Origin of the sequence: Nocardioides abyssi, from assembly GCF_030412915.1 — a bacterium.
GTDB classification, from domain to species: Bacteria; Actinomycetota; Actinomycetes; order Propionibacteriales; family Nocardioidaceae; genus Nocardioides; species Nocardioides abyssi.
This window is the reverse complement of the sequence record NZ_JAUHJR010000006.1, coordinates 1-113268: the sequence shown is the minus strand read 5'-3', so window position 1 is coordinate 113268 and position 113268 is coordinate 1. Positions and strand designations below refer to the sequence as shown.

The following is a 113268-nucleotide window of genomic DNA, read 5'->3' as shown; positions in this document are numbered from 1 at the left end:
GCCAGCGCGCTGCTCGACATGGGGATCTACCCGCTGACCTTCGCCCACCTCGTCCTCGGCGAGGCCGAGCAGCTGGCGGCGACCGCGGCGCTGTCGGACCGCGGGATCGACCTCGACGTGGCCGTCAGCGGGCGCTACCCCGGCGGCGCGCTCGCGACGATGACCGCCTCGATGACGTCGTGGTCCTCGCGGGCCGCCGCGATCGCGACCGACCTCGGGCGGATCGACGTCGCCGACTTCCACCACCCGACGCACGCGACGTTCACGCCGTACGCCGACGGCAGCACCAACGACGCCGACGAGCGCGCCGTGCCGGTCGAGATCGTCGCCGACGACCCGGTCGTCGGGCGCGGCTACGGCAACGAGGTCGCCGAGGTGGGTCGCTGCCTGCGCGCCGGCCTGCGCGAGAGTCCCTGGGTCCCCCACGACCAGACCCTCACGCTGATGCGCCAGATGGACGCGATCCGCGAGCAGGTGGGTGTGGCGTTCGGCTGAGGCTCATCCGGCCGACCGCAGGAACCGCACGACGGCGGCGACCCGGCGGTGGGCGGTGTCGTCGTCCGGGCTGAGGCCGAGCTTGGCGAAGATCCGCTGCGTATGCTTCTCCACCGCGCCGTGGGTGACGACCATGGCCTCGGCGATCGCGCTGTTGGAGCGGCCCTCGGCCATCAGCGCCAGCACCTCGTGCTCGCGCGGGGTGAGCGCGGCGAGCGGGTCGCGGCGCGCTCCCATCAGGCGTCTGACGACCTGCGGGTCGAGCACGGTGCCGCCGCGCTCGACGGTCCCCAGCGCGCCGGCGAGCTCGTCGAGGTCGGAGACGCGGTCCTTGAGCAGGTAGCCGACCCCTCCCCCACCGGCGGCGAGCAGGTCCTCGGCGTAGGCGACCTCGACGTACTGCGAGAGCACCAGCAGGCGCGCCTCGGGCCACGTGCGCCGCACCTCGACCGCGGCGCGCAGCCCCTCGTCGGTGTGGGTCGGCGGCATCCGCACGTCGACGACGCCGACGTCGGGCCGGTGCTCCAGCACCGCCGCCACGAACGACGGTCCGTCCGCGACCGAGGCGATCACCTCGTGGCCGGCCTCGGCGAGCAGCAGCTGCAGGCCCTCGCGTAGCAGGAACGAGTCGTCCGCGAGCACGATCCTCACCGGCCCACCGCTCCCCCGGTCGGCACGAGCGCGGACAGCACGGTCGGTCCGCCGGCCGGGGACTCCAGGCCGAGGGTGCCGTCGACCGCGAGCAACCGCTGGGCCAGCCCGGACAGGCCGTGGCCCTTGGCCTCGTGCGCCCCGCCGACGCCGTCGTCCTCGACGCGGACCAGCAGCGCGTCGCCGGCGTCGCGCACCTGGAGCCGCGCGGAGGCCGCACCGCTGTGCTTGGCGACGTTGGTGAGCGCCTCGCTGACGACGAAGTACGTCGCGGTCTCGACGTGCGGCGGCAGGCCGTCGGGCACGTCCAGGTCGGCGTCGACCGGGACCGCGCTGCGGGCGGCCAGGTCCTCCAGCGCGACCCGGAGGCCGCGGTCGACCAGCAGCGGCGGGGCGATCCCGCGGGAGAGCGAGCGCAGCTCCTCGACGGTCTCGCCGACCTGCGCGAGCGCCTCCTCGATCGTCACCGCCGCCCTCGCCGGGTCGGCCTCCAGCTGCCGGCGCGCCCGCCCGAGGTCCATGCCGAGGCGGACCATCCGCTGCTGCGGGCCGTCGTGGATGTCGCGCTCGAGCCGCCGCAGGGAATCCGCCTCCGCGCGGCGGGCCGCGGTGCGGCCGGTCTCCACGCGGCGTACCTCCTGCTGGAGCTCGGCGCGGCTGCTGAGCAGGCCCCAGGCGAGGCTGCTGTGCAGCCAGGTGACGGCGCGCACCGCGGCGGGCAGGGTCAGCAGGGCGACGAGGCCGATCGCGGCGTTGAGCAGCGACTCCGCGAACGCGCCGGAGCCGAGGCCGATCAGCTCCGCGAGCCCGCCGTCGTCCTCGCCGTCGGGGAGGAACTGCTGCCAGAACCAGTAGGTCGCCCCGGTCCCGATCGCGGCCCACCACACGACGGTGACGCTGAACGCGAGCGTGCCGGTCACGAGGCCGACCAGGCTCCAGACGACGTCGAGCCACGACTGCGGGTCGCGCAGCGGGGTGATCGTGCGCTTGAGCAGGCCGTCGCCCTCCCGGGGGCACAGGTACGCCGGGGTCGGGGCGCCGCGGCCGAGCATCGTGCGCAGGCGGTAGCGCTCGAGGCGGGCGAAGCCGCGCGCCACCGCCACCGCGAGCGCGAGCACCAGCACGCCGTACACGAGGACGCTCAGCGCGAGGCCCGCGCTGACCAGCACCGTCGCCAGCACGAACGCCGGCAGCGCCAGCGCGAAGGCGCTGACGGCGTAGGCGCTGTCGAGCAGCGTGCGGCGCACCAGCGTGGGTGCTCCCCGGGTGTCCGGGTCGGGTGTCGTCACGGCGGTCGCAGTCATGGTCGAGGTCATGCTCCGAGCCTCGTCGGCGGCGCGGCTCGGCACGATCCTGCCAGCACGAGACCCGGGGTGGGGCCAGCCCGACAGTCGCCGCCGACTGCGCCGGGTGCGCCTTGGGCACTCCCCTAGGGTGAGCAACGTGTCTGCCGACCTCGTCATCGTGGCCAACCGACTGCCGGTCGACCGGGTCGAGCAGGCGGACGGCACGCCGGGCTGGCGCACCTCCCCCGGCGGGCTGGTCACCGCGATCGAACCGGTGATGCGGGCCAACGACGGCACCTGGATCGGGTGGCCGGGCGGGACCGACGCCGAGCTGGAGCCGTTCGAGGCCGACGGGATGAAGCTCGTCCCGATGACGATGACCCAGGCCGAGGTCGAGGGCCACTACGAGGGCTTCTCCAACGGCACGCTCTGGCCGCTCTACCACGACCTCGTCGCCAAGCCGGAGTTCCACCGGGAGTGGTGGGACTCCTACGTCTCGGTCAACCGCCGCTTCGCCGAGAAGGCCGCCGAGCTGGCCGCCGAGGGCGCGACGGTGTGGGTGCACGACTACCAGATGCAGCTGGTGCCGCAGATGCTGCGCGAGCTGCGCCCGGATCTGCGCATCGGCTTCTACCTGCACATCCCGTTCCCGCCGGCCGAGCTGTTCCAGCAGCTGCCGTGGCGTCGCCAGCTGCTCGAGGGGCTGCTCGGCGCGGACCTGGTCGGCTTCCAGCTGCCCGGCGGTGCGCAGAACTTCGTGCGGCTGGTCCGCCAGCGCGTCGGCCACAAGACCCACCGCGACCTGGTCTACCTGCCCGACGGCCGCACCGTCCGCGCGGCGGCGTTCCCCATCTCCATCGACGCCGCCGGCTTCGAGTCGATGGCGCGCTCGGAGCCGGTCGCCGCGCGTGCCGAGGAGATCCGCACTGCGCTCGGCAACCCGCGCAAGGTCTTCCTCGGCATCGACCGGCTCGACTACACCAAGGGCATCTACGCCCGGCTGCGCGCCTTCAGCGAGCTCATCGCCGACGGCCACCTCGACGTCGAGGACGCGGTCTTCGTGCAGGTGGCGGTGCCCTCGCGCGAGCAGGTCGAGCAGTACCGCATCCTCCGCGACGAGATCGACCGCCTCGTCGGGCGCATCAACGGCGACCTCGGCCGCATCGGCCGCCCGGCCATCAGCTACCTACACTCCTCCTACCCCCGCGAGGAGATGGCCGCGCTCTACCGCGCCGCCGACGTCATGGTCGTGACGCCCTACCGCGACGGCATGAACCTGGTTGCCAAGGAGTACGTCGCGTGCCGCTTCGAGGACACCGGCGCGCTGGTGCTCTCGGAGTTCGCGGGCGCCGCCGACGAGCTGCGCCAGGCGTGGCTGGTCAACCCCTACGACATCAACGGCATGAAGTCCGCCCTCCTCGACGCCTACCGCGCCGACGACCGCGAGACCCGCCGCCGGATGAAGGCCATGCGCAAGACCGTCACCCAGAACGACGTCGCCGCCTGGGCCGACTCCTTCATGCAGGAGCTCAGCGCCATCCCCGGCTCGCACGGCAAGGCCGTCCGGCCGGCGAAGCGGTCCTAGCGGGCCGACCGGCCGGCCGGGCTGCAGGGGTCACCGGTTAACCGGTGACTCCTGCACATATCGGGGCAGATCTGCCCCGATATGTGCAGGACTCCCCTGATATGTCCGGCCGGGGCACCCCGCCGGGTCAGGCCCGGGGGCGGGTGCGGGGCGTGCGGCAGACGGACCGGTCAGGCCTGGGAGGGGTGCGGCTCCTCGGGGAGGCGGCCGAGCACGAGGTCCTCGACGGTGCCGGCGAGCTCGGGGCCGGGCAGGCCCCAGCCGGGCTCGTAGCCGTAGGCCTCCCGCAGGGAGACCGCCGACCGGGTGCCGTCGACGAGGTCGACGTCGTCGGGCCCGATGAGCGCGGGGTGGACGACGCCGACGGCCTCGGCGACCTTGAGCAGGTCGCGCCGCAGCGACCTGACGTACGTCGCCGCGCGCACCGACTTCAGCGTCGGGTCGAGCCCGCGGGCCAGCCGCGGGTCCTGGGTCGCCACGCCGGTCGGGCAGGTGTCCGCGTGGCACTTCTGCGCCTGGATGCAGCCGATGGCGAGCATCGCCTCGCGGCCGACGTGGATGCCGTCGAGGCCGAGCGCCAGCGCGACGATCGCGTTCTCGGACAGGCCGAGCTTGCCGCCCCCGAGGAACGTCACCTCGTCCTGCAGCCCGGCCCGGGCGAAGCGCTTGTAGACCTCGGTGAACCCGATGCGGAACGGGTAGGCGACCGAGTCGGAGAAGACCAGCGGCGCCGCGCCGGTGCCACCCTCGCCGCCGTCGATGTTGAGGAAGTCGACGCCCCGCTCGCGGGTCGACATCAGCGCCACCAGCTCGTCCCAGAACTGCAGGTCGCCGACCGCGGACTTGATCCCGACCGGCAGCCCGGTCTCGGCGGCGAGCAGCTCGACGAAGTCCAGCATCGAGTCGATGTCGGCGAACGCCGTGTGCCGGCTCGGCGACGCACAGTCCTGCCCGACGGGGATGCCGCGGATCTCGGCGATCTGCTCGGTCACCTTCGCGCCGGGCAGCATCCCGCCGAGGCCCGGCTTGGCGCCCTGGGACAGCTTGATCTCCAGCGCGCGGACCGGTGCGGACTCGACCAGGTCCTTGAGCCGCGCGAGGTCGAAGCGGCCCTCGGCGTCGCGGCAGCCGAAGTACGCCGTACCGAGCTGGAAGACCAGCTCCCCGCCGTTGCGGTGGTACGGCGAGAGCCCGCCCTCGCCGGTGTTCTGGTAGCAGCCGGCCAGGGCGGCGCCGCGGTTGAGCGCCTCGATCGCGTTGCCGGAGAGCGAGCCGAAGCTCATGCCCGAGATGTTGACGATCGAGCCCGGCCGGAAGGCCTTGGCCCGCCCACGCGGGCCGCCGAGCACCTTGCCCATCGGCAGCCGGACGCCCTCCTCGCCGTGCGGCGCGGTGGTCGCACCAGGCCCCGCGAAGGTGCGGTGCTTGACGACCGGGTAGCCGGTGCTGCGCTCGACGTCGTTGTCGGTGCCGAACCCGAAGTAGGTGTTCTCGCCCTTCGAGGAGGCGTAGACCCAGCGCCGCTGGTCGCGGGAGAAGGGCCGTTCCTCGTCGTTGGAGGTCACGATGTACTGCCGCAGCTCGGGGCCGAACCGCTCCAGGGTGAAGCGCAGGTGCCCCACCACGGGGAAGTTGCGCAGGATGGCGTGCTTGCGCTGCGTCAGGTCGTGGGCGGCGACCGCCCCGAGGGCAGCGGCACCGGCGGCGGCGATCTTGGTCCAGCTCATGTCCTGTCCCGTACCCCTCCCGGCGGGTACGTTGCGCCCCATGGACCTCGTCCCCAAGCCCGACCAGGTCGTCTCGGCAGCCGGCAACGTGGCGCACAAGGTGCTGTACGGCGGTCTGGCGGACCTCCGCCCCATGCCGCGCACGCTGATCGACGACGGCAAGCTGCGGGAGGTCTACCACTACCGGCCGCGCGCGACGGTGCGCGAGCAGGGCGACCCGGTGCTGCTGGTGACGCCGCTGGCCGCGCCGGCGATCTGCTTCGACCTGCGGCGCGGCTGCTCCCTGGTCGAGCACCTGCTGGCGGGCGGGCGGCCGACGTACCTCGTGGAGTACGGCCAGGTCTCCTTCCGCGACCGCTCGCTGGGCATGGAGCACTGGGTGGAGGAGGTCGTCCCGGCCGCGATCCGCGAGGTCTCCGCCCACGCCGGCGGCCGCCCCGTGCACGTGGTCGGCTGGTCGCTCGGCGGGATCTTCTCGCTGCTGACCGCCGCCAACGACCCGGACCTGCCGATCGCGTCCGTGACCGCCGTCGGCACGCCGTTCGACGTCTCCCAGGTGCCGCTCGTCGCGCCGCTGCGACCGCTGCTGAACCTCAACCCGACCGAGGGGCGCGGCGCGATCACCCGCGCCTACCAGCTCATGGGCGGCGCGCCGACGCCGCTGGTGCGGTGGGCCTTCCAGCTCACGTCGTTCCAGAAGGTCGTCACCAAGCCGCTCGCGATCGTCACCCACCTCGACGACGCCGATTTCCTCGCCCAGCTCGAGGCGGTCGACCGGTTCATGGACGGGATGACCGCCTATCCCGGCCGCACCTTCGGCCAGCTCTACCACCGCTTCGTCAAGGGCAACGTGCTCAAGACCGGCGAGGTCGTGCTCGGCGACCGGACGATCACCCTCGAGTCGATCACCGCGCCGGTGCTCGTCTTCGCCGGCGCCACCGACGGCATCGCCCCGGTCGGTGCGGTCCGCGCGTTGCTGCCGCACCTCTCCTCCGCCGAGGAGGTCCGCTTCGAGATCGTGCCCGGCGGCCACCTCGGCATGCTCACCGGCCGTCGCGCCCGCGGCACCACCTGGGAGGTGCTCGACGAGTGGCTCGAGCAGTGGTCCGACCGGGCGACCGAGCCGCCTGCCGCCGAGCCGGCGCCCACGAAGACCCGCGCGAAGGCCCCCGCGAAGAACGCTCCGGCGAAGAAGGCTGCGCCCAGGAAGGCCCCGGCGAAGAAGGCTCCGGTGAAGCGGACCGCGACGAAGAAGGCCACCGGCCCGGCGGCGTCGGCGAGCAAGGACGCGATCGGCGCGAACCCGGACCGGCGCTACGGCTCCGGCGGCTCCCGGTCGTTGGCGCGCTGAGGTGGCGACACAGGGGACGGCCCGCGGCGCGACCGCGGGCGGGGGCCCCACGGGCGCAGGCCCGCTGCCGCGCGGCGTACGCATCGGCTACGGCTCGGGCTCGGTCGCGACCGGGGCGTTCGGCACGGTGCCGGGCCTCATGCTGCTGCCGTTCCTCACCGACTCCCTCGGCATCGCAGCGGTGCTGGCCGGCGTCATCGTCTTCCTGCCGAAGGCGTGGGACGTCGTGCTCAACCCCATCGCCGGCCGGGTCAGCGACCGCAGCACCGACCCGCGCGGCCCGCGGCGACCGTTCCTGCTCCGCGCCGGGCTGGTGCTGGCGGCCAGCTTCGCGCTGATCTTCGCCGCGCCGTCGATGGCCACCGGCCTGGAGGCCGCGTGGGTGCTCGTGTGCTTCCTCGGCTGCGCGTCGGCGTACGCGTTCTTCCAGGTCCCCTACGTCGCCATGCCCGCCGAGATGACGACGTCCTACGACGAGCGCACCCGGCTGATGACCTGGCGGGTGGCGATCCTGGCGCTGACGATCCTCGTCGCCGGCGGCACCGCGCCGCTGATCCGCGACGCGGTCGGCGGGCGCGACGGCTACCGCGTCATGGGCGTCGTGATGGCGCTGATCATCCTGGTCGGGGTGGTCGCGTCGTACGTCGGCACGCGGCACGCCCCGGTCGGCTCGGTGCAGCCGGGCGCCGGCAGCCTGCGCGACCAGCTGCGGATCGTCGCGACCGCCCGCGACTTCCGGCTGCTGCTGACGACGTTCGTGGTGCAGGCGCTCGCGACCGGCGCGATGCTCGCCGGCGTGGACTACCTCGCCGAGGACGTCCTCGACAGCGCCGGCGCCGCGACCGTGCTGTTCCTCTGCTTCGTCGGCCCGGCGCTGCTGCTCACCCCGGCCTGGTCGGCGATCGGCCAGCGGATCGGCAAGAAGCGCGGGTACGTCGCCTCCTCGCTCTTCCTCGCCGCCGGCGCCGCCCTCGCGGCGTTCGCCGACGTCGCCCCTGCGCCGGTCGTCTTCGCCGCGGTCGGCCTCGCCGGGGTGGGGTACGCCGGGTGCCAGGTCTTCCCGATGGCGATGCTGCCCGACGCGGCGGCCGTCGACGCCCGCCGCACCGGGAGCGGCCGCGCCGGCGTCTACACCGGCGTGTGGACCGCCGGCGAGACCCTCGGCCTGGCGCTCGGCCCGGCCGTCTTCGCGCTCGTGCTCGCGCTCGGCGACTACCAGTCGTCGACCGACGGCGCGGCGACCCAGCCCGGCTCGGCGGTCACCGCCATCGTGCTCGGCTTCTCCCTCCTTCCCGCCCTGCTCGTGCTGGTGAGCCTGGGATGGCTCGCCCGCTACACCCTCGACGCCGAAGAGGTCGACGCATGACCACGACCGCCCGCCCGACCGACCCCGACGTGCTGGCGACGCTCCGCTCGCTGCAGGAGGCCGACCTGCCGGTCCACGGAGGCCGCACGCTGGCCTACGTCTACGACTCCGGGCTCGCCGAGGTCGACCGCGTCGGGCGCGAGGCCGTCGCGGCGTACGCCGGCTCCAACGGGCTCGACCCGACCGCCTTCCCCAGCCTGCTGCGCATGGAGAACGACCTGGTCGGCTTCGCCGCACCGCTCCTCGACGCCCCCGACACCGTCGTCGGCACCGTGACCTCCGGCGGCACCGAGTCGGTGCTGCTCGCCGTGCAGGCCGCCCGCGACGCCCGGCCAGACGTCCAGCGGCCGAGCATGGTCATCCCCGCGACCGCGCACGCGGCCTTCCACAAGGCCGCGCACTACTTCGGCGTCGAGGCGCGCATGGTCCCGGTCGGCCCGGACTTCCGCGCCGACGTCGCCGCGACCGCGGCCGCGATCGACGACAGCACCGTGCTCGTGGTCGCCAGCGCGCCGTCGTACGCCCACGGCGTCGTCGACCCCGTCACCGAGCTCGCCGCGCTCGCCGCCGCCCGCGGGATCCGGTGCCACGTCGACGCCTGCATCGGCGGGTGGGTCCTGCCGTACGCCGCCCGCCTGGGCCGCGACGTGCCGGTCTGGACCTTCGCCGTCGACGGCGTGACGTCGATCAGCGTCGACCTGCACAAGTACGCCTACGCCCCCAAGGGCACCTCCCTCCTGCTGCACCGGACCCCGGCGCTGCGCCGTCCCCAGCTGTTCGCCTCCGCCGCCTGGCCCGGCTACACGATGCTCAACCCGACCATGCAGTCCACCCGCTCCGGCGGCCCCACCGCGGGTGCCTGGGCGGTCGTGCGCACCCTCGGCGACGCCGGCTACGAGCGGCTGACGGCCGACGTGCTCCAGGCCGTCGACGCGATCGTGGCAGGCACCGCCGACATCGCCGGGCTGCGCCTGGTCGCGGCCCCCGACTCCACCCTCGTCGCGCTCGCCACCGACGGCAGCTGCGACGCCTTCACGGTCTGCGACGAGATGACCGCGCGCGGGTGGTACGTCCAGCCGCAGATGTCCTACGGCGACCAGCCGCCGACCATCCACCTCTCCGTCAGCGCCGCCACCCTCTCCGGCGTCGACGACTTCCTGGCCGCCCTGCGCGACTCGGTCGCGGCCGCCGTCGCCGCAGGACCGGTCGTCGTCGACCGGGGCGTCGCCGACTACATCCGCTCGCTCGACCCCGCCGCGCTGACCGACGAGGACTTCGACGGCCTGCTCGCGGCGTCGGGCCTGGTCGGCGAGGGCGCCGACGGCGAGCTCGCCCTGCCCGACCGGATGGCCGAGGTCAACGCGATGCTCGACCTCGCCTCCCCCGCCATGCGGGAGGCGCTGCTGCTGACCTTCCTCGACCGGCTCAGCCGACCGACCACCGCCTGATCGCCGGGGCGTCGGCCGCCGGCGCCGCCGCCGCCAGGACCAGACCGGGCGCGGTCGTGTGCCCCACGACGCGGGCGAGCGCGTCCGCAGGCACACGACCCAGCCAGGCGTCGGCGGTCTCCGCAGCTCAACCGGCGGGAGCGGCGGTGCGGGCGCCGGTGCGGGCGCCGGTGCGGGCGGTGGCGGCGGCGAGGTCCAGGACCGAGTCGAGGGAGTAGGACCCCGCGTCGGTGCCGAGGCCGCGGGCGACCTGGGCGGCGGTGGCGCAGCCGAGCGCGGCCGCGCCCGGCAGGTCGCGACCGAGCGCGAGCCCCCGCAGGTAGCCGGCCGAGAACGCGTCCCCGCACCCGGTCGTGTCGACCACGTCGACGGCGTACGCCGGCACCTCGACGACGTGCGGAGAGCCGCCGGTCGACGAGGCGACGAGCGCACCGCGGGCGCCCTGGGTGACCGCGACGGCGCCGACCCCGAGGTCGAGGAGAGCGAGCGCGCCCTCGGCGAGCGACGCGGCCCCGGTGAGGCCGAGCACCTGCTCGTCGTTGGGCAGCAGGTGGTCGGTGTGCGGGAGCGCGTCGGCGACCCAGGCCAGCATGTCGGGGTCGCCCGGCGCGAGCAGGTCGACAGACGTCGTCGCGCCGATCGACCGGGCATGGGCGAGCAGCCGTCCCGCCGCCTCGCCGCCGAGGAACTCCGGCCCTCCGAGGTGCAGGTGCGTGATGCCCTCGAGCGCGGCCAGGTCGAGGTCGTCGAGGGTGAAGGCCCCGTTGGCGCCGATGCAGTGCCAGGCGGGTCGCTGGCCGTCGGGGCGCACGGGGATGACCGACGCCGAGGTCTGGTGCTCGCCCTTGCGGACCAGCCCGGAGGTGTCGACGCCCTCGGCCTCCAGCAGCGCGAGGAGGGTGGTGGCGACGGGGTCGGTGCCGACGGCGCCGTACGACGCCACCTCGGCGCCGAGCCTGCTCAGCACCACCGCGGTGCCGCCGGCGGTGCCGGCCGGGGAGAGCGAGATCCGCTCGACCAGCTGGCCGTCGGAGCGCTCGGGGATGGACTCGATGCCGATGACGTGGGTGTCGAGGACGTGCACCCCGACGGTCGCGACCTTCACTGCTCCTCCTGGGGGCCCTCGGACGGGTCGACCTGCTGCGGCGTGCCGTAGCTGCGGCGGACCGCCTGCTCGACGACGTCCGCCTGCTGCGCGTCGGTGAGCACCCGCGGCGTGCCGAGCGTGGCGGCGCGGTGGTGCAGCGCGCACAGCCACTCCAGCAGCTCGGCGTGCTCGACGGCCCGGTCCAGCGACGAGCCGACCGCGACCGAGCCGTGGTTGGCCATCAGCGCCGCCTGGCGGCCGGCGAGCGCCTCGGTCACCGACGCGGCGAGCGCGGGGGTGCCGAAGGTGGCGTACGGCGCGACGCGCACCGCCCCGCCGAGCAGCAGCTGCTGGTAGTGGAGCACCGGCAGCTCGTCGAGCACGCACGCGACAGCGGTCGACCACGGCGCGTGGGTGTGCACCACCGCGGCGGCAGGCGTCGCGGCGACCACCGACAGGTGGAGGTCGAGCTCGGAAGTCGGCCGCAGCGAGCCCTCGACCACGTGGCCGGCGAGGTCGACGACGGTGACGTCGTCGGGGGTGCAGGCACCGAGCACCACACCGCTGGCGGTGACGGCCACCCGGTCGCCGTCGCGCAGCGACACGTTGCCGGCGGTGCCGACGAGCAGCCCGGCCGCGGCGAGGCGCCGGGCGGCGGCGGCGACCTGGTCGCGCAGCGCGGTCACGACGCCCGGCTCTCGAGGTACGCCGCCACCATGACGATCCCCTCCTCTACCGTCTCGGCGTCGCCCCGCAGGTCGTGCTCGAAGGCGAGCTGGAAGACCCGGTCGCCCACCTCGACGGCCAGCTGCGCCATCCGCGGGGTGAGCCGGCCGACGAGGCCGGACGCCTGCGCCTGCGCGTGGAGCGCCTCGGCGACCTTGGCGTTGTGCTCGCGGCCGAAGCGGTGCACCGCGACGTTGGTGCGCCCGCGCAGGTAGAGCACGACGAAGGCGGCCCGCCGGTGGTAGACCGCGACGAACGCCTCCATCACCGTGCGCACCAGCCGGGTCAGGCTGACCTCCTGGCCCGAGGACAGCAGCGCGGCGACGTCGAGGGCGACCTGCTCGTCCATCTCGGCCATGTCGCGGGCGACGAGGGCGACGAGCACCTCGTCCTTGTCGGCGAAGTACTGGTAGAGCGACGCGACCGGCACCCCGGCGGCCTCCGCGATGTCGCGGGTGGTCAGCGCCTCGACCCCGTGCTCGACCACGAGGCGCGCGGCGGCGTCGAGGATGCCCTCGACCCGGCGGCGGCTGCGCGCCTGGGTGGGCACCCGCCGCGTGGTGGTCGTCACGAGGGGCTCGGCAGGCACGGGACGAGAGTGTAGGTTACGGACCTGAATCTGACACACCTTCAGGTCTGACCTCCTCGAGACGGAGCGCCCATGCCGCCGTACGACGCCGTCCCGTCGCTCTCCCGCCGCGCGCTCCTGGGCGCCACCGCGACCGCCACCGCCGCCGCCACCGCGGGGCCGGGCCTGGCCGCGGCGCTGCCGCCCGGCGCCCTCGCCGACGTCGCGCAGCGGCCGGCCGGGCTCCAGGGCGCGCTGCCGAGGCAGGTCGACGTCGTCGTGGTCGGCGGCGGCATCTCCGGCCTCGTCGCCGCGCGCGAGGTGGCCGCACGCGGCCGGTCGGTGCTCCTGGTCGAGGCCCGCGACCGGGTCGGCGGCCGGGTGCTCAACCACCGGCTCGAGGCCGGCGGCGTGATCGAGGCCGGCGGGGCGTTCGTCGGGCCCACCCAGGACCACATCACCCGACTCGCGAAGGAGCTCGGCGTCGCGACGTTCCTCGAGCACAACACCGGCAGCAACGTCTACGTCTCGTCCCTGACCGGTCGCACGGAGTTCACCGGCACCGTCCCACCGGACCCCACGATCCTGGTCGACGCCGCTGTGCTCCTCGGGTTGATCGACCGCTACGCCGCCGAGATCGACGTCGAGGCGCCGTGGGACCACCCCCGCGCCCGCGAGTGGGACGGCACGAGCCTGGGCGAGTTCATCCGCCGCAGCTCGCTGAACGCCGCCGGCGTCACCAACCTCATCAAGTCCTGGACCCAGCCCGGCTTCGGCGCCGACCCCGACGAGCTGTCGTTCCTCTTCACGCTCTGGTACGTCGCCTGCTCGGGCAACGAGCGCAACGTCGGCACCTTCTCCCGCAACTCCGACACCGCCAACGGCGCGCAGGAGCGCCGCTTCGTCGGCGGCTCGCAGCTCATCCCCCTGCGCCTGGCGAAGCGGCTCGGTGAGGTCGTCGCCCTGCGGGCGCCCGTGCGCCGCATCGAGCAGAAGGACGACCGCGTGCTCGTGCAGACCGGCCGCGGCACGGTCCGGGCCCGGCGGGTCGTCGTCGCCGCTCCCCCGCCGCTCGTGCTCGACATCGACTGGTTCCCGCGCCTGCCGGTGCGCCGCACCCAGCTGCTGCGCAGCATGGACATGGGGCGGCTGATGAAGTGCGACGCCGTCTACGACAAGCCGTTCTGGCGCGACGCGGGGCTCACCGGCTTCGGCATCAACGACTCCGGCGCCGCCCGCGCGGTCTTCGACAACAGCCCGCGCGACGGCAGCCCCGGCGTGCTGCTCGCGTTCGTCGGCGGGTCGACGTGGCGGGAGTACGGCGTGCTCCCGCGCGCGAAGCGGCGCAAGGCCGTGCTCGAGGGGTTCGCGGCGATGTTCGGCGAGCGGGCGCTGCGCCCGATCGAGTACACCGAGCAGGACTGGACCCAGGAGCGGTGGACCCGCGGTGGACCCACCGCGTTCCACGCGCCCGGCACGCTCGTCGACCACGGTCCCGCGATCCGCCGGCCCTTCGGGCGGGTGCACTGGGCGGGCACCGAGACCTCGACGTACTGGTCGGGCTACATGGACGGCGCCGTCCGCGCCGGCAAGCGCGCCGCCGTCGAGGTGCTGGAGCGCCTGTGAACCACCTTCCGACGCGGCCCGCCACCCGGTTCGCCGCCCTGGCCGCCACCCTCGTCCTCGCCCTGCCGCTGACGAGCAGCCCGCTGGCGGCCGCGACCGCTGTCGCCGCCGCCGCGGCCGAGCCCGCGGCGCCCGCAGCGCCGGCGAAGTGGACGACCCGCGTCTTCTCCCGCGTGCCCGCGCCGGGCTACCCGGCGTACGTCCACGCCCACACCAACGGCCGGGTCTACGCCGGGACGTACGTCAACGGCTCGGCCACCGGCGTGCCGTCGCGCGTCTTCGAGTGGACCCGTGGCGGGCAGCTGCTGCGCTCCTGGCCGGTCCCGGGCCAGGTCCTCGACGGCAGCCAGGGCGTGCAGGTCGCCCAGCAGACCCGTGACGGCCGCCTGGTCGTGCTGGAGACCTCGCGCCGGCGCCTCCTCACCCTCGACGTGCGCACCGGCCGCTGGAAGCGGATCGCGACCTTCCCGGACGGCTCGGTGCCCAACTACGCGACCTGGGGACCGCGCGGCGAGCTGTACGTCAGCGACTACGCCCGGCCGGTCGTGTGGCGGGTGCCGCCGGGCGGCGGGACGCCGCGGGCGTGGTTCACCGCGCCGGCACTGAACGGCACCGAGCTCGGCACCACGGGCCTGGTCTACCGGCCGGGCCGGCGCGACCTGGTCATCGCCCAGCAGTGGGTGCTCGACGGCACGCAGCTGCCCACCACCGGCGCGGTGCTCTCGCTCGGGGTGCGGCCCGACGGCCGGCCCGGCAAGCTGCGGACCCTGTGGCGCTCGGGCCCGATGGAGCTCCCGGACGGCTTCGGCATCGGCCGCTCGGGACACCTGTACGTCGCCCTGCTGGGCACCAACCAGCTGGTCGAGCTCACCGGGCGGGGCGTGGAGGTCGACCGGTTCCCGGACGTGCCGCTCCTGGGCAGCAACGGCTCGGCGGTCCCGTTCGACGCCCCGTGCAGCGCGACGTTCCTCGGCACGTCGGTGCTCGTCGCCAACCAGTCGGCGATCACCGGCACGGCCGCGAACCAGGCGATCCTGCGGGTCGAGGTCGGCGAGCGCGGCCGGCGGCCGTACCTGCCGCGGCAGGCCCGCCTCGGCGGGTGAGGGCTCAGCCCGCGTCGACCCGCCTGGCGCCGGGGCCGGGCCGCGGGACGGCGTCGCGCAGGTCCTCGACGCGGTGCCCGTGCTCGCAGACGAGCGCGGCGTGCAGCGCGCCGCCGCAGTCGCGGTGGGCGACCTCGACCGGCGGCCCCTCGGGGTCGGCGAGGTAGCGGTCGCCCCAGTCGGCGACGGCGACGAGGACGGGGTAGAGGTCGAAGCCCTTGGTGGTCAGTCGGTACTCGTGCCGCTCGCGCTCGCCCTCCGGCCGGTAGGGCACCTTGCGCAGCACGTCCTGCTCGACGAGCAGCGCCAGCCGGTTGCTCAGCACCTGGCGCGGGATGCCGCTGTGGCGCCGGATGTCGTCGAAGCGGCGCACGCCGTTGAAGACCTCGCGCAGCACCACGAACGTCCACCGCTCCCCGAGCACGGCCATCGCGCGGCCGACCGTGCAGTTGTCGGTCGACCAGGCCAGGGCGCCGGGCTCCCGGGGCGGTGTGGTCACGCCCACAGCGTAGCCGGGCTGGGTCTCGTTGACAGACCGAGCGCGCATCGCCACGCTGGGTCCATGACCGAGACCCAGGATGCCGCCCGCCCGACCCCGCTCGACCCGGCGACGATGACCGGCTACGAGCTGCTCATGGCGATGCGCGACGGCCTGCTCCCGCCCGCCCCGATCGCCGAGACCCTCGGCATGGCGGACTTCGACGGCGAGCCTGGCTCGATCTCGGTGACCCTCCACCCCGAGCACCGGCACTACAACCCGCTCGGCACCGTCCACGGCGGGGTCATCTCCACCCTGCTCGACACCGCGGCCGCCTGCTCGGTCCACTCGCTGCTGGCCGCCGGCGAGGGCTACACCTCGCTCGACCTGACGGTGAAGTTCCTGCGCCCCGCGACCGTCGACTCCGGCCGGCTGCGCGCGGTCGGCACGGTGGTGCACCGCGGTCGGCGTACGGCGCTCGCCGAGGCGCAGCTCTTCGACGCCCGCGACCGCCTCGTCGCGCACGCCACATCGAGCTGCATGATCTTCGCCTGACCCGGTTGCCCCACCTGGTCGTCCCACGCGGTCAGCCCCACCTGGTCGTCCGATCCGGTCGTCGGGGGGCGTCGCTACCGTCACGGGCGTGAGCGCACTCGCCGGACTCGTGGACCAGGGACTCGTCGCCCCCGACTGGGCCGAAGCCCTCGCGCCGGTCGACGACCGGATCGCGGAGCTGGGTCAGTTCCTGCGCGCGGAGGTGGCGGCCGGCCGCGGCTACCTGCCGGCCGGGGACCGCGTCTTCGCGGCGTTCCGCCGACCGATGGCCGACGTCCGCGTGCTCGTGGTCGGGCAGGACCCCTACCCCACGCCGGGCCACCCGATCGGCCTGAGCTTCGCCGTCGACGCGCACGTGCGGCCGATTCCGCGGTCGCTGGCGAACATCTACACCGAGCTGCGCTCCGACCTCGGCATCGAGACGCCCGCGCACGGCGACCTGACCGCCTGGACCGACGCCGGCGTCATGCTGCTCAACCGCGTGCTCACCGTGCAGCCCGGCGCCTCCGCCGCCCACCGGGGCCGGGGCTGGGAGGAGGTGACCGCCCGCGCGATCGAGGCGCTCGTGGCCCGCGGCGGCCCGCTCGCGGCGATCCTGTGGGGCCGCGACGCCCAGGGACTGGTGCCGATGCTGGGCACGACGCCGTACGTCGCCTCGCCGCACCCCTCCCCCCTCTCGGCCTCCCGCGGCTTCTTCGGCTCGCGGCCGTTCAGCGCGGTGAACGACCTGCTCGCCCGCCAGGGCGCGGACGGGGTGGACTGGCGGCTTCCTCTGGGCTAATGTTGAATCATCAACTACTTGGAGATGTGATGACCACGCCCACCGCCGACCGGATGCCCGCCCTCTACATCGGCCACGGCGCCCCGCCGCTCCTCGACGACCCGACCTGGTCGGGCCAGCTCGCCGCCTGGGCTGCCGACCTGCCGCGGCCGAAGGCGATCCTCATCGTCAGCGCCCACTGGGAGTCCGCGCCGGTCTCGCTCTCGGCCAGCGGCGCGCCGCTCGTCTACGACTTCGGTGGCTTCGACCCGAAGTACTACCGGATGACCTACGAGACCCCCGACGCCACCGCGCTCGCGGACCGCGTCGCGGCGATGATGCCGGCCGGCGAGCCGGTCCACCGGCACACCTCGCGCGGTCTCGACCACGGCGCGTGGGTGCCGCTGCGGATCATGTACCCCGAGGCCGACATCCCCGTCCTGCAGATGTCGCTGCCCACCCACGACCCGGTCCGCCTGATGGCGCTCGGCGAGCGGATCCGCCCGCTGCGCGACGAGGGCGTGCTGGTCATCGGGTCGGGCTTCCTCACCCACGGGCTGCCGTTCCTCACCGACTGGCGCCTCGACGCGGCCGCCCCCGGCTGGTCCTCGGAGTTCGACGCGTGGGCGGGCGAGGCGCTCGCCCGCGGCGACGTGGACACGCTCGCGGCGTACCGCTCGAAGGCGCCCGGCATGCCCTACGCCCACCCCACCGTCGAGCACTACACGCCGCTCTTCGTGACCCTCGGTGCCGCCACCGCCCCCGACGAGCCCGGCCTCCAGGTCATCGACGGCTTCTGGATGGGGCTGTCGAAGCGGTCGTTGCAGGTGGCCTGACGGCCGCGTGCAGGCGTACCACCAAGAGGTGGGATGCCTGACCTTCTGGGCCGTTGCATCGGCCCAGAACCCGACGCGGAGGCCCAGAACCCCTGCAGGCGTACCACCAACAGGTGGTACGCCTGCAGCTTCTGGGCCTTTGCTGCGCCCGGGACGACCTCACCCCGACGAGCAGGACGTCAGCGGATCCGCGTCCGCCGCATCATCTTCAGGCCGGTGAGCATCCCCTTGACGTACTCGTCGTAGTCCTGGCCGAGGCGGGCGCCCATGACCTGCTTCTTGAGCACGGCGAGGTTCTGCACGTCGGTGTACTTCAGCAGGCCCTGGTCGCCGTGGCGGGCGCCGACGCCGGACTGCTTGACGCCGCCGGACGGGGTCCCCTTGGAGGCGTAGGCCGTGGCGAGGGAGTCGTTGACGTTGACGTTGCCGGCGTGGATGCGGCGGGCGACGGAGACGGCTCGGTCGACGTCGGCGCCCCACACCGAGGCGTTGAGGCCGTAGTCGGTGTCGTTCGCGAGCGCGACGGCCTGGTCGACGCTGCGGTAGGGATGCAGCGCGACGACCGGGCCGAAGGTCTCCATGCAGCCGGTGAGCATGTCCGTGGTGACGCCCTCGAGCACGGTCGGCTCGAAGAACGCCGGACCGATGTCGGGCCGCGGGTCGCCTCCGGTGACGATCGTGGCGCCCTTGGCGACGGCGTCCTGCACGTGGCTGTGCACGCGCTGCATGTGGTCGACCGAGATGAGCGAGCCCAGCTCGGGCCCGAAGTCGTACGCCGCGGCGACGCGCAGGCTCTCGGCCGCGGCGACGAAGCGGGCCTTCAGCTCGTCGTACCGACTCTCGGGCAGGTAGATGCGCTCGATGTGCATGCAGATCTGGCCGGTGTTGCCGAAGACGCCGAACAGCGCGCCGGCGACCCACTCGTCGGGGTCGACGTCGTCGAGGACGATCATCGGGTTCTTGCCGCCGAGCTCGAGGCAGCAACCGATCAGGTTGCGGCCGGCGCGCTCGCCGATGACCCGGCCGGTGGCGGTCGAGCCCGTGAACATCACGTAGTTGGCGTTGTCGATCAGCGTCGGACCGACGTCGGGGCCCTCGCCGCAGACGACCTGGAAGAGCCCCTTGGGCAGGCCGGCCTGCTCGAGCAGCTTGATGCCGTGCAGCGGCGACAGCGCGGTCTTGTTGTCGGGCTTGAGCACGATCGCGTTGCCGGCCATCAGCGCGGGGATCGCGTCGGAGAGACCGGTGGCGAACGGGAAGTTCCAGGGCGCGATGATCCCGACGACGCCCTTGGGCTGGCGGATCTCGGTGGAGGTGGAGACGACCGGGACGGGGCCACCGCGGGTGACGGGCTTGAGCAGCTTCGGCGCCCGCTTGAGGTAGTGGCTGATGACCATCGGCGGGTCGCAGGTCTCCTCGATGGCCATCCGGCGGTTCTTGCCGCTCTCGGCCTGGATGAGGTCCGCAGTCAGCTGCGCGTTGTCGATGAGCAGCGAGTGCGCCTTCTTGAACACCTTGAGCCGCTTGCGCAGCGGCCACGACGCCCACTCCTGCTGCGCCGACCGGGCGGCGGCGAAGGCGCGCTCGATGTCGGCCGGCGTCGACTGCGGCAGCTGCACCAGCGTCTCGCCGGTGTAGACCTCGGTGAGGTCCCAGGTCTGCCCGCCCGAGCCGGGGACCCGCGCGACGAGGTCGCGCAGGAACGCGTCGGTCAGCGTCGCGGGCCGGCGGACCCGCGCCGCCGGCGTCGCCGCGGCGGTCGCGGGACGGTCGTCGGTGGTGGTCATGCTCAGCCCCTCCCGAGGACGAGGTCGGCGCCGCGCTCGCCGATCATGATCGCGGGCGCGTTGGTGTTGCCGCCGGTGATCGACGGCATGATCGAGGCGTCGGCCACGCGCAGGCCCTCGATGCCGCGGACCTTGAGGTCGGGGGTGACCACGGCGAGCTCGTCGACGCCCATCCGGCAGGTGCCGACACCGTGGTAGACCGACGTGGCGCGGTTGAGGATCTCCTGGCGCAGGTCGGACCCCTGCAGGTGGCGACCGGGGTGGATCTCGTCCTTGATCGCCCCGCCGAACGCCGCGGCGCCCATGATCTCGCGGACCATCCCCGACCCCTCGGCGAGCAGGTCGAGGTCGGCGGACTCCGCGAGGTACTGCGGGTCGATGAGCGGGGCCGCGGTCGGGTCGGCCGAGGCCAGCCGCAGCGTGCCGCGGCTGCGCGGGTAGATCAGCGTGGTCAGCACGGTCAGCGCCGGCAGCGGCGAGACCTCGTGGCGGATGGCGGCGTCCTGGTTGGGCGAGACGTAGGACCAGGGCAGCAGGTGCAGCTGCAGGTCCGGGACGTCGGTGGCCTGGGAGGTCTTGAGGAAGGCGAGGATCTCGAAGACCGAGTTGGCCAGGAACGTCGTACCGGGCCGCAGGACCTCCTTGGCGACGCCCTTGGCGAAGAAGAACGCGTTGCCGCGCATCTTCGACGTCGTCGCGTGGAAGGTCATCGCGTGGAACATGTGGTCGTGCAGGTTGTCGCCGACCGGGAGGTCCGCGACGACCGGGATGCCGTGGTCCTTGAGGTGCTGGGCGTGGCCGATGCCCGAGAGCATGAGGATCTGCGGGGAGCCGACGAAGCCCGCCGCGAGGATGACCTCCTTGCCGGCGCGGATCGTGCGGCTGCTGCCGTCCTTGTCGCGGACCTCGACGCCGGTGGCACGGCCGTTGTCGATGACGACCTTGGTGACCAGCACCTGGGTCTGCACGTCGAGGGTCGGCGGCGCGAGGTGGTGGATGTAGCCGCGCGAGGCGCTGTAGCGCAGCCCGTCGGCGGCGTTCTGCTGCATCCGGCTGACGCCCTCCTGCGACTCACCGTTGTAGTCGTCGAGGATCGAGCAGCCGATGGTGTCCGCGGTGGCCTGCAGGAACTGCAGCGACCCCTCCTGCGGAGCCTTGTTGCGGGTGACCTTGATCGGGCCGCCGGTGCCGCGGAAGGCGTTCTCGCCGCCCTCGTAGTCCTCCATGCGCTTGTACGCCGCGTTGACCGAGTCGGCGTCCCAGCCGGTGCAGCCCTCGGCGGCCCAGGCGTCGTAGTTGGCGCGGTTGCCGCGCACGTAGACCATGCCGTTGACCGAGCTCGACCCGCCGAGGACCTTGCCGCGCGGGACCGGCATCTTGCGGTCGAGGATGTGCTTCTGCGGCACCGAGTAGTAGCCCCAGTCGTTGATCTTCTTGATCTTGGGCTCGGCGTGCATCGGCCCGATCATCCCTGGCTTCTTGGTGAGGAACTGGTTGTCGCTCTTGCCCGCCTCGAGCACGATGACGCTGGCGCCGGACTCGGCGAGGCGACCGGCGATCGCCGCCCCGGCGCTGCCGGAGCCCACCACGATGTAGTCGGCTTCGTTCTTCAGGGCTGTCTTGGCCATGTGCGTCCCCTGGATCGTTCGTTGTCCGTGTCGCCGAGCGGCGGTGTCGGGCCCGAGCTCACATACCCTCGGAATGTGTCGGGGCCCACGTTAGGGCATGACTGTAACTTGTTCTAGTTTGCTGGACCACGGATCGGACGGGAGGATCGGTGGCGTGAAGATCCTGTCGATCCAGTCGTCGGTCGCCTACGGCCACGTGGGCAACTCCGCGGCCGTCTTCCCCCTCCAGCGGCTGGGTCACGAGGTCTGGCCGGTACTGACCGTGCACTTCTCCAACCACACCGGGTACGGCGCGTGGCGCGGGCCGCTCCTCGCGCCCGCCGACGTGGCCGACGTGATCGCGGGCATCGAGGACCGCGGGGTGCTCGGCGAGGCCGACGCGGTCCTGTCGGGCTACCAGGGCGACCCGGCGGTCGGGGCGGTCGTGCTCGACGCCGTCGCGAAGGTCAAGGCGCTCAACCCGGAGGCGGTCTACTGCTGCGACCCGGTCATGGGCGACGTGGGCCGCGGGATGTTCGTCAAGCCCGGCATCCCGGAGTACATGCGCGACACCGTCGTCCCCCGCGCCGACATCGTCACGCCGAACCACTTCGAGCTCGACTTCCTCGCCGGCCGCACGACCACCACGCTCGACGAGGTGCTCGGGGCGGTCGACGCCGTGCGCGCGACGGGTCCGCGCGACGTGCTGATCACCAGCGTGCTGCACCAGGACGTGCCGGACGGCTCGCTCGACGTCGTCGCCGTCTCCGACGCCGGCGCCTGGGCGGTCACCACCCCGTTGCTGCCGATCACGCCCAACGGCTGCGGCGACGTCACCGCCGCGCTCTACCTCGCCCACCTGCGCTCGACCGGCTCACCGGCCGAGGCGCTCTCGCGCACCACGTCGTCGGTCTTCGCGGTGCTCGAGGCGACGATCGCCGCGGGCACCCGCGAGATCCAGCTGGTCGCCGCGCAGGACGCCATCGCGTCGCCGCCGGCGTCGTTCGAGGTGCGCCAGCTCCGCTGACGCCCGCCACGGGAGCAGCGGTCGCCGGCGCCTCGGGACTTGACCGAAGAAACTCACGCTGGACCGATGAACCTTCGTCGGTCCAGCGTGAGTTCCTTCGGTCGGGCCGACGAATCTGTCGGTCAGGTTGACCGATCCACCGGTCGACCGGTGAATCTGTTCCGACTGAGGGGCCGTGAGCGACCGCTCGCGCACGAGGTCGTGCTGGTGCCGGCCCGTCGACGCCGACTCGTCGTGACTGCAGCCCTGGTGGGTCCGTCAGCCGATCATCAGCAGCGCGGCCATGAAGGCCAGCGCCGGGATCAGCCACAGCATCGCCAGAGCGACCATCGTGTCGCGGCTCTCGGCGGCCGCGGTGGTGCTCGGTGCAGACATGTTCGCTGCCATCGTGGAATCACTCCCCGGATCGATTGAGGAGCCGATACCCGGCGTCCCGCCGCGCCATGCCCGCGGCCGCGCCACTCGGCGTACATCACATCCCTGCGGGTGAGGCGGACCCCCGCCCGCCTCGTGCTGCCAGGAGTGCGCTCCAGCGCACGCTGGACAGCACGAGCCGGAGGGCAGAGGGACGGGGGGCGGCAGGACGAGGGAGAGCCGGTGACAGGAGTCGAACCCGCGACATCCTCTTTACAAGAGAGGCGCTCTACCAACTGAGCTACACCGGCGCGGCCGGCCGACACGGAGGTCGAGCGGCCGCGCACATGCTAGTTGCCGGTGCGGGCGGGGCAGGGATCAGCCCATGCCGCCGTCGAAGGCGAGGACGGCGCCGGTGATCATCCGCGCGGCGGGCGAGGCGAGGTAGACGATCGACTCGCCGATCTCGGCCGGGGAGATGGCAGGGCCGGGCAGCATCATGATCAGCCGGTCCGCCACGCGGGGGTCCATGTCCGAGGGCATGATGCCGGCGACGTGGGACACGATCGGGGTGTCGACGGTGCCGGGGCACACGGCGTTGACGCGGATCCCCTCGGGCGAGAGCTCGAGCGCCAGCGACTTCGTCAGCTGGGTCAGGCCACCCTTGGCGGCGGCGTACGCGACGGCGTACGGCTGCGGGATCCGGCCGGCGACCGAGCTGACGTTGACGATGTTGCCGCCGCAGGCGCGCAGGTGCGGCAGCGCGGCCTGGATCGTCATGAACGGGCCCTTGAGGTCGATCGCGTGCACGCGGTCCCACTCGGCGTCGGTGATCTGGTCGAAGTGGCCGAACTGCACCACGCCGGCAACGTTGGCCAGCACGTCGATCCGGCCGTGCTGCGCGCACTCGGCGATCGCGGCGTCGACGGACTCGCGCGAGGCGACGTTGCACTCGACGTACGTCACCCCGTCCGGCGCCCCGGGCTGCACGTCGAGCCCGAAGACCGTCGCCCCCTGGTCGCGGAAGAGCTCGGCGGTGGCGCGGCCGATGCCGGACGCGGCGCCGGTGACGACGACGACGCGCGGCTCGCCGGAGGAGGAGGGGGAGGCAGCGGGAGCGGAGGTCATGCGCGGACCGTACTGGAACACGTTCTAGTTCGACCAGCCACGTGCGGCGTCCGTTGGACCAGCGTCACGTCGACGCGGCTTTGGCCGGGCGCGACGACGCGGGCGACCCTGGTGCGGTGAGCCTCCTGCACGAACCGCACCACGACGGGTCCCCGCTCTACCTCGAGCACGAGGCACCGACACTGGGCTGGACGGTCAAGGTCCGCGTCCGCACGGCCGCGAGCGACCCCGTCGACCAGGTCTGGCTGCGTACGACGTACGACGCCGAGCCGGTCTACCACGCGTGCGGGCCGGTCGAGCGCGACGAGCACACGGTCTGGTGGGAGGGCGAGCTGCCGGTCCACAACCCGGTCGCGCACTACCGCTTCCTCATCAGCACCGGCGCGGGCACCCCCGAGGAGGACCAGCGCTGGCTGACCGCCGCGGGCGTGCACCGCCACGACGTGCCGGACACCTTCGACTTCCGCGTCTCGACCTACCCCTCCGCGCCGGACTGGGGCCGCGACGGCGTCGTCTACCAGGTCTTCCCCGACCGGTTCGCCCGCTCGGCGGCCGCCGACGAGCGGCCGACGCCCGCCTGGGCCGTGCCGGCCGCGTGGGACGACGAGGTGGTCTTCGAGGGCTCCGACCCGCGCACACCGACCCAGTTCTTCGGCGGCGACCTCGACGGCGTCGTCGAGCACCTCGACCACCTCGAGCAGGTCGGCGTCTCGGTGGTCTACACGACGCCGGTCTTCCCCGGCGAGAGCAACCACCGCTACAACGCCTCCACCTTCGACGGCGTCGACCCGCTGCTCGGCGGCGACGCGGCGTACGCCCGGCTCTCCGCCGCCGTCCACGAGCGCGGCTGGCGGCTGCTCGGCGACCTGACCACCAACCACACCGGCGACACCCACGAGTGGTTCCGCAGCGCCTCGAGCGACCCGGCCTCCCCCACCCGCGGCTGGTACTACTTCAACCACGACGGCTCCTACGAGTGCTGGATGGGCCACGGCACGTTGCCGAAGCTCAACCTCGCCGACCCCGACCTGCGCGCCGCGATGGTCGAGGGCCCCGACTCGGTCGTCGCCCGCTGGCTGCGCCCGCCCTTCGACGTCGACGGCTGGCGCATCGACGTCGCCAACATGACCGGCCGCCTCGGCGCGGTCGACGTCAACCACGACGTCGCCCGCGCGGTGCGCCGCACGGCCGAGGCCGAGCGTCCCGACCCGCTGGTCATCGGCGAGCACAACCACGACGCCTCGGGCGACGTCGACGGCGACGGCTGGCACGGCACGATGAACTACTCCGGCTTCTCCTGGCCGGTCTGGTCGTGGGTGCGCGACCCCGCCTCGCCGGCCCGCCCGTTCGGCCGGCCGCTGCCGGTGCCGCGCCGGCCCGGCCCGCTGGTGCTGCGCACGTTCCGCGAGTGGCTGGCCCGCTTCGGCTGGCGGGCGGCGAGCCAGTCGTGGAACATCCTCGGCTCTCACGACAGCGCCCGCATCCGCACCGTCGCCGGGTCGCCGGAGGTGCACCGGGTGGCCGCCGGCCTGCAGTTCACGCTGCCCGGCGTGCCGATGCTCCTCGCCGGCGACGAGATCGGCCTCGAGGGCGTGCTCGGCGAGGACTCGCGCCGGCCCATGCCCTGGGACCGCCGCGAGGAGTGGGACCACGCCACGCTCACGGCGTACGCCGCCCTGGCCGCCGCCCGCCGCGACCACGACGCCCTGCGCCGCGGCGGCCTGCGGTGGGCCCACGTCGACGACGACTGCTTCGTCTTCCTCCGCGAGCACCCCCACGGCTCGGTCCTCGTCTGCGCCCGGCGCGCCGCCGGGCCCGCGGTCGAGCTCGACGCCGGCCTGCTCGGCTTCGGCGACGGCTCGCCCGTGCTCGCCACCGAGGGCGACGCCGCGCCGCTCGTCGAGGCCGGCGGCACCGTGACCGTGCCCGCCTCGGAAGGCCCGGGCGTCTGGCTCTGGCGGGTCTAGTCTCGGCGGTGTGGCCCTCCACATCGTCGCGCACCGCCCCGACCCCGCGCTCTTCCGCCTGCCGTGGTCGGAGCCGCTGGAGGAGTGGGACGAGCGGTACGTCGTGCCCCTCCCCCGCGGCCTGTCCCGGCACGTCGTGCGGATCGTGCGGCAGGGCACCTCGACGTACGCCGTCAAGGAGACCGTCGAGGAGATCGCCTTCCGGGAGTACCGCCTGCTGCGCGACCTCCAGCGCCTCGGCCTGCCCGCGGTCATGCCGCAGGGGGTCGTCACCGGCCGGGTCGACGCCCACGGCGAGGAGCTGCCCGCCGCGCTGCTGACCCAGCACCTGCGCTTCTCGCTGCCCTACCGCAGCCTCTTCAGCCACGGCACGACCGTCGAGGGGCTGCCGCTGCTCGTCGACGCGATGGTCGTGCTGCTGGTGCGGCTGCACCTGGCCGACTTCTTCTGGGGCGACGTGTCGCTGTCGAACGTGCTGTTCCGCCGCGACGCCGGCGGCTTCGCGGCGTACCTCGTCGACGCCGAGACCGGCGAGCTGCGCTCCTCGCTGTCACGGCAGATGCGCGAGCACGACGTCACCATCGCCACCGAGAACGTCTTCGCCGAGCTGCTCGACCTCCAGGCCAGCCGGCTCGTGCCCGCCGAGGTGCCGGCCGAGGAGATCGTCGCCCTGCTCCAGCGGCGCTACCGCGAGCTGTGGGACGAGCTGACCGGCGTCGAGGAGTTCTCCGCCGCCGAGATGTGGCGCATCGAGCAGCGCATCGAGCGCCTCAACGAGCTCGGGTTCGACGTCGAGGAGCTCGACATCGTCACCGACTACGACGGCGACTCGGTGCGCATCCAGCCGCGCGCCGTCGAGCTCGGCCACCACCGCCGCGAGCTGCGCTCCCTGACCGGACTCGACGTCGAGGACAGCCAGGCCCGGCGGCTGCTCAACGACATCTCCCGCTTCGCCGCCCACCGCGACCTCGGCCGCGAGGACCGTGTGCTCGTCGCCAGCCGCTGGCTCGGCGAGGTCTTCGAGCCGCTCATGGCGATGGTCCCGCCCGAGGCCCGCGGCAAGCTCGAGCCGGCCGAGATCTTCCACGAGGTGCTCGTGCACCGGTGGTACCTCTCCGAGCGCGCCGGCCACGAGGTCGACCTCTTCGAGACCGCCCGCGACTACATCGACACCGTCCTGTCGACCAAGCCGGAGGAGGCCCTCACGCCCCCGCCCGTCGACGACGACGAGGGTGGGCCGGGGGCGGGGTGACTGCTCGTTCGATGGGGTCCCCGGGCCGGGTGTCGGGGTCACCGGTTAACCGGTGACTCCTGCACATATCGGGGTAGATCTGCCCCGATATGTGCAGGGGTCGCGTACGACGTGGGGCCGGCGGGACCCGTGGGGCAGCCGGGACCGGGCTCGGCGCAGGCCGGCCCGGAGCGCCCCGGGTGGCTGCTGGGGCCGACCGTCAGGGCTTGCAGACCCGGCAGGTGGTGAGCTGGGCGGCGCGGCCCTGGGCCTCGGCCTCGCCGACGGGGTGGAGGTCCTGACGGTGGGCGATGAGCGCGCAGTCGCGGCGGTGGATGGTCGTGCCCTCACCCGCGGTGACCGGCAGCGCCGAGGTGTCGACGCCCTGGTCGTTGACGGCGGCGGAGCGCGAGGTCACGTCGGCCAGCACGAGCAGGGTGTCGGCGAGCCGCTTCGAGGACTCGCGGCCGTCGTCGGCGATCCGCGCCAGCCAGGCCCCGAAGTAGAGGAACCCGCCGACGAAGGTCAGGCCGAGGCCGAGCAGGCCGCCGGAGACCAAGTAGGAGAGCTGGTCGTACTGGTAGGGGGTGTTGGCGGCGCCGTACCACCCCAGCACGATGACGACCAGGCCGAGCGGGAGCAGGATCGCGCCCGCCCAGAACAGCACGACCTGGAGCAGCTGGTAGTTGTTGTTCTTCAGCGGGGCCGCGCCGGTGGCGCTGCCGCCCCGGCCGGCACGCGGGAGCGCGGTGCCGGAGCCCATCCGGGCGCCGGAGGCGGGCGTGGACATCGTGGTCATCTCAGGGTGCCTTTCGGTCATGCCTTGCGGAGGTCGGGCAGGCCGCTGTCGAGGCCGTGGGGACAGGCTGAGCCGGCCCCGAGGGCGAGCGCGCCGATCTTGCGGAGGTAGCTGCCGGCGACCGCGGCGAGCGCGATGCCGCCGAAGAGCAGGGCACCGGGGATGGAGTTCAGCGGCGGGAGGCCGGCGCCGACCGGGGCCGCGTCGACGAGGTCGCCGTCGGCGGGGGCCGCGTCACCGCCGCCGGCGTCGGAGGAACCGACGTCGGCCGGGGAGGACGAGGGCGCGCCGGCGCTGCCGGTGCTGCCACCCGCGGTGCCGCCGGAGCCGCCGCCGCTGGTGTCGCCGCCCTCGTCGCCGCCCGGGTCGTTGTCCGGGATCTCGCCGGTGGGGAGGTCGAGCTTGGGCGCCCGCTTGAGCTCGCTGCTGGCGACGCCGAGGTGCAGGACGATGCGCGGCGAGAGCTGGTTGAGCGCGCCGAGCAGGCTCTTGACGATGCCGGCCTGCCCGGGGAACGGGATCGGCGCCAGGATGTCGCCGAGCGGGATCTGGGACAGGATCGGCTTGAGGATCGAGAGGTCGACCTGGATGCGGAGCGCCTCGACGGCAGCGTTGGCCTCCTTGCCCTTCGACGTCAGCTCCGGCTGGGGCAGCGTGATCGAGACGCCGAGCTGCTCGAGCGCCTTGGCCGGGTTGTCGGACAGGCCGGGGATCGGGCCGCCCTGGCCGACGGCCTCGTAGCCGTCGGGGCCGACGGAGAACTCCTGGCCGGCGATGGAGAGGGTGCCGTACCGCGCCTTGCCCGACGCCTTCTCGGTCTTGCCGTCGCTGCTGGTGACGGCCTTCGCGGTGACGCCGGAGAGGGTGATGATGCCGCCGAGCAGGCGGACCTCGCCGAGCGCGGAGCGCGTGGTCGTGGTGACCGTGCCCTTCTCGACGGTGGAGCGGCTGGCGGAGGCCATGCCGCCGATGTCGATCAGCGCGTTGAGCGCGGACGGGATCTGGCAGGCCGCGGCCTCCGGGGCGGCCTTGTCCTCCTCGCCCTCCTTCTGCGCAGCGCCCTGGCCGGTGATGGCGGCGCCGAAGTCGGCGAGCGGGTTCGCCGCGCCTCCCGAGGCCCCGCCGGCCCCGCCGGCCAGGCCGCCGAGCCCGCCGGTCAGCCCGCTGGTCAGCCCACCGAGCAGGTTGCCGAGCAGCCCGCCGCCGACGGCACCGGAGCCGCCCGTGGGCAGCCCCGGCAGACCCGGGAGCCCGGGCAGTCCCGGCAGACCCGGGAGCCCGCCGCCACCGCCACCGCCAGCACCGCCACCGGGCTCGTCGACGTCGCAGTCGGTGGAGAACCCGGCCGCGGCGCGGACGTCGCCCTCGGCGGCACTCGTGCGCGACACCGAGCCCGGGAAGGGCTCCTGCGCCTCGGACTCGGGGCCGCCGGGGAAGGCGGAGTTCACCTGGACCGGGTAGCCCTGCTCGGCGATCGGGTTGGCGATCTCCGGCGGGAGACCGAGGTTCTCCACGACGGTCTTGAGGCCCTCGCCGATGGAGTCGCCGGGCCAGAAGTACGCCGCGCGGCCCTTGCCGCCGCTGCTGTCGGCCGAGACCTTGCTGTAGCCCAGGCTCAGCTCGAACTGCGGGGTGGCCGGGATCGGGATGACCGGCTCGTAGATCTCCAGCTTGACCGGTGAGGAGATGGCCTCGGAGCTGTAGCCGTAGTCGAGCGTCTCCTTCGCCGACGGCGGGGCGGCCGCCGAGGAGGCCGTGGTGGCGCCGATCGGGAGGACAGCGGCGACGAGCCCGCCGGCGAGGACAGGGAGAACGGTCCGCTTCACGCGGCACCTCCGAGGATGACGTCGGACATGGTCTCGAGCACCTCGGCGGGTTCGCCGGAGGCCACGATGCGTCCGCCGGACATGACGGCCGCGTAGTCGGAGACCCGCAGCGCGGTGCGGGCGAACTGCTCGATGCAGAGGATCGAGACACCGGACGCCGCGATCTGGGCGACGGTGTCGTAGAGCTCGTCGACGATCAGCGGCGCGAGCCCCATCGAGAGCTCGTCGAGCAGCAGCAACGCCGGGTCGGAGGCCAGCGCCCGCGACATGGCCAGCATCTGCTGCTCGCCGCCGGACATGGTGCCGGCGAGCTGGTGGCGCCGCTCGGAGAGCCGCGGGAAGTAGGAGTACGCCGTGTCGAGCACCGCGTCGGCCGAGACCCCGGCGTACGACATGAGCCGCAGGTTCTCCTCGACGGTGAGGTTCGGGAAGACCGAGCGGCCCTCGGGCACGGTGCACAGCCCGAGCCGGGCGAGCTCCTCGGCGCCGGCCCCCTTGACGTGCACGCCGCCGAGGTGGATGTCGCCGGAGGTCGGCTTCTTCTGCCCGGAGATGACCTTGACCAGCGTCGACTTCCCGGCGCCGTTGGGGCCGAGCAGCGCCATGACCGCCCCCTTGGGCACCGACAGGTCGACGCCGCGCAGCACCTCGATCCGGCCGTAGGCGGCGTGGAGGTCGACGACCTCGAGGATGGGGATGCTCATCGGACGTCCTCCGGGATGGTGGCGCCGACCGCGGGGATCACGGTGGTCGCCTCGGTGGCCGCGCCGACCGGAACGAGGTCGGTGCGGGTCTCCTCGACGGCGCTGGCGCCGGCGGAGGCGCCGACGAGCTCGTGCTCGGGCACCTCGTCGGAGTAGCCGAGGTAGGCGCGCTGCACGGCCGGGTCGCGGCGGATCTCCCCCGGCGTGCCGGAGGCGATGATCGAGCCGAAGTCGAGGACGTGGATGGTGTCGCAGACGCCCATCACCAGGTCCATGTCGTGCTCGACCATGAGGATCCCGCGGCCCTCGGCGGCCAGGTCGCGCAGCAGATCGCCGAAGTCGTCGGTCTCGGACTCGTCGAGGCCCGAGGAGGGCTCGTCGAGCAGCAGCAGCTTCGGGTCACCGGCCAGGCAGCGGGCCAGCTCGAGGAGCCGCGCGGTGCCGGTCGGGATGGAGTCGGCGCGCTCGTCGGCGTACGACGAGATGCCGACCCGGTCGAGCAGCGCGTCGATGTCCTTGGCGCCCGGCCGCACCAGGCCGGCCAGGCCGCGGTGGATGTCGTAGGCGACGCGGACGTTGTCGCGCACCGACAGCGAGCCGAACGCCTCGAGCCGCTGGAAGGTGCGGCCCATCCCCCGCTTGGAGCGGCGGTGCACCGGCGCGCCGGTGACGTTGCGGCCGCGGAAGCGGACCTTGCCGCGGGTGGGCTTCTGCAGCCCGGAGATGACGTTGAAGCAGGTGGTCTTGCCGGCGCCGTTGGGGCCGATCAGGCCGGTGACGGTGCCGGCGTCGGCCACGAAGGTCGCCTCGTTGACGGCGGTGACGCCGCCGAACTGGACGACCACGTGGTCGACCTCGAGGAGCGGGGCGTGTGCGCCGCCGATCGGGTGGTCAGACATGGGCGGGCACCTTCCCGGTGGCGTCAGGGGTCTCGGGGAGCAGGTCGGCGAGCCCGGCGTCCTCGCCGTCGTCGGACCCGTCCGGGCGACGGCCCGGCAGGACCGGCAGCCGGTCGCGCAGCTGGGGCAGGACCAGCGCCTGGATGCGCCGGCCGAGGCCGAACATCAGGTTGGCCAGGCCGTTGGGGTCGCGACCCAGCGCGACGGCACCGAAGCCGAGGACCGCGAAGATCAGGCCGGCGATGCCGGGGTTGTTGGACTGCATGACCGGCAGCAGCATCAGCCCGACCCCGCCCAGCGTCGCGCCGGTCACCGAGGTGACGCCGAAGACGACCGCGAGGAGCAGCAGCGGGAGGCTGTTGAAGAACTGGAAGTCGGCCGCGCCGATCGTGCCGCGCAGCCCGGCGAAGAGCGCGCCGGCCAGGCCCGCCATGCCGGCCGAGAGGCCGAACAGGCCCACCCGGAACCACCGCATGTCCAGCCCGAGGGTGCCGCAGGCGGCCGGGCTGTCGCGCATGGCGATGAGGACCCGGCCGAGCGACCCGCGCCGCAGGAGCAGCAGCGCGATGCCCATGAGCACCAGGAAGAGGGTCATCACCAGCACGTAGCCGCCGGTCGACTCGATGGCGTTGCCGAGGATCGAGAGCCGGCCGGCCTGCAGGGTGCCGTTGAAGCCGAAGGCGAACTCCGCCTGGAAGATCATCTTGTCCATCAGCACGCCGAAGGCCAGCGTGGACAGCGCGAGGTAGAGGCCGGTCAGGCGCAGCACCGGCAGCGCCACCAGGGCACCGACGCCGGCCGCGATCGCCGCGGCCAGGAAGAGGCCCGCAAGGTTGGGCTGCTCGAGCTTGGCGTAGGCCAGCGCGCCCACGCCCGCGAAGGTCAGCTGGGCGAGCGACACGTGGCCGCCGTAGCCGGTGAGCAGCACCAGGCTGAGCATGACCATCGCGTACGTCGCCGCGGTGCCGACCAGCAGCAGGTTGGCCGTCGACATGCCGCCGCCGACGAGCAGCGCCACGAAGACGAGCAGCGCCCCGCCCCAGGCGACCGACTTGGTGATCGACGGCAGCGGGGCCGACACGATGCCCTTGACCTGGCCGATGCGCAGCTGGGCCTGCGGCATCAGCACGATCACGACGAAGAGGAACAGCGCGGGCACGACGGCCCGCGTGCCGGCGAGGAAGCCGTCGCTCGGCAGGTAGGCCACCGCGAACGACTGCAGGATGCCCAGCCCCATCGCCCCGACGAAGGTCAGCGGGAGCGACTTGAGCCGGCCCAGCATCGCCGCGGCGTACGCGTTGATGACCAGGAGGGTGAGGTCGTAGTAGGACAGGCCGATCACCGAGGAGAGCAGGATGCCGCCGAGCGCGGCGAGGCTGATGCCGATCGCCCACGACAGCGCCGCGACGGTGTCGGGCTTGCCGCCGAAGAGCTTGAGCAGCTCGGGGTTGTCGACCGAGGCGCGCATCGCCGTGCCGATGCGCGTGCGGTTGAGCAGCACGTAGAGGCCGAGCGCGACGCCGATCGAGATGACGATCGTGATGATCTGGTGGGCGGTGATGTAGGTGTCGCCGAGCTGGACGCCCGAGGAGGCCATGAACGGCGGGACCGTCCGCGGCTCCGGCGGCCAGACCTGCTGGGCCAGGCCGATCAGCCCGACGAAGAGGCCGACGGTGACGACCAGCGCCACCGAGACCGGGCCCTCGCCGAGGCCCTTGGTGACGAAGCGCTGGATGCCCCACCCGATGGCCGGCGCGATCACGCCGAGCACCAGGAAGAGCGAGAGGAACAGGTTGAGCCCCTGGCGCTGGGAGAAGTCCCAGAACACGAAGGCCATCACCATGCCGAACGCACCGTGGGCGATGTTGAAGACGCGGGTCGTGGTGTAGGTGAGCACCAGGCCCGACGCCGCGATCGCGTACGCCGCCCCGGTGAACAACCCGAGGATGGTGAAGGAGATCAGGGAACTCATCGGTCAGCCTCCCAGGCCGGTCTTCGTCATCGAGCCGCAGAGGTACTCGCCGGGCGAGACCTTCTTCCACGTCCCGTTGGTGAGCTGGATGATCGAGGCGCAGCTCGCGGTGCTCTCCGCACCGACCTGCTGCGGGACGTGGAGGCCGTTGCCGGTCCAGTCCTTGACGCCGCGCAGCCGCTCGACCAGCGCGGCGCGGGTCAGCCTCCCGCCGAGGGCGACGGCCTGCTCCACGAAGAGCCGGGCCGCCGACCAGGCGAAGACGCCGTAGGTGTTGGGCTGCGCGCCGGGGTCGACCTGTTCGAGCCAGGAGCGGTAGAGCTTCATCTCGGCCACGGAGAGGTCGTCGAGCATCGCGGTCTGCGCGTAGACGTAGGTGCCGTCACCGGTCTCGCCGGCCTCGTCGACGTACCGCTGGTCGTAGACGGTGGCGTCCTGCAGGAAGATCTCGGGCCGGAAGCCCTGCTGCCGCATGGCCTGCTGCAGCCGGATCGTGAACTGGTAGGGGCCGGTGTAGTTGACCAGCCGGGCGCCGGCGTCCTTGGCCTGCTGGACGTAGGGCGCGTAGTTGAACTCGGCGGTGTCGATGGCCTCGAAGACCTTCACGTCCCAGCCGTTCTTCTCCCACGCGGCGCGGAAGTTCTCGGCGTTGGCGGGCGCGGCGCCGGCGTTGACGTAGAACATCGCAACCGACTTCACGGCCGCCGGCGCCTTCTTGGCCCAGTACTGCGGCATCGCGTTCGGCACCAGGTCGGGCTGGACGGCGTACGCCGCGAAGCAGGTCGTGCAGCGGGTGCGGTCACCGTTGACGGAGTAGGAGCGCACGTCGGGCAGCCCGCACTGCTGGGCGGTCGCGGCGCCGCCGGAGTCGAAGGCCGACATCGAGCCGACGGCCGCGAAGGCCTCGTCGCACGCGCGGGTGTAGGCCTGCTGGTCGGCGCCGGCGTCGGCGCGGCTGTCGAGCTCGAGGACCTTCAGCGACCGGCCGCAGATGTCGCCGCTGGCGTTGGCGTACGCCGCGTACGCCTGGGTCGCCTGCTGGGCGGACTCGAAGATGCCCGGCACCGGGCCGGAGATGTCGGAGGCGTTCGCGATGGTGATCGTGTCGTCGGTGATGCCGGTGGTGTTCTTGAACCCGTCGCAGGAGCCGGCCTTCACGCCGCCGTCCGCGGCGTTGGCGCCGCCGCCCTGGGCACCCGCCTGGGGGGCGCCCGGGCCGCCGCCGGTGCTGCCGCTGCCGGACCCGCCGCTGCCGCTCGGGCCGGCGTCGGTGCCGCTGCCGGTGTCCGTGCCGGGCAGGCCGCTCGTGGTGCCCGGGTCGTCGGCCGCGCCGGGCGCCCCGCCGGCGACCGCGCCGTCCTCGACCCCGACCAGGCCCTGGTCGCCCACCCCGGTGCCGGCGCTGAGGCCGACGACCGTGCCGGGGTCCATCCGCGACCCGCACGCCGCGAGCGAGGCGGCGGTCAGGGCGACCGCCACCAGCACCGCGACGCGGCGCGCGCGGACGGCCCGGGGCCGGGTGCGCTGCTGGGTCATGGGTTCCTCCGCGGGGTGACGTACCGGTTGAACGAGGGACGCCCGGCTGGGTGACGCCGATCACAGGGTCGGTGCGCGGGTATGGACCAGCCCGGCCGGCCCACCCGCCTCGCTCCTCCGGTCACGACCCGCACCGGCCGCTCAGGCCGTCGTCAGGCCGGCGCAGGTGTACTTGTTGCCGCCGGTCGGGACCCAGGAGGTGCCGTCGAGCTTGAGGAAGCGCCAGCAGTCGCCGGTGCGGCGCGGTCCCGGGTACTGCGGGGAGTGCATGCCGTTGGCCGTCCAGTCCGACACCTTGCCGAGGTCGGCGACCAGGCTCTCGCGGCTGAGCTTGCCGCCGAGCGCGACCGCGCGCTCGACGAACAACCGCGCTGCGGACCAGGAGAAGACGCCGAAGAACGTCGGCTCCGCACCCGGGCGGACCTGGTTGAGCCAGCTGACGTAGGTCTGCATCTCCTTGTTGCTGCTGGCCTCGGCGAACGGCACGAAGTTGGTGAACACCGTGGTGCCGTCGACGGCCGAGCCGCCGCTCTCGATGTACTCCAAGCTGTACGCCGAGGGGTCGATCATGAACACGTCGGGCTTGAAGCCCTGCTGCTGCATCGCGTCCGCGAGCCGCACGAACTGCGGCGGCTGGGCGATCATCTGAACGTACTTCACGCCCTTGTCCTTCATCTGCTGGACGTAGGGCGCGTAGTTGAACTCCGCGATGTCGATCGCCTGGACCATGGAGAACTTCATGCCGCGCTTGGTCATCGCGGCGGCCTGGAGCTTGCCGTTCTCCGCGGCCGCGCCGGCGTTGATGTAGAGCATCGCGGCCTTGCCGGCCGCGTCGGGGAAGTTCTTCTTCACGTAGTCCGGCACCGCGTTCTGGAACTGGTTGGCCACCGTCGACTGGGCGCCGAAGCAGGTCCCGCAGCTCGCGCGGTCACCGGTGACCATCGCCGAGCGGATGTCGGGGAGCCCGCAGCCCTCGGCCGCGGCCGCGCCGCCGGAGTCGAAGGCCGACATCGACCCGATCATCGCGAAGACGTTCTCACAGCCGTCGGCGTACGCCTGCTGGTCGGCGGCGGCGTCGGTGCGGCTGTCGTAGGTCTTGAGCGAGAGCTTGCGCCCACAGATGTCGGTCGAGGCGTTGAAGTAGGCGACGTACGCCTTCACCGCGTCCTGGCTGGACTCGAAGATGCCCGGCACCGGGCCGGAGATGTCGGAGGCGTTGCCGATCGTGATCGTCTTGCTGGTGACGCCGACCTGGTCCTTGAACCCGTCGCACGAGCCGGCCTTGGTGCCGCCGTCCGCGGCGTTCTCCCCACCGGGCTGCGGGGCGTCGCCGCCACCGCCGGCGGACGTGCCGCCGGACCCGGTCGCGCCCGTGCCGCCGGTGGTCCCGCCGGTCGAGCCACCCGTGCCGCTGCTCGTGCCGAGGTCACCGCCCGCGCCGAGGTCACCACCGGTCCCTGCGCCCGGCACCTCGCCGCCCGCGACGGCTCCGCCCTGGACGCCTGCCGCCGTGCCGCCGGCCCCGACGACCTGGTTCGGGTCGAGCTGGGAGCCGCACGCGGCGAGGGAGAGGGTGAGCGCGCCGGCCAGGGTGCCGAGGGCGACCGCTCCGGCTCGACGTCGTGCTCGGGTACGGCGAAGGGTGGGCACGGATCCTCCTGGAACTAGAACAGGTACTAGTTCCTAACGAGGCCCTTCTCGAAAGGTGACGGCGCCCACAGGTTTGTCTCGTGCAGGGTCGCGCGCTAGCGCAACAGGTCGCGCCCGATGACCATCCGCTGGATCTGGTTGGTGCCCTCGAAGATCTGGGTGATCTTGGCGTCGCGGAAGAGCCGCTCGACGGGGTAGTCGCGGGTGTAGCCGTTGCCGCCGAGCACCTGGACGGCGTCGGTGGCCACCCGCATGGCGGCGTCGCTGGCGGTGAGCTTGGCGATGCTGGCCTGGCGGGAGAAGGGGCGACCGGCGTCCTTGAGCCGGGCGGCGTGGAGGTACGTCGCCCGCGCCCGCTCCACCTCGGCGCCCATGTCGGCGAGCAGGAACTGCAGCCCCTGGAACTCCCCGATGGCCCGGCCGAACTGCTGGCGCTCGCGGGCGTAGGCGACCGCGTGGCCGAGCGCGGCCTGGGCGATGCCGGTGGCGACCGCGGCGATGCCGAGCCGGCCGGCGTCGAGGGCGGAGAGCGCGACCCGCATGCCGGCCCCCTCGGCGCCGATCCGGTGGGCGGCGGGGATCCGCGCGCCGTCGAGGATCACCTGGGTGGTGACGTCGCAGTGCAGGCCGAGCTTCTTCTCCGGGGCGCCGAAGGAGACCCCCGCGGTGTCGCCGGGCAGCACGAAGGCCGACAGCCCGCGCTTCGGGTCGTCCCCGGTGCGGGCGAAGAGGATGTAGTAGTCCGCGTGGGAGCCGTTGCTGATCCACTGCTTGGTGCCGGTGACGACGTACTCCCCGTCCTCCGGCGAGCCCTCGAGCACCGCGCGCGTCCGGATCGCGCTGACGTCGGAGCCGGCCTGCGGCTCGGAGAGCGCGTAGGCGCCGAGCCAGTCGCCGGAGAGCATCTGCGGCAGCCAGTGTGCGCGCTGCTCCTCGGTGGCGTTGGCGGCCAGCACGGTGGCGGTCAGGGAGTGGACCGACGCGCCGACGCCGACGCTCGGCCAGGCGGTCGCGATCTCCTCGATGACCTGCAGGTAGACCTCGTAGGGCTGCGCACCGCCGCCGTAGGCCTCCTCGAACGGCAGGCTCAGCAGGCCCGCCCGCCCGAGCAGCCCGTAGGCCTCGGCGGGGAACTCGGCCCGCTCCTCCATCTCGGCCACCTGGGGCGCGAGCTTCTCGGTCGCGATCGCGTGCGCGAGGTCGAGCAGCGCCTCCGCGTCCTCGCCGGGCAGGAGCCGCTCCACGTTGGTCGCCATGCACCCAGCGTAGGTCGGCGGCGACGTCGTAGGTTCCGGGGCATGACGAGCACGGCGAACGGTGCGGGACGCGTCACCCGGCGCGCGACCGCGGAGGACCGCGACCAGTGGGCGGCGCTGGGCACCGAGGCCTTCGGCCACCTCCCGCCCGGGTCGCCTCCCCCGCCGCCGGGCCCGTGGCCCCGGCCCTACCACCGGCCGTGGGGCGTCTTCGAGGACGGCCGGCTCGTCGCGCGGGTGGGCGGCGTCGAGATGGCGTCGTGGTTCCACGGGACGCAGGTGCCGACCTGCGGCATCGACAACGTCGCGGTCGCCGCCGAGCACCGCGGCAGCGGCCTGCTCGCCGGGCTGCTGGCAGCAGTACTCGCCGAGGGCGCCGAACGCGGCGAGCCGCTCAGCGGCCTCTACCCGACCGCGCCGGGCATCTACCGCCGGCTCGGCTACGAGGTCGTGACCGCGCTCGACGAGGTCGACCTGCTCACCGCCGACCTCGCCGCGGTCCGGCCGCCGACCGACGGGACGACCGTGCGGCGCGCGACGGTGGCCGACGTCCCCGCCGTCCGGGCGGTGTACGACGCGTGGGCCGCCGCCCAGAACGGCCCGCTCACCCGCCGCGGGCCGCTCTTCGCCGCCACCGACGAGGAGCTGCTGGCCGCGGTCAGCGGGATCACCGTCGCCGAGGCCGCCGACGGCAGGGTGACCGGCTTCGTGGCGTGGGACCGCGGGACCGGCTACGAGGAGGACGCCCGGATCACGGTCCGCGACCTCGTCGGGCTGACCGGGGACGCGCACCGGGCGCTGTGGCGGGTCATCGGCTCGTTCGCCACCGTCGCCCCCACCGTGCGGGTGACCACCTCGGGCGCCGACGCGGCGCGGCTGGTGCTGCCGGGCTATCCGTGGCGGCGCGTGGTCCACCGGCCCTACATGCTGCGCGTCCACGACCCGGCCCGCGCGCTGACCGGCCTGCGGCTCGCGCCGGGGTCGTGGGAGGTGCCGTTCCGGGTCGCGGGCGACCCTCTCGGCACGATGGACGGCGGCTACCTGCTGCGCACGGACGACGCCGGGGGCCACCCGGTCAGCACCTGCACGGCCGCCGACGTGCCGGCCGACGCGGCGGCGTACACCCCACAGGGGCTGGCGCTCGCCTACGCCGGCACCCAGGACTCCGCCAACCTGCGGCTCGCCGGCCACCTGTCCGGGCGCACCGACGACGACGGCGTGCTCGACCTGTTGCTCGGCGGGCGGCCGGTGCACGTGCGCGACTACTACTGAGCCGGGTGCTCCTGCTGGTCGAGCACGGGGCCGCTCCGGGCCTCTGCCCCGCGACATATCGGGGCAGTCCTGCACATATCGGGGCAGATCTGCTCCGATATGTGCGGGAGTCACCGGTTAACCGGTGACCCCTGCACTCGGTCGACCCGCGACGCCTCGACCCGGTCCTCGTCGGCGTAGGTGAGCTCGACGTACTCCCCCACCTCGAAGACGCGGTTGGTCTGCAGGTCGACCTCCTGCAGGCCCACCGGCCGGCCGGCGCGGTAGGTGATGAGGGTGACCGAGGCGGTGCGGCGGATCTTCGAGCCGATCGCGATGGCGTACGCCGCCCCGCCGGTCGTGCCGGTGGTGAAGCGGTAGCCGACCTCGCCGTTCTCGCCGACCACCTGCTCGGGCCCGCTGGCGACGTGGAGGTGGCCGCCGACGACGAGGTCGGCGCAGCCGCGGTCGAGGAGCTCGCGGCCGAGGTTGGCGTCGTGGACGAGCACGGTGGCGACCCGGTCCTCGGCGTCGCAGACGACGTCGGCGAGGCGGTCGCCGACCTCGGTGAAGGACAGCCCGCTCTCGTCGCGCCAGCTGCCGAGCCCGCTGGAGCGGGGGTCGTCGATGCCCATGAGCGGGGCGCCGCCGGGGCCGTCGACGACCTCGCCCTCGGTGCTGTCGAGCATCGTCCAGCCGCGGTCGGAGAGGTAGTCGCGGACGAAGGTGCCGTTGTCGTGGTTGCCGGCGACGCCGTAGCGGTCGAGGTCCTCGAAGGCGGCGGTCACCGAGTCGAGCGAGAACGCCTCCCACGGCTTGCCGGTGGAGGTGTCGTCGCCGGCGTCGAAGACCGCGGTCGCCCCGCCGGCGTCGCCGACCGCGCGGGCGACCTCGTCCATGCCGACGTTGTCGTGGCGGTCGGAGACGAGCAGGACGACGGTCTCGTCCTCGGCGGGCTGCCGGAGCTCGAGGTCGGCGGCGTCCTCGGCCGCGGCGGCGTACCACTCCTTGCTCTTGGTGTAGGTGTCGACCGCGCTCTGCACGAGGCGCTTGGTCTGGGTGGTGGTGACGTCGCCGCGGACCTCGATGTCCTCGATCTCGACCGGGAGCGGCACCGACCCGCCGAGCCACTCGCCGATCGGCACCCAGTCGCGGGCGGCGTCGACCGGCTCGTCGTCCTCGCCCCACGGCTCGAGCAGGACGACCACGAGTCCGGCGACGACGAGCACCACGACGGCGCCGCGCCAGGACCGGCCGGCGCGCAGCAGGTCGCGGCGGCGCTGGCGCCCGACAGCCGCCCACACCAGCAGCGGGACGAGCGCGATCGCGCCCCCGCGCAGCGCGGCGTCACGGGCCATCGAGCCCAGGACGCCGGCGACGCGCACGCGCGGGCCCTCGGGCTGGCTGGCGATGTAGGCGTAGCGCTGGACCAGCTCGTCGGTGGTCTCCGCCTCGGTCTTGCCCAGCCGCACGTCGACGCCGATGCGCGAGCCGGAGTCCAGCCGCAGGTCGGGCAGCACCGGGCCGGTCCGCACCACGACCGAGCCGTCGAGCGTGGGCCGCAGGACGGTGTCGTGGCTGGCCAGCGAGACGGTGCGGGAGTCGGCGAGGAAGAGTGCGACGCCCACCACGACGGTGAGCACGGCCCACACCACCACCGCGACGGTGCTGGTGAGGACGTGGCGGCGCGAGGGACGGCGCACCCGGGGCAGCCTCAGGCGCGCGCCTGCGCGACCGCGTAGAGGGTGACCGAGGCCGCGACCCCGGCGTTGAGCGACTCCAGGGTGTTGGCCATCGGGATCGAGACCAGCTGGTCGCACGTCTCCGCTACCAGGCGGGAGAGCCCGCCGCCCTCGGCGCCCACCACGACGACCAGCGGGCCGTCGGCGAGGTCGAGGTCGGGCAGGGAGACGTCACCGTCGGCGGCCAGGCCGATGACCATGCAGCCCGCGTCCTGGTAGGCCTTGAGCTGGCGGACCAGGTTGACGGTCTGCGCGACCGGGATGCGGGCGGCGGCGCCGGCGCTGGTCTTCCACGCGGCGGCGGTCATGCCGGCCGCGCGGCGCTCGGGGATGACCACGCCGTGCGCGCCGAAGCCGGCGGCGGAGCGGACGATCGCGCCGAGGTTGCGCGGGTCGGTGATCTGGTCGAGCACCACGATGAGCGGCTTCTCGTTCGCCGCGTCGGCGGCGTCGAGCAGGTCGTCGGGGTGGGCGTACTCGTACGCCGGGATCTTGGCCACCAGGCCCTGGTGGACCGCGCCGCTCGTGATCCGGTCCAGCTCGTTGCGCGGGACCTCGAGCAGGCCGATGCCCTTCTCCGAGGCCAGGCGGAACGCCTCGCGCAGCCGGCCGTCGCGCTCGGCGCCCTCGGCGACGTGGACGGCCGTGATCGGCACGCCCTCGCGCAACGCCTCGACGACCGCGTTGCGGCCGGCGATCCACTCGATGTCGCTGCCCTTCTTCTTGCGCGGGCGCGCGGGGGCGGCGCGGCGCTCGGAGCGCTGCGCCTCCTTGTAGGCCTTGTGGTAAGGGCGGTCCTTGGCCTTCGGCGTGGGGCCCCTGCCCTCGAGGCCGCGCTTGACGCGACCGCCGGAGCCGACGGTGGGTCCCTTGCCGCCCTTGCTGATCGCGCCCTTGCGCTGGCTGTTCCCTGGCATCAGACGGTGCTCCCTGTGTTGCCGAGCGACCATCGGGGGCCGTCGGGGGTGTCCTCGACCTCGACGCCCGCGGCCTTGATCCGGTCGCGGATGGCGTCGGCGGCGGCGAAGTCCTTCGCCGCGCGGGCCTCGGCCCGCTGGTCGAGCAGGCCGCGGACGAGGACGTCCACGGCGGTGGTCAGTGCGTCGGCCCGGCCGGCGTCGCGGGAGCCGGTGCTCCAGGCCGGGTCGGCCGGGTCGAGGCCGAGCACGTCGAGCATGGTGCGCACGGCGCCGGCCTGCTCGCGGGCCGCGGCGGCGTCGCCGGCCTGCAGCAGCCGGTTGCCCTCACGCACGGCGTCGTAGAGGACGGCCACGGCCGCCGGCGTACCCAGGTCGTCGTCCATCGCGTCGGCGAAGGCCTGCGGCAGCGCGCCCTTCTCGACCTCGGCGGCGCCGCCGACGCGGTCGAGGAAGCCCTCGATGCGGCCGAAGCCGGCCGCGGACTCCTCGAGCGCCTCGAAGCTGAACTCCACGTGCGAGCGGTAGTGCGCCGCCACGAGGTAGAACCGCAGCTCGATCCCGCGGAACCGCTCCAGCACCGAGGGGATCGTCAGGCTGTTGCCCAGCGACTTGCTCATCTTCTCGCCGGCGGTGGTGATCCAGGCGTTGTGCAGCCAGTACGACGCGAACGGGTGCCCGGCCGCGCGCGACTGGGCCTGCTCGTTCTCGTGGTGGGGGAAGCGGAGGTCGACGCCGCCGCCGTGGATGTCGAAGGCGCTGCCGAGGTACTTGCCGGCCATCGCCGAGCACTCGATGTGCCACCCCGGGCGGCCGCGGCCCCACGGGCTCGGCCAGGACGCGGTCGCCGGCTCGGCGGGCTTGCGGCCCTTCCACAGGGCGAAGTCGCGCGGGTCGCGCTTGCCGCGCGGGTCGGCGTCCTCGGCGGCCTCCATGTCGTCGATGCGCTGGGAGGTCAGCTCGCCGTACGCCGGCCACGACCGCACGTCGAAGTAGACGTCGCCGGAGCCGTCCTCGGCGGCGTACGCGTGGCCTTTTTCGATGAGCGTCTCGATCAGCTCGACCATCTCGGGCACGTGGCCGGTGGCGGCGGGCTCGTAGGTCGGCGGGGCGACGTTGAGCGCGGCGTAGGCGCGGTCGAGCTCGCGCTTCATCACCGCGGCGTGGGCGTACCACGGGCGGCCCTGCGCCTCGGCCTTGGCGAGGATCTTGTCGTCGATGTCGGTGACGTTGCGGATGAACGTCACCTCGTAGCCGGAGTGGCGCAGCCACCGCTGCAGGACGTCGAAGTTGACGCCCGAGCGGACGTGGCCGACGTGGGGCTCGGACTGCACCGTGAGACCGCAGACGTAGACACCCGCCCTCCCCTCCTCCAGGGGGACGAAGTCGCGCACCTCGCGCGTCGCGGTGTCGTAGAGCCTCAGGGTCACCCGGCCAGTCTAGGGACGCGGCGGGGTGCGGCCCGCATCGCGACCGACGGCCCGGCCGTCGCGTCACGCTTGCGTCACGCCTGTGGCTGGTGGGGCTGATGTGACCTACCGTGGAGCCATGCGGCGGCTCCTCCCCCTCCTTCCCCTGGCCCTCACCGGCGCGTTCCTCGCGCCCGTCCCGGCTGCGTCCGCAGCCCCCGAGCCCATGACCGGGCCCGCGGCGGCGCCCACCGCGCTGGCCGCCCCGGCCGCCCCCACCGGCAAGGCGGCCGCGCGGAAGATCGCCTACGAGCAGTGGGACACCCCCGCCGAGCTGCGCAGCGGCCGGCTCGTGAAGACCCGGGTCACCCGCGGGACCGTCGTGCAGACCAAGGCCGCCCAGGGCCGCCGCAAGGTCGACGGGACGACGTACGACGTCGGGCACTGGCTCTCCCCGTGGACCAAGCCCGGCTTCGCGCTCACCGAGCTGATCGGCTCCTGGTCGGCGACCACGACCGGCGACAGCTGGATCGAGGTGTCGGTGCGCGGCCGCGCCGCCGGCGGCGGGCAGTCCAGCTGGGACGTGCTCGGTCGCTGGACCTCCGGCGACGAGCACACCTTGCGCACCAGCGTCGGCGTCCAGGGCGACGACCTCGCCGACGTCAACGTCGACACGTGGAAGGCCTCGCGCGGCATCGCGTCCTACCAGCTGCGCGTCTCGCTGGCGCGCCGCGCCGGCACGAAGGCGAAGGCCACCCTCGACACCGTCGGCGCGGTCGCCTCACGGCTGCCCGCGGGCCCGGTCGCCACCTCGAAGCCCGGCGTCGCCCGCGGCATCACCCTCGACGTGCCGCGCTACAGCCAGATGATCCACCAGGGCCACTCCCCGCAGTGGGGCAACGGCGGCGAGGCGTGGTGCTCGCCGACGTCCACCTCGATGGTGCTCGGCTACTACGGCGCGCTGCCCGCCGCGGCCGACCGCGCCTGGGTCGGCTCCGGCCACCCCGACCCGTGGGTCGACCACGCCGCGCGGATGACGTACGACGCGGCGTACCGCGGCACCGGCAACTGGCCCTTCAACACCGCGTACGCCGCCCCGCTGGCCGGCCACGCGTTCGTCACCCGGCTGCGGTCGCTCCGCGAGGCCGAGCGGCTCGTCAAGGCGGGCATCCCCGTCGTCGTGTCGGTGTCGTTCGGGCGCGGCCAGCTGTCCGGCGCCCCGATCTCGGCGACCAACGGCCACCTGCTGGTCATCGTCGGCTTCACCCAGGCCGGCGACGTGGTCGTCAACGACCCCGCCGCCCCCACCAACGCCGGTGTCCGCCGCACCTACGACCGCGGCCAGCTCGAGAACGCCTGGCTCCCCCGCTCCGGCGGCCTCGCCTACGTCATCCGCGACGACGCCCACCCGCTCCCGGCGTCCAACGGCACCTGGTAGCCCGCCCCCTCCGCCCCTCCACCCGGCCGGCTGGTCGAGGAAGGCGCGCAGCGCCTGTCTCGAGACCCGCCGGTCCGCGCGCGGCGGGCTGGGGCGGAGGCGTCGCTTCATCAAGGTATGCAGACGAACCGTCACTCCCCCGTGTGAATCCACCGTGGGGAGTGACGCTCCATCAAGGTATGCAGACGAACCGACACCACCGCAGGCGTCGGTTTCCCTGCATACCTTGATGAACCCGCAGCCCGAGCCGACCTAAGCCGAGTAGCCCCCGTCGACGTCGAGCTTCTGGCCGGAGACGAACCCGGCCCGGTCGGAGGCGAGGAAGCAGACCGCCTCGGCGACGTCGTCGGCGGAGCCGAACCGGCGCAGCGGGATGTTGCGGCGGGTGACGGCGAGCGCGGCGTCGTCGAGCTCGCCGGTGCCGATGAGCCGCGCGGCCATGCCGTCGGTGAGCATGCCGGGGCCGACGGCGTTGACGCGCACGCCGTACCGCCCCTCCTCGACCGCGAGCGCCCGCACCATCGCCTCGACCGCGGCCTTGGGCGCGGAGGACAACCCGTCGCGGACCGGGAAGCGCGAGGTCGCGGCGGTGGTCACCGCGACCACCGAGGCACCGGCCCCGGAGCCGCCCGCTCCCGATCCGGCTGCCGCGGCACGCAGGTGCGGCAGCGCCGGCTGGACGACGGCGAAGAAGCCTGCGGCGTCGGCCTGCAGCTGCGCGGCCATCGCGACCGGGGAGACCGTCGAGAGGTGGGTCATCGGCACGTGCGGGCCTGCGGCGTGCACGAGCGTGTGCAGCCCGCCGCGCTCGGCCACGACCTCACCGACAAGCGCAGAAGCGGCGACAGCAGCCTCGTCAGAGCCGAGGTCGAGCGCGTGTGCGGAGGCACGGACGTCGTGCTCGCGAGCGACGGCGACGGCCGCCTCGGCAGCATCCGGGCGGGACCGGTAGGTCAGCGCGACGGCCGACCCGCGCGCGGCGAGCAGCCGCACCACGGCCAGGCCGATCCCCCCGCTGCCGCCGACGACCAGCGCGCACCCGGGCCGGCCGGCGAAGTCGCGCGCCGGGTCGGCGGGCGCGGTCACGACGAGACCGCCCGGAACGACCGCTCGTGCCAGCCCGACGCGCCGTCGGGGGCGGGCGCGGCCTCGACGCTGGTCTGCACGGTGCCGGCCTTGTCGGTCATCCGCACCCGCACGACGTGCTCGCCCTCCTCGACGTCGAGCTCGCCGACCCACTGCACCCAGGTGTCGTCGGTGCCGGGGTCCGCGACCTCGACCGGCTCCCAGGCGCCGCCGTCGAGGGCGATCTCGACGGCCGCGACACCGGTGGTCTGCGCCCAGGCGACGCCGCCGAACCGCACGGTCCCCGCCAGCACCTCGGCGCCCGAGCGAGGAACGTCGACGCGGGAGGCGAGCTTGATCGGGCCGCGCTCGGCCCAGCCCTTGCCGGTCCAGTAGGCCTCGAAGTCCTCGAAGCGGGTCACCTCGAGCTCGCGCACCCACTTGGTCGCCGACACGTAGCCGTAGAGGCCGGGCACGACGGTCCGCACGGGGAAGCCGTGCTCGACCGGGAGCGGCCGGCCGTTCATCGCGACGGCGAGCATCGCGCCGCGGTCGTCGGTGAGCGCCTCGAGCGGGGTGCCGCAGGTCCAGCCGTCGTCGGAGGTCTGCTTGACGGCGTCGGCGCCCTCCTGCACGCCGACCTCGGCGAGCAGGTCGGCGAGGCGTACGCCGCTCCACCAGGCGTTGCCGACCAGGTCACCGCCGACCTCGTTGGAGACGCAGGTGAGCGTCACCCACGACTCGGTGATCTCGCGCTGCACCAGCTCGGCGTAGGTGATCTCGAGCGGCCGGTCGACCATGCCGGTGATCCGCAGCGTCCAGTCGGTCGGTGCGATCGCGGGCACCACCAGCGCGGTGTGGATGAGGTAGAAGTCGTCGTTCGGGGTGCGCCACGGGGTGATCTCGTCGAGGTCGACCCGCGCCCGCACCGGCACCTGGCCCTCGGTGACCCCATCGAGCTTGAGCAGCCGGCGGGTCTTCTCGACCGCGCGGCGGCCCTGCCCGACCGAGCGGCCGAAGACCGCGAGCGCCCCGCCCACCGCGGTGAGCAGCCCGGCGCGGAGCACGAAGCCGCGACGGGTGTGGCGGCTGAGCGCGGGGAGGTCGCCGGCGGCGTCGCGCTCGGTGGCGGCGGCGTCGACCAGCTCGGCCCGACGCAGCGGCTCGACCAGCACGGTCAGCGCGACGACCCAGGTGCCGAGGCCGACCCCGACGGGCAGCAGGTCGACCGCGCCGGCGCCGCGCTGGCGCAGCACGGCCGCCGCGCCGACGGCCGCCAGCACGACGTACACCAGCAGCGGCCGCCACCACGACCGTCGCGCCAGCCGGCCGGCCCAGGCGAAGGCGGCGCCGATCGCGAGCAGCACGACGAGCACGAGCAGCGGCTTGTCGAGCGCGCCGAGCAGGCGGATCGCCTTCTCGGTGACGCCGCCGGGCACGAGCTTGATGACCTGCTCGACCACCGCCACGACCGGGGAGTCGCGGATCGTCATCACCATGGCGACGCAGTACGACGTCGCAAGACCGGCGACACCTGCCACCAGTCCTGCGACCGACCACGCACCGCGAGACGTCCGCACGGGCCCGATCATCCCTCAGGCATGATCGCGGCGTGCCACCGAACCTCGCAGGCCGGATCCGCGTCGGGACCGGCACCGACGTCCACCGACTCGTCGACGGGGTGCCGATGCACCTGGCCGGGCTGGCCTGGCCCGACGAGCCGCAGGGCCTGGAGGGCCACTCCGACGCCGACGTCGCCGCTCACGCCGCCTGCGACGCGCTGCTGTCCGCGGCCGGCCTCGGCGACCTGGGGTCGAACTTCGGCACCGCCGAGCCCGCGTGGGCCGGCGCCTCCGGCGCGACCCTGCTCGGCGAGACCGCCCGCCGCGTGCGCGCAGCCGGCTGGGAGGTCGGCAACGTCGCCGTGCAGGTGATCGGCAACCGCCCGAAGCTCGGCCCCCGCCGCGCCGAGGCCGAGGCCGCGCTGTCGGCCGCCCTCGACGCCCCGGTCACCGTCTCGGCCACCACCACCGACGGCCTCGGCCTCACCGGCCGGGGCGAGGGGGTCGCCGCCGTCGCCACGGCCCTGCTGGTGAAGGAGGACGCGTGAGGCACACGCTCACCACCCACGACGGGCTCGGGCTCCACGTCACCACGCACGGCCGCGAGGACGCCGCCCTCACCGTGCTCCTCGCGCACTGCTGGACCGCCGACGAGGAGGACTGGCACTACCAGGTGCGCGACCTGATGGACCGCTACGGCACCGACCTCCGCGTCGTCACCTGGGACGCCCGCGGCCACGGCCGGTCGCAGGTCGCGCCGCTCGAGGCGTGCACGATCGAGCACCTCGCGCGCGACCTCGGCGCGGTCGTCGACGCGCACGCCGCCGACGGCCCCCTCGTCCTCGCCGGCCACTCGATCGGCGGGATGACGCTGATGGCGCTGCCCGAGGTGCGCCCGGACCTGGTCCACCGGGTCCGCGGCCTGCTCTTCGTCTCGACCTCCTCCGGCGACCTCGGCACGGTCACCCTCGGCCTCCCCGAGGTCGGTCCGGCGGCGAAGCGGGCGATTCCGCACGTCCTCGCGTGGCGGGCCCGCCACCTCACCCGGCGCGAGCGGCGCCGGACGCCGTCGATCGAGCGGTACGTCGTCAACCGGCTGCTCTTCGGCGAGCCGCTGCGGCTGCGCGACGCCGGCCTGGCGACCGACCAGCTCATCTGCTGCCCGCCGGCCACGATGGAGGGCTTCTACCGCGACCTGATGCAGCACGAGCGGCTCGCCGGCCTGGCGGCGTACGACGACGTGCCGGCGGCCGTGCTGGTCGGCAGCGCCGACCGGCTCACCCCGCCGCCCCACGCCCGCCGGCTGGCCTCCGGCATCCGCGGGGCGCGGCTGCTGGTCGCGCCGGGCGCGGGGCACTACCTCCCCCTCGAGCGCCCCGACCTGGTCACCGAGCACCTCGTCGCGCTCGTCGAGGGCGCCCGCGCCGCCGTCCGCTGACCCTGGGCCGCCGTCGGGGTAGTAACGGTCGGGAACGTCCGTGGCGACCTCGGCGGCGGACAGGAACGGCCGTTACTACCCCGACCGTCGCCCCGACCGTCGCCCCGACCGCCGGCCCTCACGCGGGCCTCACGCGGCGGTCGCGTGGACGATCGCGCGGAACCGGCGGGCGACCAGGTCGGCGACGAACCGGTGCGCACCGATCGGGTCGGCCACGACCGCCGCGCCGGCGGCGGTGGCCTCGGCGCGGATGCGGTCGTGGGCGGGGCCGGGGGCGAGGAGGTACGGCGCGACGACCGACCCGGTCCGCACGACCTCGGCCGGCGCGGGACCGTCGGGGTGCAGCGTGGCGACCTGCACCGGCCCGGTCCAGGTGTCGGCCAGCAGGGTCGCGGCGCGCTCGAGCCGCGCGACCGGCGCCGTGCCGACCAGCACGACCGGCCGACCCGGGCGGGCGCCGGCCGCGAGCAGCCGGGAGGCCTGGGCGGCCGCGAGGAGCGGGTGGGGGCCCAGCGCCCGGCCGACGGCCCCGTCGTCGACGAGCAGCAGCGGGACCACGACGGACGAGCCGCCCACCCGGCGCAGCGCCGCCGGCAGGTCGGCGCCCCACGTCGCGACGGCGGGCACGCCGAGCGCCGAGGCGGCCCGGCGGGTGACCTCGCGAGCGACCGGGCAGGACCCCTCGGCCACCGTCACCAGCGTGGTCACGCCGCGACCGCCTTGCGGTGGCCGACGTGGACCGTGCCGTCGACGACCTTGACGTCGTAGACCGGCACGGCGGCCGTCGGGTCGTCCAGGCACCTGCCGGTGCGCAGGTCGAAGGCGTGCTTGTGGGCCGGCGAGGCCACGAACGGCACGTCGCCGCGGCGCCCCACGATCCCCTTCGCGATGCCCTTGCCGACGTCGGCGGCTCGGGCGAACGGGTCGTGGTTGCCCAGCGCGTAGACCCGGTCGTCGGCGAGCCGGAAGATCGCGACGGCCTGGCCGTGGACCAGCGCGGTCGCCGCGCGCTCCACCTCGAGCTCGTCGAGGGCGCAGACCGGCTGCCACTCCTCGTGCGCGGCTCGCGGGGTCACCCGGCCGAACCTAGGTCTGGGATGTTCGGGGCCGGTTTCGTCGTGCAACAGCCGTGTAAATCGTCGCCGGCACGGGCGATAGCCTGCGCCGCGTGCCTGCCGCCGTCGTGATCCTCGCCGCCGGGTCCGGCTCGCGCGTGGGCGCGGACGTCAACAAGGTGCTGCTCCCCCTCGGCCCGGCCGCGGTGCTGGCCTGGTCGGTGCGCGACGCGCTCGCGCTCGACGACGTCGCGCGGGTGCTGCTCGTCGTCCGGGCCGGCGAGGAGCAGGCCGTCGCCGACGCGGTCGTCCCGCACCTGGGCGACCGCGAGGTCGGCGTCGTCACCGGCGGGGCCACCCGGCACGCCTCGGAGTGGCAGGCGCTGAGCGCGCTCGCCCCGGCGATCGAGGCCGGCGAGGTCGACGTCGTCGCGGTGCACGACGGGGCCCGCCCGCTGGCCGGCCCCGACCTGTTCGCGCGCACGATCGCCGCCGCCCGCGAGCACGGCGGCGCGATCCCGGTCGTGCCGCTGGGCGGGCTCCTCCCGGTCACCCCGGTCAGCCAGGGCGGGGGCCGCCCGAGCACAGAGCTGGGCACAGGGCTGGCCGGCGTGCAGACGCCCCAGGCCTTCCGCGCCGACGCCCTCCTGGCGGCGTACCGCCTCGCCGACGCCGACGGCTTCGAGGGCACCGACACCGCCAGCTGCCTCGAGCGCTACCCGGCGGACGGGACCCCGCTGCGGATCGCGGCGGTGCCGAGCACGCCGCGCAACCTCAAGATCACCTTCCCCGAGGACGTCGACCTGGCGCTCGCGCTGAGCGAGGGCTTCTAGCGCTCGGGGCTGGTCAGCGCCTCGAGGAGCCGTACGTCGTCCTCGCTGGTCACCCGCCGCGCCGAGGGGGGCGCGTCCGCGAGCTCGACGGGGAACCGCGCCCGCAGGTCCTCGACCAGCTCCACGAAGTCCAGCGACGGCAGCCCGTCGAGCTGGGCCACCACCCCGGCGGGCAGCACGACCGGGGAGGTCACCGCGACCAGACCGGCCCGGTCGACGGTCGCGCCGACGAAGCCGCCGCCGGTCTCCTTCACGGTGTCGGTCACCGGGCGGGTGCCGACCACGACCACGTCGCGCTCGACCGCCCGGGCCAGGCAGGCGGCCAGGAAGTCGGCCGGAGTCATCGGGCACAGCGCGTCGTGCAGCACGAGCGGCTCGCCGGCCTCCGCGAGGCCGGCCCACTCGGTGCCGATGTCGACCAGGGTCACCCCGGCCTCCCCGAGCGCCCAGGACGCCGCGACGACGAGCGCCTCGCCGTGGACCAGCGCGAAGGGCAGCGACCCGCGCTCGGCCTCCACCACGGTCCCCAGTGCCCGGACCCGGTCGTCCTCGTCGTCCCAGTCGTAGTCCACGCCCCGAGCGTAGGCCGCCGCGACGAGGCGCCGGCGTGCCCCGGGACGGCACGAGGCCCCCGGGATCACCCGGGGGCCTCGTGCACGTGGAGCTGAGGGCGTCAGGAAGCGAGCACCTCGTCGAGGAGGGCCTCCGCCTTGTCCTCGTTGGTCTTCTCGGCGAGCGCGAGCTCGGAGACCAGGATCTGGCGCGCCTTGGCCAGCATCCGCTTCTCGCCCGCGGACAAGCCGCGGTCACGCTCGCGGCGCCACAGGTCGCGCACGACCTCGGCGACCTTCATGACGTCGCCGCTGTGCAGCTTCTCGAGGTTCGCCTTGTAGCGACGCGACCAGTTGGTCGGCTCCTCGACGTGCGCGGCACGCAGGACGTCGAACACGCGGTCCAGCCCGGCCTTGTCCACGACGTCGCGCACTCCGACGAGGTCGAGGTTGCACGCGGGGACGCGCACGACCAGGTCCTGCTGGGCGACGATCCGCAGGACGAGGTACTGCCGGTCCTCTCCCTTGATGGTCCGCATCTCGATGTCCTCGATGACAGCGGCCCCGTGGTTCGGGTAAACAACCGTTTCGCCGACGGTGAAAGTCATATGTCAGGTACCCCTTCCTAGAGCACCATCTTATCACGCGTCTGGACCACTCCGAACAGCGTTGTTGCAGGTCAGAGCCACATTGCGGCCTTGACAGACCCAGGTGCGGTGTGCAGGCAGGGGCGCCGCGGGGGCCACCGGCGAGACGAAACCGCAGGTGAACCGCGTGGTTCGCCCGTTCCCGCACGTGACGCAGGCGATACTTCCGACATGGCGATGAGGGAGCGCTTCCGGCGTCGAAGTGGTACGTCCGCGACCGTCCACGGGGGTTCCGTGGCCGTCGAGGAGCCCACCGACCGGTCCACGGAGCAGTCCACCGGTCAGTCCACCGGTCAGCCCGCCGAGCAGACCGTGGAGGTGCCCGTCGAGGAGCCGGCGGCGCCGGCCCCGGCTGCCGCGGCCGAGCCCGCACCCGTCGTACGCCGCCGGCGCGGCCTGCGCGACCTCGAGCCCGTCCTCCTGGTGCAGGCCGCCCACCCCAAGCAGGCGGTCGTGACCGCGCTGGGCATCGCCGCCTGCGCCGCCCTCGCGGGCCGCGAGCTGCGCGAGGTCGGTGTCGTGCTGCTGACCGTGCTCGTCGGGCAGACGATCCTCGGCTGGCACAACGACCTCGTCGACCGCCGGCGCGACGCCCGCCACGACCTGCCGGGCAAGCCGGTGGCCCAGGACCGGCTCGAGCCGGGCTCGGTCTGGTTCGCGATCGCCTGCGGCGTGCTGCTGCTGGTGCCGCTGGCGGTGTCCACCGGCATCACCGCCGGCAGCTGCTACCTCCTCGCGGTGGCGATCGGGCTGCTCGGCAACGTCGTGCTGCGCAAGGGCGTGCTGTCGTGGGTGCCGTGGGCGGCGTCGTTCGCGCTCTACCCGGCGTACCTCGCCTACGGCGGCTGGGGCGGCCAGCACGAGGGGAACCCGCCCGAGGTGGCGATGGTCGCGCTCTTCGCGCTGCTCGGCATCGGCGTGCACGTGCTGCGCGCGCTGTGGGGGCTGGTGCCGGACAACAAGGACGGCTGGACCTACCTCCCGCTGCGGCTGGGCCTCCGGCTCGGCGCCGCCCGGCTGCTGACGCTGACGTCGGTCTACCTCGGCGCGGTGCTGGTCGGGCTCGCGTTCGCGGGCACCTCGGTCGGCCTGTCCGGGTAGCCACCGCTAGGCTGGCCGCACCTTTGGCCGCTCACCCTGCGAGGCTCCAGACCATGCTGCTCCGACGCAACACCGCGCTCGCCCTCGGCGCGCTCGTGCTGACCGTGCCCGTGCTCAGCTCGTGCGGGTTCAACCCGGCGACCGACCGGGTCAACACGATCTCGATGAGCGGCAACGACCGCTCGGGCGACGTGGACATCGTCGGTGCGGTGATCGTCTCCGAGCGCGCCGGGTCCGGCACGTTCCTGACGACGTTCTCCAACTACCACGAGGCCGACCCGACCGAGTTCGACTCGATCACCGGCGGCGACGGCACCACGGTCGAGGCCGGCGAGTTCCAGCCGCTCGAGATCAAGGAGGGCGGCCTGGTCTCGCTGCTGCAGGAGGGCGGCGTCCGCCTCACCGGCGACTTCGACCCGGGCGACTTCGTCCCGCTGACGCTCGGCTTCTCCTCCGGCGAGGAGATCACCGTGACCGTCCCGGTCGTCCCCGCGTGCGACGAGTACGAGGGCCTCGACGACGCGGCGGGCGACCTCGGCAGCGGCGAGGAGTACGACTGCGAGGGCGTCTCGGTCGAGCCGCACGGCGCCGACGGCTCCGCCCCGCCGGAGGCCGAGGAGGGCACCGAGTGACCTCCACGCTGATCCTGCTCCGCCACGGCGAGAGCGAGTGGAACGCCAAGAACCTCTTCACCGGCTGGGTCGACGTCGACCTGACCGAGAAGGGGCGCCGCGAGGCCGTGCGCGGCGGTGAGCTGATGCGCGAGTCCGGCGCGCTCCCCGACGTCGTCCACACCTCGCTGCAGCGCCGCGCGATCAGCACCGCGTGCATCGCCCTCGACGCCGCCGACCGGCACTGGATCCCCGTGCGCCGCTCCTGGCGGCTCAACGAGCGCCACTACGGCGCGCTGCAGGGCAAGGACAAGAAGCAGACCCTCGAGGAGTTCGGCGAGGAGCAGTTCATGCTCTGGCGCCGCTCCTTCGACGTGCCGCCGCCGCCGCTCGACGACGACGCCGAGCACTCCCAGGTCGGGCTGCCGCAGTACGACGACCTCGGCGACGAGATGCCCCGCACCGAGTGCCTCAAGGACGTCATCGCGCGGTTCCTCCCCTACTGGGAGGGCTCGATCGTCCCCGACCTGCGTGCCGGCCACACCGTGCTGGTCGCTGCCCACGGCAACTCGCTGCGCGCCCTGGTCAAGCACCTCGACCGGATCAGCGACGAGGACATCGCCGGGCTGAACATCCCCACCGGCATGCCGATGGTCTACGAGCTCGACGACGACATGCGGCCCACCGCCGCCGGTCGCTACCTCGACCCCGAGGCCGCCGCCGCAGCCGCGGCCGCCGTCGCGAACCAGGGTCGCTGAGCAGGCCGCACCCGCTGGGTTGAGCAGTGAAGGCCGTCTGGCGGCCTGAACGTGTCGAAACCCGGTGAGGTGCCCTGCGGCCGTGGGGACGGTCACCGGGTTTCGAGACAGGCGCTGCGCGCCTTCCTCAACCGGCCGAGGCGACCGGCGGGAAACGTCAGCCGGTGGCGACGGGGTGGTCGCCGGTGACGACGAAGACGACCCGGTGGGCCACCGAGACGGCGTGGTCGGCGATCCGCTCGTAGTAGCGGCCGAGCAGCGCGATGTCGACGGCCGCCTCGACGCCGTGCTGCCAGTCGTCGGCGAGCAGCTCGGTGAAGCTGCGGCGACGCAGCCGGTCCATCTCCTCGTCGGCGCGGCCCAGGGCGATCGCGGCGGCGACGTCGCGGCGGGTGATGATCTGGGCGACCCGCTCGACCATGTCCTCGGCGACGGTGGCCATCTGCTCGATGGTCGGCCGTGCCTCGTCGGGCACCGCGATGCCGGGCACGCGCAGGCGCGCGATCTTGGCGACGTGGACCGACAGGTCGCCCATCCGCTCCAGCTCGCTGACCATCCGCAGGGCGGCGACGACCGTGCGCAGGTCGCCGGCGACCGGGGCCTGCAGCGAGAGCAGCAGGAACGCCGACTCCTCGACCTCGTCGCGGGCCCGGTCGATCGCGGCGTCCCCGCTGATCACCTGCTCGGCGAGCTCCGCGTCGCCGGTCAGCAGGGCCCGGGTGGCCTCGCGGACGGCCACCTCGACCTGCTCGCAGATGCCGGCGAGGTCGGAGAAGACGGACTCGAGCTGGTCGTGGAAGAGGTGGCGCATGAGGACGAGGGTCGGCCACCGCGGGCAACGCCCGGCACTCGCGCGGTGAACGCGAGGTGAACGTTGGAGGACCGGCCGCCGCAGCGGCGTACCGGCCCCTCCGCCGGCCGTACGATCACCAGCGTGGACCCGACGACGCAGGCCTTCCTGGCGGCGATCATCGGGGCCGTCGTCGGGGGCGCGGCCGTGCTGGCGTGGGCGGTGAGCGAGCGGCAGCAGCACCGCGTCCCGCCGGCCGAGCAGCCGGTCGTCCCGCCGGGCGTCGCCACCGTGCTGTCGGTGCTCCGCAGCAGCGGCGTGGTGGTCGACGAGGCCGACACGGTGCTGAAGGCCAGCGCCCCGGCGTACGCCCTGGGCCTGGTGCGTGGCACCGCGCTGACCAGCGACGAGCTCGCCGACCTGGTGCGGCAGGTGCGCCGCGACGGGCAGATCCGCGAGACCGAGCTGACGATCAGCCGCACCGGCGCCCCCGCCCGCTCGGTCAGCGCCCGCGTGGCACCGCTGGGCTCGCGGCTGGTGCTCGTGCTCGTCGAGGACCGCACCCGCGAGCGGCGCGTCGAGGCGGTGCGGCGTGACTTCGTGGCCAACGTGAGCCACGAGCTGAAGACCCCGGTCGGCGCGATCCGGCTGCTCTCGGAGGCCGTCGCCGACGCGGCGGACGAACCGGAGGCGGTCAAGCGGTTCTCCGACCGGATGCTGCTGGAGAGCGAGCGGCTGGCCCGGCTCGTGCAGCAGGTCATCGAGCTCTCGCGGCTCCAGGGCGACGACCCGCTGGAGGCGCCCCGGCCGGTCGACGTCGACGACGTGCTCGCGGTCGCCGTCGACACCAGCGCCATCGACGCGGACGCCAAGCGGATCACCGTCGCCACCGGCGGCACCGCGGGCCTCGTCGTGCGGGGGAACGTCGACCAGGTCACCACCGCGGTCTCCAACCTGGTCGCCAACGCCGTGTCGTACTCCGAGCCCGACTCCACCGTGCTCGTCACCGCCAAGGCCGTCGACGGCATGGTCGAGGTCTCGGTCGTCGACCAGGGCATCGGCATCCCCGACGATGAGATCGAGCGGATCTTTGAGCGCTTCTACCGCGTCGACCCGGCCCGCCACCGCTCCACCGGCGGCACCGGCCTGGGGCTCTCCATCGTCAAGCACGTCGCCGCGACCCACGGCGGCGAGGTCCGCGTGTGGTCGGTCCCGGGCCAGGGCTCGACGTTCACGCTGACCCTGCCCGCCATCGTCCCGGACCCCGTCTCGGACCCCGTCAACCAGGAGGAACGCCCGTGACCCGGGTACTCGTCGTCGAGGATGAGGAGAGCTACAGCGACGCTCTCTCGTACATGCTGCGCAAGGAGGGGTTCGAGGTCGCCGTCGCCGCCGACGGGCACGCCGCGCTGGCGGAGTTCGACCGCAACGGCGCCGACATCGTGCTGCTGGACCTGATGCTCCCCGGGATCCCCGGCACCGAGGTGTGCCGCACGATCCGGCAGACCTCCAGCGTGCCGGTGATCATGGTCAGCGCCAAGGACGACGAGGTCGACAAGGTGGTCGGGCTCGAGCTCGGCGCCGACGACTACGTCACCAAGCCCTACTCCCCCCGCGAGCTGGTCGCGCGGATCCGCGCGGTGCTGCGCCGCGGCCAGGAGCCCGACCTCGCGCCCGCGACCCTCGAGGCCGGGCCGGTGCGGATGGACGTCGACCGCCACGTCGTCACCGTCGACGGCCAGGAGCAGCGGCTGCCGCTGAAGGAGTTCGAGCTGCTGGAGATGTTCCTGCGCAACCCCGGCCGCGTGCTCACCCGCGGCCAGCTCATCGACCGCGTGTGGGGCTCGGACTACGTCGGCGACACCAAGACCCTCGACGTCCACGTCAAGCGATTGCGCGCCAAGCTCGAGCCCGACCCGGGCGAGCCGCGCTACCTCGTCACCGTGCGCGGGCTGGGCTACAAGCTCGACCTGTAGCCGGCTCAGCCCAGCAGCGGGTACGCCGTGTGGTCGCTGGGCGCGCGGCCGGTCGCCTGCAGCACCTGCTCGACCGGGCCCGCCGCCGGCGGGAGCGGGCCGCCGTGGATCCGCTCGAGCACGGCCAGGGTGTGGTCCAGCGCGGCGGCCGGCGGCTCGCCCCAGGCGTCGAGCAGGTGGACGGTTCCCTCGACCACCAGGGTGGAGACCAGGTCGCGGACGGTCAGCACGTGGCCCTGGGTGGTCACCAGCGCGTCCGGGTCCGCCGCCGCGGCGGCCCGCGCGGCCGCGCCCGAGGTCTCCTCCCAGTCCTCGAGCAGGCTGGCGCCGTCGTCGTACGCCGCCGCGGCCCGCACGACCCACCGCGCGTGCGCGGCGCCGCCGTCGCCCTCCTCGGGGTGGAACGCCCGCCAGTAGGTCGCCGCGTCGACGTCGGGCGGGCCGTCGTCCGGACCGGCCGGGCTGGCGAGGGCGACCAGCGCGCGCCGGGCGTCGAGCAGCTGGTGCAGGAGCAGCTCGTGCACCGTCCACGCGGCAGCACGGGAGGGCCGCGCGAGCTCCTCCTCTGACCGCGCCCGGAGGGTCGTGGTGAACGCGGCGGACAGCTCCTGCAGGGACTGGTGGAGCGGCTGGTCGGGCATGCGCGGCCGGTGCCCGCCGCGCGTCGTGACGAACGTGGCAGCCGATCGCGCATCGACGTCCGTAATCCGTGTGCCGGTCGTCGGTGCGGGTCCCTACGCTTGGCCGGTGACGACCGGTACGACGACCCCGCAGCCCGCCTCCGCCCCGCAGGTGCCCGCCGACGGCGGTGCGCCCACGTGGCTGCCGGTGGCGGCGGTCGGCGTGACGCTGGTGCTGTGGGCCTCGGCGTTCGTGGCGATCCGCCACCTCGCCGACGACTTCGGGCCCGGCCCGCTCTCGCTGGGCCGGCTGCTGGTCGGCTCGCTCGCCCTGTCGGTCTTCGTCCTCGGCCGCCGCCTGCCCCGGCCCACCGGGCGGCAGTGGGTCTCGCTCGTGACGATCGGCGTGCTCTGGTACGGCGTCTACAACGTCGCCCTCAACGCCGGCGAGCACCGCGTCGACGCCGGCACCGCCGTGATGCTGATCCAGGTCTCGCCGGTGCTGATCGCCCTGCTGGCGGCGGTGTTCCTCTCCGAGCGGTTCACGATCTACCTCGGGCTCGGCCTCGCGCTGGCGTTCGCGGGCGTCGCGGTCATCGCGCTGTCCACGTCCGAGGCCGACAACCGTGACCCCCTCGGCGTGGTGCTGTGCCTGGTCGCGGCGCTGGTCTACTCGATCAGCCTGGTGCTGCAGAAGCCGCTCGTCGCGAGGCTCTCGGCGCTCCACGTCACCTGGCTGGCCTGCACGATCGGCGCGGTCGCGTGCCTGCCGTGGATCGGGGAGCTGGTGCGCGAGGTCGGCGACGCCCCGACCAGCTCGGTGCTGTGGGTGGTCTACCTCGGGGTCTTCCCGACGGCGATCGCGTTCACCACCTACGCCTTCGCCCTGCAGCACATGACCGCCTCCAGCCTCGGCATCACCACCTACCTCGTCCCGCCGATCACGATCGTGCTGAGCGTTCTGCTGCTCTCCGAGGCCCCGCCGGCCATGGCGTACGTCGGCGGCGCGCTCGCCCTCGTCGGCGTCGCCGTCGCCCGGCGCAAGCCGCGCACGGCCGCGGTCGAGCCGGCTCAGGCCTGACCGGGGTCGACCGAGGCTGACCCGAGCCGGCCAGAGGGACCAGCCGGCCGGGCATGACCCGACGCTCGGGCGGGAAGGGTGCGGTCATGACGCGCCGCACCCCGAACGCCCCGCTCGAGCCCGGCGAGCAGGTGGTGGAGTCCTGGTTCGCCAACCACACCCAGCACGCGCAACGGGCGACCGGCGGGCGGATGTGGCTCACCGACCGGCGGCTGCACTTCGAGCCGCACGGCGTCGACCGGGCGCTGGCCGGGAAGACGTGGTCGGTGCCGCTGGAGCAGGTCGTGGAGGTCGGCACGACGCCGGTGGACCTGCGGCACTTCTTCGGCGGCGGGCTGCGCAAGCGGCTGCGGGTGGTGCTGCGCGACGGCAGCGAGTGGTACTTCGTGCTCAACCGGCTCCGCACTCGGGTGGAGACGATCCGCGCCGCCCTGCCGCGCACCTGAGGGACCCCAGGGGCTCCGGAGCTAGTTCAGGCTGCCGGGGTCGGGCTCGGGGTCCTCGCCGGACTCCAGCCAGCCCCGGAACGCCTCGAGGTTGCGGGTCGACTCCCCGCGCAGCTTGCGCCACTCCCACTCCTTGCGGATGGAGGAGGCGAAGCCGAGCTCGAGGATCGCGTTGAACGACTCGTCGGCGTAGGTCAGCACCGACCCGAGCAGCCGGTCCAGCTCCTCGGGCGAGACCGAGGAGAGCGGCAGCCGGCCGTCGAGGTAGATGTCGCCGGTGCGGTCGACGGCGAAGGAGACGGCGTACATCCGCAGGTTGCGCTCGAGCAGCCAGCGGTAGACGCGGGCGTGGTTCTCGTCGGGGTTGCGGCAGACGAACGCGTGGACGCCGAGCGCGTGCTCGCCGACGTCGAGGCGCACGGCGGTCTGCAGCTTCTTCTCGCCGGGCAGGGTGAAGGAGAAGAGCCCCTCGCGGGTCTCCTCGGACTCGATGTCGTTGTCGGCCAGGTAGGTCCGGACGACGTCGGCGACCTGCTCGTTCACGCTGCTGCCTCCCGCATGCCGGCGCGCGCCCGGCGGTAGACGTCGAGGGTGGCGGCGGCCGTCGCCTCCCAGGAGAACTCCCGGGCCTGGTCGAGCGCGCCGGCGGCGAGCCGGTCGCGCAGGGCCGGGTCGTCGACGACGCGGGCCAGTGCGGCGGCCCAGTCGCGGGGGTCGTGGGTGTCGAGCAGCAGACCGCTGCGGCCGTCGCGGACGACGGTGGTCAGCCCGCCGACGGCCGCGGCGAGCACGGGGGTGCCGCAGGCCTGGGCCTCGGCGGCGACCAGCCCGAAGGACTCGTTGTACGACGGCACGGCGACGACCGTGGCGGCGGCGTACCAGCGGGCGAGCGTCGCCTGGTCGACCGGCGGCACGAAGCGCACCACGTCGGTGATGCCGAGCTCGGCGGCCAGCGCGGCGAGCGACTCGGGCCGGTCGAGCCCGGACCCGGACGGCCCGCCGACGATGGGCACGACCAGCCGCGAGCGGAGGCCGGGCGAGCGGTGCAGCAGCTCGGCCACGGCGCGCAGCAGCACGTCGGGGGCCTTGAGCGGCTGGATCCGGCCGACGAAGAGCAGCACCTGCGCGTCGGCCGGCAGGTCGAGCGCGGCGCGGGCCGCGGCGCGGTCGGCCGGACGGAAGACGTCGAGGTCCACGCCCGGGTGGACGACCTCGACCCGACCGGGGTCGGCGTCGTACAGCTCGATCAGCTGCTTGGCCTCGAGGTCGGTGTTGGCGATGAGCATGTCGGCGGCCTCGACGACCTGCTCCTCGCCGATGATCCGGGCGGCGGGCTCGGGGGCGTCCCCGGCGGCGAGCGCGGCGTTCTTGACCTTCGCCATCGTGTGCATGGAGTGGATGAGCGGCACGCGCCAGCGGTCGCGGGCGAGCGCGCCGACCTGGCCCGACAGCCAGTAGTGGGAGTGCACGACGTCGTAGTGACCGACCGGCTGCACCGCCTCGGCGCGCAGCACCTCGCGGGCGAAGACGCACAGCTGCGCGGGCAGCTCGGTCTTGGTCAGCCCCTCGAACGGTCCGGCGTGGACGTGGCGCACCGCGACCCCGTCGTGGGCCTGGACCACCGGCGGCAGCGCGGAGCTGGTGGCGCGGGTGAAGACGTCGACCTCGATGCCGTGGCGGGCCAGCCGCTTGGCGACCTCCACGACGTAGACGTTCATGCCGCCCGCGTCGCCGGTGCCCGGCTGGTCGAGCGGCGAGGTGTGCAGACTGATCATCGCCAGGCGCCTGATGTCGCCGATGCCGCCGATGTCGCCGTGGGTCAGGTCCACGCTCGTCCTTCCGCCGTCCGCCGGTCCTCCGGAACCCAACCGGCGCGGGGCGTCGGTTGTTCCCGTCACCGGGTGTGGGTCCCGGTACCCGTTCGCCGGCCGCGGACCAGGCCGGCGACCGAGACGCCCAGCACGACCAGCCCGGCGATCCCGTCGACCGCGGGTCCGTCGCCCTCGCCGCGCAGCACCTCGAGCACCGACCAGACCAGCACCGGCAGCGCGAGGCCGACGACCACCCGCAGCCAGCCCACCTTCACCAGCGACGCGCCGTACGCCGCCAGCGAGACGGCCAGCGCGACCAGCCCGACCCACCACGCGACGTCCGCGGCGGTGCTGGCGCTGCCGTCCCCGGTGAGGGGCCAGCGGGCCAGCCAGGCGAGGCCGCCGACGACGCCGGCGGACCGGGCGAGCAGGAGCAGGCGGGGCTGGGGCACGGCAGCCCAGTGTGCCAGCGGAGTGGGGCCCTCCCGACAATGGTCCGCATGACCGACAGCACCGCCACCCGTCGTACCGCCGTCGTCACCGGAGCCAGCAGCGGCATCGGTGCGGCGACCGCCCGGATGCTCGCCGCCGAGGGTTTCCACGTGCTGTGCGCGGCCCGCCGGGCCGACCGGGTCGAGGCGCTCGCCGCCGAGATCGGCGGGACCGCCGTGGTCTGCGACGTGACCTCGGAGGAGTCGGTCGCGGCGCTCGCCGAGGTGGTCGGCGACCGGCTCGACGTCCTGGTCAACAACGCCGGTGGCGCGTTCGGCTCGACGCCGGTCGCGCAGGCCGACAGCGACGAGTGGCGGCGGATGTACGAGGTCAACGTCATCGGCCTGATGCAGGTCACCCGGGCGCTCCTGCCCGCGCTGGTCGCCAGCGGCGCCGGCGTGATCCTCAACGTCGGCTCGACCGCCGGCCGGATCGCCTACGAGGGCGGGGCGGGCTACACCGCCGCCAAGCACGGCACCCAGGTCGTCACCGAGACGCTGCGCCTGGAGCTGTGGGACCAGCCCGTGCGGGTCTGCGAGATCGCGCCGGGCATGGTGAAGACGGACGAGTTCGCGCTGGTCCGCTTCGAGGGCGACGAGGAGAAGGCCGAGGCGGTGTACGCCGGCGTCGCCGAGCCGCTGACCGCCGAGGACGTCGCCGACGCCATCACCTGGATGGTCACCCGGCCCCCGCACGTCAACATCGACGAGCTGGTGCTGCGCCCCCGCGCGCAGGCCGCCCAGCACAAGGTGCACCGCGTCTTCGAGTGACACCGGTTACCGATCGGTACACCTCGCACCGCCCGTCTGACAGGGTGGGCGGCATGCAGACGATCGGACTTCTCGGCGGGCTCGGCTGGAAGAGCAGCGCCGTCTACTACGAAGGCATCAACCGTGGCGTCGAGGAGCGGCTCGGCGGGCTGCACTCGGCCCGGACCGTGCTCGCCTCGGTCGAGTTCGCCGAGGTCACCGAGCTGGCCGCGGCCGAGCGCTGGGACGACGTCGCCGCGCTGCTGGTGGCCGGCGCGCAGGGTGTGGAGCGGGCCGGCGCGGACTTCCTGCTGATGTGCACGACGGCGTACCACCAGGTCTTCGACCAGGTCGAGGCCGCCGTCGACATCCCGGTCATCCACCTCGCCGACGTCGTCGCCGAGGCCTGCCGCGCCGCCGGGGTCACCTCGGTCGGGTTCCTCGGCACGAAGTTCTCCATGACCCGCCCGTTCTTCACCGACCGGCTCGCCAGCCACGGGATCACCGTGCACGTCCCCGGCGAGGAGCACCACCAGGAGCTCGACGACATCGTGTACGGCGAGCTCGTCCACGGCCGCGTCCTGGACACCTCCCGCCGCCAGGTCGTCTCGGTCATCGACGAGCTCTGGGACGCCGGCGCCGCCGGCGTCGTCCTCGGCTGCACCGAGCTCGAGCTGCTCGTCAAGCAGGCCGACGCCGACATCCCCGTCTTCCCCTGCACCACCCTGCACGTGGCTGCGGCGCTCGACCGCGCCCTGGCGGGGTAGTAACGGACGTCCCCGACCTCCACGGGGACAGTCACGGACGTTCCTGACCGTTACTACCCCGGTCGGCGGTCTCCTGGCTGGTCCTCGGGCTGGTCCGGTGGGTCGCCACGTGGCCGGGTCCGGCGTCGGGGTAGTCCGTGACGTTCGGCAGGCGGAACGTGCCGAAACACCTGCCGAACGTCACGGACTACCCCGCCAGCCCCCGCCAGCCTGTGGACAAACGGCCGGTACGCGGACGGGACCGACGTCAGGAGGGCACGCGGTCGGGCGGGAAGCCACCGGTGGCGACGGGGCCCCAGGAGGTGGGGGTGATGCGGAGGAGCGACTTGCCCTGCTTGCGCATGGCGGCGCGGTACTCGTCCCAGTCGGGGTGCTCGCCGGAGATGCACCGGAAGTAGTCGACGAGCCCGTCCTCGGCCTCGGGCGAGGGCATGTCGAGCACCTCGGCGGTGCCGTCTACCTGCACCCACGCGTCGTCCCACTCCTCCGAGAGGACGAGGACCGAGCAGCGGGGGTCACGGCGGAGGTTCACGGCCTTGGCGCGGTCGGGATAGGTCGAGATGACGATCCGCCCGGCGTCCCCCTCGCCGACCACGCCGCCGGTGACCGGCGAGAGCTGCGGGCGGCCGTCGGAGCGGTGGGTGAGCAGCACCAGGTGGTGGCGGGTGCGGACGAAGTCGAGCAGCTCGGGGAGCTCGACACGGGTGTTGGTCGCGATGGACGGCATGGGGTGACCTGTGCCCGGGAAGGCTGGCCGCCATGACCGGCACCCACCCCGACGCCACCCCCGACGCCACCCCGGACGCCACCCCCGACGCCGACCGCCTGCACGCCGCACTCGTCGAGGCGACGAAGGACGCGGCGTACGCCGTGGAGCGCACCGACGACGGCCTGCTGGTGCGGCCGGGCGGCGACCGGCCGGGCGCGGGCGTGGTGAACGAGGTGCGGTTCCCGGCGCCGGGGACGTACTCGGTGACCGACCGCGTGCGCGGGACGAGCCGCTCGGCCGGCCGGAGACCGGGGTTCGAGGTGAGCGCGGCGTCGGGCCGGGTCACCGGCGTACGCCGCCGGGTGGTGTGGGCGCGCGGCGCCGACGGCCGCTACCGCCGGGAGGTGGACAGCAGCCAGGACCTCAACGGCGGCCGGACCCTCGTGGAGCGCGTCGCGGGCGACCTCGGGCTGCGCCGGCGGCGGGGTCGGCAGGAGCGGATCGCGCTGATCGCGGCGGGCGTCACGGTGGTGGGACTGGTGGTCGGCGCGGCGGTCGTGCTGGTGCTGTGGGCGCTCGGGAACTTCTGAGGGAGCGGCCCCCGCCCGTAGAATCGCCTGGGCCCGTTCGGGCCCATGATCCCCAACGGAAGCGACGTACCACACCCATGCCCGGAACCACCGCCCGCACGGACCTGCGCAACGTCGCGATCGTCGCGCACGTCGACCACGGCAAGACGACCCTCGTCGACGCCATGCTGCGCCAGGCCGGGGCCTTCACCGCCCACCAGGCCGAGAGCGTCGCCGAGCGGGTCATGGACTCCGGCGACCTCGAGCGCGAGAAGGGCATCACGATCCTCGCGAAGAACACCGCGGTCCACTACGCCGGCCCCGCGGCCGACGGCCAGCCGATGACGATCAACATCATCGACACCCCGGGCCACGCCGACTTCGGCGGCGAGGTGGAGCGCGGCCTGTCGATGGTCGACGGCATCGTGCTCCTCGTCGACGCCTCCGAGGGCCCGCTCCCCCAGACCCGCTTCGTGCTGCGCAAGGCGCTCAACGCCGACATGCCGGTGATCCTGGTGGTCAACAAGACCGACCGCGGCGACGCCCGCATCGCGGAGGTCGTGGACGAGACCTACGAGCTGTTCATGGACCTGCTCGACGACAGCCACAGCCAGGAGGCGCTCGACTTCCCGGTCGTCTACGCCTCGGGCCGCGCCGGCGTCGCGGGTCTCGAGCAGCCGGAGAACGGCGCGCTGCCGGACTCCCCCGACCTCGAGCCGCTGTTCAAGACGATCCTCGAGACCATCCCGGCCCCGACGTACGACGAGGGCGCGCCGCTCCAGGCCCACGTCACCAACCTCGACTCCTCGCCGTTCCTCGGCCGGCTCGCGCTGGTCCGCGTGCACCAGGGCGAGCTGCGCAAGGGCCAGCAGGTCGCGTGGATGAAGCGCGACGGCTCGGTCAACCGCGTGAAGATCACCGAGCTGCTCGTCACCGAGGGCCTCGAGCGCAAGCCCGGCGAGTCCGCCGGCCCCGGCGACATCGTCGCGATCGCGGGCATCCCGGACATCACCATCGGCGAGACGCTGGCCGACCCGGAGAACCCGGTTGCGCTGCCGCTCATCCACGTCGACGAGCCCGCCATCTCGATGACGATCGGCACCAACACCAGCCCGCTGGTGGGCCGGGTCAAGGGCGCGAAGGTGACCGCCCGCCTGGTCAAGGACCGCCTGGACTCCGAGCTGATCGGCAACGTGTCGCTGCGCGTCCTGCCGACCGAGCGCCCCGACGCCTGGGAGGTCCAGGGCCGTGGCGAGCTGGCGCTGGCGATCCTCGTGGAGCAGATGCGCCGCGAGGGCTTCGAGCTCACCGTCGGCAAGCCGCAGGTGGTCACCCGCGAGATCGACGGCAAGGTCCACGAGCCCGTCGAGCGCCTGACGATCGACGCGCCGGAGGAGTACCTCGGCACGATCACCGAGCTGCTCGCCTCCCGCAAGGGCCGCATGGAGCAGATGACCAACCACGGCACCGGCTGGGTCCGGATGGAGTTCCTGGTGCCCGCGCGCGGCCTCATCGGCTTCCGCACCCAGTTCCTCACCGACACCCGCGGCACCGGCATCGCCCACCACATCTTCGAGAAGTACGAGCCGTGGGCCGGCGAGATCCGCTCGCGCAACAACGGCTCGCTGGTGGCCGACCGCAAGGGTGCCGCGACGGCGTACGCCATGACCTCGCTGCAGGAGCGCGGCGTCATGTTCGTCGAGCCGACCACCGAGGTCTACGAGGGCATGATCGTCGGCGAGAACTCCCGCGCCGACGACATGGACGTCAATATCACCAAGGAGAAGCAGCAGACCAACATCCGGTCCGCCACCTCCGACAACTTCGAGAAGCTCATCCCGCCGAAGAAGCTCTCCCTCGAGCAGTGCCTGGAGTTCTGCCGCGACGACGAGTGCGTCGAGGTGACGCCCGAGATGGTGCGCATCCGCAAGGTCATCCTGGACGCCAACGAGCGCGCGAAGATCGCCTCGCGCGCCCGCAAGGGCAAGTAACGACCGACGCACCCACGCGACCGGCCCGGGCCACACGGCCCGGGCCGGTCGTGCGTCAGGCCAGGTTGGTCGCCGGGATCGTGGGCAGGCCCCAGTCCCCGCGGCGCTTGGTCTCGCGCATCATTTCCAGGATCGACTGCCCGCTGATGCTGCGCTCGTAGGCGTTCGAGCCGGCGCCACCGACGTCGAGCTGGTCCATGCCGGTGCGGAACGCCTGGTAGTGGTCGTCGTACAGCGTCGTGGTGAAGAGCTCGTAGGCCTCCTCCGCGGTCATCACCGCGTCGTAGGTCTTCTTCTCCGGCAGCAGGCCGCCGCCCACGAGCGTGTCGATGTCGCTCATCAGGGTCTGGGTCTTGCCGACCATGTCGAGGACGCCGGCCACCTCGCCCACGACCGGGATGTCGGAGGCGACCCCGATGGTGCTCTGGACGACCGCGGCGACGTCACCGACCCACGCCGGCCAGTCGGAGGGGTCGTTGGGCTTGTCGCCGCCGTTGTCGGCCCAGTGGTCGAGCTGGCCCTCGAGGTTCTTCTTCAGGCTGGTGACGAACTTGCCGGCGCCCAGCTGGGTGGCGGCGATGATCTTGGTGCCGAGCGCGTAGCCGAGGTTGATCCACGAGCAGAACAGGCCGAACCGGGCGACCACGTCGTTGTAGTTGTCGTAGAAGTTGCGGAACTGGCCGGCGAACTGGCCGTTCCACTGCGCGGCGGCACCGCCGAGGTTGGCCCAGTCGTCGTTGGCCGAGACCTGCAGCTTGTTGACGACCCGCGCCTGCATGAGGTCCATCGCGCCGCGCAGGGTCGGGACGAACGGCTCGGTGAACTGCTCGCACACGGCCCGGGCCTGGCCGGCGACGCCCGCGGCCCAGGCCTGCCCGTTGCGCCAGGACTGGTCCATCGCGTCGGTGAGCTGCTCGACACGCTGCCGGATCAAGGCCTCCGCGTCCCCCTCCGGGATCGACACCTCGATGAGCGGGTAGTGGTCGAAGGGCACCTGGAACCGGCCGTCCGGGCAGGGGCTGGTGTAGTCGAACGGCGCCGGCCACGGGACCTGGTCGATCATCGAGAGCTGGAAGTCGTGGAAGGTCTGCCACATCAGCTCGTTGCCGCGCAGGTAGCCCAGGTAGGTCTCGATGTCGTCGAGGTCGGCGTCGAACTGGGTCCGGTCGAAGCCGCTCACGACACGGCCTCCGGCAGCGTCGGCTCGGTCGGGTCGGGCGTGCTCTCGATCCGGCTGCCCTCGCTGTCGTTGGCGCCGGGCTCGTGGAAGGAGTCCATCTCGGGTGGCACGTCGGCCGGCCGCGGGTCGACGTCCTTGAGGTGGCGGCCCATGCCGTCGTACTGCCGGCGCGCGTCGGCGTCGGTCTCCACGAAGTGGTCGGCGGTCTTGATGAGGGCGACGCCGATGTTGTTGAGGTCGAGCACGGTCTCGCGGATCTCCTCGTAGACCTCGCCGCCGACCTTGAGCAGCCGACGCCACGCAGCCGGGTCGCCGGCCTGCGCCGTCATGACGTTGAACGTCCCGAGCGCGTCGAAGAGGTCCGCGGAGATCTCCGCGAGGTGGGCGGCCTCCTCGGGGACGTCCACCTTGCCGGCCCGGTAGAGCCGGGGGATGTCGATCTGCAGCTCGCCCACGTGGGCCTCCTTCGCGAACGCCCGGTGCGCCGGACGGTGTTGTCCCCCGGACTGCCCGCGGCGGGGCGCGTCGAAACACCCGTCCACCGGCGGACCGGTCGTGGACGCAGGCTGGATCCATTGCAGGCGCATGGTGGATCCATGGTGGAAGCGCTTCCATCCCGTCTAGGGTGGGCGCATGAGCAGCTCCGAGATCCAGTTCCCGCCGGGCTTCCTGTGGGGCGCGGCGACCGCGGCGTACCAGGTCGAGGGCGCCGCCGCCGAGGACGGGCGCACCCCGAGCATCTGGGACACCTTCGCGCGGGTGCCGGGCGCGGTCATCGGTGGCAACCACGGCGACGTGGCGTGCGACCACTACCACCGGTACGCCGCCGACGTCGCGCTCATGAAGGAGCTGAACCTGCGCGCCTACCGCTTCTCGGTGGCCTGGCCGCGCGTGCGACCGGACGCCGGGCCGGTCAACCCGGCCGGGCTCGCGTTCTACGACCGGCTCGTCGACGAGCTGCTCGGCAACGACATCGTCCCGTGGCTCACGCTCTACCACTGGGACCTGCCGCAGGCGCTCGAGGACCGGGGCGGCTGGACCGACCGGGACACCGCCCACCGCTTCGTGGAGTACTCCCTGAGCGTGCACGACGCGCTCGGCGACCGGGTGGCGGCGTGGACGACGCTGAACGAGCCGTGGTGCTCGGCGTTCCTCGGGCACACCGGCGGCCAGCACGCGCCGGGTCGCCAGGAGGGCGCCAACGGCCTCGTCGCCGCCCACCACCTCATGCTCGCCCACGGCATGACCGTCCAGGAGCTGCGCCGCCGCGGCGTCGGGACCGACCCCGAGCGGCCCGAGGCCGGCCTCGGCATCACGCTCAACTTCACCGTCGCCGACCCGAACGACCCCGCCGACCCCGTCGACGTCGACGCCGCGCGGCGGGTCGACGGGCTCTTCAACCGGGTCTTCCTCGACCCGATCTTCCGCGGCTCCTACCCCGCGGACATCGTCGCCGACACCGAGGGCATGCCCGTGCCGGGCCGCGGCAGCTGGACCGACGTGATCCAGGACGGCGACCTCGAGGTCATCTCCTCCCCCATCGACGTGCTGGGCGTCAACTACTACAACGGCAACGCGATCGCCGGCCGCCCACACCCCGACGAGCTGAAGAGCAACGAGAACGAGACCGGCCGCACCACCGGCACCCCCTACGTCGGCTGCGACGACGTCATCTTCGTCAGCCGCGGCCTGCCGCGCACCGCGATGGACTGGGAGGTCCAGCCCGAGGGGCTGACCCGGCTGCTGGTGCGGCTCAAGGACGAGTACGCCGTCCCGCCGCTCTACGTCACCGAGAACGGCGCGGCCTACGACGACCAGGTCTTCCCCGACGGCTCCGTCCACGACCCCGAGCGGGTCGCCTTCATCGACGCCCACCTGCGAGCCGCGCACGACGCGATGGAGCAGGGCGTCGACCTGCGCGGGTTCTTCCAGTGGTCGCTGCTGGACAACTACGAGTGGGCGTTCGGCTACACCAAGCGCTTCGGCATCGTGCACGTCGACTACGACACCCAGGTGCGCACGCCCAAGACCTCGGCCCGGTTCTACGCCGACGTCGCCGCCACCGGGCGGCTCGGGTCCAGCGAGGCCTGACGTGAGCGTGGGCGGGGCGCGGTCGGGTGTCGGCGCGGGTGCGGGTCGGGCGCCGCTAGGTTGAGCGCCGTGGACGCCGCGGGTACGCCGACGCTCGACGAGGTCGCCCGGCGCGCGGGGGTCTCGCGGGCCACCGCGTCCCGCGCGGTCAACGGCAGCACCCGCGTGAGCGACCGGGCGCGGGAGGCGGTCGCGGCGGCGGTGCGCGACCTCGGGTACGTCGCGAACCCGGCCGCCCGCTCGCTCGCCACGCGGCGTACGGACTCGGTGGCGGTGGTGGTCCCCGAGCCGGACGACCGGGTCTTCTCCGACCCGTTCTTCGGCCGCACGCTGACCGCGGTCAACCGGGTGCTCGCCGAGCGCGACCTGCAGCTGGTGCTGCTGCTCGCGCGGCCGGGCGAGGAGGAGGACCGGACGCTGCGGTACCTGCGCGGCGGGCACGTCGACGGCGCGATCGTCGTCTCCCACCACCGCAGCGACCTGCTGGCCGAGCACCTCGGCGCGCTCGGGCTGCCGTGCGCGTTCGTCGGCCGGCCGATCGTCGGCGCGGACCGGGTCGCCTGGGCCGACACCGACAACGTCGCCGGCGCACGGCTGGCCACCGAGCTGCTGCTCGAGCGCGGCTGCCGGCGGATCGGGCACGTCGGCGGGCCGGTCGACATGGCTGCCGGCCAGGACCGGCTGGCCGGGCACCTCGCGGCGCTCGCCGCCGCCGGCATGGACGACGGGCCGGTCGACCACGGCGACTTCACCGAGGCCAGCGGCGAGGTGGCGTGCGCGCGGCTGCTCGCGGCGTACCCCGACCTCGACGGCCTCTTCGTCGCCTCCGACCTGATGGCCCGCGGCGCGCTCCGTGCGCTGGCCGCGGCCGGGCGGCGGGTGCCGGACGACGTGGCGGTGGTGGGGTACGACGACCTCGGCGCCGACCACTGCACGCCCCCGCTCACCACCGTCGTCAACCCCGCCGGCGACCTCGCCGAGCGCGCCACCCGCCTGCTGCTCGCCCGCCTCGACGACCCCGGCGCCGTCCCCGACCCCGTCCTCCTGCCGCCTACGCTCGTGCGGCGGGTCTCGGCCTGACCTTCCGGCACGCGGGCCCCTCGCCACGGCGGTCGGGGTAGTCCGTGACGTTCCGCAGGCGATCCGGCCGAAACACCTGCCGAACGTCACGGACTACCCCGCCAGCGGCCCGGTCATCCACAGGCCCGACCGACCAGCGGTCGGATCGATGGACCACGGGTGGCCCGGCCCGCTACGGTCCCCCGGTGCGCGGACGGGTGGACCACCTCGACGGGCTGCGTGCGCTCGCGACGACCCCTACCGAGACCGGCGCCCACACCGACACCCCGGCCGAGAGGGTCTGACCCGATGCTGCTCGACGTCCAGCTCGACGCCCGGCCCGACCGCGCGGCCGACCGCGCCCGCGAGCTGGTGGAGGCCGGCGTGGCGGGCCTGTTCACCTTCGAGGGCCCGCACGACGTGTTCCTGCCGCTGGCGGCCGCGGCCGGGGTCGTCGAGACCGACCTGATGACCAACGTGGCGATCGCGATGCCGCGCAGCCCGATGCACCTCGCGCACACCGCGTGGGACCTGCAGCTGATGTCGGGCGGCCGGTTCCGCCTCGGGCTGGGCTCGCAGATCAAGCCGCACGTGGAGAACCGCTACGGCGCCACCTGGTCGCCCCCCGCCGCCCGGATGCGGGAGATCGTGCTCGCGGTCAAGGCGATCCTGACCTCGTGGCAGGACGGCACGCGGCTGGACTTCCGCGGCGAGCACACCCGGCACACGCTGATGCCGCCGACGTTCGTGCCCGGGCCGAACCCGTTCGGCCCGCCGCCGGTGCTGCTCGGCGCGCTCGGCCCGCTGATGACCCGGACCGCCGGCGAGGTGGCCGACGGGTTGCTGGTGATGCCGTTCCACAGCCACCGGCACTTCCGCGAGCGCACGCTGCCCGCGCTCGGCACCCCGGCCTCGCCGACCTTCCGCGTCTTCCCGCAGGCGATCGTCGCGATGGGCCGCACGCCCGAGGAGCAGCACGCCGCCGCGCTCGGCGTCCGCGGGCTGCTGGCCTTCTACGGCTCCACGCCGGCGTACCGACCCGTCCTCGACGTCGAGGGCTGGGGCGAGGTGCAGCCCGAGCTCAACCGGCTCTCCAAGGTCGGCGACATCGCCTCGATGATGGACCTGGTCACCGACGACATGCTCCACACGCTCGCCGTCGTCGGCACGCCCGAGGAGTGCGCCGCCGAGCTCCTCCGCCGCTTCGGCGACGTGGCCGACCGGGTGTGCGCCTACTTCCCCGGGTACGACGCCCCGCTCGACCAGGTCGCCGCCCTCGCCCGCGCCCTGGCCTGACCCCTGTCGGGATAGTCCGGCACGAGCGCGCCCTTTGGTCAGCCGGAAAGGACCGAGGCGTGCCGGACTACCCGGATGACGACCCGCCCAGCAGCTCCTCGCGCCGGGCGGCGAGCAGGTCGAGCTCGACCTGCTGGCGCACGACGCGGTCACGGAGCTCCTCGCGGACGCGCGCGACGGCGGCCGAGGTGCGGGCGACCCGGTCGGCGGCCTCGGCGATCCGGTTGCGCACCGACCAGTCGCTGAAGATGTTGTCGAACCACACGTCGAACGCGCGGGCGAGCTCGGTGACCTCGATCCCCCCGACCGCGCTCATCCCCACGTCGGCCAGCTCGGTGGAGAGCCGCTTCAGCGCGACGTCGGCCTCGCGCATGAGTCGCTGGGCGCCGTCCATCCGGTCGTACTTGACCAGGTCGGTCACCATCCCGCCGCCGAGGAACGTGTCGGCGGTCGACCAGCTCTGCGCCGAGCCGAGCAGGTCCGCGGCCGCCTGCAGCCGGGCGAGCGCCGCGTCGGCGGCCGCGCCGGCCTCCTGGAGCTCACCGAGCGCCGAGCGCCCCGCCCCGGTCGTGGCCGCCAGCTCGTCGAGCTCGCCACCGGCGGGGTGGCCGGCGGCGCGGAGGTGGTCCTCCTTGGCGGTCAGGGCCCGCCGGCGGCGTACGTCGGCGTCCGCGACGGCCCGCAGCGCCTGCTGGGTCTGCGCCACCTCGGCCCGAGCGCGGTCGCGGGCGGCCTCGGCCTCCGCGACGGCGTACTCCGCGGCCTGCTGCTCGGCCCGCTCTCGGTCGAGGTCGGTCTCGCGTCGGCCGGTCAGGCCGGCCCAGATGCGGGTGGGGCTGAACGACTCGAGCTTCGCGACGTCGGCCGTCTCCTCGCGCAGTCGGCCCTTGCGGAAGCCGAGCTCCTGGGTGGCCGCGGCCACCGCGGCCTCGGCCCGACCCAGGCGGCCGGTGAGCCGGCGGTGCTCGGCGAGGTCGCGCTCGGCCTCGACGAGGTCGGCGTCCAGGGCGGCGAGGCGGTCGTCGGTCATGAGCGGGCTCCCGAGGGGTGGCGGTGGGGACGGGCGGCGGTGATGCCGATGCCGGCCAGCGCGACGGCGAGCAGCACGACCGCGAGGCGGGCGACCTCGGGCGGGAGCGCGGTGCCGACCGCGACGGCGGCGAGGTGGACGGCGAGCAGGGCCGGGATCCAGCGCGGCACGAGCAGCGGGCCGGCGCGGAGCAGCCCGGCGGCCAGCAGCAGCTCGCCGAGCAGGATCGCGACCAGCCAGCCGCGCAGGAAGATCGCGAGGCCCGACTCCTCGGTGGCTGCCGCGAGCACGCCGGTGTCGACCGAGCCGCTGACGATGAGCGCGCGGAAGGAGACGATGAGCATCGAGAAGCCGGCCAGGCCCAGGAAGCCGATCGCCAGCGACACGACGCCCGCGCCACCGACGTACCGACCGCCGCCGCGCAGCAGCTCGAGCACCGCCGGCAGGCCGAGGGTCAGGCAGGCGGCCGCGAGGAAGTAGACGACCGCCACGGCCAGCCACCGACCGTCGTCCGCCTGCACGCCGCGCAGCGTCTGCGCGGAGGTGCCGCCGAAGTCGCCGACCAGGCGGCCGAGCGCCAGTGCCATCGCCCCGGTGACGAGCATCGCCGCCGAGATGGGCAGCCAGTCCGAGCGCACGGGGTCAGAGCCTAGGGCGGGCGACGTGGTCGCGCCGGTCGACCCACGCCGCGGCCAGCGCACCGCCGACCGCGCCGAAGAGGTGGCCCTGCCACGACACCCCGGGTTGCCCGGGCAGCACGCCGAGCAGCAGGCCGCCGTAGGCCAGGAACAGCACGATCCCCAGGATGATCTCGCCCGCGCTGCGGGTGAAGGCGCCGCGGACGATGAGGTAGACCAGCCAACCGAAGACCAGGACGCTCGCGCCGAGGTGGATCGACAGGGTCGGCGCGGTCAGCCACACACCGAACCCGCCGACCAGCCAGATGACGGCCGTCGCGGCGAGCCCACGACCGGTGCCGCCGACGAGCACGAGGAAGGCCAGCACCAGCACCGGGACCGTGTTGCCGGACAGGTGGTCCCACCCGGCGTGCAGCACCGGCGCGAGCACCACGCCGAGCAGCCCGTCCTGGTCGCGGGGGCGGACGCCGTAAGCATCGAGGTCGCGCGACCAGACCGCGTCGAGCACCTCGATCGCCCACAGCAGCGCCACGAACCCGATGCTGAGCACGGCGGCCCGCGCCCAGGTGCCGCCGACGTCGTCGCGGGACCGCTGGCTCATCCGAGCAGCTCCGCGACCGCCGCGACCTGGGCGACGTCGGACCCGGTGGGGATGAGGTGGACCTCGTCGGTGCCGATGTCCTCGAACCGCTGCAGCACCTCGCGCAGCTGCGCTGGCGTCCCGGCGAACCCGGTCGTCGGCGCCATCGCGTCGACCAGGTCGGCCGGCAGCCAGCTCATGTAGTGGCGCAGGTGGCGGTGGACCTGCGCGCGCGCCCCGCCGTCCTGGGCACCGCCGCTGCCGTCGTCGAGGGCGAACCAGAACGACGTCGTCAGCCGCGGCCGGTCCTTGCCCGCCTCGGCCCAGGCGTCCTCGGCGAGGTCGAAGAGGCGGCGTACGCCGGCGGGGTCGACGTCGAGCGTGACGCCGGCGAGGCCGTCGGCCCAGCGGGCCGCGTGGCGGATCGTCCGCGGACCCATGGAGCCGACCAGCAGCTCCGGCCCGCCCTCCTGCGCCGGCGGCGGCCCGATGCGGCGCGTCGCCCCGGCGACCAGGTCGCCACGCCACACGGCCTTGAGCACCTCGGCCCGCTCGGCCATCTCGCGCATGGTCTGCGTGCCGAGGTCGGCGCCGACGACGCGGTAGTCCTCCTCGCGCCCACCGACCCCGAGCCCGACGCTGAGCCGGCCCGCGCAGAGCTGGTCGCCGGTGGCCAGCGACTTCGCGAGCAGGACGGGGTCGTGCAGCTGCGGGACGACCACCGTCGTCGCGAGGCGCACCCGGCTGGTCCAGGCCGCGACCGCGCCGAGCAGCGTGAGCGTCTCGGGGTTGTCGAAGGCCATCCGCTCGCCGAAGCACAGCGTGCTGAACGGGCCCTCGTCGACCGCCCGCGCCCACGCCTCCAGCGTGCGCGCGCCGTCGTCCCAGAGGTCCGGTTCCATGACCGGCAGCGTCATCCCCACCTGCATCCCCACCTGCACGCGAGCAACTGTGGCAGACACGGCAGTACCGTTCGGCCGCGCTCTCACGTCTGTCCGGCGTCCTCGTCCTGCTGCTCGCGGCCTTCGTGGTCGTGGGGACCGCCTGGGCGTACGTCGACTGGCAGGACCGCGTCGAGGTCGACGCCGGCTCGGTGACCGACCCCGCGGCCGCCCGGTCCACGGCTCCGTCGGCCTCCGCCTCCCCCTCGTCCTCGTCGGAGCCCGCCGAGGAGCCGGTCTCGCTGTGGCTCGGCGACGGGTACACCACCGGTTACGCCTGCCCCACCGCCGACCGCCTCGGCTGGGAGTGCGTCGTCGAGGCCGCCGAGGGCGTCGGCTTCGTCGCCGGCGACCCGGGTGAACGCCTCGCCGACCGGCTCGCCGCGATCGCCGACTCCGGCGTCGAGCCCGACGTCGTGGTCGTCGACGCCGGCCGCAACGACGTGCGCCTGGTCGACGGGCCCAACCTCCGCGCCGCGATGGACACCTACCTCGACGCCCTGCGCGAGACGTTCCCCGACGCCGGTCTGGTCCAGGTCGTGCCGTGGACCCTCGCCCAGGAGGGCCCGCTCACCGGCGACCTCGCCGGGATCGTCACCGAGGTGGTCGAGGACCACGACGGGTACGCCGTCGACCCGGTCGCCGCGGGCTGGGCCGGCACCGGCCGCACCGACCAGCCCGACCTCCGCTCCGAGGAGGGTGGCGCCAGCCCCGCCGGCAACGACTACGTCGCCCGCCGCCTCGCCGACACCCTCCGCCGCCTCGACCTCACCGCCTGACGGTCCGCTGGTCGAGCAGGGAGGGCCGCCGGGCCACCCGTTGGTCGAGCAGGGAGGCCCCGGCGCCGACCGTTGACGAGACCCGGCGAGAGACGCAGGGCCGCGACCACGGTCACCGGGTCTCGACGACGCTCGGTTTCGAGACGGCGCTGGCGCGCCTCCTCAACCCACCGGCTGGCGCTCGCTGCTCGACCTGCGGGTGCGCGCCGGAGCTCGCTGCTCGACCAGCGGGGACGCCCTCAGTCCGCGACGACCGCGGCGAACCGCTTGAGCTCGGGGATCAACGCGACCAGCCCGAGCAGCGGCAGCGCGGCCAGGATGCCGAGCGCACCCGGCGCCCCGATGGCGTCGCCGATGCCGCCGACGACGGCGGAGCCGACCGACCCGCCGACGAGGAAGAGCAGGGTGGCGACGCCGAGCGCCACACCCCGCACGTCGAGCTCGACGGCGTCGCCGACGGACGCGGTGAGCGCGGGCTGGCCGAGCCCGAAGGCCATCGTCACCAGCACGACCGCCACGCCGAGCACGACGGCCGAGGCGGCCGCGGTGCCGATGGCGGCGAGCACGAGCGCCAGCGACGCGGTCACGCCGGCGATGGCCAGCGCGGCCGGCCCGCCGACGCGGGTCAGCAGCGGCCCGGCGACCCGCGGCACGAAGAGCGCGACGACCGCGCTCGGCACGAGCAGCAGGCCCACCTCCCACGCGGCCCAACCGTGGTCGACGAGCACGGCCGGCACCGAGACGAGCAGCCCGAACCACGCGGCGGGCACGGCCGCCGCCGCGACCGCGCTGCGCACGACCGTGGGGTTGCGGATGACGGCCAGCGGGAGGAAGCCGTGCGGGCGGCGGCGTACGCGCAGCACGACCAGGGGCGTGCCGAGCACCATCAAGAGCACGCCGACGAGCGCGACCACCAGGCCGGTCGAGGGCGACTGCACGAGCAGCACGAGGCCGGCGGCGGTCGCGGCGACGAGGATCGCGCCGAGCACGTCGAGGCTGGCGCCGCTGCCCTCGCCGGTGAGCGCGCGCCACAGGAACGGCACGACCAGGATGCCGAGGATCGGCAGCGCCATCACGACCCGCCACCCGAAGGCGTGCTCGACGAGCCCGCCGGCCAGCGGGCCGAGGCAGGAGACCGCGGCGGCCATCCCCGCGAGGCGACCGAGGGCGAGGCCCTTGACCTCGCCGTCGTACCGCGCGCTCAGCGCCGCCACCCCCAGCGTCGGCACGGCAGCCGCGCCGGCGCCCTGGAAGAGGCGGCCGCCGAGGTGGACGCCGTACGTCGGAGCGAACGCCGCCACCAGCGCGCCGGCCGTCATCAGGCCGATGCCGACGAGCAGCGGCAGCTTGATCCCGACGAGGTCGGAGATCCGGCCGTAGACCGCGGTCGTCACGGCGAGCATCAGCGCGTAGAGGCTGATCGACCACGTCGCCATCCCGACGTCGACCCCCAGGTCGCCGCCCATGAGCGGCAGCGCGACCGCGGCCGAGGACGAGCCCATGCCGGCCACGCCGAAGAGCAGGCCGAGCAGCAGGGACACGCGTCGGGAGTCGTCCGCGCTGCGGGGGTCGGCGCGGTGGTCGGTGGTCACGGCCGGACTCAACCACGCGGGGGCGCGGTGTGTTCCGCGGGTGCGTGTCGGGTACCTCGCCGATCGTGCCCACCGGTCGGATCGCCTCCCGCTTCCTGGTGGTCGGCGGCCTGGCGTTCCTGGTCGACGTCGCCTGCTACAACCTCGCCCGGCAGCTGCTCGAGACCGGGCCGCTGACCTCCAAGACACTGGCCTTCGTGGTCTCGGCGACCTTCGCGTTCGCCGGCAACCGGCTGTGGGTCTTCGACCAGCGGCAGCGGCTGCAGCTCGCGACGGCGTACACGCTGTTCGTGCTGGTCAACCTCGGTGGTCTCGCGGTCAACCTGGTGCCGCTGGCGGTCACCTCCTACGCGCTCGGCTGGACCTCCACGGTTGCCGAGAACGTCTCGGGGAACCTCGTCGGCGTGGCCCTCGCGACGCTCTTCCGCTTCTGGGGCTACCAACGATGGGTGTTCCCCGCCGAAGGGGTTGCGGCTCCTGAGGACGACCGACGTACGGTGACCACATGAGGTCCCGTCTGCTCGTCGCGCTCGCGCTGACGCTGGGCTGCGGGGCAGGCGTGGTGTACGCCGACGGCGAGGTGCCCGTCACCACCGCCGTCGAGCCGGTCCTCGTCCCGCCGGCCGTGGCCGGTGAGCTGCCGACCTTCGGCTCGGCCGAGCCGGTCTCGCCGTCGATGGGCCTCTTCCCGCCGCCGGTCGTCGCGGACGTCGCTCCGACGACCGCAGCGCCGCCGCAGCTGGTGTTCCCCTCGTCGTACTCCGCACCGTTCATCGCGCCGACCACCTCGTACGTGCCGGCCCCCGACTACTCGTCGACCCCCTCGGGCGCGCCCGCCCCGGCGGCGCCGTCGTCGGACAGCGCGTTCGAGTCCGACAAGGAGGCGCCGGCCCCCGTCGCCCCGGACGAGGCCGACTTCGAGCAGGCCGACCCGCCGAAGACCCCGCCTGCGAACCCGCCGTCGCCCCAGCCGACCCCCACGCCGACGCCGACCCCCACTCCCACGCCGACGCCGGACCCCGAGCCGGAGCCGGTCGCCGAGCCGTGCACAGACGCCCTCGAGCGGGAGTGGACCTGCCTGGTCGACACCGAGGCCGAGCCGACCGACCCGGAGACCGTCGAGGACGAGGAGACGCTCCTCGCGCTCGTGCCGGAGGAGGCCGACGGCACCGCCCTCGACCTCGTGCTCGACCTGCGCGATACCGCCGCCGAGAAGGAGGGCGAGCCCGGCGAGCCCGGCACGGTCATCGTCGTCGGCACCACCGACCTGACCCGCGAGGCGCTCGTCGACTACCTCGAGCAGCTCCGCGAGACCTACCCCGACGCCGTCCTGCTCTCCGTCGCCGAGCCCGCCCCTCCGACCGACTGAGGACCAGCACAGCGCCACCCGCTGGTCGAGCAGCGAGCCAGCCGGTGGGTTGAGGAGGCGCGTCAGCGCCGTCTCGAAACCGAGCGTCGACGAGACCCGGTGACCGACGCAGGGCAGCAACCCCTCGCCGGCACCACGCGGCGTAATCGTGGTTTGGATCACGCCCACGAACGGAAGACACCTGCCATGAGCGACTCATGGGGACTGGGTTCCGGCGCGGCAGCCGGCGGACAACTGGTGTCGAACGACGAGTTCGCCCGAGCGGTGGACGAACGGGTCGAGGAGGTCGCCGTCGCGGCGATGGACTCGGCGATGTACTGGCACATGCGGGACAAGGCCCTCTCGGCCGTGCCCGGCTTCGTCGACGACGGCGCCGTGATCATGGACGGCAGCCCCGAGACCGGCTGGATCGCTGCCGCAGGCTCGTTCCCGTTCTACGTCGTGCGCCGCTACCCGTCGCCGCTCAACGGCGCCACCCCGCCCTTCGACCTCGCGGCGTTCGGCATCGACGTCCCCGAGGTGTCGGTCGACGACAAGGTCGAGCCGGACGTGCCCGCGGGCTACCTCGAGGACTACCGGTCGACCCTCGCGGAGGTCTCCCGTCGGTGGCGGAGCCTGCCGCCCCCGGAAGGCATCGTGAACGCCGTCGTGACACCGATCCTCGAAGGCATGCACCAGATCGCCAGCACGCCCAGCCAGCTGGCGTCCGCCGACGACCGTCCGGTCTTCGCCAACCCGGCGTACGTCATCCTGACCGAGCAGCTGGACGACGCCACCCCGCACCTCGACGGCGTGGCGATGGACTACTTCAAGGAGAAGTACGTCGCGCAGCTCGGCACCGTCGTGCCGAACCTCCAGCTCCTGATGGGCAAGATCGCCGAGGCCGCGCTCGGCAACGCCCTGGCCATCCAGCGGTCGCGCCTGGCGGTGCTGACCATCCTCGACGCCGCGCTGGACGCGATGCAGAAGGCCAAGCCGGGCAGCGACTACGGCGGCGTGGCGGTCGCCCTGGCGATCCTCGGCGCGGTCGCGGCTGCGGCGGCGACCCTGTTCAGTGCCGGGACCGCCGTGCCGTTCCTGCTCGCCGCGGGCGGCGGCGCGCTGGGCGTCCTCTCCGGCCAGGTCGCCGACGCCGGCTCGCAGCCGCCCCAGGTCGAGCTCGGTGCCGCGAAGCCGGACGGCGTCGTCACGAACATCAGCTCCGCGCTCGACACGGCGAACGCCGAGCTGCTGGCCGAGGAGCAGGCGGCGGCGTACCTCTGCTTCGACCAGCTCGACCTGCTCGCCGCGGCGCACCCGGCCGGCAGCGACCCGTTCGCGTTCAACGAGCCGCCGGCCTCGACCGGCAGGCTCGTGGTCAACATCGAGCGCTTCCAGATGGCCAAGCTCTGGAACAACCTGCCGCAGGTCGCGAGCCGAGTGCGCGACGCGGCCGCCCACCTCGCCCGCGCCGTCGACAACCCCGGTGTCTTCCAGCACGGCAGCGTCGGCCGGTCGACCCTCGGCGCGCAGCCGGACATCGCGAGCGCCGGCAACGCGGTGTGGACCGCCATGCGTGCCGTCGCCGACGACCTGGACGAGGCCGCGCAGGGCCTCAAGGACGTGTGGCGCGACTTCAGCGACACCGACGGGCTGACCCGCAGGGAGTTCAAGGCCATTCAGGGCGAGCTCTCCTCGCCCCTGAACCTCTTGCCGTGAGGTCGCGCGCGACGCTGTCGGCGCGTTGACTCCCGAGCGCCCTGACGGGCCGTTCCCGTCCCGGGACGCGACGACGCGGCGGTCTCGAGGACTCCCATGTGCGGGGAGCGCCGCCGCCCGCGAGACCGCCGCGTCGTGCCGCCTTTACCCGGGCCGCTCCCGACGAACCCGCCACCCCAGACCGGTCTGGACCACTGGGGTCGTGACTAGTCCTCCTCCTGCCCCCGAATGACCCGGTCGCCCCATGTCGCTCCTGGCCCTCGCGTCCTAGCGTCGGACTCCATGGGGACCTCGCTGACGCTCTTCTACTCGCTCATCGGACTCGGCATCGTGCTCTGGGCCGCTGTCATCGCCCTCGCCGTCGGTCGGGTGGTCTGACCGACGAACGCTCACGGGCCGTCGACGAACCACCGGGCGAGCAGCGTGCCCTCGTGCTCGAGCAGCAGCTCGAGCGAGAGCGGTACGTCGACGGGCGGGCCCGCGGTCATCCGGGGTCCGTCTGCGCCGACCACGGTCGGGACGAGCGTGGCGCACAGCTCGTCGACCAGGCCGGCGGCGAGCAGGTCCCGGAGCAGGTGCGGGCCGCCCTCCGACAGCAGGCTCTCGAAGCCGCGCCCGACAAGCGTGTCGCGGAGGGCGGCGAGGTCGACCTCGTCCTCGCCCACGACGAGCACGTGCTCCTCGCCGAGCAGCGTTCGCGCCTCGGCAAGGTGCTCAGCGGTGGCACAGGTGGCGACGAGCACGCGGCCCGGCTCGTGGCCGTGGAGGCGCTCCGGCACGTCGGCCCGGCGCGTGACCAGCACGATCGGCACGTCCGCCGGTCCGTAGCCCTCGGCCCGGGCCGTCCCGGCGCCCACGACGATCGCGTCGGCCTGGGCGCGGAGCACACGGAAGACCTCATGGTCGGCGGCGCTGTTGATCGAGCCGCTGCGGCCGTCCGCGCCGGTGGCGGAGCCATCGACGGTGCTGACCATGTTGGCCCGCAGCCACGGGCGCCGGGGCACGGCGTACAGGTCGGCGAGGTCGCCGTTGCGCGGACCGAGCAGAACCCTCACGAGCCCCACCGCATCACCCAGTACTGCACGCCGTAGGGGTCGTCGTCGTAGTCCACCGTCGCCGGGCCGCCGATCAGGTCCACCGCGCGTCGCAGGCCGTCGACCGACGCCCACAGGTCGTCGGCAAGCGACCAGTCCATGCCTGCGAGGTCACCGGCGACCAGGGCATCACGGAGCGCGTCGTCGAACCCGAACGACCGCTCGTCCAGGTGACCCGGCGCCTTCTCGGACCGCTTGGCCGAGCCGTTGCCGACCACGAGGTACGCCGCAGCACCACCGCGCCGCACACCGGCGGCGTCCATCAGCGCAGCGGCGACCCGCTCCCCTTGTGCGTCCCCGACCACCTCGGCCTCGGGCCCCAGCCACCGGACCGCGGCGACAGCAGCCGCGCGCAAGTCCGTGAGCGGATCGGTCAAGGACGCGTGCTCCGGCAGCAGCGCCAGCGCGCCCGGGACCAGCACGACCCGCGGCCGTCCAGTCACCGAGCTCACTGGAGCCCCCGGATCGCCCGCGCGGGCAGCCGCCGCCCGGCGATCGTGTTCACCATGTCGACCACCTGACGGGTCTCGACGACCTCGTGCACGCGGTAGATCCGCGCCCCCGCCAGGGCGCAGACGGCGGTCGCGGCGAGCGTGCCGGTCAGCCGTTCGCCGACGGGCAGGTCGAGGGACTCGCCGACGAAGTCCTTGTTCGACAGCGACACCAGCACCGGCCACCCGGTCGCCACCATCTCGTCGAGCCGGCGGGTGATCTCGAGGGAGTGGAAGGTGTTCTTGCCGAAGTCGTGCGCCGGGTCGATCACCAGCGACTCCCGCGCGACTCCCGCGGCGAGTGCCCGCTCGGCGTACGCCACGGTGTCGTCGATCGCGGAGCGGACCACGTCGTCGTACTCCACCCGATAGGGACGCGTCCGCGGCACTGCCCCTCCCGTGTGCGTGCAGATCAGCGCGACGTCGTGCTTGGCGGCCACGTCGACGAGGCCGGGGTCGGCGCCGCCCCACGCGTCGTTGAGCACGTCCGCGCCGGCCTGGCAGACGGCTTCGCCGACCGAGGCGCGCCAGGTGTCGACGGAGACGACGAGGGAGGGGTACGCCGCCCGCACCCGCGCCACGAAGTCGACGACCCGCCGCTTCTCCTCGACCTCGTCGATCTCCTCGCCGGGGGCCGCCTTGATGCCGCCGATGTCGACCATCTCGGCGCCCTCGTCGACGACCTGCGCGACCCGGTCGAAGGCCTTGTCCTCCGCCCAGGTGGCGCCCTTGTCGTAGAAGGAGTCCGGCGTCCGGTTGACGATCGCCATCATCAGGGTCCGGTCGTCGGCGAACTCCTGCCGACCGAGTCGCAGGGTCATGCCACGGACCTCGCGGGCGGACGCTCGAACGTAAGCACCTCTCGGTCGACGGGCGTGATGCCGCCGGGGCCGGGCTGGTACTGCCGGAGAACGACCTCGCCCCGGGACACCGATCCGGCTGGTTGAGGAGGTCGCGCAGCGACCGTCTCGAAACCCGCCGGGGTCGCCCGCCGCGACGCCATCGCCGCCAGGATCTGCGTCGCCATCGCGCCGAGGTCGAGAAGCGCCTGGTGCGAGTGATCCCGCCGCCCGAGGTCGACCTGTGCGATCGCGTCGACGCCGAGCGACGCGGCGGTGTCGATGAGCGCAGCCAGCTCGACGGCGTAGCCGACCGGCACCGACAGCGCCTCGAAGAGCGATCGCCGCACGGCCCACTCCCCCGCCAGCGGCTGGACCAGGCCGGCCAGCTCGGGGTGCTCGAGCGCGATGAGCGGCCGGGCGACGAGCTCGGTCACCCGCCCGCCGTCGTACGGCCCCGCGGCGCCGGGCCGTTCGTAGAAACCCTTCACCAGCGCGACATCCGGACGGGTGAGCAGCGGGCCGAGGAGGCCGGGGACGAAGTGGGTGTCCCACTCGGTCAGGTCGGCGTCCATGAAGACGAGGACGTCGCCGCTGGTCACGAAGAGCGACTTCCACATCGCCTCGCCCTTGCCGGGCCGAGAGCCGAGGTCGGGCCGCACCTCGGCGGAGCGGTGGACGACCGCGCCGGCGTCGCTCGCCACGTCGTACGTCGCGTCGGTGGAGTCGGAGTCGATGACCACGACCTCGTCGACCAGCGCGACCGTATCGACGAGCGCCTCGCGGACGCGGGTGACGACGTCGCCGACCGTGCCGGCCTCGTTGCGAGCGGGCACGACGAGGCTGACGCGCTGCGAGCCCTTCGCCGCGACCAGCTCGTCGAGCGACCAGTCGTCCCAGTGGGAGGTGTTGCGGGCGAACCAGCCGTCCGCAGCATCGGCAACCATGCCGCCAACCTAGTCGTCAGGTGGGAGACCGTTCCCGCACCTCCGTCCGCCCAACAACGAGGTGAACTGCGCAGTAACAAGCCGGACCCCTACTGTCCGCGCATGAGCTCCCTCGCCGCAGCCGTCTCGTGGGGACGACGGCACATCCCGGACGCCGCCGTGCCGGCCGTCACCCGCGCCCGCCTCACCCGCGCCCGCAAGAACCAGGACCGCCTCGCGCGGGCGCACCGCGAGATGGAGTTCCTCCTCGGCGGTGCCTGCACGCCTGCCGAGGTGGACCGGGCGGCGGAGAGGTACGTCGAGCGCGACATCCTCCGCTCGGAGCTGCGCTGGCACCCGAACCTGATCACCTTCCAGGAGGTCGAGGGGGTCGAGCACCTCGTCGCCGCCCGCAAGCGCGGCCGCGGGGTGGTCATCAGCTTCCTGCACCACGGCCACTACGAGGGCGCGGTCGCTTCGGTGTGCCGGGCCGACCGTCCGCTGCTCGTCGTGGTGTCTCCGGAGATGCTGGCGCCGGACGCGCCGGAGTTCCTCAAGCAGCACGTCCGCACCGGCACTGTCTCCGGCGGCCGACCCCTCGACGCCACCGTCGGCGCGAAGGGCATGCTGAAGGCGTTGCACGACGGCAACGTGCTTGCGATCGCCAGCGATGTGCCGGGACGTACGCCGATCAGGTTCCTCGGCGTGGACCGACTCGGCTCCTTCGGTGCCGCCCGGCTGGCCGCCGGCGCGGGCTGCCCGGTCGTGTCGATGACCGCCCATCCCGATGCCGACGGCAAGCCGTACCTCCGACTCAGCGAGCCGCTTGAGCCGGGCGACTTTGCCTCCCCCGACGACCTGCTGCTCGAGATGGTCCAGCTGCAGGAAGCGCCGGCGCTGGCCTGGCCGGAGGCCTACCACCAGCCGACGCTCCGCTGGGGCGCGGTGCAGCCCGCCAGCTCAGCCGCGGCGTCCTGACCCGGCTCTCCCCAGCCCGCTCAGTGGTAGCCGCCGACGTGCGGGCACGCCACCCCGTGCTTCATCCGGCACCTCACCCGGCGCTTCCACTTCTTGATCCCCCGCCACATGGGGTCATCGTGGAACAACAACGACCATCTCGTCCTCGGATCGCGCTCCGTCCAGACCAGTCGGAGACATCACGCAAACCCCGGCCCGCCGATCTTCGGGTAGGACGACGGTAAAGCGGATTGATGCTGTATAGGCAGACCATCTGTGCAAACATGGGTCCCGTCATGCACGCCGCGTCCCTCGGGCGCCACATGGGGAGAGACCCACAATGAAGAAGCTCATCACCGGCCTCCTGGCGTCCGCGGTCATGGCCGCTGGCCTCGTCGGCGCGACCGGCGCCCCCGCGAACGCCGAGAAGTGCGACCGCTACGGCGTCTGCCTCGAGCCGAACGCCGACGTCAAGCCCAAGGGCGGGACGAACCCGAAGAACGTCGACCCCGGCGAGAAGCCGAAGTTCAAGATGAAGCTCAAGTACCCCGGCGACGCGACGCCTGAGGGTGACCTGAAGGTCATCATCCGTCCGAAGAAGGCCGGTGGCGGCACCGCACCCGCCGTCTTCAAGGCTCGCAAGGACCTGAACAAGAACGGTGCCGCGACGATCGTCGGCAAGGGCCTGCCCCCGGGCAAGTACGTCGTGACCCTGAAGTTCATCCCGGACCCGAACACCCCGTGGCGTCGGGTGAACCGCCAGTACACGCTCATCGTCAAGTGACTCGTCACTGACCGCTCCGACGAGGACCCCGGCTCCGGCCGGGGTCCTCGTCGTTTGACGTCCCCCAGAGGTCGCGGCCGGCAGTCGATAGGGTCGTGCGCATGGCAAGCCCGCGTCGACTCGGCACGCTTCTGGCCCTGGTCCTCCTCATCCTGGTGGGGATCGCGGCGTGGGTGGGCTGGACGGCGTACCACGTCAAGGACTCGCTGGACGCAGCGGTGCGTGACGCCGACGCGGTGCAGTCCTCGCTCGAGGCCGGCTCCACCCGCGAGGCGAGCGCTGCGTTGGCCGACCTCCGCGAGCACAGCGGCGACGCGGCCGACCGGACCTCAGGCCTGACCTGGCGCGCTCTGGGCCTGCTGCCCGTCGTCGGCGACGACGCCGACGGCATCGCCCTGGCGAGCGACGTCGTGGCGGACCTGGCGCTCGAAGGTGCTGAGCCGTTGATCTCCGCCGCGGACGACCTCGATGCGATCGTCCCGCGGGACGGGCGGGTCGACCTCGATGCGGTGGAGCGACTGGGGACTCCGGTCGATCGCGCAGATGACGCGTTCACCACCGCCGACGACCGCCTGCAGCGGGCGGACCCCGAAGGGTACGTCGGCACGCTCGCAAGCGGCTTCCGCGACCTGCGTCAGAAGGTGGGTGACGCGCAGAGCGCCATGAGCTCGGCGGCGACCGCTCTCGAGGTCATGCCGTCCATGCTCGGTGGGGACGGAGCGCGCGACTTCCTCCTGGTCATGCAGAACAACGCCGAGATCCGGGCCACCGGCGGACTGCCTGGCGCCATCTCGGTGGTACGCACCCACAACGGTTTGGTCGACCTGACCCGGCAGATCGCGGCCACCGACCTGGGCACCCGCGAGCAACCCTTGCAGCTGACGAAGGAGGAGAGCGAGCTCTTCAGCACCAACATCGGTCGCTTCCCGGGTGACTACAACCTGACCCCCGACTGGCCGCGCGCGGCGGACCTGCTGCGGCAGCACTGGACACGGTCCCAGCCGGAGCAGCCGGCGGGCGTGCTCTCGGTCGACCCTGTGGCGCTGTCGTACCTGCTCGAGGTCACCGGCCCCGTGACGGCGGCGGGTGTCGAGCTGCGCGCCGACAACGTGGTCGACGAGCTCCTGTTCGCCACGTACGAGCGCCTTGCGGACCCGTCAGCTCAGGACGAGTTCTTCCGCGCTGCTGCGCTGGCAGTCTTCGACCGGGTGACGTCGGGCGTCGAACGGCCCCAGGACGTCCTGCGTGCGCTGTCGCGAGCCGCCCGGGAAGGTCGATTGCTCGTGCACTCCTTCGACGACGTCGAGCAGGGGGCGCTGGCCGGCACGGCGGTGGCCGGCGAGCTGACCGGTGACGACGCCAACCGTCCCCAGGTCGGGGCCTACCTCAACGACACCAGCGCAGCGAAAATGTCCTACTTCCTGCGGCACGAGACCACTGCGGAGGCGACGACTTGCGAGGACGACCGACAGCGGCTCGTCGGGAGGCTGCGCCTCGAGTCGACCCTGCGGGAGGACCAGGTCGGGTCGTTGCCCGACCTCGTCACCGGGGGCGGCAACTACGGCGCCCCGGTCGGCTCCCAGCTCGTGGTCGCCTACCTCTACGGACCGGTCGGAGGCTCCATCGACGCGGTCACCTTCGCGGGTGAGCGGGTGGACGCCGGCGCCCTCGAGCATGACGGCCGGCCGGTCGTGCGGGTCCTCGCCCAGCTCGACCCCGAGGAGACGATCGACGTCGAGTGGACGATGACGACCGCCACCGGACAGACGGCCGACGTCGACGTCCGCGCCACGCCCTCGATCGAGCCCGGTTCGTCCTTCAGCAGCGCGGCGAGCGCCTGCTAGGACCGGCTCAGCTCACTCGTAGCCGAGGATCTCCTTGCGCTTCTCGCCCCAGGCCAGCGCCGAGGCGATCGCGTCGTCGAGCGTGAGCTCGGTGGACCAGTCGAGCAGACGGCGGGACTTGTCGACGTTGGCGTAGGCGCCCACGGCGTCGCCGGGACGCGGCGCGGCTTCCGCGGTGGGCACGTCCGACCCGAAGACCCGCTCGAACGAGGACACCAGCTCGCGGACGGTCACGCCCTCGCCGGTGCCGACGTTGATGATCGTGCTGGGCGCGTCCACCGCGGCGAGCACGTCGTCGAACCGCTCCACCGCTCGGACGTGGGCCCTGGCCAGGTCCCAGACGTGGATGTAGTCGCGGATACCGGTGCCGTCCCGGGTCGGGTGGTCGACGCCGGTGATGGTGAAGCTGTCCTTCTGCCCCCGCGCGGCCATGACCAGCTGGCCGAGCACGTGCGAGGGCTCGCGGGCGTAGATGCCCGTCTCGAGATCGGGGTCGGACCCGATCGGGTTGAAGTACCGCAGGACGATCGCGCGCAGGCTCGTCGCCCCGGCCATGTCCTGCAGCACCTGCTCCATCATCAGCTTGGTGCGGGCGTAGGGCGACTGCGGCGCGAGCGGGTCCTCCTCAGTCACCTCGAAGGACTCCTTCGTGGCGTACAGGCTCGCCGAGCTGGAGAACAGCACCCGGCCCAGGCCGAGGGCGTCGAGCTCGTCGAACAGCTCGAGCGACTTCGCGACGTTGTCGCGGTAGTACTCGTAGGGCTTCTCGACCGACTCGGGAACGACGATCCGTGCGGCCATGTGGATGGTCGTGTCGATGTCCGGGTGTTCCTCGGCGATGCGACGCACCAGGGCCCGATCGGCGATGTCGCCCTCGTAGAACGCCCGGTCACCGACAAAGGCGCGCGGACCCGTGAGCAACGAGTCGAGCACGACAGGCACGTGACCCGACTGCTCCAGTGCCTTGCAGGTGGTCGAGCCGATGTAGCCGGCGCCGCCGGTGACGAGGACCTTCATGGGCCACAGGCTAGTGGCCCGTCCGGCCCGGACACGTCATCCGCCGAGCAGCCCCAGCAGGTAGTCGCCGTACCCGCTCTTGCGCAGCCCCTCGCCGAGCTGGCGGAGCCGGTCGTCGTCGATGAACCCCATCCGCCACGCCACCTCCTCGGGAGCGCCGATCTTGGTGCCCTGCCGGTCCTGGATCGCACGCACGTAGTTCGAGGCGTCGTTGAGCGCGTCGAACGTGCCGGTGTCGAGCCAGGCGGACCCGCGCGGCAGCACCTCGACCTGCAGCCGCCCCTGGTCGAGGTAGCGCCGGTTGAGGTCGGTGATCTCGAGCTCGCCGCGCGCCGACGGGCGCAGCTCGCGGGCGTGGTCGAGGACGTCGTCGCCGTAGAAGTAGAGCCCGGGTACGGCGTACCGGCTGCGCGGGCGCTCCGGCTTCTCCTCGAGCGAGATCGCCCGGCCCGTCTCGTCGAACTCCACGACGCCGTACGCCGTCGGGTCGGAGACCTGGTAGCCGAAGACCGCCGCGCCGTCGATGTCACCGAACCGCCGCAGGTGGGTGCCGAGGCCGGAGCCGTAGAAGATGTTGTCCCCAAGGACGAGCGCGACGGTGTCGCCGGCGACGAAGTCCGCGCCGATCAGGAAGGCCTGGGCCAGACCGTCGGGGGAGGGCTGCGCCGCGTAGGTGATCGAGATGCCCAGGGACGACCCGTCGCCGAGCAGCCGCACGAACTGCTCCTGCTCGTGCGGGGTGGTGATGACCAGGACGTCGCGGATGCCGGCCAGCATCAGCGTCGACAGCGGGTAGCAGATCATCGGCTTGTCGTAGATGGGCATGAGCTGCTTGCTGACCGCCCGCGTGACCGGGTGCAGCCGCGAACCGGTGCCGCCCGCCAGGATGATGCCGCGCATGGCTGGACCCTAGTGCCGCACCTAGACTCCGGCGCGTGCGACGACTTCTCGTGACCGGCGGCGCCGGCTTCATCGGTGCCAACTTCGTCCACCACGTCGTGGCGCACACCGACGTCGAGGTCACGGTCCTCGACAAGCTGACGTACGCCGCCAGCCGGGCCGCCCTCGACGGGCTGCCCGAGGAGCGGGTCCGGCTCGTGGTCGGCGACGTCGCGGACGCGGCCGTGGTCGAGCCGCTCGTCGCGGAGCACGCCGGACCACTGGACGGGGTCGTCCACCTCGCCGCGGAGTCGCACAACGACAACTCGCTCGACGACCCGACACCCTTCGTCCACACCAACCTGGTCGGCACGTTCACCCTGCTCAAGGCGGTCCGCCGCCACGACGTGCGGCTGCACCACGTCTCCACCGACGAGGTCTACGGCGACCTGGACCTCGACGACCCGGCCCGGTTCACGGAGGAGACGGCGTACCGCCCGAGCAGTCCCTACTCCGCCACCAAGGCCGGCTCGGACCACCTGGTCCGCGCCTGGGTCCGCAGCTTCGGTGTGCGGGCGACGATCTCGAACTGCTCCAACAACTATGGCCCCTGGCAGCACGTCGAGAAGCTCATCCCCCGCCAGGTCACGACCGTGCTCGACGGCGGGCGGCCGCGGGTCTACGGCGACGGGTTGAACGTCCGGGATTGGATCCACGCCGAGGACCACTCCTCCGCGGTCCTGGCAATCCTCGACCGAGGCGAGATCGGCGAGACCTACCTCGTCGGCGCCGACGGCGAACGCAGCAACCTGGACGTGGTCCGCTCGATCCTGAGGCACCTGGGCCGGGACGAGGACGACATCGACTTCGTCACCGACCGCGCCGGGCACGACCGCCGCTACGCGATCGACTCGACCAAGCTCCGGACCGAGCTCGGCTGGCGGCCGCGGTTCGCGGACCTCGAGGCCGGGCTGGCCGACACGATCGAGTGGTACGCCGCCCACGAGGCCTGGTGGCGACCGGCCAAGGCGGCGACCGAAGCGGCGTACGCCGCGAAGGGGCAGTGAGCGTGCGCGTCGACAGCACGGACATCCCCGGGCTGCTCCTGGTCCACCTCGACGTCCACGAGGACGCGCGCGGCTGGTTCAAGGAGAACTGGCAACGACGCAAGCTCACCGACCTCGGCTTCCCCGACCTGGGTCCGGTCCAGCACAACGTCGCGCACAACCACCGGCGCGGCACGCTGCGCGGCGTCCACGCCGAGCCGTGGGACAAGCTGATCTCGGTCGTGACCGGCCGGGTGTTCGGGGCGTACGTCGACCTCCGGGCGGGCGACTCGTTCGGCCGCGTCGTCACGGTCGAGGCCGATCCATCGGTGGCGGTGCTTGTGCCTCGCGGCGTCGGCAACGCCTACCAGACGCTCGAGGACGACACGTCCTACTCCTACCTCGTCAACGACCACTGGAGCCCGGACGCGACCTACGTCGCTGTCGACGCCGCCGACCCTGCACTCGCCATCCCGTGGCCGATCCCGGTCGCGGACTCCGTCATGTCGGAGAAGGACCGCGCCAACCCGCGGATGGCGGAGGTCGAGCCGATGCCGGTGCGGCGGCCGATGGTCCTGGGAGCCAACGGCCAGCTCGGTCGCGCGCTCGCCGATGCCTTCCCCGACGCTCGGCAGGTCACCCGTGACGACGTGGACCTGACGGACCCGGCCGCAGTCGCTGCACTTCCGTGGCGGGACACCGACGTCGTGCTGAACGCTGCGGCGTACACCGCCGTCGACGCGGCCGAGACCGCCGACGGACGCCGAGCCGCCTGGGCGGCCAACGCGTCGCTGTCGGCCGCGCTTGCCCGGCTGGCGAGAGAGCACCGCTGCACGCTGGTCCACTACTCGACCGACTACGTCTTCGACGGCACGACGGGCGGACCGGACGGCCACACCGAGGACGAGCCGCTGTCACCGCTCGGGGTCTACGCCCAGTCCAAGGCCGCCGGCGACCTCGCGGTCGGCATGGCCCGCCGGCACTACGTCCTGCGCACGTCCTGGGTGGTCGGCGACGGCCACAACTTCGTCCGCACCATGCAGCGCTTGGCCGCCGACGGCGTCTCGCCAGCGGTCGTCGACGACCAGGTCGGCCGGCTGACCTTCACGGACGAGCTGGTCCGAGCGACGCGCCACCTGCTCGACACGGAGGCGCCCTACGGTACGTACAACGTCAGCAACAGTGGCGAGCCGACCAGCTGGCACGACGTCGCACGGGAGGTCTTCCGGCGCTCCGGCCGCGACGAGTCCGACGTGTCGCCGACCAGCACCGCGGCGTACGGCCAAGAGATGGGCCAGGGCAGGCAGCTTGCCCCGCGGCCGTCGAACAGCGTGCTGAATCTGTCCAAGATCCGCGCGGTCGGCTTCGAGCCGGAGGACGCGATGACCGCGCTGGAGCGCTACCTGCGGAGGTAGTCCTCGTCGTCGGCGGGGACGAGCTCGTCCTGGCAGAGCCCCATCAGCGCGCGCATGACGTACTGGCGCTCGCCGGTCGTCGGCAGGTCCTGCACCTCACCGGCCGTGACCGGGGGCACCGGCACGTGGGAGACGAGCGGGTGGCGCGGCCGGTGGTCCTGCGGCTCGTGCTCGGCGAAGAGCTCTTCGTGCATCTTCTCGCCCTCGCGCAGGCCGGTGTACTCGATCCGGATGTTCTCCCCGGACTGCTCGATGAGCTGCTGGGCCATGTCGACGATGCGCACCGGCTCCCCCATGTCGAGCACGAGCACCTCGCCCGCGCCGCCGATCGCGGCGGCTTGGATGACGAGCTGGCATGCCTCCTCGATCGTCATGAAGAAGCGGGTGACCTCGGGGTCGGTGACCGTGATCGGACCGCCCTCCGCGATCTGCTTGGCGAAGGAGGTGAGCACCGAACCGCGGCTGCCGAGGACGTTGCCGAAGCGGACGGAGAGGTAGGTGCCCTGCGCGCGGTACGCCTGCTCGGCGGTGAGCCGCTCGGCGATCCGCTTGGAGTAGCCGAGCACGCTCGTCGGGTTCGCGGCCTTGTCGGTCGAGATGTTGACGAACTTGTCGACGTCGTACCGGTCGGAGGACTCCAGCATGTTGCGGGTGCCGATGACGTTGGTCTTGACCGCCTCGGCCGGATACTGCTCCAGCATCGGCAGGTGCTTGAGGGCGGCCGCGTGAAAGACCACCTCGGGTCGCCGAGCCTGGAAGATCGCGTCGACGGCCGCAGCATCACGGATGTCGCAGAGGATCACCTCGTCGGAGTCCAGCAGCGCCCGGCCGTGGATCGAGAGCTGCAGGGCGTGCAGGGCGGACTCGTCGCGGTCGAGCATCATCAGCTCGCCGGGGGCGAACCGGTGGATCTGCCGGCACAGCTCCGAGCCGATCGACCCACCCGCTCCGGTCACCAGCACCCGACGGCCGGTCAGGTAGTCGGCGATCGCATCGACGTCGGTGTCGAGCTGGTTGCGCCCGAGGACGTCGGTGATGTTGATGTCGCGCAGGTCCCGGATGCCGACCCGCTCGGTGAGCAGCTGGGTGGTGGACGGAAGGACCTTCACGTCCGCCCCGGCCTTGACAGCAGCAGCGCGCACACGGTCGACGTCCTCGGAGGAGGCGCTGGGCATGGCCAGCACGACCGTGTCAGCGCCAGTGGCAGCGACCTGCTCCTCGAGCTGCGACGTCGTGCCGATCACCGGCACCCCGCGGATGCGCAGGTGCCGCTTGCGGGGGTCGTCGTCCAGGATGCCGACCGGGCGCCAGCGCCGAGCAGGGTCGCGCAGCATGGAGTTGACGAGCTCGCGACCCGCCTCACCCGCACCGACGAGCAGGGCCAGGCAGGCACCGTCGCGGTGCAGCTGCTCGAGGTCGCGCTCGCGCAGCCGCCGCCAGAACGCCCGTCCCCAGGCCATCAGCACCAGAGCACCCAGCGTCCCGCCGACCGGCACGCTTCGCGGGATCCAATGACCCACGACGTTCACGACGAAGAGCGCCGCTCCGGAGATGATCGTCACCGCCCCCAGCAGGATCATCTGCTCGAGGCTGCCGGTCCCGGCTCGCCCTTGGTGCAGCCGGAAGACTGTTGCCAGGACGACGTACAGGGCGAAGACAGCCACCGCCGCGACGGTCGTCGCAGCCCAGGGCACGGTCGTCGACATGTTGTCGTAGCGCAGCCACGCGAAGAAGAGGAAGGAGACGACCCAGGCCGACGCGTCGAAGGCGAGGGCGAAGGGGACTCGGTGGCGCCGGACGAACGCGACCACGTCACTCACTGGGACTCCCGGAGCACTGAGGACAAGAGGGACGTCGCACGAGTCTGCCACTCGGACCCGCCCACGTTTGCATTTTCGTTTACCTTGCGGACAGGACGGTCTGGCCCGCCGGGCAGTGACAGCCCCGGCAAGGCAGGAGTAGGCGCGGAACGAAAGGCCGACGACACGGTGAACCGGGGCGCGGCCCGTTACAGTGACCGCCGCACCACCCCATGGGGCCGGTCGATCAGACGAGGACGGTAGGCGCAGCGTGGAACTGAAGGACTACTGGCGGACCGTCCGCCGGCGGTGGAAGGTCATCCTCCTCTGCTTGGCCGTCACGGTCGGGATCGCGTCCGCGCTCACGTGGACCGCGACGCCGCAGTACTCGTCGTCCGCTCGCCTCTTCGTCTCGACGAGCCCGTCCGACACCGCTGACGCCTACCAGGGCAACCTGTTCGCCTCTCAGCGCGTGACGTCGTACGCCGACCTGGTCGACGGCCGCCGCCTGGCGGGCCGCGTCGCGGACGAGCTCGGCGAGGTCCGGACGGAGTCCGAGCTGCGGGCGGCCGTGTCGGCCTCCGTCGTGCCCGAGACCGTCATCCTGCAGATCTCCGCCACCGATCCGGACGCCGCCGTGGCCCGCGACATCGCGCAGGCCTACGCCGAGGCGCTCAGCGAGCTGGTGCCCGAGCTGGAGATGCCGGACGAGGGCGGCGGGTCGATGCTGATCAAGGCCAGCATCGTCGACGACGCGGTCGTGTCGACCACGCCGGTCAGCCCGCAGCCCGTGCGCAACCTCGGGCTCGCGGTGGTCCTCGGGCTGCTGCTGGGCGTCGGGCTGGCCGTCGTCCGCGAGCTGCTCGACACGTCCATCACCTCCAACGTCGACGTCGAGGCCGTGACCGCCACGCCGATCCTGGGGCACATCAACGCCGACCAGAACGCCGTCAAGAAGCCGCCCGTCGAGGCGCTGAGCTCTGCGTCCCCGTGGGCCGAGGCCTTCCGGGTCCTGCGCACGAACATGCAGTACGTCGAGGTCGACCACGACCACCGTGTCTTCGTGGTGTCCAGCTCGCTGCCGGGTGAGGGCAAGACCACGACGGCCACGAACCTCGCCATCACGATGGCGATGGCCGGGCAGCGCGTGGTGCTCGTCGAGTGCGACCTCCGCCGACCGTTGATCGCCGACCGCCTTGGGCTCGACGGAGCTGCGGGAACGACGAGCGTCCTCATCGGCAAGGTGACCCTCGAGGACGCCCTCCAGCAGTACGGCGAGACCGGCCTGCAGGTCCTCGCGTGTGGCCCCATCCCGCCCAACCCGTCGGAGCTGCTCCAGTCCCAGGCGATGACGGCGATGCTCCAGGACCTCCGTCGACGGTTCGACACGGTCATCCTCGACGCCCCGCCGCTGCTCCCGGTGACGGATGCCGCGCTGCTCACGGCGCAGGCGGACGGCGCGATGCTCGTCGTCCGACACGGACGCACGACGCGCGACCAGCTCCAGCACGCCGTCGAGCGGATCGAGAACGTGGACGCGAAGACCGTCGGCATCGTCGTGAACCTGGCGCCGCCGCCCAAGTCCCGCCAGGGCTACGGCTATGGCTACGGGTACGGCTACGGGTACGGCTACGCCCCCACCGCAGCGGCCGCCCAGACCGCGCGGCCGGCGAGCGATGCTGGTCGACGCGGGCGGGCCCGCCGCCGCGGCACGGACCCGGACACCGACTGACGGGACCGGCCGTCGGTCAGGCCGACAGCCGCCCGTCGTCGTCCTCGAGCCGGCAGATGTCGTCGTCGCCGGTGTAGCGGCCCATCTGCACCTCGATGAGCACCAGGTCCTCGTCCTCGAGGTTGGTGATCCGGTGCGGCTGGCCGATGGCGACGTCCACCGAGTCGCCTGGGCCGGCCAGCACGACGCGCCCGTCGACGACGCAGGTCGCCTTGCCGGAGACGACGGCCCAGTGCTCGGCGCGGTGCTCGTGGGTCTGGTACGACAACCGCGACTGCGGGCGCACCGTGATGCGCTTGACCTTGAACCCGTCGCCCTCGTCCAGGACCTGCCAGGTCCCCCACGGTCGCGTGTCCAGCTCGCCGATCATCGAAGTCCCCCCAACTCCGCCGACGTCTTCGTCAGCAGAGCCGGACGTTAACGAGCGCACATCAAGCAACGCTCAAGGATGCGGGGTGGTCCAGCCCGCCTCCGCGGACATCCGCCCGTTCGGTCAGCGGCGGCGTAGCCCGAGCAGCGCCGGCCGCACGTCGGCGAGGTAGACGAACGCCGCGATCGTGAACGCCAGGTTGAGCAGCAGCCCGAACGGCAGCACCTGCACCACGAGCCCGATGCCGAGGATCAGGCACCACGCGGTCTTGGTCAGCTTGCCGGCCGCCTCGTACTCCTGGGGGCTGTGCAGCAGGCTGTTGACGAACGCGAAGATCTTCACCGCGAGCAGCACGAACGTCACGAGCAGCATCACGTAGCTCTGCACGGCGAAGATGTCCAACACCCGCCCAGCCTATCCGGGCCCCGCACCCCGGCTCGCCCCGCTGGTCGACGATGTTGCACGAGCGCGCCCGCTCCGGCTGGTTGAGGAGGTTGCGCCGGCAACCGTCTCGAAACCCGCCGGGCAGGACCGATCACCGCTCAGCCGTGTCCAGGATGAGCGTCACCGGCCCGTCGTTGACCGACGCAACCCGCATGTCCGCCCCGAACCGCCCCCGCTCGACGTGCGCACCAAGCCGCTCGAGCTCCGCACAGACAGCGTCGTACGTCGGCTCGCTGACCGGCCCGGGTGCGGCCGCCTGCCAGGTGGGGCGCCGACCCTTGCGGGCGTCGCCGTACAGCGTGAACTGGCTGACCACCAGCACCGGCGCACCCACGTCGCTCGCCGACCGCTCGTCGCGCAGCAACCGCAGGTCCCAGATCTTCCGCGCCGTCCACGTCACCTCGTCGGGCCCGTCGCCGTGAGTGACGCCGAGGTACACCAGCAGACCCGGCTCGTCGATCGATCCGACGACCTCACCGTCGACGCTGACACTGGCGGACAGGACGCGCTGGACCACGGCTCGCACGATCCGCACCCTGCCACCAACCGCTGGTCGAGCAGAGAGGCGCCCCAGCGCGAACCGCTGGTCGAGCAGGAGGCCCGCCAGGGCCGACGGTGACGAGACCCCCGCACCTGCGCAGGGCCGCAAGCACGACAAGGCCCCCGGACCATCAGGTCCGGGGGCCTCGCGTTCAGAACAGGCTGAGCTGCTCGTCAGCTCTTCAGTCGCCGACCTTCTTGGCAGCGGCGGTCGTCGCCTTGGACGCCGAGGTGGCGGTCTTCTTGGCGGCGGTGGCGGTGCCCTTGGCGCTGCTCTTGGGGGCGGCGGTCGTCTTCTTGACGGTCCGCTTGGCGGTGTTCGTGGTCTTGCGGGCGGTCGTCCTGGTCGCCTTGGCGGACTGCGTCTGCGTGGTCTTCGCCTTGCTGACGGTCGTCTTGGCCGCGGCAGCGGTCGCCTGGGTCTCCTCCTGGCGGCGGATCCGCGCGAGCAGCTGCTCGCCACGCTTGGCGAGGTCGGCGTAGGTGTCGGAGACGATGACGACGTTGTCGTCGACGGTCTTCTGCAGGCGGGTCGGAAGCGCGCGGGCCTCGCCCTGCAGCTCGGCGACGCGGGCCTCGACGGCGGCGCGGCGGGCCTTGGCGTCCTTCGAGAGCGCCTCGACGCGGGCGTTGACGGCGACGAGCGCCTGGTCGCGGAGCGCCTTGGGCTCGAGGTCGAGGTCGGCGACCGTCTTCTGCACGGTCTCCTGGGTCGCGACGAACCGCTTCTGCACGTCCGCGGCGTAGTCGCGGACGTAGCCCACGACGAGGTCGGTGGCGCCGACGCCGGCGTACAGCGGGCGCTTGGCGGCCGCGGGGATTTCGAAGTCGGCCAGGGCCTTGATGTCCAGGGTCTTGATGTCGAACGTGGTCTTCGCCATGTCGTTCTCCTTCGGTGGTGGTGGTCTGTCCTGGGCGTCGGTCACTGGTCAGCGGGCGGCTGACCGGCGTTGAGCGCCAGGAACGAGGCGTGGATGTCGAGCAGGGACTGCTTCTGCCGCTCGGTCAGCCGGCTGTCGCCGAGGATCGCGAGCTCGACCGAGCCGCCGACCCCGTCCTCCGGGCTGACGATCCCCGCGCGGACGTAGAGCTGCTCCGCGGAGATGCGCAGTGCCTTGGCGATCTGCTGGAGCACCTCGGCCGAGGGCTTGCGGAGCCCCCGCTCGATCTGGCTCAGGTAGGGGTTCGAGACGCCCGCCTGCTCGGCGAGCTGACGGAGCGAGAGCGACGCGGCGGTGCGCTGCTCCCGGAGGTAGTCCCCGAGGGACCCGACTGCGGTCCCCACCTTTCCCTTGGCCATGTCCCCAGTGTGCTTGCTCTTGCTAGCGCTTGCAAGCGCTAGCGCGGTGACTCGTCCCACAAACAAGCAAAACGGGCCGCTAGCAACGCTAGCGGCGCCTCAGAACGCTGCCTGGACAGCTCCCACCAGGCGACCGCCACCGAACAGCTCGACACGACCGGTCCGACGTACGACGTCGTCCGCGACCCCGGCCCGCTCGAGCGCCGCCGCGAGGACGACGCGCCGCGCCCGGTCGGCGCCGTCCTCGATCTTCAGCGCGAAGGCCCTCCCGTCCGCCAGCGCCATCGCGTGGCAGGCCTCGGCGCCCATCTTCCCGATCGCTCCGGGGACAGCGACGAGGACGTCCCGCTCGTCGCGGGTCGTGCCGGAGACCATCTCGGGGTGCCGGCGGATGGCGTCGGCGACCCGCCGCTCCGGTCCGTCGGGAGCGGTCGCGAGGGCCCGAAACGCCTGGGCGAGTCCCGTCAGGGACGTCGACAACAGGGGCGCGCCGCAGCCGTCGGTCGCGTGGACCGCGACCGGCTCGCCGGTCAGCTCGGCGAAGGCCTCGGTGATGGCGCGCTGCAACGGGTGGTCCGGGTCGAGGTAGGTCCCGGTGTCCCATCGGTTGGCGACGCAGGTGGCCAGCATCGCGGCGTGCTTGCCCGAGCAGTTCATGTGGATCCGCGTCCGCTCCCCGCCCGCCGCGACGTGGGCGAGGCGGACCTCCTCGTCGAGCGGGTGGTCCTCCGGCGTCTGCAGCGCGGACTCGTCCAGGCCGGCGGAGGCCAGGATCCGTCGTACGCCGTCGACGTGCAGCTGCTCGCCCGAGTGCGACCCGCAGCCGAGGGCGAGCAGGTCCGGCGGCAGGTCCAGCCCGTGCCGCACCATCGCGAGCGCCTGGACCGGCTTGTTGCACGACCGGGGCAGCACCGGCGAGGTGACGTCGCCGAGCGACCACTCGACCGTCCCGTCGGCCGCGAGCGCGACGACGGAGCCGTGGTGGCGGCCCTCGACGAACCCGGAGCGGACGACCTCCGCGACGACGACGGGACCGGGAGCGACAGGAGCAGGCATGCCGACCACCCAACCACGCCGGTTTGCAAGGATGAGCGGGTGCCGAACCCGCCGCAGTACTGCCCCACCCCGCGCGAGCTCGACGACCTGGAGCTGCTGGTGACCGGCGCCCTCGCGCCGCTGACCCGGTTCGACGAGCCGGGCAGCCCGGTGACCCTCACGCTCCCCGACGACGTCGCGGCGTCGGCCGCCGAGGCGGGTGCGGTCGAGCTGGTCGACCCCGAGGGGCTGCCGCTCGCGCGGGTGACCGTCCCCGGCGGCGAGGTCGAGGCGCTGACGCATGTGCAGTACGGCCCGTTCCGCAGCCATTACCTCTCCCCCGGCCAGGTCCGCGAGGCGTACGCCGGCCGCACGTTCGTGCCCGTCACCGACGCGCTCACCCAGGCGCAGCTGACCGAGCTCAGCGGACTCGGCCCCGTCGTCCTGCTGGCGTACGTCGGCGCCGGCACGCCCGCCCTCTCCCCCGTCGGTCTCATCCGCGCCACCCTCGCCGCGACCGACCTGCTCCCCCAGGCAGCCGTCGTCGCCGTCCCGCTCGCGTCCCACGGGGACGCCGAGCTCGACCACCAGCTCGGGGTGCAGGTCGCCCGCACGTACGCCGCCGGCGACCCCGTCCACGCACTCACCTCACGGTTGGTTGAGGAGGGCGCGGCAGGGGCGAGGCGGCTGGTTGAGGAGGGCGCGCTGGCGCCCGTCTCGAAACCCGCCGACGACGCCTACCCGCCGGCCATCGCGGAGATTGTCGACTTCGACCGCCCGGCGCCGGCCGACCAAGGGCTGGTGCTGTTCTTCACCGGGTTGTCCGGCAGCGGCAAGTCCACCCTCGCCCGCGCCCTGATGGACCGCCTGTTGGAGCAGGGCACCCGCACGGTCACCAGCCTCGACGGCGACGTCGTCCGGCGGAACCTCTCGGCAGGACTGACCTTCTCGAAGGCCGACCGCGAGACGAACATCCGCCGCATCGGTTGGGTCGCGGCCGAGATCTCCCGCCATGGCGGGGTGGCGGTCTGCAGCCCGATCGCGCCGTTCGACGAGACCCGCCAGCAGGTCCGCGCGATGGTCGAGGACGCCGGCGGCGCGTTCTTCCTCGTCCACGTCGCCACCCCGCTGGAGGAGTGCGAGCGCCGCGACCGCAAGGGCCTCTACGCCAAGGCACGTCGCGGCGAGATCCCTGAGTTCACCGGCATCTCGTCGCCCTACGAGGAGCCCGCCGACGCCGACGTCCGCGTCGACACCACCGGACGCACGATCGAGGACGCGCTCGCCGACGTCGTGGAGGCGCTGCGTGGGGCGGGCTACCTGGACCTGTCGGCAGGTTTCGAGAAGGTTGCTGCGCAACCTCCTCAACCAGCCGAGGGCGGCTCCCGGCTGGTTGAGGAAGGCGCGCTGGCGCCTGTCTCGAAACCCGCCGAGGGCGACGCTCGGCGCCCGGCCGGTTTCGAGACGCTTGCCAGCGCAAGCTCCTCAACCAACCGGGAGCCGCTGAACGTCCTCTTCGTCTGCACCGCCAACATCTGCCGCAGCCCGTTCATGGAGCTGATCGCCCGCAGGATCGCCGGCCCCGACGCGACGGTGACCTTCGCCAGCGCCGGCACGCACGGCTTCCGCGACCACCCGATGGACGAGGTCATGAGCGGGACGCTCGGCACCCGCGGCACGGAGGTCGGCGACTTCTCGAGCCGCGCCGTGACTCGCCAGATGGTCGACGAGGCCGACCTGGTGCTGACGGCCGAGGCGGCTCACCGCACGTTCATCCTCGACGACCAGCCGGCGGCGTTCCGCAAGGTCTTCACCATCGGCCAGTTCGCCGAGGCGGTCCGCTCGGCCGACGAGTCGCTCACCGGCCGCGAGCTGGTGAGGGCCGTCAGCGAGCGCCGCGGACCGGCTGACACCAGGCTCGACGTCGCCGACCCGTACCGACGTGGTCCCGAGGCCGCCGAGCAGGCCGCGAGCGGGATCGAGGACCTACTGCGCATCATCGTCCCCCGCCTGACGGGATCTGAGAGCGGCCAGGCCTGATGTTCCTGCTCCGCAACGCGGTCCGGGGCTACGCCTGGGGCTCGAGCACCCACCTGCCCCGCTTCCTCGGGACCGAGCCGACGGGCGACCCCCAGGCCGAGCTGTGGATCGGCGCGCACGACGGCGACCCGTCGTACCTGCCGGACGGCCGCGCCCTCAACGAGGTCATCGCCACCGACCCCCGGCACCTGCTCGGACAGAGCGTCGTCGACACGTTCGGCGCCCGCCTGCCGTACCTGATGAAGGTGCTGGCCGTCGCCGAGCCGCTCTCGCTGCAGGTGCACCCGAGCAGCTCACGGGCACGGATCGGCTTCGCTCGGGAGGACGCCGCCGGCGTACCGCTCGACGCTGTCGACCGCAGCTACAAGGACGCCTTCCACAAGCCGGAGATGATCTACGCGATCACCCGGTTCGAGGGGATGGCCGGCTTCCGCGACACGGAGAAGTCCGCCCAGATCCTGCGGCTGCTCGACCTGCCGTGGGCCGACGACGTCGCCCACCGGCTCGAGTCCGGCCCGGCGTTCCAGACGCTGCGCGCCATCGTCACCGAGATGCTCGGCCGCGGCGGGCCGGAGCTCGAGAGCCTGCTCGCCGACGTGCAACGGGCGGCCCGCCACGCGGAGGAGCGCGGCCACCGCGAGGAGATGCGCGCCAACCCGGTGCGGGTCGACCCGGCGCGCATCAACCGCGAGGCGACGCGCGTCTTCGCGATGGTTGGCAAGCTGATCGAGCAGTACCCCGCCGACCCCGGCGTCCTGGTGACCCTGCTGCTCAACCACGTCGTGCTGGCGCCGGGCGAGGCGATGTTCCTCGACGCCGGCGTCATCCACGCCTACGTCTCGGGCCTCGGCGTCGAGATCATGGCGTCGTCGGACAACGTGCTCCGCGCCGGCCTGACGCCGAAGCACATGGACGTCCCCGAGCTGCTCTCGGTCACCAACTTCACGCCGATGCCCGGACCGCAGTGGCTGCCGTCGGTCGCGGCGTCCCACCACGCGCACCTCGAGCCGCCCGTGCCGGACTTCGCGCTCACCGTCGGCGACGTGCCGGGCGTGACCGCACCGGCAGCCGGGCCCCGGACCGTCCTCGTGCTCGACGGCGAGGTCGAGCTGCTGACCGCGGACGAGACGGTCCCCGCCGGCCGGGGCCAGACGGTGTTCATCGCCGACGCTGACGGTCCGGTCCGCATCGTCGGCAGCGGCCGCGTCGCCGTCGGCAGCGTCCAGCTGTAGGCCTCAGCCCCGCCAGGCGGGCAGGTCGGGCCGGTCGATCCAGTGCCGGCCCTCGTGGCGCATGGCCTCGATGTCGGCGTCGACCATGATCCGCACCAGTTCGGCGAACCGGACCTCGGGCTTCCAACCGATCACCGCCTCCGCGCGGCTCGCGTCGCCGACGAGGGCGTCCACCTCGATCGGGCGGACGTAGCGCTCGTCGAACCGTACGTGCTTCTGCCAGTCCAGCCCGGCGTGGTCGAACGCCGCCTCGACGAAGTCGCGCACCGTCGCGCTCTCCCCCGTGGCCAGCACGAGGTCCTCCGGCTCGTCGGCCTGCAGCATCCGCCACATGCCCTCGACGTACTCCGGCGCATATCCCCAGTCACGCACCGCGTCGAGGCTCCCGAGGTAGACGAAGTCGTCGAGGCCCGCCTGGATGCGCGCCACCGCGCGGGTGATCTTGCGCGTCACGAACACCTCACCTCGGCGCGGCGACTCGTGGTTGAAGAGGATGCCGTTGACCGCGTGCAGGCCGTAGCTCTCGCGGTAGGTCGTGGTCAGCCAGTGCGCGTAGGCCTTCGCGGCGCCGTACGGCGAGCGCGGCCGGAGCGGCGTCTGTTCACTCTGCGGCGGCGGCTCGGCGCCGTACATCTCCGAGCTCCCGGCCTGGTAGAACCGCGCGCCGACCCCGGACATACGCAGCGCCTCGAGCAGCCGCACCGCCCCGATGCCGGCCGCCTCACCGGCGTGCTCGGGCTCGTCGAAGCTGGCACCGACGTACGACTCCGCCGCCAGGTTGTAGACCTCGTCGGGCTGCACCTGCTGGAGCAGCGCCAGCAGGCGGCCGCCGTCGGAGAGGTCGCCGCGGTGGAGGAAGAACCGGCAGTCCGGGTGGTGCGGGTCCTCGACCAGGTGCGCGACCCGGGAGGTGTTGACCGACGACGTACGCCGCGCGAGCCCGTGCACCTCGTAGCCCTTGGTGAGCAGCAGCTCGGCGAGGTACGACCCGTCCTGGCCCGTCACGCCGGTGATCAGCGCCCGCTTCGTCATGGCGCGAGTCTCCCACGCTGCGGCGCCGCGCCCTGTGCGAAGTGCCGCCTCGCACCGTGCCAGCCCTAGGCTTCCACCTCGTGGACGACCTCTTCACCACCTCAGCCCTCGCCGTGCTCGCGGTCAGCTTCGGCGTCGGCATCGTCGTCGGCCTGACCGGGATGGGTGGCGGGGCGCTCATGACGCCCGCGCTCATCTTCCTCGGGATCCCGCCGACGGCCGCGGTCGCCAACGACCTGGTCGCCGCTGCGGTGAACAAGACGGTCGGGGCATCGGTCCACTGGCGGACCGGTTCGCCGAACATCAAGCTGGCGACGTACCTCATCGTGGGCTCGGTGCCGTTCGCCCTCGCGGGCGGCTTCATCGTCCAGGAGATCGGCGGGGAGGACGCCGAGGACTTCCTCGTCACCGCGATCGGCATCGCCCTGCTGTTCGCCGCCGCGAGCTATGCGCTGCGCATGTACCTGCAGCTCCGCCTCGTCACCTCGGGCAACGAGGCGCCCGCCGGGGAGCCGACCATCCGCCCGGTCCCGACCCTGCTCGTCGGCGCCGTCGGCGGCCTGCTCGTCGGCATCACCTCGGTCGGCTCGGGTTCCCTGATCATGGTCGCGCTGCTGCTGCTCTACCCGACGCTCTCCGCGCTGAAGCTGGTCGGCACCGACCTGGTGCAGGCCGTCCCGCTGGTCCTCGCCGCCGCCATCGGCCACGTCGCCGTCAACGGTGTCGATTGGGGCGTCCTGATCCCGCTGATCCTCGGTGGCACCCCGGGCACCTTCCTCGGCGCCCGGATGGCCAGCTGGGTCAGCCAGTCGGTCATCCGCCGCGGCATCGTCATCGTCCTCAGCCTGACCGGCCTCAAGATGCTCGGCGTCTCCCCCGAGGCGGTCGGCATCATCGGCGCCGGCCTGCTCCTCCTCGGCCCGCTGGCCTGGGGCTTCGTCCGCCAGACCCGCGGCCTCCCGGCCTTCGACAACAACGCCGCCGCTTGGTACCACGACCGCCAGGACCAGAAGCAGGATCAATAGCTCGGCTGGTTGAGGAGGTCGCGCTGGCGACCGTCTCGAAACCCGCCGCACCGACGCAGGGCCTCAACCACTGCCGCCGGCCGGTTGAGGAGGTCGCGCTAGCGACCATCTCGAAACCCGCCGCATCGCTGGTCGAGCAGCGAGCCCCGCTGGTCGAGCAGCGAGCCCTGGCGAGCGTCGACGAGACCCCCGCACCAACGCAGGGCCTCCAACCTCCGCCGAGCCGACGACTCGCGACGACGAGTGTCAGTCCCGCCCGTAGATGTCCCGCGTGTAGACCTTGTCCGCGACATCCGCCAGCACGTCCGTCCGCCGGTTCGCGACGATCACGTCCGATCGCTTCTTGAACTCGTCGAGGTCACGCACGACTTCGGAGTTGAAGAACAGCTCGTCCTCGAGCGCCGGCTCGTAGACGACGACCTCAACGCCACTGGCCTTGAGCCGCTTCATCACACCCTGCACGGATGACATCCGGAAGTTGTCCGAACCGGCCTTCATGATCAGCCGGTAGATGCCGACCGTCCGGGGTCCACGCCGCAGGATGTCGTCGGCGATGAAGTCCTTGCGCGTGCGGTTGGCCTCGACGATCGCGCTGATCAAGTTCTGCGGGACGTCCTGGTAGTTGGCCTGCAGCTGCTTGGTGTCCTTGGGCAGGCAATACCCGCCGTACCCGAAGCTCGGGTTGTTGTAGTGGTTCCCGATCCGGGGGTCGAGCCCGACACCCTCGATGATCTGGGCGCTGTCCAAGCCGCGGGTGACCGCATACGTGTCCAGCTCGTTGAAGTACGCCACGCGCAGCGCCAGGTAGGTGTTGGCGAAGAGCTTGATCGCCTCGGCCTCGGTCGAGTCGGTGAGCACCACCGGGATGTCCGTGGCCCTCGCCCCCTCGACCAGCAGGTCCGCGAACAGCTTCCCGCGCGTGCCGCGATCCCCCACGACGATCCGCGACGGATGCAGGTTGTCGTGCAGCGCGCGTCCTTCGCGCAGGAACTCAGGGCTGAAGATGATCGAGGCGCCGGGATGCCGCTCGCACAGCTCGGCCGTGAAGCCGACGGGGACCGTGGACTTGATGACGATCGTGGCGTCCGACGCAACGCTCAGGACGTCCGCCACGACCGACTCGACCGACCGGGTGTTGAAGTAGTTCGTCCGGTCGTCGTAATCCGTCGGCGTCGCCACGACGACGACCTCGGCCCCGTCGTACGCCGCGCGCTTGTCGGTCGTTGCCGTGAGGTCTAGCTCCCGATGAGCGAGGTACTCCTCGAGCTCGGGGTCCTCGAGCGGCGACTCCCGCCGGTTGACGATGGCCACCCGGTCGGCGTCCAGGTCGAGCGCGCGCACCTCGTGGTGCCGCGCCAGGACGACGGCATTGGACAGACCTACGTACCCGAGGCCGACGACAGCGATCTTCACGGGCCGAGGGTATGCGCAGGTCACGGTCCCGCAGGTGACCAGTAGATTGCCCGCGTCCGCCGGAGGAGCACGCAACGTTGACCATCCCCACCGCCCGAGCCGCTCGGATCGCACTGAGCGGCTACCTGCTCTTCCTCGCCTGGGGGTTCTTCGCCCCGGTCCCGGACGCGCCGTCCGGGCTCGTCGCCTGGATGAGCAGCACGGGCGACGCGCTCGGCCTGCCCGCGGCCCTGACCGAGGGCAGCCGGATGGAGTTCGTCGCCAACGTGCTGATCGTGGCGCCCGTCCCCGTGCTGGCGGCGTGGTCAGAGGTGCCGCTGGTTCGGGCCTGGTCGTGGCGGGACTGGACATCGGTGATGTTCGTCGGGTCGGCGACGGTCGAGCTGGTCCAGGCGTTCCTGCTGCCGGCCCGCTCGGCGACGTACGTCGACATCGTCGCCAACACCGCCGGCGGCCTGCTGGGCGCCGCCGCCGTGCACGTGGTCGAGCGTCTGTCCGTCCGCGACGGGCGCGCTTTCGACCGGCCCGGCGGCCGATGGCTACGATGACGGCTGCTGTCCCGACGAGAGGTCCCCTGCACGTCATGACCGACACCCACGCCGACTACCGGCTGAGCCAGCTCGACCAGCTGGAGGCCGAGTCGATCCACATCTTCCGCGAGGTCGCTGCGGAGTTCGAGAAGCCCGTCCTGATGTTCTCGGGCGGCAAGGACTCCATCGTCATGCTGCGCCTGGCCGAGAAGGCGTTCTACCCGGCGAAGATCCCGTTCCCCGTGCTGCAGGTCGACACGGGTCTGGACTTCCCCGAGGTGCTCGCCACCCGCGACAACTGGGTCAACCGCCTCGGCGTGAACCTCGTCGTCGCCAGCATCGACGACGCGATCGCCAACGGCGTCGTCGTCGATGACGGCAAGACCAGCCGCAACCGCCTGCAGATCGGCACCCTGCTCAACGCCATCGAGGAGAACGGTTTTACCGCGGCCTTCGGTGGTGGCCGCCGCGACGAGGAGAAGGCCCGCGCCAAGGAGCGCGTCTACTCCCACCGCGACGAGTTCGGTCAGTGGGACCCGAAGAACCAGCGCCCCGAGCTCTGGAGCCTCTACAATGGCCGCCTGCACGCCGGCGAGCACATGCGGATCTTCCCGATCTCCAACTGGACCGAGCTGGACATCTGGGACTACATCGGCCGCGAGGGCATCGAGATCCCGCAGATCTACTTCTCCCACCAGCGCCGCGTCTTCGAGCGCGACGGCATGCTGATGAGCGAGACCCCGCTCAACCCCCTGCGCCCCGGCGAGGTCGTCGAGGAGCGCACTGTGCGGTTCCGCACCTGCGGCGACATCACGCTCACCGGGTGCGTCGAGTCCACGGCGTCCACCGTCGACGAGATCATCGACGAGATCTCGATCGCGACGCTCACCGAACGAGGCGCCACCCGTGGCGACGACCGGTTCTCCGAGGCAGCCATGGAGGACCGGAAGAAGGAAGGCTACTTCTGATGAGCACCGTCAAGAGCAACCAGATGGACCTGCTCCGCTTCGCCACCGCGGGCTCCGTCGACGACGGCAAGTCCACCCTCATCGGGCGGCTCCTCCTCGACTCGAAGTCGATCTTCGCCGACCAGCTCGAGGCCGTTGAGTCGACCTCGAAGTCCAAGGGGTACGACTACACCGACCTCGCCCTGCTGACCGACGGTCTGCGCTCCGAGCGCGAGCAGGGCATCACGATCGACGTGGCGTACCGCTACTTCGCGACGCCGAACCGCAAGTTCATCATCGCCGACACCCCGGGCCACGTGCAGTACACGCGGAACATGGTCACCGGCGCCTCCACCGCCGACCTCGGCCTCGTGCTCGTCGACGCCCGCCAGGGCCTGACCGAGCAGTCCCGCCGGCACGCGGTGATCCTGTCGCTGCTCCGCGTCCCGCACCTGGTGCTGGCCGTGAACAAGATGGACCTCGTGGACTACTCCCAGGAGGTCTACGACAAGATCCACAACGAGTTCACCCAGTTCGCGACGAAGCTCAACATCCCCGATCTCGAGGTCATCCCGATCTCGGCGCTGGCCGGCGACAACGTCGTGAACCGCTCCGAGAACATGAGCTGGTACTCCGGTCCCACGCTCATGCACCACCTCGAGAACGTCCACGTCGCCTCCGACCGCGACCTCATCGACGCGCGCTTCCCGGTGCAGTACGTCGTCCGGCCGAAGTCGGACGAGTTCCACGACTACCGCGGGTACGCCGGCATGGTCGCCGGCGGCGTGCTGAAGCCGGGCGACGAGGTCGTCGTCCTGCCCAGCGGCATGACTTCCAAGATCTCCAAGATCGACCTCTTCGACAAGGAGGTCACCGAGGCGTTCCCGCCTATGTCGGTGACCGTCCACCTCGAGGACGACGTCGACGTCTCCCGCGGCGACATGATCGCCCGCGTCAAGAACGCCCCGCAGCCCTCGCAGGACATCGACGCGATGATCTGCTGGATGACCACCGCGCCACTCAAGCCGCGGCAGAAGCTGGCCATCAAGCACACCACCCGCACCGCCCGCGCCCTGGTCAAGGACATCCAGTACCGCCTGGACGTCAACACCCTGCACCGCGACCAGGAGACCAAGGAGCTCGGCGTGAACGAGATCGGCCGCGTCCAGCTGCGCACCACCGTGCCGTTGCTCTGCGACCCCTACTCCCAGAACCGCACCACGGGCTCGTTCATCCTCATTGACGAGGCGACCGGTGTGACTGTGGGCGCAGGCATGATCACGTCGTCGAGTTGACGTGCGCCCGACCGTCTTGATCGTTAGTACCGCCCTTCGCCCTGGAGGCGGACCAGCCGGATACTGTTACAACCTTCGGGAGGCAGTATCCCGAATCGAGCAAGAAGACGACGGCCTTGCCTGTTCCTACGCTTTCACGGCACGTGCATCCGAAAAACGAGCAGTCAGCGCACCGCGCCCATCCCTACTAGGACCCCTGATCCGCGGCATAGATGCCGTAACCTTAGGATTCGTATCGCGAATTCGCGCATTCATGCGACTCCGACGATTGCTGCGACAGCTCGAAACCAGTGGAGCGCAGGCGGTTGTCATACATGGTTGCCAAGACGCGCGCTTCGCGCGCTCCGTCCATATGCGGGGCGTTCCAGTGGCCTACACTCCACACAGCCCCGTACCACTTTTCCGCGAGATTGCAGCCACCTCGAACGGAAGGGATTCCCTTATTGGCCAATTACGCACTAGACGAGCTGTGCGAATGGCCCGAGCGAATGAATCCGAACTTTTTCGGGTAGCCAAGATCATTGTTTTTCCCTCCCCTGGCGCGGTGGAGGAGTACGCGGACACCCTCCACCCAGAGTGGCGGGCCAAGGTCAGGTTTGTTCCGTCAGGCGTGCCCGAGCCAGAAACCTCCTCCGCTCCCACCGCGGCGGTGGCGAGGCGGGTTCCCACAATCCTTTTCGCTGGAAGGTACGTCGAGCATAAGGGCTTCGACATCTATTGCGCTGCTGCCCGCATCGTGCAGGGACAAACCAACGCCGCGTTCCAAAGCATGGGCTCGGGCCCGATCGCGGCGACCCAGCCCGTGTTAGACCTCGGTTGGGTCGAAGAGCCGAGCGCTATTCTCAACGCAAGCGACATCGTAGTAGTGCCAAATCGGGTCGCCTACTTCGACCTATTGCCCCTAGAGGCCGCGGCCCATGGCGCCGCACTTGTTTTTACGCCCGTCGGGGGCAATGTGGATCAGGCGACATCCTTTCCTGCGTCAGTGCTAGCAGAGGGGACATCTCCGACATCGGTGGCCGCAGCAATTCTGCAGGCCGTTCAATTAGTCAGGCAGAGCCCAGATTGGGGCTCGCAGAACCGAGAGTCGTTTCAACAAATGTATAGTTCGACTGCTATGACGCGAAGTTGGGATACTCTGTGTCGCGATGACCTTCTCTGAACTACTCGGGCCTGCCCTCCCGAATAGGTAGACACCTGCCTCCCGATTCGCTTCGCAAATGCGTGTCTGGCACTGACAGGATGTACGTAAGGAAAGTATCGTGAAGACGTGAGCCAATCTTCGAGACATCGGACACATCCGTGACCACGCTGCGAAGGACCCGGGATCTCGCCGTCGTCCTGAAGCAGTGGATGATGACAGATGACCGAGTATTGGCCATACCATCGCCGGGCCGAGCCGCAGGTGAGTCCGATGCTCCGCGTCAGGTCTGTCAACGGCGTCTGTAAACTGACCCCCTCGCGGCAACCTAAACCGGCCCATCTGATTCCAGGTGTAGTCGCGGTCTGAAGCCGCCCGTCTTGAGCAGAGTTCTGGCGATGTAGTTGGTCAGGGCGCGGAACCCGAGCGCTGAGCCGCGGAGGTGTTCGAGGGGTCTGCTGCACGAACTGGTGACAGGTTCGGTTAGGCCGCCTGGGTGGCGGTTGGGAGCATGATCAACTCGTATTCGATCGGGGTCAGTCGGCCGAGTGCCGCTTGTCGCCGGCGGCGGTGGTAGGTCCTCTCGATCCAGGTCACGATCGCGATCCGCAGTTCGTCTCTAGTGGCCCACGGTCGGCGGTCGAGGACGTTCTTCTGCAGCAGGGAGAAGAAGCTCTCCATGGCTGCGTTGTCGCCGGCTGCGCCGACGCGGCCCATCGATCCGACCATCTGGTGGCGGCTGAGCCCGTGGACCAGTTTCCGGCTCCGGAACTGCTTGGGTTCAACCAGTCGATGCAACACCGGGCTGTTGAAGGGAGCGTAGTTGCTCCTCGAAGACCTCAGCGGGTGTCTTCCACCCGAGGACCTTGCGTGGTCTGTTGTTGAGGGTGTGAGCGACGGCCTCGAGGTCCTCGGCGGGCCAGCGCGACAGGTCGGTGCCCTTGGGGAAGTACTGCCGTAGCAGGCCGTTGGTGTTCTCGTTGCTCGGGCGCTGCCACGGCGAGTGGGGGTCGGCGAAGAACACTCGCGTCCCGGTCTCCATTGCGAACAGCGCGTGGCCAGAGAGCTCTTTGCCGCGATCCCAGGTCAGGGTCTTGCGCAGTTGCTCGGGCAGTTTGGTCATCGACGCCGTCAGCGCGGCGTTCATCGCGACGGCGCCGTAGCCACCCAGCGCCGGTCCGTTCTTCACGTAGGGCTCCTCACCCCACCCCGCGATCCGTGGGAGGTGAATCAGGAGCGTTGAGCGGCTGCTGCGCTCGACGATCGTGCCGATCGCCGACCGGCCGGTCCCGATGATCAGGTCGCCTTCCCAGTGACCGGGGACGGCACGGTCCGCGGCCTCGGCGGGACGCTCGCTGAGGACCACGTCAGCGGTTACGTGACCTTGCGCCTTGTTACGCGACCTGGCCCTCGGCTGCCGCAGCGCACGACCGGTGCGCAGACATGTGACCAGCTCGCGCTTGAGCGCACCACGGCCTTCGATGAACAGCGACTGGTAGATCGCCTCGTGGCTGATGCGCATGGACTCATCATCGGGGAATTCGATCTTCAACCGCTGCGCGATCTGCTCCGGGCTCCACGCCAGTGACCAACGCCTGTCGGCACGGTGCGGCTTGTTCAGCCCCTTCCACGCCGGCGGCGTCGGGCCCGGAACGATCGTGCCGTCGGGCCGGCGGACGTTGCCCGCCAGACGGTCGTGGACGTACTCCCGCAGCCGCGGGTTCTCGACGAGCTTCGCGGTCTTGGGGCGCTTCGCGGCCTGCTGCGCCTTCCACTGCGCCACGGTGGCCCTGTACTCCTGCTTCCCGCTACGAGTCGCGGCGTTGCGGCGCAACTCCCGTGAGATGGTCCCCGGGTCGCGGCCGATCGCACGGGCAATCTCGCGAACGCCTTTGTCCTGGGCGCGCAGGATGGCGATCTCCTCGCGTTCCTCGAAGCTCAGGTAGCGCCCGGTGGGCTCAGCCAATGCGATCGGCGGCATGCCGCCAGCGTGGCGAAACCAGCGCGTTCCGACCGGCACTGACACGCCGACGGCCAGCGCCGCCTCTGCCGACGTGATTCCCGTGGCGATCAGTCGCCAGAACTGACGTTGCACCACCCGCGACGGGTCCGGCCGACCGGGCGAACGCATCGCCGGTCGCAGGGCCCGATCAGCACGCCACTGCCGACGAAGCTCCTCGGGCGCATCGCTGGTCTTCCTGCTCCAGTCCGCTGTGGCCATCCTCGAACACCTCCAAACTCGAGGTGTTGCGACGACCGGTTGATTTCGCCCTGCGACCCGCGGTCGGTGTGCAGCACGCAACCGGCCACATCGGCGCCCTCTGCTCGTCGGCGGGCCACCGCGTTGTCGAGCGCGGCCACCGCGATCCGGGACTTCATCCGTGAGTCGATCGAGTAGCCCACGATCCGGTTCGAGAAGACGTCCTTGATCGCGCAGACGTAGAGCTTTCCTTCACTTGTCCAGTGCTCGGTGATGTCGCTGAGCCACAGCTCGTTCGGGCCGTTGGCGGTGAACTCGTGCCGGGTCACCCCGTGCTTGTCGACGACCGCGCAGAGATCGTCGTGGACCGGCGGGCCGGGCTTCTTCCCGTGGCGGCCGCGCTTCTTCCCGAACGCCGACCACCAACCCAGCTGCGAGCAGATCTTCCACGCCGTCCGTCCCGCCATCGGCTGCCCGGCGTCCCTGGCTTCGTCGAGGAGAAACCGGTAGCCGAACTCGGGGTCGTTGCGGTGAGCATCGAACAGAAGATTGGCACGGTAGGCCGCGGCGAGGTCGGCGTCGGTGATCGGGCAGGTGAGCCAGCGGTAGTAGGGCTGGCGGGCGATCTTCAGCACCCGGCACGTCACCGCGACGGGGACCCCGTCGGCGGCCAGCTCGCGGACGAGCGGGTACGTCATTTTCCCGGCAGATTGGCCTGCGAGAGGTACGCGGCCGCGCGGCGCAGGACCTCGTTCTCCTGCTCGAGGAGCTTGATGCGCTTGTTCGCCTCCCGCAGCGCATCGGACTCGTTCGCGGCCTGGCCGGCCGGTGACGGGTGGGCCGAGTTCCGGTCGTCGATCGTGAGCCACCGCTTCAGGCACGACGGCGAGATCCCGAAGTCCTTCGCGACCTGGGCGATGGAGGAGTCCGAGGTTTTGAAGACCCGGATCACGTCCTCGCGGAACTCCTTGGGGAACGCCTTCGGCATGGTGCACATCCTTCCAGCGCCGACACACATCGACGCAGATCAGATGTCACCTATCCGTGTAGCAGACCCGAGCCTGCTATTGATGGCTTTGGTGGGGCCGTTCGATGGCTGCGTCCAGCGGTGTGAAGTGCCCCCGGTTCCCCGGACGGTCAGGGTTGGGTGGATGTGATCATGCTGCGGTCTCGGCGTGGGGTCCAGCAGGGCTGGTCAGGGCGGCTTGGGTCTCGTAGTCGGCGGGGCTGGGGTAGCCCAGCGTCGAGTGCCGCCGGGTCGGGTTGTAGAAGCCTTCGACGAAGGCGAAGATCGCGTTCGCGAGGCCCTCGCGGGTTGGCCAGGTCGAGCGGTCCAGCAGCTCGGTCTGCAGGGTGGCGAAGTAGCTCTCGGCCACGGAGTTGTCGAAGCAGTCGCCGATGGTGCCCATCGACCCGAGCAGCCCGGCATCGCGGAGCCGGTGGCCGAAGGCCCAGCTGGTGTAGGTCGACCCGTGGTCGCTGTGATGGATTGCCCCGGCCGGGGGTCGGCGGTTCCAGATCGCCATCTGCAGGGCGTCGACGACGAGCTCGGAGCGGATGTGGTCCGCGATCGACCAGCCCACCACCCGGCGGGAGAAGCAGTCGATCACGACCGCGAAGTAGAGCCACCCTTCGCTGGTGCGGTGCTGGGTGACGTCGGCGACGTAGAGCCGGTCGGGCGCATCGGGGGTGAAGTTGCGCTCCACCAGGTCCTGCGACGGCGTGGCCGCCTCGTCGCGGCGGGTGCAACCGCGCAGCCGGCGCCGGTGCACGCCCTGCACGCCGGTGTGGCGCATCAGCCGCTCCACCCGCCCACGGCTGACCGCGATGCCCTTGCCCAACACCAGCTCGGCATGCACGCGGCGGTGGCCGTAGGTG

108 protein-coding genes, 1 tRNA gene and 1 pseudogene (1 of these 110 only partly in view) are annotated in these 113268 nt (G+C 72.7%); 49 read left to right on the top strand and 61 right to left on the bottom strand.

Annotated elements, in window-relative coordinates; genetic code table 11:
- On the top strand, nucleotides 1-495 hold the 3' end of the coding sequence (locus QWY29_RS14480; RefSeq protein WP_300961735.1) for a Gfo/Idh/MocA family protein. The gene continues 513 nt to the left of window position 1, outside the view; only the last 495 of its 1008 coding nucleotides appear in the window; its start codon lies off the left edge, out of view; the stop codon is at nucleotides 493-495.
- Nucleotides 496-498: 3 nt separating this feature from the next.
- Here the strand turns inward: QWY29_RS14480 and QWY29_RS14475 are convergent, their stop codons facing one another.
- Nucleotides 499-1146, bottom strand: coding sequence for a response regulator (locus tag QWY29_RS14475; protein WP_300961734.1), 648 nt, complete (start codon nucleotides 1144-1146; stop codon nucleotides 499-501).
- Nucleotides 1143-2462 (bottom strand): sensor histidine kinase, encoded by a 1320-nt coding sequence (locus tag QWY29_RS14470; protein ID WP_300961733.1) that lies wholly within the window; start codon nucleotides 2460-2462, stop codon nucleotides 1143-1145. The genes QWY29_RS14475 and QWY29_RS14470 overlap by 4 nt, the downstream gene beginning before the upstream one ends.
- Nucleotides 2463-2580: 118 nt before the next feature.
- Here QWY29_RS14470 and QWY29_RS14465 point away from each other — a divergent pair, with 118 nt between their 5' ends.
- Nucleotides 2581-4017 (top strand): alpha,alpha-trehalose-phosphate synthase (UDP-forming), encoded by a 1437-nt coding sequence (locus QWY29_RS14465; RefSeq protein ID WP_300961732.1) that lies wholly within the window; start codon nucleotides 2581-2583, stop codon nucleotides 4015-4017.
- Nucleotides 4018-4187: 170 nt separating this feature from the next.
- On the opposite strand, the gene QWY29_RS14460 is transcribed toward QWY29_RS14465, so the two are convergent.
- Nucleotides 4188-5744, bottom strand: a complete 1557-nt coding sequence (locus QWY29_RS14460) for an FMN-binding glutamate synthase family protein (RefSeq protein ID WP_300961731.1) — start codon at nucleotides 5742-5744, stop codon at nucleotides 4188-4190.
- Nucleotides 5745-5784: 40 nt separating this feature from the next.
- On the opposite strand from QWY29_RS14460, the gene QWY29_RS14455 reads away from it, so the two are divergent.
- The 3 genes from QWY29_RS14455 to QWY29_RS14445 are packed head-to-tail and all read left to right on the top strand — an operon-like array spanning nucleotide 5785 to nucleotide 9909.
- Nucleotides 5785-7095 carry an alpha/beta fold hydrolase gene (locus QWY29_RS14455; RefSeq protein WP_300961730.1) on the top strand — a complete coding sequence of 437 codons (1311 nt, stop codon included), beginning with the start codon at nucleotides 5785-5787 and terminating at the stop codon, nucleotides 7093-7095.
- 1 nt (nucleotide 7096) lies between these two features.
- Nucleotides 7097-8461, top strand: coding sequence for an MFS transporter (locus QWY29_RS14450; RefSeq protein WP_300961729.1), 1365 nt, complete (start codon nucleotides 7097-7099; stop codon nucleotides 8459-8461).
- On the top strand, nucleotides 8458-9909 hold the full coding sequence (locus QWY29_RS14445) for a pyridoxal phosphate-dependent decarboxylase family protein (protein ID WP_300961728.1): 1452 nt from the start codon (nucleotides 8458-8460) through the stop codon (nucleotides 9907-9909). Before QWY29_RS14450 ends, QWY29_RS14445 begins: the two co-directional genes overlap by 4 nt.
- 127 nt (nucleotides 9910-10036) lie before the next feature.
- On the opposite strand, the gene QWY29_RS14440 is transcribed toward QWY29_RS14445, so the two are convergent.
- The 3 genes from QWY29_RS14440 to QWY29_RS14430 are packed head-to-tail and all read right to left on the bottom strand — an operon-like array spanning nucleotide 10037 to nucleotide 12311.
- Nucleotides 10037-11014 carry a carbohydrate kinase family protein gene (locus tag QWY29_RS14440; protein ID WP_300961727.1) on the bottom strand — a complete coding sequence of 326 codons (978 nt, stop codon included), beginning with the start codon at nucleotides 11012-11014 and terminating at the stop codon, nucleotides 10037-10039.
- Nucleotides 11011-11682 carry a class II aldolase/adducin family protein gene (locus tag QWY29_RS14435; RefSeq protein WP_300961726.1) on the bottom strand — a complete coding sequence of 224 codons (672 nt, stop codon included), beginning with the start codon at nucleotides 11680-11682 and terminating at the stop codon, nucleotides 11011-11013. Before QWY29_RS14435 ends, QWY29_RS14440 begins: the two co-directional genes overlap by 4 nt.
- The gene (locus QWY29_RS14430; protein WP_300961725.1) at nucleotides 11679-12311 is read right to left on the bottom strand and encodes a TetR/AcrR family transcriptional regulator; all 633 of its coding nucleotides are present in this window, start codon (nucleotides 12309-12311) and stop codon (nucleotides 11679-11681) included. Before QWY29_RS14430 ends, QWY29_RS14435 begins: the two co-directional genes overlap by 4 nt.
- 72 nt (nucleotides 12312-12383) lie before the next feature.
- Here QWY29_RS14430 and QWY29_RS14425 point away from each other — a divergent pair, with 72 nt between their 5' ends.
- A complete protein-coding gene (locus tag QWY29_RS14425) occupies nucleotides 12384-13916 on the top strand; it encodes a flavin monoamine oxidase family protein (RefSeq protein WP_300961724.1) in 1533 nt (510 codons plus the stop codon).
- A complete protein-coding gene (locus tag QWY29_RS14420) occupies nucleotides 13913-15019 on the top strand; it encodes an SMP-30/gluconolactonase/LRE family protein (RefSeq protein ID WP_300961723.1) in 1107 nt (368 codons plus the stop codon). Before QWY29_RS14425 ends, QWY29_RS14420 begins: the two co-directional genes overlap by 4 nt.
- A gap of 4 nt (nucleotides 15020-15023) precedes the next feature.
- On the opposite strand, the gene QWY29_RS14415 is transcribed toward QWY29_RS14420, so the two are convergent.
- Entirely contained in the window at nucleotides 15024-15518 is a 495-nt protein-coding gene (locus QWY29_RS14415) for a winged helix-turn-helix transcriptional regulator (RefSeq protein WP_300961722.1), read from the bottom strand.
- A 63-nt stretch (nucleotides 15519-15581) separates the two neighbouring features.
- Here QWY29_RS14415 and QWY29_RS14410 point away from each other — a divergent pair, with 63 nt between their 5' ends.
- The 3 genes from QWY29_RS14410 (at nucleotide 15582) to QWY29_RS14400 (ending at nucleotide 17648) form a co-directional block, all read left to right on the top strand.
- On the top strand, nucleotides 15582-16052 hold the full coding sequence (locus tag QWY29_RS14410) for a PaaI family thioesterase (RefSeq protein ID WP_300961721.1): 471 nt from the start codon (nucleotides 15582-15584) through the stop codon (nucleotides 16050-16052).
- A gap of 88 nt (nucleotides 16053-16140) precedes the next feature.
- Nucleotides 16141-16833, top strand: coding sequence for a uracil-DNA glycosylase (locus tag QWY29_RS14405; protein ID WP_300961720.1), 693 nt, complete (start codon nucleotides 16141-16143; stop codon nucleotides 16831-16833).
- 29 nt (nucleotides 16834-16862) lie between these two features.
- Nucleotides 16863-17648, top strand: coding sequence for a dioxygenase family protein (locus QWY29_RS14400; protein ID WP_300961719.1), 786 nt, complete (start codon nucleotides 16863-16865; stop codon nucleotides 17646-17648).
- Between the two features lie 179 nt (nucleotides 17649-17827).
- Here the strand turns inward: QWY29_RS14400 and QWY29_RS14395 are convergent, their stop codons facing one another.
- The gene (locus QWY29_RS14395) at nucleotides 17828-19435 is read right to left on the bottom strand and encodes a succinic semialdehyde dehydrogenase (RefSeq protein ID WP_300961718.1); all 1608 of its coding nucleotides are present in this window, start codon (nucleotides 19433-19435) and stop codon (nucleotides 17828-17830) included.
- Nucleotides 19436-19437: 2 nt separating this feature from the next.
- Nucleotides 19438-21063, bottom strand: a complete 1626-nt coding sequence (locus tag QWY29_RS14390) for a GMC family oxidoreductase (RefSeq protein ID WP_300961717.1) — start codon at nucleotides 21061-21063, stop codon at nucleotides 19438-19440.
- 154 nt (nucleotides 21064-21217) lie between these two features.
- On the opposite strand from QWY29_RS14390, the gene pdxY reads away from it, so the two are divergent.
- A complete protein-coding gene (pdxY, locus tag QWY29_RS14385) occupies nucleotides 21218-22069 on the top strand; it encodes a pyridoxal kinase PdxY (protein WP_300961716.1) in 852 nt (283 codons plus the stop codon).
- A gap of 592 nt (nucleotides 22070-22661) precedes the next feature.
- Here the strand turns inward: pdxY and QWY29_RS14380 are convergent.
- Nucleotides 22662-22734 (bottom strand) — tRNA-Thr (locus tag QWY29_RS14380).
- Nucleotides 22735-22801: 67 nt separating this feature from the next.
- A complete protein-coding gene (locus tag QWY29_RS14375) occupies nucleotides 22802-23551 on the bottom strand; it encodes an SDR family NAD(P)-dependent oxidoreductase (protein WP_300961715.1) in 750 nt (249 codons plus the stop codon).
- Between the two features lie 116 nt (nucleotides 23552-23667).
- Here QWY29_RS14375 and QWY29_RS14370 point away from each other — a divergent pair, with 116 nt between their 5' ends.
- Together QWY29_RS14370 and QWY29_RS14365 are read left to right on the top strand one after the other, a co-directional pair.
- Entirely contained in the window at nucleotides 23668-25518 is a 1851-nt protein-coding gene (locus QWY29_RS14370) for a glycoside hydrolase family 13 protein (RefSeq protein ID WP_300961714.1), read from the top strand.
- Nucleotides 25519-25528: 10 nt separating this feature from the next.
- A complete protein-coding gene (locus tag QWY29_RS14365) occupies nucleotides 25529-26770 on the top strand; it encodes a DUF4032 domain-containing protein (protein WP_300961713.1) in 1242 nt (413 codons plus the stop codon).
- Between the two features lie 199 nt (nucleotides 26771-26969).
- Here the strand turns inward: QWY29_RS14365 and QWY29_RS14360 are convergent, their stop codons facing one another.
- From QWY29_RS14360 to QWY29_RS14325, 8 genes are all read right to left on the bottom strand, one after another.
- A complete protein-coding gene (locus QWY29_RS14360) occupies nucleotides 26970-27548 on the bottom strand; it encodes a hypothetical protein (protein ID WP_300961712.1) in 579 nt (192 codons plus the stop codon).
- A gap of 17 nt (nucleotides 27549-27565) precedes the next feature.
- On the bottom strand, nucleotides 27566-29374 hold the full coding sequence (locus tag QWY29_RS14355; RefSeq protein WP_300961711.1) for a choice-of-anchor P family protein: 1809 nt from the start codon (nucleotides 29372-29374) through the stop codon (nucleotides 27566-27568).
- On the bottom strand, nucleotides 29371-30078 hold the full coding sequence (locus QWY29_RS14350; RefSeq protein ID WP_300961710.1) for an ABC transporter ATP-binding protein: 708 nt from the start codon (nucleotides 30076-30078) through the stop codon (nucleotides 29371-29373). Before QWY29_RS14350 ends, QWY29_RS14355 begins: the two co-directional genes overlap by 4 nt.
- On the bottom strand, nucleotides 30075-30977 hold the full coding sequence (locus QWY29_RS14345) for an ABC transporter ATP-binding protein (protein ID WP_300961709.1): 903 nt from the start codon (nucleotides 30975-30977) through the stop codon (nucleotides 30075-30077). Before QWY29_RS14345 ends, QWY29_RS14350 begins: the two co-directional genes overlap by 4 nt.
- Nucleotides 30970-32949 carry a branched-chain amino acid ABC transporter permease gene (locus QWY29_RS14340; protein ID WP_300961708.1) on the bottom strand — a complete coding sequence of 660 codons (1980 nt, stop codon included), beginning with the start codon at nucleotides 32947-32949 and terminating at the stop codon, nucleotides 30970-30972. Before QWY29_RS14340 ends, QWY29_RS14345 begins: the two co-directional genes overlap by 8 nt.
- A 3-nt stretch (nucleotides 32950-32952) precedes the next feature.
- On the bottom strand, nucleotides 32953-34485 hold the full coding sequence (locus QWY29_RS14335) for an ABC transporter substrate-binding protein (RefSeq protein ID WP_300961707.1): 1533 nt from the start codon (nucleotides 34483-34485) through the stop codon (nucleotides 32953-32955).
- Nucleotides 34486-34626: 141 nt separating this feature from the next.
- Complete coding sequence (locus tag QWY29_RS14330) at nucleotides 34627-36135, bottom strand: ABC transporter substrate-binding protein (RefSeq protein WP_300961706.1); 1509 nt, start codon at nucleotides 36133-36135, stop codon at nucleotides 34627-34629.
- A 95-nt stretch (nucleotides 36136-36230) separates the two neighbouring features.
- Nucleotides 36231-37391, bottom strand: coding sequence for an acyl-CoA dehydrogenase family protein (locus QWY29_RS14325; RefSeq protein WP_300961705.1), 1161 nt, complete (start codon nucleotides 37389-37391; stop codon nucleotides 36231-36233).
- Nucleotides 37392-37433: 42 nt separating this feature from the next.
- On the opposite strand from QWY29_RS14325, the gene QWY29_RS14320 reads away from it, so the two are divergent.
- Entirely contained in the window at nucleotides 37434-38663 is a 1230-nt protein-coding gene (locus QWY29_RS14320) for a GNAT family N-acetyltransferase (RefSeq protein WP_300961704.1), read from the top strand.
- 110 nt (nucleotides 38664-38773) lie between these two features.
- Here QWY29_RS14320 and QWY29_RS14315 read toward each other — a convergent pair whose 3' ends face one another.
- The 3 genes from QWY29_RS14315 to cysS are packed head-to-tail and all read right to left on the bottom strand — an operon-like array spanning nucleotide 38774 to nucleotide 42731.
- Nucleotides 38774-40345, bottom strand: a complete 1572-nt coding sequence (locus tag QWY29_RS14315) for a metallophosphoesterase (protein ID WP_300961703.1) — start codon at nucleotides 40343-40345, stop codon at nucleotides 38774-38776.
- 11 nt (nucleotides 40346-40356) lie between these two features.
- A complete protein-coding gene (rlmB, locus tag QWY29_RS14310; RefSeq protein ID WP_300961702.1) occupies nucleotides 40357-41301 on the bottom strand; it encodes a 23S rRNA (guanosine(2251)-2'-O)-methyltransferase RlmB in 945 nt (314 codons plus the stop codon).
- Nucleotides 41301-42731, bottom strand: a complete 1431-nt coding sequence (gene cysS / locus QWY29_RS14305) for a cysteine--tRNA ligase (protein ID WP_300961701.1) — start codon at nucleotides 42729-42731, stop codon at nucleotides 41301-41303. Before cysS ends, rlmB begins: the two co-directional genes overlap by 1 nt.
- A gap of 118 nt (nucleotides 42732-42849) precedes the next feature.
- Here cysS and QWY29_RS14300 point away from each other — a divergent pair, with 118 nt between their 5' ends.
- Nucleotides 42850-44148 carry a C39 family peptidase gene (locus tag QWY29_RS14300; protein WP_300961700.1) on the top strand — a complete coding sequence of 433 codons (1299 nt, stop codon included), beginning with the start codon at nucleotides 42850-42852 and terminating at the stop codon, nucleotides 44146-44148.
- Nucleotides 44149-44400: 252 nt separating this feature from the next.
- Here QWY29_RS14300 and QWY29_RS14295 read toward each other — a convergent pair whose 3' ends face one another.
- A complete protein-coding gene (locus QWY29_RS14295) occupies nucleotides 44401-45234 on the bottom strand; it encodes an SDR family NAD(P)-dependent oxidoreductase (protein WP_300961699.1) in 834 nt (277 codons plus the stop codon).
- Complete coding sequence (locus tag QWY29_RS14290) at nucleotides 45231-46793, bottom strand: molybdopterin-dependent oxidoreductase (RefSeq protein WP_300961698.1); 1563 nt, start codon at nucleotides 46791-46793, stop codon at nucleotides 45231-45233. The genes QWY29_RS14295 and QWY29_RS14290 overlap by 4 nt, the downstream gene beginning before the upstream one ends.
- A 32-nt stretch (nucleotides 46794-46825) precedes the next feature.
- Between QWY29_RS14290 and ispF the strand changes: the two genes are divergently transcribed.
- Nucleotides 46826-47323 carry a 2-C-methyl-D-erythritol 2,4-cyclodiphosphate synthase gene (gene ispF / locus QWY29_RS14285; protein ID WP_300961697.1) on the top strand — a complete coding sequence of 166 codons (498 nt, stop codon included), beginning with the start codon at nucleotides 46826-46828 and terminating at the stop codon, nucleotides 47321-47323.
- Nucleotides 47320-48213, top strand: coding sequence for an alpha/beta fold hydrolase (locus tag QWY29_RS14280; protein ID WP_300961696.1), 894 nt, complete (start codon nucleotides 47320-47322; stop codon nucleotides 48211-48213). The genes ispF and QWY29_RS14280 overlap by 4 nt, the downstream gene beginning before the upstream one ends.
- Before the next feature lie 129 nt (nucleotides 48214-48342).
- Here QWY29_RS14280 and QWY29_RS14275 read toward each other — a convergent pair whose 3' ends face one another.
- Together QWY29_RS14275 and nirD are read right to left on the bottom strand one after the other, a co-directional pair.
- Nucleotides 48343-48921 carry a sirohydrochlorin chelatase gene (locus QWY29_RS14275; protein ID WP_300961695.1) on the bottom strand — a complete coding sequence of 193 codons (579 nt, stop codon included), beginning with the start codon at nucleotides 48919-48921 and terminating at the stop codon, nucleotides 48343-48345.
- The gene (gene nirD, locus QWY29_RS14270) at nucleotides 48918-49289 is read right to left on the bottom strand and encodes a nitrite reductase small subunit NirD (protein ID WP_300961694.1); all 372 of its coding nucleotides are present in this window, start codon (nucleotides 49287-49289) and stop codon (nucleotides 48918-48920) included. Before nirD ends, QWY29_RS14275 begins: the two co-directional genes overlap by 4 nt.
- 92 nt (nucleotides 49290-49381) lie before the next feature.
- Between nirD and QWY29_RS14265 the strand changes: the two genes are divergently transcribed.
- Nucleotides 49382-50101, top strand: a complete 720-nt coding sequence (locus QWY29_RS14265; protein ID WP_300961693.1) for an IspD/TarI family cytidylyltransferase — start codon at nucleotides 49382-49384, stop codon at nucleotides 50099-50101.
- Here the strand turns inward: QWY29_RS14265 and QWY29_RS14260 are convergent.
- Nucleotides 50098-50673, bottom strand: a complete 576-nt coding sequence (locus tag QWY29_RS14260; protein ID WP_300961692.1) for a 2-C-methyl-D-erythritol 4-phosphate cytidylyltransferase — start codon at nucleotides 50671-50673, stop codon at nucleotides 50098-50100. The two genes, QWY29_RS14265 and QWY29_RS14260, sit on opposite strands and share 4 nt — an antisense overlap.
- 101 nt (nucleotides 50674-50774) lie before the next feature.
- A complete protein-coding gene (locus tag QWY29_RS14255) occupies nucleotides 50775-51260 on the bottom strand; it encodes a CarD family transcriptional regulator (RefSeq protein ID WP_154615342.1) in 486 nt (161 codons plus the stop codon).
- Nucleotides 51261-51470: 210 nt separating this feature from the next.
- On the opposite strand from QWY29_RS14255, the gene QWY29_RS14250 reads away from it, so the two are divergent.
- The 3 genes from QWY29_RS14250 to QWY29_RS14240 are packed head-to-tail and all read left to right on the top strand — an operon-like array spanning nucleotide 51471 to nucleotide 53769.
- Nucleotides 51471-52400, top strand: coding sequence for a UbiA family prenyltransferase (locus QWY29_RS14250; protein WP_300961691.1), 930 nt, complete (start codon nucleotides 51471-51473; stop codon nucleotides 52398-52400).
- A gap of 53 nt (nucleotides 52401-52453) precedes the next feature.
- Complete coding sequence (locus QWY29_RS14245) at nucleotides 52454-53032, top strand: copper chaperone PCu(A)C (protein WP_300961690.1); 579 nt, start codon at nucleotides 52454-52456, stop codon at nucleotides 53030-53032.
- Nucleotides 53029-53769 (top strand): phosphoglyceromutase, encoded by a 741-nt coding sequence (locus tag QWY29_RS14240; protein WP_300961689.1) that lies wholly within the window; start codon nucleotides 53029-53031, stop codon nucleotides 53767-53769. Before QWY29_RS14245 ends, QWY29_RS14240 begins: the two co-directional genes overlap by 4 nt.
- A 157-nt stretch (nucleotides 53770-53926) precedes the next feature.
- Here QWY29_RS14240 and phoU read toward each other — a convergent pair whose 3' ends face one another.
- The gene (phoU, locus tag QWY29_RS14235; RefSeq protein ID WP_300961688.1) at nucleotides 53927-54580 is read right to left on the bottom strand and encodes a phosphate signaling complex protein PhoU; all 654 of its coding nucleotides are present in this window, start codon (nucleotides 54578-54580) and stop codon (nucleotides 53927-53929) included.
- 123 nt (nucleotides 54581-54703) lie between these two features.
- On the opposite strand from phoU, the gene QWY29_RS14230 reads away from it, so the two are divergent.
- Together QWY29_RS14230 and QWY29_RS14225 are read left to right on the top strand one after the other, a co-directional pair.
- Nucleotides 54704-55861, top strand: a complete 1158-nt coding sequence (locus QWY29_RS14230; RefSeq protein ID WP_300961687.1) for a sensor histidine kinase — start codon at nucleotides 54704-54706, stop codon at nucleotides 55859-55861.
- The gene (locus tag QWY29_RS14225) at nucleotides 55858-56535 is read left to right on the top strand and encodes a response regulator (protein WP_300961686.1); all 678 of its coding nucleotides are present in this window, start codon (nucleotides 55858-55860) and stop codon (nucleotides 56533-56535) included. Before QWY29_RS14230 ends, QWY29_RS14225 begins: the two co-directional genes overlap by 4 nt.
- A gap of 5 nt (nucleotides 56536-56540) precedes the next feature.
- Here QWY29_RS14225 and QWY29_RS14220 read toward each other — a convergent pair whose 3' ends face one another.
- Nucleotides 56541-57176, bottom strand: a complete 636-nt coding sequence (locus tag QWY29_RS14220; RefSeq protein WP_300961685.1) for a maleylpyruvate isomerase N-terminal domain-containing protein — start codon at nucleotides 57174-57176, stop codon at nucleotides 56541-56543.
- A gap of 106 nt (nucleotides 57177-57282) precedes the next feature.
- On the opposite strand from QWY29_RS14220, the gene QWY29_RS14215 reads away from it, so the two are divergent.
- Both QWY29_RS14215 and QWY29_RS14210 read left to right on the top strand, forming a co-directional pair.
- A complete protein-coding gene (locus QWY29_RS14215) occupies nucleotides 57283-58236 on the top strand; it encodes a DMT family transporter (RefSeq protein WP_300961684.1) in 954 nt (317 codons plus the stop codon).
- Between the two features lie 86 nt (nucleotides 58237-58322).
- Nucleotides 58323-58682 carry a hypothetical protein gene (locus QWY29_RS14210; RefSeq protein ID WP_300961683.1) on the top strand — a complete coding sequence of 120 codons (360 nt, stop codon included), beginning with the start codon at nucleotides 58323-58325 and terminating at the stop codon, nucleotides 58680-58682.
- Nucleotides 58683-58703: 21 nt separating this feature from the next.
- On the opposite strand, the gene QWY29_RS14205 is transcribed toward QWY29_RS14210, so the two are convergent.
- From QWY29_RS14205 to QWY29_RS14195, 3 genes are all read right to left on the bottom strand, one after another.
- Nucleotides 58704-59225 carry a type III secretion system chaperone family protein gene (locus QWY29_RS14205; protein ID WP_300961682.1) on the bottom strand — a complete coding sequence of 174 codons (522 nt, stop codon included), beginning with the start codon at nucleotides 59223-59225 and terminating at the stop codon, nucleotides 58704-58706.
- On the bottom strand, nucleotides 59222-60511 hold the full coding sequence (gene mshA / locus QWY29_RS14200; RefSeq protein WP_439117435.1) for a D-inositol-3-phosphate glycosyltransferase: 1290 nt from the start codon (nucleotides 60509-60511) through the stop codon (nucleotides 59222-59224). The genes QWY29_RS14205 and mshA overlap by 4 nt, the downstream gene beginning before the upstream one ends.
- A 65-nt stretch (nucleotides 60512-60576) precedes the next feature.
- Nucleotides 60577-60945, bottom strand: a complete 369-nt coding sequence (locus QWY29_RS14195) for a threonine/serine exporter family protein (protein WP_300961681.1) — start codon at nucleotides 60943-60945, stop codon at nucleotides 60577-60579.
- A gap of 48 nt (nucleotides 60946-60993) precedes the next feature.
- Between QWY29_RS14195 and QWY29_RS14190 the strand changes: the two genes are divergently transcribed.
- Complete coding sequence (locus QWY29_RS14190; protein WP_300961680.1) at nucleotides 60994-61755, top strand: SDR family oxidoreductase; 762 nt, start codon at nucleotides 60994-60996, stop codon at nucleotides 61753-61755.
- A gap of 53 nt (nucleotides 61756-61808) precedes the next feature.
- On the top strand, nucleotides 61809-62501 hold the full coding sequence (locus tag QWY29_RS14185) for an aspartate/glutamate racemase family protein (RefSeq protein ID WP_300961679.1): 693 nt from the start codon (nucleotides 61809-61811) through the stop codon (nucleotides 62499-62501).
- Nucleotides 62502-62748: 247 nt separating this feature from the next.
- On the opposite strand, the gene QWY29_RS14180 is transcribed toward QWY29_RS14185, so the two are convergent.
- A complete protein-coding gene (locus tag QWY29_RS14180) occupies nucleotides 62749-63228 on the bottom strand; it encodes a PPOX class F420-dependent oxidoreductase (RefSeq protein ID WP_300961678.1) in 480 nt (159 codons plus the stop codon).
- Nucleotides 63229-63260: 32 nt separating this feature from the next.
- Here QWY29_RS14180 and QWY29_RS14175 point away from each other — a divergent pair, with 32 nt between their 5' ends.
- A complete protein-coding gene (locus QWY29_RS14175) occupies nucleotides 63261-63800 on the top strand; it encodes a hypothetical protein (protein ID WP_300961677.1) in 540 nt (179 codons plus the stop codon).
- A gap of 77 nt (nucleotides 63801-63877) precedes the next feature.
- On the top strand, nucleotides 63878-65770 hold the full coding sequence (gene typA, locus QWY29_RS14170; RefSeq protein ID WP_300961676.1) for a translational GTPase TypA: 1893 nt from the start codon (nucleotides 63878-63880) through the stop codon (nucleotides 65768-65770).
- A gap of 55 nt (nucleotides 65771-65825) precedes the next feature.
- Here typA and QWY29_RS14165 read toward each other — a convergent pair whose 3' ends face one another.
- A complete protein-coding gene (locus QWY29_RS14165; RefSeq protein ID WP_300961675.1) occupies nucleotides 65826-66950 on the bottom strand; it encodes a hypothetical protein in 1125 nt (374 codons plus the stop codon).
- Nucleotides 66947-67405, bottom strand: coding sequence for a hypothetical protein (locus QWY29_RS14160; protein ID WP_300961674.1), 459 nt, complete (start codon nucleotides 67403-67405; stop codon nucleotides 66947-66949). The genes QWY29_RS14165 and QWY29_RS14160 overlap by 4 nt, the downstream gene beginning before the upstream one ends.
- A 178-nt stretch (nucleotides 67406-67583) precedes the next feature.
- On the opposite strand from QWY29_RS14160, the gene QWY29_RS14155 reads away from it, so the two are divergent.
- From QWY29_RS14155 to QWY29_RS14145, 3 genes are all read left to right on the top strand, one after another.
- Nucleotides 67584-69041, top strand: a complete 1458-nt coding sequence (locus tag QWY29_RS14155) for a GH1 family beta-glucosidase (RefSeq protein ID WP_300961673.1) — start codon at nucleotides 67584-67586, stop codon at nucleotides 69039-69041.
- Nucleotides 69042-69110: 69 nt separating this feature from the next.
- Nucleotides 69111-70121 carry a LacI family DNA-binding transcriptional regulator gene (locus tag QWY29_RS14150; RefSeq protein ID WP_300961672.1) on the top strand — a complete coding sequence of 337 codons (1011 nt, stop codon included), beginning with the start codon at nucleotides 69111-69113 and terminating at the stop codon, nucleotides 70119-70121.
- 288 nt (nucleotides 70122-70409) lie between these two features.
- Nucleotides 70410-71396, top strand: a complete 987-nt coding sequence (locus tag QWY29_RS14145; protein ID WP_300961671.1) for a TIGR03617 family F420-dependent LLM class oxidoreductase — start codon at nucleotides 70410-70412, stop codon at nucleotides 71394-71396.
- Nucleotides 71397-71463: 67 nt separating this feature from the next.
- Here QWY29_RS14145 and QWY29_RS14140 read toward each other — a convergent pair whose 3' ends face one another.
- The 4 genes from QWY29_RS14140 to QWY29_RS14125 are packed head-to-tail and all read right to left on the bottom strand — an operon-like array spanning nucleotide 71464 to nucleotide 74585.
- Nucleotides 71464-72426, bottom strand: coding sequence for a hypothetical protein (locus QWY29_RS14140; protein ID WP_300961670.1), 963 nt, complete (start codon nucleotides 72424-72426; stop codon nucleotides 71464-71466).
- A complete protein-coding gene (locus QWY29_RS14135) occupies nucleotides 72423-73064 on the bottom strand; it encodes a hypothetical protein (protein ID WP_300961669.1) in 642 nt (213 codons plus the stop codon). Before QWY29_RS14135 ends, QWY29_RS14140 begins: the two co-directional genes overlap by 4 nt.
- Before the next feature lie 4 nt (nucleotides 73065-73068).
- Nucleotides 73069-73665 (bottom strand): rhomboid family intramembrane serine protease, encoded by a 597-nt coding sequence (locus QWY29_RS14130; RefSeq protein WP_300961668.1) that lies wholly within the window; start codon nucleotides 73663-73665, stop codon nucleotides 73069-73071.
- Complete coding sequence (locus QWY29_RS14125) at nucleotides 73662-74585, bottom strand: LLM class flavin-dependent oxidoreductase (protein WP_300961667.1); 924 nt, start codon at nucleotides 74583-74585, stop codon at nucleotides 73662-73664. Before QWY29_RS14125 ends, QWY29_RS14130 begins: the two co-directional genes overlap by 4 nt.
- Nucleotides 74586-74677: 92 nt before the next feature.
- On the opposite strand from QWY29_RS14125, the gene QWY29_RS14120 reads away from it, so the two are divergent.
- A complete protein-coding gene (locus tag QWY29_RS14120) occupies nucleotides 74678-75364 on the top strand; it encodes an SGNH/GDSL hydrolase family protein (RefSeq protein ID WP_300961666.1) in 687 nt (228 codons plus the stop codon).
- A 239-nt stretch (nucleotides 75365-75603) separates the two neighbouring features.
- On the opposite strand, the gene QWY29_RS14115 is transcribed toward QWY29_RS14120, so the two are convergent.
- The gene (locus tag QWY29_RS14115) at nucleotides 75604-76956 is read right to left on the bottom strand and encodes an MFS transporter (protein ID WP_300961665.1); all 1353 of its coding nucleotides are present in this window, start codon (nucleotides 76954-76956) and stop codon (nucleotides 75604-75606) included.
- Between the two features lie 65 nt (nucleotides 76957-77021).
- Between QWY29_RS14115 and QWY29_RS14110 the strand changes: the two genes are divergently transcribed.
- The 3 genes from QWY29_RS14110 to QWY29_RS14100 all read left to right on the top strand — a co-directional run bounded on the left by QWY29_RS14110 (nucleotide 77022) and on the right by QWY29_RS14100 (nucleotide 80023).
- A complete protein-coding gene (locus QWY29_RS14110; RefSeq protein WP_300961664.1) occupies nucleotides 77022-77465 on the top strand; it encodes a GtrA family protein in 444 nt (147 codons plus the stop codon).
- Nucleotides 77462-78325, top strand: a complete 864-nt coding sequence (locus tag QWY29_RS14105) for a hypothetical protein (protein WP_300961663.1) — start codon at nucleotides 77462-77464, stop codon at nucleotides 78323-78325. The genes QWY29_RS14110 and QWY29_RS14105 overlap by 4 nt, the downstream gene beginning before the upstream one ends.
- Before the next feature lie 186 nt (nucleotides 78326-78511).
- Nucleotides 78512-80023, top strand: coding sequence for a hypothetical protein (locus QWY29_RS14100; protein ID WP_300961662.1), 1512 nt, complete (start codon nucleotides 78512-78514; stop codon nucleotides 80021-80023).
- A gap of 389 nt (nucleotides 80024-80412) precedes the next feature.
- Here QWY29_RS14100 and QWY29_RS14095 read toward each other — a convergent pair whose 3' ends face one another.
- Genes QWY29_RS14095 through QWY29_RS14080 form a run of 4 tightly spaced genes read right to left on the bottom strand, consistent with a single transcriptional unit; the run spans nucleotide 80413 to nucleotide 83394 of the window.
- Nucleotides 80413-81078 carry a dihydrofolate reductase family protein gene (locus QWY29_RS14095; RefSeq protein ID WP_300961661.1) on the bottom strand — a complete coding sequence of 222 codons (666 nt, stop codon included), beginning with the start codon at nucleotides 81076-81078 and terminating at the stop codon, nucleotides 80413-80415.
- Nucleotides 81075-81560, bottom strand: a complete 486-nt coding sequence (locus tag QWY29_RS14090) for a class III extradiol ring-cleavage dioxygenase family protein (protein ID WP_300961660.1) — start codon at nucleotides 81558-81560, stop codon at nucleotides 81075-81077. Before QWY29_RS14090 ends, QWY29_RS14095 begins: the two co-directional genes overlap by 4 nt.
- A 5-nt stretch (nucleotides 81561-81565) precedes the next feature.
- A complete protein-coding gene (folP, locus tag QWY29_RS14085) occupies nucleotides 81566-82429 on the bottom strand; it encodes a dihydropteroate synthase (RefSeq protein ID WP_300961659.1) in 864 nt (287 codons plus the stop codon).
- Nucleotides 82426-83394, bottom strand: a complete 969-nt coding sequence (locus QWY29_RS14080) for a glucosyl-3-phosphoglycerate synthase (protein WP_300961658.1) — start codon at nucleotides 83392-83394, stop codon at nucleotides 82426-82428. Before QWY29_RS14080 ends, folP begins: the two co-directional genes overlap by 4 nt.
- 102 nt (nucleotides 83395-83496) lie before the next feature.
- Here QWY29_RS14080 and QWY29_RS14075 point away from each other — a divergent pair, with 102 nt between their 5' ends.
- The 3 genes from QWY29_RS14075 (at nucleotide 83497) to QWY29_RS14065 (ending at nucleotide 86958) form a co-directional block, all read left to right on the top strand.
- Entirely contained in the window at nucleotides 83497-84351 is an 855-nt protein-coding gene (locus tag QWY29_RS14075) for a lysophospholipid acyltransferase family protein (RefSeq protein ID WP_300961657.1), read from the top strand.
- Between the two features lie 319 nt (nucleotides 84352-84670).
- The gene (locus QWY29_RS14070) at nucleotides 84671-85114 is read left to right on the top strand and encodes a hypothetical protein (protein WP_300961656.1); all 444 of its coding nucleotides are present in this window, start codon (nucleotides 84671-84673) and stop codon (nucleotides 85112-85114) included.
- Nucleotides 85115-85215: 101 nt separating this feature from the next.
- Entirely contained in the window at nucleotides 85216-86958 is a 1743-nt protein-coding gene (locus QWY29_RS14065; RefSeq protein ID WP_300961655.1) for a DUF4012 domain-containing protein, read from the top strand.
- A 12-nt stretch (nucleotides 86959-86970) separates the two neighbouring features.
- Here QWY29_RS14065 and galE read toward each other — a convergent pair whose 3' ends face one another.
- Nucleotides 86971-87975: a UDP-glucose 4-epimerase GalE gene (galE, locus tag QWY29_RS14060; protein WP_300961654.1), complete on the bottom strand. Its 1005-nt coding sequence runs from the start codon at nucleotides 87973-87975 to the stop codon at nucleotides 86971-86973.
- 36 nt (nucleotides 87976-88011) lie between these two features.
- Complete coding sequence (gene rfbA / locus QWY29_RS14055) at nucleotides 88012-88875, bottom strand: glucose-1-phosphate thymidylyltransferase RfbA (RefSeq protein WP_300961653.1); 864 nt, start codon at nucleotides 88873-88875, stop codon at nucleotides 88012-88014.
- Nucleotides 88876-88910: 35 nt separating this feature from the next.
- Here rfbA and rfbB point away from each other — a divergent pair, with 35 nt between their 5' ends.
- A complete protein-coding gene (gene rfbB, locus QWY29_RS14050) occupies nucleotides 88911-89921 on the top strand; it encodes a dTDP-glucose 4,6-dehydratase (RefSeq protein WP_300961652.1) in 1011 nt (336 codons plus the stop codon).
- A gap of 2 nt (nucleotides 89922-89923) precedes the next feature.
- Nucleotides 89924-91315 carry a sugar nucleotide-binding protein gene (locus QWY29_RS14045; protein WP_300961651.1) on the top strand — a complete coding sequence of 464 codons (1392 nt, stop codon included), beginning with the start codon at nucleotides 89924-89926 and terminating at the stop codon, nucleotides 91313-91315.
- Here QWY29_RS14045 and QWY29_RS14040 read toward each other — a convergent pair.
- Nucleotides 91300-93135, bottom strand: coding sequence for a polysaccharide biosynthesis protein (locus QWY29_RS14040; RefSeq protein ID WP_300961650.1), 1836 nt, complete (start codon nucleotides 93133-93135; stop codon nucleotides 91300-91302). The two genes, QWY29_RS14045 and QWY29_RS14040, sit on opposite strands and share 16 nt — an antisense overlap.
- A 250-nt stretch (nucleotides 93136-93385) precedes the next feature.
- On the opposite strand from QWY29_RS14040, the gene QWY29_RS14035 reads away from it, so the two are divergent.
- Nucleotides 93386-94846 (top strand): tyrosine-protein kinase domain-containing protein, encoded by a 1461-nt coding sequence (locus QWY29_RS14035; RefSeq protein WP_300961649.1) that lies wholly within the window; start codon nucleotides 93386-93388, stop codon nucleotides 94844-94846.
- A gap of 16 nt (nucleotides 94847-94862) precedes the next feature.
- On the opposite strand, the gene QWY29_RS14030 is transcribed toward QWY29_RS14035, so the two are convergent.
- From QWY29_RS14030 to QWY29_RS14005, 6 genes are all read right to left on the bottom strand, one after another.
- On the bottom strand, nucleotides 94863-95216 hold the full coding sequence (locus tag QWY29_RS14030; RefSeq protein ID WP_300961648.1) for a phosphomannose isomerase type II C-terminal cupin domain: 354 nt from the start codon (nucleotides 95214-95216) through the stop codon (nucleotides 94863-94865).
- 123 nt (nucleotides 95217-95339) lie between these two features.
- Nucleotides 95340-95621 carry a DUF2516 family protein gene (locus QWY29_RS14025; protein ID WP_300961647.1) on the bottom strand — a complete coding sequence of 94 codons (282 nt, stop codon included), beginning with the start codon at nucleotides 95619-95621 and terminating at the stop codon, nucleotides 95340-95342.
- A gap of 130 nt (nucleotides 95622-95751) precedes the next feature.
- A complete protein-coding gene (gene dtd / locus QWY29_RS14020) occupies nucleotides 95752-96186 on the bottom strand; it encodes a D-aminoacyl-tRNA deacylase (protein ID WP_300961646.1) in 435 nt (144 codons plus the stop codon).
- A gap of 196 nt (nucleotides 96187-96382) precedes the next feature.
- Nucleotides 96383-97081 carry a hypothetical protein gene (locus QWY29_RS14015; protein WP_300961645.1) on the bottom strand — a complete coding sequence of 233 codons (699 nt, stop codon included), beginning with the start codon at nucleotides 97079-97081 and terminating at the stop codon, nucleotides 96383-96385.
- A 41-nt stretch (nucleotides 97082-97122) separates the two neighbouring features.
- A complete protein-coding gene (locus QWY29_RS14010; RefSeq protein ID WP_300961644.1) occupies nucleotides 97123-97500 on the bottom strand; it encodes a helix-turn-helix domain-containing protein in 378 nt (125 codons plus the stop codon).
- A 99-nt stretch (nucleotides 97501-97599) separates the two neighbouring features.
- On the bottom strand, nucleotides 97600-98556 hold the full coding sequence (locus QWY29_RS14005) for an asparaginase (RefSeq protein WP_300961643.1): 957 nt from the start codon (nucleotides 98554-98556) through the stop codon (nucleotides 97600-97602).
- A gap of 39 nt (nucleotides 98557-98595) precedes the next feature.
- On the opposite strand from QWY29_RS14005, the gene cysC reads away from it, so the two are divergent.
- Both cysC and manA read left to right on the top strand, forming a co-directional pair.
- Nucleotides 98596-100575, top strand: a complete 1980-nt coding sequence (cysC, locus tag QWY29_RS14000; RefSeq protein WP_300961642.1) for an adenylyl-sulfate kinase — start codon at nucleotides 98596-98598, stop codon at nucleotides 100573-100575.
- Nucleotides 100575-101807, top strand: a complete 1233-nt coding sequence (gene manA / locus QWY29_RS13995; protein WP_300961641.1) for a mannose-6-phosphate isomerase, class I — start codon at nucleotides 100575-100577, stop codon at nucleotides 101805-101807. The genes cysC and manA overlap by 1 nt, the downstream gene beginning before the upstream one ends.
- Nucleotides 101808-101810: 3 nt before the next feature.
- On the opposite strand, the gene gmd is transcribed toward manA, so the two are convergent.
- Nucleotides 101811-102839 (bottom strand): GDP-mannose 4,6-dehydratase, encoded by a 1029-nt coding sequence (gene gmd, locus QWY29_RS13990; RefSeq protein ID WP_300961640.1) that lies wholly within the window; start codon nucleotides 102837-102839, stop codon nucleotides 101811-101813.
- Nucleotides 102840-102919: 80 nt separating this feature from the next.
- Between gmd and QWY29_RS13985 the strand changes: the two genes are divergently transcribed.
- Entirely contained in the window at nucleotides 102920-103864 is a 945-nt protein-coding gene (locus QWY29_RS13985; protein WP_300961639.1) for a sulfite exporter TauE/SafE family protein, read from the top strand.
- A gap of 246 nt (nucleotides 103865-104110) precedes the next feature.
- Here the strand turns inward: QWY29_RS13985 and QWY29_RS13980 are convergent, their stop codons facing one another.
- Nucleotides 104111-105277 (bottom strand): nucleotide sugar dehydrogenase, encoded by a 1167-nt coding sequence (locus QWY29_RS13980; RefSeq protein ID WP_300961638.1) that lies wholly within the window; start codon nucleotides 105275-105277, stop codon nucleotides 104111-104113.
- Nucleotides 105278-105354: 77 nt separating this feature from the next.
- Between QWY29_RS13980 and QWY29_RS13975 the strand changes: the two genes are divergently transcribed.
- From QWY29_RS13975 to QWY29_RS21075, 4 genes are all read left to right on the top strand, one after another.
- Nucleotides 105355-105825, top strand: coding sequence for a VanZ family protein (locus tag QWY29_RS13975; RefSeq protein ID WP_300961637.1), 471 nt, complete (start codon nucleotides 105355-105357; stop codon nucleotides 105823-105825).
- Between the two features lie 35 nt (nucleotides 105826-105860).
- Complete coding sequence (gene cysD / locus QWY29_RS13970; RefSeq protein ID WP_154615279.1) at nucleotides 105861-106775, top strand: sulfate adenylyltransferase subunit CysD; 915 nt, start codon at nucleotides 105861-105863, stop codon at nucleotides 106773-106775.
- Complete coding sequence (gene cysN, locus QWY29_RS13965; RefSeq protein WP_300961636.1) at nucleotides 106775-108049, top strand: sulfate adenylyltransferase subunit CysN; 1275 nt, start codon at nucleotides 106775-106777, stop codon at nucleotides 108047-108049. Before cysD ends, cysN begins: the two co-directional genes overlap by 1 nt.
- 253 nt (nucleotides 108050-108302) lie before the next feature.
- Entirely contained in the window at nucleotides 108303-109211 is a 909-nt protein-coding gene (locus QWY29_RS21075; protein ID WP_369292660.1) for a glycosyltransferase family 4 protein, read from the top strand.
- Nucleotides 109212-109673: 462 nt separating this feature from the next.
- On the opposite strand, the pseudogene QWY29_RS13960 reads toward QWY29_RS21075, so the two are convergent.
- From QWY29_RS13960 to QWY29_RS13940, 5 genes and pseudogenes are all read right to left on the bottom strand, one after another.
- Nucleotides 109674-109964, bottom strand: a pseudogene (locus QWY29_RS13960) (integrase core domain-containing protein); the annotation flags it as partial.
- A gap of 7 nt (nucleotides 109965-109971) precedes the next feature.
- Nucleotides 109972-111321 (bottom strand): IS30 family transposase, encoded by a 1350-nt coding sequence (locus QWY29_RS13955; protein WP_439117438.1) that lies wholly within the window; start codon nucleotides 111319-111321, stop codon nucleotides 109972-109974.
- Nucleotides 111261-112088, bottom strand: coding sequence for a DDE-type integrase/transposase/recombinase (locus QWY29_RS13950; protein WP_300961635.1), 828 nt, complete (start codon nucleotides 112086-112088; stop codon nucleotides 111261-111263). The genes QWY29_RS13955 and QWY29_RS13950 overlap by 61 nt, the downstream gene beginning before the upstream one ends.
- Nucleotides 112085-112378 (bottom strand): transposase, encoded by a 294-nt coding sequence (locus tag QWY29_RS13945; RefSeq protein WP_300961634.1) that lies wholly within the window; start codon nucleotides 112376-112378, stop codon nucleotides 112085-112087. The genes QWY29_RS13950 and QWY29_RS13945 overlap by 4 nt, the downstream gene beginning before the upstream one ends.
- Before the next feature lie 169 nt (nucleotides 112379-112547).
- On the bottom strand, nucleotides 112548-113268 hold a 721-nt coding region (locus QWY29_RS13940), incomplete at its 5' end, for an IS3 family transposase (protein ID WP_300961633.1).

Excerpts from the sequence above, each read along its gene's own strand:
- QWY29_RS14470 (WP_300961733.1), bottom strand. The coding sequence starts at position 2,462 with ATGACCTCGACCATGACTGCGACCGCCGTGACGACACCCGACCCGGAC.
- QWY29_RS14460 (WP_300961731.1), bottom strand. The coding sequence starts at position 5,744 with ATGAGCTGGACCAAGATCGCCGCCGCCGGTGCCGCTGCCCTCGGGGCG.
- QWY29_RS14455 (WP_300961730.1), top strand. The coding sequence starts at position 5,785 with ATGGACCTCGTCCCCAAGCCCGACCAGGTCGTCTCGGCAGCCGGCAAC.
- QWY29_RS14445 (WP_300961728.1), top strand. The coding sequence starts at position 8,458 with ATGACCACGACCGCCCGCCCGACCGACCCCGACGTGCTGGCGACGCTC.
- QWY29_RS14425 (WP_300961724.1), top strand. The coding sequence starts at position 12,384 with ATGCCGCCGTACGACGCCGTCCCGTCGCTCTCCCGCCGCGCGCTCCTG.
- QWY29_RS14410 (WP_300961721.1), top strand. The coding sequence starts at position 15,582 with ATGACCGAGACCCAGGATGCCGCCCGCCCGACCCCGCTCGACCCGGCG.
- QWY29_RS14400 (WP_300961719.1), top strand. The coding sequence starts at position 16,863 with ATGACCACGCCCACCGCCGACCGGATGCCCGCCCTCTACATCGGCCAC.
- QWY29_RS14395 (WP_300961718.1), bottom strand. The coding sequence starts at position 19,435 with ATGACCACCACCGACGACCGTCCCGCGACCGCCGCGGCGACGCCGGCG.
- QWY29_RS14390 (WP_300961717.1), bottom strand. The coding sequence starts at position 21,063 with ATGGCCAAGACAGCCCTGAAGAACGAAGCCGACTACATCGTGGTGGGC.
- QWY29_RS14375 (WP_300961715.1), bottom strand. The coding sequence starts at position 23,551 with ATGACCTCCGCTCCCGCTGCCTCCCCCTCCTCCTCCGGCGAGCCGCGC.
- QWY29_RS14360 (WP_300961712.1), bottom strand. The coding sequence starts at position 27,548 with ATGACCACGATGTCCACGCCCGCCTCCGGCGCCCGGATGGGCTCCGGC.
- QWY29_RS14350 (WP_300961710.1), bottom strand. The coding sequence starts at position 30,078 with ATGAGCATCCCCATCCTCGAGGTCGTCGACCTCCACGCCGCCTACGGC.
- QWY29_RS14345 (WP_300961709.1), bottom strand. The coding sequence starts at position 30,977 with ATGTCTGACCACCCGATCGGCGGCGCACACGCCCCGCTCCTCGAGGTC.
- QWY29_RS14340 (WP_300961708.1), bottom strand. The coding sequence starts at position 32,949 with ATGAGTTCCCTGATCTCCTTCACCATCCTCGGGTTGTTCACCGGGGCG.
- QWY29_RS14335 (WP_300961707.1), bottom strand. The coding sequence starts at position 34,485 with ATGACCCAGCAGCGCACCCGGCCCCGGGCCGTCCGCGCGCGCCGCGTC.
- QWY29_RS14325 (WP_300961705.1), bottom strand. The coding sequence starts at position 37,391 with ATGGCGACCAACGTGGAGCGGCTCCTGCCCGGCGAGGACGCGGAGGCG.
- QWY29_RS14320 (WP_300961704.1), top strand. The coding sequence starts at position 37,434 with ATGACGAGCACGGCGAACGGTGCGGGACGCGTCACCCGGCGCGCGACC.
- rlmB (WP_300961702.1), bottom strand. The coding sequence starts at position 41,301 with ATGCCAGGGAACAGCCAGCGCAAGGGCGCGATCAGCAAGGGCGGCAAG.
- QWY29_RS14300 (WP_300961700.1), top strand. The coding sequence starts at position 42,850 with ATGCGGCGGCTCCTCCCCCTCCTTCCCCTGGCCCTCACCGGCGCGTTC.
- QWY29_RS14255 (WP_154615342.1), bottom strand. The coding sequence starts at position 51,260 with ATGACTTTCACCGTCGGCGAAACGGTTGTTTACCCGAACCACGGGGCC.
- QWY29_RS14250 (WP_300961691.1), top strand. The coding sequence starts at position 51,471 with ATGGCGATGAGGGAGCGCTTCCGGCGTCGAAGTGGTACGTCCGCGACC.
- QWY29_RS14245 (WP_300961690.1), top strand. The coding sequence starts at position 52,454 with ATGCTGCTCCGACGCAACACCGCGCTCGCCCTCGGCGCGCTCGTGCTG.
- phoU (WP_300961688.1), bottom strand. The coding sequence starts at position 54,580 with ATGCGCCACCTCTTCCACGACCAGCTCGAGTCCGTCTTCTCCGACCTC.
- QWY29_RS14220 (WP_300961685.1), bottom strand. The coding sequence starts at position 57,176 with ATGCCCGACCAGCCGCTCCACCAGTCCCTGCAGGAGCTGTCCGCCGCG.
- QWY29_RS14210 (WP_300961683.1), top strand. The coding sequence starts at position 58,323 with ATGACGCGCCGCACCCCGAACGCCCCGCTCGAGCCCGGCGAGCAGGTG.
- QWY29_RS14190 (WP_300961680.1), top strand. The coding sequence starts at position 60,994 with ATGACCGACAGCACCGCCACCCGTCGTACCGCCGTCGTCACCGGAGCC.
- QWY29_RS14185 (WP_300961679.1), top strand. The coding sequence starts at position 61,809 with ATGCAGACGATCGGACTTCTCGGCGGGCTCGGCTGGAAGAGCAGCGCC.
- QWY29_RS14180 (WP_300961678.1), bottom strand. The coding sequence starts at position 63,228 with ATGCCGTCCATCGCGACCAACACCCGTGTCGAGCTCCCCGAGCTGCTC.
- QWY29_RS14175 (WP_300961677.1), top strand. The coding sequence starts at position 63,261 with ATGACCGGCACCCACCCCGACGCCACCCCCGACGCCACCCCGGACGCC.
- typA (WP_300961676.1), top strand. The coding sequence starts at position 63,878 with ATGCCCGGAACCACCGCCCGCACGGACCTGCGCAACGTCGCGATCGTC.
- QWY29_RS14155 (WP_300961673.1), top strand. The coding sequence starts at position 67,584 with ATGAGCAGCTCCGAGATCCAGTTCCCGCCGGGCTTCCTGTGGGGCGCG.
- QWY29_RS14145 (WP_300961671.1), top strand. The coding sequence starts at position 70,410 with ATGCTGCTCGACGTCCAGCTCGACGCCCGGCCCGACCGCGCGGCCGAC.
- QWY29_RS14140 (WP_300961670.1), bottom strand. The coding sequence starts at position 72,426 with ATGACCGACGACCGCCTCGCCGCCCTGGACGCCGACCTCGTCGAGGCC.
- QWY29_RS14130 (WP_300961668.1), bottom strand. The coding sequence starts at position 73,665 with ATGAGCCAGCGGTCCCGCGACGACGTCGGCGGCACCTGGGCGCGGGCC.
- QWY29_RS14105 (WP_300961663.1), top strand. The coding sequence starts at position 77,462 with ATGAGGTCCCGTCTGCTCGTCGCGCTCGCGCTGACGCTGGGCTGCGGG.
- QWY29_RS14100 (WP_300961662.1), top strand. The coding sequence starts at position 78,512 with ATGAGCGACTCATGGGGACTGGGTTCCGGCGCGGCAGCCGGCGGACAA.
- folP (WP_300961659.1), bottom strand. The coding sequence starts at position 82,429 with ATGACCCTGCGACTCGGTCGGCAGGAGTTCGCCGACGACCGGACCCTG.
- QWY29_RS14080 (WP_300961658.1), bottom strand. The coding sequence starts at position 83,394 with ATGGTTGCCGATGCTGCGGACGGCTGGTTCGCCCGCAACACCTCCCAC.
- QWY29_RS14075 (WP_300961657.1), top strand. The coding sequence starts at position 83,497 with ATGAGCTCCCTCGCCGCAGCCGTCTCGTGGGGACGACGGCACATCCCG.
- QWY29_RS14070 (WP_300961656.1), top strand. The coding sequence starts at position 84,671 with ATGAAGAAGCTCATCACCGGCCTCCTGGCGTCCGCGGTCATGGCCGCT.
- QWY29_RS14065 (WP_300961655.1), top strand. The coding sequence starts at position 85,216 with ATGGCAAGCCCGCGTCGACTCGGCACGCTTCTGGCCCTGGTCCTCCTC.
- galE (WP_300961654.1), bottom strand. The coding sequence starts at position 87,975 with ATGAAGGTCCTCGTCACCGGCGGCGCCGGCTACATCGGCTCGACCACC.
- rfbA (WP_300961653.1), bottom strand. The coding sequence starts at position 88,875 with ATGCGCGGCATCATCCTGGCGGGCGGCACCGGTTCGCGGCTGCACCCG.
- QWY29_RS14030 (WP_300961648.1), bottom strand. The coding sequence starts at position 95,216 with ATGATCGGCGAGCTGGACACGCGACCGTGGGGGACCTGGCAGGTCCTG.
- QWY29_RS14015 (WP_300961645.1), bottom strand. The coding sequence starts at position 97,081 with ATGGCGAAGACCACGTTCGACATCAAGACCCTGGACATCAAGGCCCTG.
- QWY29_RS14010 (WP_300961644.1), bottom strand. The coding sequence starts at position 97,500 with ATGGCCAAGGGAAAGGTGGGGACCGCAGTCGGGTCCCTCGGGGACTAC.
- QWY29_RS14005 (WP_300961643.1), bottom strand. The coding sequence starts at position 98,556 with ATGCCTGCTCCTGTCGCTCCCGGTCCCGTCGTCGTCGCGGAGGTCGTC.
- manA (WP_300961641.1), top strand. The coding sequence starts at position 100,575 with ATGTTCCTGCTCCGCAACGCGGTCCGGGGCTACGCCTGGGGCTCGAGC.
- gmd (WP_300961640.1), bottom strand. The coding sequence starts at position 102,839 with ATGACGAAGCGGGCGCTGATCACCGGCGTGACGGGCCAGGACGGGTCG.
- cysD (WP_154615279.1), top strand. The coding sequence starts at position 105,861 with ATGACCGACACCCACGCCGACTACCGGCTGAGCCAGCTCGACCAGCTG.
- cysN (WP_300961636.1), top strand. The coding sequence starts at position 106,775 with ATGAGCACCGTCAAGAGCAACCAGATGGACCTGCTCCGCTTCGCCACC.
- QWY29_RS21075 (WP_369292660.1), top strand. The coding sequence starts at position 108,303 with ATGCGACTCCGACGATTGCTGCGACAGCTCGAAACCAGTGGAGCGCAG.
- QWY29_RS13955 (WP_439117438.1), bottom strand. The coding sequence starts at position 111,321 with ATGCGTTCGCCCGGTCGGCCGGACCCGTCGCGGGTGGTGCAACGTCAG.
- QWY29_RS13950 (WP_300961635.1), bottom strand. The coding sequence starts at position 112,088 with ATGACGTACCCGCTCGTCCGCGAGCTGGCCGCCGACGGGGTCCCCGTC.
- QWY29_RS13945 (WP_300961634.1), bottom strand. The coding sequence starts at position 112,378 with ATGCCGAAGGCGTTCCCCAAGGAGTTCCGCGAGGACGTGATCCGGGTC.